Origin of the sequence: Acinetobacter sp. BSP-28, assembly GCF_044130285.1 — a bacterium.
Lineage (GTDB): Bacteria > Pseudomonadota > Gammaproteobacteria > Pseudomonadales > Moraxellaceae > Acinetobacter.
Genome location: NZ_JBIQOB010000007.1, coordinates 1 through 115,343, shown reverse-complemented (window position 1 = coordinate 115,343; position 115,343 = coordinate 1). Strand labels below are relative to the sequence as shown.

Genomic DNA, 115,343 nt, shown 5'->3' with positions numbered 1-115,343 from the left:
CGAGATGCAGGCATCACGAGCAAGCAGCACACCCATCAAGTTGGACTGGGTACCACCAGAAGTGAACACACCTGCCTGACCAGAACCATAACCGACTTTTTGACGTAGCCAGTCAATCAACTGCACTTCCATCAATGAACCGGCTGGGCTTTGATCCCATGAGTCCATAGACTGGTTAGTGGCGTTAATCAACACTTCTGCAATTTGGCTCGCCACCATGGTTGGGCAGTGCAAATGTGCTAACGAGTGCGGATGATGTACTTTCAAGCTTTTGTTTAAGAAAAGCTCAACCATACGCTCAAGCGATTTGTGTAGACCCATGCCTTCTTTTGAAGGATGAAATGCAATCGCGCTGCGCAGCTCTTTAATGCTGCCACCGGTGTACATTTTGTCGTTTTGCAACCATGCAGAAACGGCTTTTACCGCTTCGTCCATTGCTGACTGATAGTCAGCAATGGATTGTGCATCATTGCAGAATAACGCTTTACGGTGTTCTGCAAAATCTACCATGCCTTATGCACCTCGAACTGCAACAAGTGCTTCAGCTACCGCTTTCTTAAAGCGATTAATCGCTTCCACACATTCGTCGTGATTGATGATAAGTGGGCAAAGTAAACGAATCACTGTACCGTTACGACCACCTTTTTCTAACAACAATTTATTGTCAAAACACGCCGCTTGGATTGCTGCAGCCAATTGAGAATCACCAGGTAATGAGCCCATGTGATCTGCTTTTTGACGTTCGTCAACGATTTCAATACCGATCATCAAACCACGGCCACGCACGTTACCGATACATGGGAATTCCACTGCCAATTTTTTCAATTCAGCTTGTAAGAAATCGCCACGCTCTTGCGCATTTTGTGCAAGATTTTGTTCTTTAATGGTTTTGATAGTCGCAAGACCTGTACCCATCGCCAACTGGTTACCACGGAAAGTACCGGTATGACCAGCAGGCTGCCAAGCATCAAACTTACGCTTGATACCGAGTACAGCAAGCGGCAAGCTACCACCCACCGCTTTAGACATCACCACCACGTCAGGTTCAATACCCGCATGTTCAAAGGCAAACATTTTGCCTGAACGTCCAAAGCCTGCTTGAACTTCGTCAAGAATCAACACGATATTGTGTTTTTCAGTCACTTCACGGATTTTTTTCAACCATTTTACAGGTGCAGTCACCACACCGCCTTCACCTTGAATCGCTTCAAGAATCACAGCTGCTGGCTTGGTTACACCACTTTCGACATCTTCAATGAAGTTTTCGAAGTAATAAGTCAAGGCATCAACACCCGCTTCACCACCAATGCCTAATGGGCAACGGTATTCATGCGGATATGGCATAAACTGTACGCCTGGCATTAAGCCATTTACTGCATTCTTCGCAGACAGGTTACCTGTCATGGCCAAAGAACCGTGAGTCATACCGTGATAGCCACCTGAGAAGCTGATCACTGAGCTACGACCGGTATAGGTTTTTGCTAATTTAATTGCTGCTTCTGTACCGTCTGCACCAGACGGACCACAGAACTGTAGGCAATACTCTTCCTTCCCACCAGGGAGCTGTTCAAGTAATGCTTCAGTAAATGCATCTTTTAAAGGTGTCGTTAAATCTAAAGTATGTAATGGAAGACCGCTTGCTAGCGTATCTTGGATACTTTGAATTACCGCAGGATGATTATGGCCTAAAGCCAATGTTCCTGCCCCAGCTAAACAATCGAGGTACTCTGTACCTTCAACATCAGTAACCCAACAACCTAAGGCTTTTGCTATCGCTAACGGCAATTTACGTGGATAGCTACGAACATTGGATTCCATCTGGCTTTGGCGAGTCAAATAGTATTCGTTAGTAGACTTAGTGGCAGGATTTACAGAAGAAACGCTCATATCGAATTACCATCTCTGATATGGGTTGAAAGAAATAAGTCGGGTGACTTGTGGTCCTTTGACTCGGTGCTTTATAGAATCTAGTTTGACGACTTGATTTATACATCATAACTAAACGGCGGATGATACAGAATTTTTCAATAAAATAAACAAGTTTTATGACTTTATCTGCCCAAAACCGATCAAAAAAATATATCAAGCCAATTCTTAGATTGAATTATCATCTTACAGTGTGACAGACTAAAGAAAACCTTATTTTTATACTTTTTTTATGCAAAAGATTGAATTAACGTAACCACCTCCGAAAAACCACCTTAAATATATAATTTTTAAATATTTTATTTGCAAGCCCTTTTTATAAGATAAATAAAATCATTTACAATCTTGACACAAAGTCTGCAAAAAATCCTCATGAAGTAACGATAACATGCATACGAATAGCTAAAGTTTTCTTTACAAAAAAATAGGTAAAAATAATGCGATATTTAACTCTCTCCTCCCTGATGCTTGCCAGCGTACTTTCGACAACTGCCTTTGCCCAGCAGACTGAACAGCTGAATTACAATTTGGTCAATGTGCAGGCCGAAGCAACGCGTCAAATTTCCAATGATGAAATGCATGCGGTTTTATATATTGAAAGAAGTAAGAAGCAGCCAGCCGAACTTTCTGCACTCATCACCCAATCAATGAATCAAGCCATAGCAGCATCGAAAAAATACCCGCAAGTAAAAGTCGAAACAGGCGCTCAGAGCACTTATCCTGTTTATGACAATGACAGCCAGAAATTGAAAGAATGGCGTGGTCGCGCTGAAATTCGTCTAAAAAGTACCGACTTTAAGGCAGTCAGCCAGTTGATTAGCGAATTACAGCAAAACTTCCAGACCCAGTCGATCAACTTTACTGTCTCTGATACACAACGTAAAAAAGTGGAAAATGAGTTGATGGTGGAAGCATCGAAAAACTTCCAGCAACGTGCGCAAATGTTGACTTCGGCCTGGAATAAATCTGGCTATCAATTGGTTAACCTCAACCTGAATACCAATAACTATTATCCACAACCGGTAATGATGCGTGCCAACATGGCAAAATTTGCAGGTGCTGAAGCTGCAGATGCGCAAAATGTTGAGGCAGGTGAATCAAAAATTACTGTCAATGCCAATGGTACAGTACAGTTTAAATAATTAAATGATGATTTAGATAAAAACCGTGTGCACACACGGTTTTTGCTGATAGTATTGCTCGTAATCTTCTTCACCCCCTATCTTTACAGCTAAATCAAGTGTGAGATGGCCTAAAGGCGATGATGGCCGCCGCTAATTTATTCTATTTCTTGACATCAACAAGCTCATCTACTAGCTCATCAATCTTTGTATCTGTACTGCGCCATTTATTCAAAGCCAAACCGCCTTTGCCTTTCAACTTAAACTCAGCCTCAGAAACAACTTGCCCTTCTTTCATTAATGTGAATTTTGCATAACTCATGTAGGTCACAACATCCCATGTACGCAATGCAGTATAATTCATCGTGGTTTCACATAATGCCGGTTTGGAATTTTCAGGATAAATGCGTGCATTGATATTGTATCTTGCGAAACTACGAACTATTGAGTCATCAAATCCGGCAATTGTAACCTTAGGATTATTGATCACACATATTTGCTTAATGGTCTTTGGCTGAAATCCTTCGTTATTTTTAACCTGAATTGATGTGCAGCCAGATACAGCCAAACCCAAAGCACTTAATGCTAATAATTTTTTCATAATACCCTCTTATAGTAAGAAAATAAGATACTAATTTATTGAATAAAAAGAAACTAGACTACATTGGAATAGCATACAGGAACCAGCCTAAGTCAACCCTTTCACCATTATTTTATCAACTGAGTACACTGTTTCCTCAGGAGGATCTTAATTCGACATGAATGATGTTACATCTACCTCTTTCGCACCTTTCGACGATAGATATACTTCAGAGAAATTTCCTAAGGCTTGCTCAATTTGTCTACCGATAAATAACGAACCTCGTTTTTGTCGGTAAACTAATCAAAACATAAATTCCCCATAGCTAAGGGTATTTTTTGCTTCAGCTATTGTTCGATCACCGACGCCATTCAGAACTGACTCTGCCCAGAATTCGTCTCGGTATTCAATTCCTTTCCCAGTTCTTCAGCAAATTATTGCAAACCTTTAAGTCCAAAAACTGCGGAAAACACCTGATCTGCGAACGATTGAGTGAAATTTTCTTCAACCTGTTCAGTTATGAATATTACACCAGCCGCCTCATCAACAAGCGTCAGTGTAATCCAGTCAGCAATCACACTGTTATCACCTTCATTATTAAGACATGTCACATCAATGTCTTCTTCTGTTTCGTTACCGAGTTCCAATTCTTTTGCACATTGAACTGCTTCAACTGCAGTTGCATCGTCTTCGTGATAATACAACTGTGACCGATATTTTGAACGGGTTGAAAGTAAGGAAGAGCTGTCAAAACGAGTCTATCAGAAAGATATTTAAGCTGGCTAACTTGCTAGATAGATATAAAAAATCCCGCTCTAAAGCGGGATTTTTTGAATCTATAAAACTTAGTAAATCGCCATATGATTGCGATGGATCATCTCTAGTGAACGTGCTTCACCTAACACCTGATGCACTTTATCCGATGCCAGACCTTTGACAATTTCCGCAGAACGCGAACTGAAGTTGACACGGCCGACAGCAATACGATGACCCTCTTGGTCTACACACTCCACCACATCACCACGCTCAAAGTGACCTTCAACCGCTTTTACCCCGACAGGCAATAAACTACGGTGATTTTCTTTAATCGCTTTGACTGCACCATCATCAAGAACCAGACGGCCAGCCGTTTGTAGATGTGCTGCCAACCATTGCTGATGAGCGGTAATACGGTCATTATCAGTGATAAACAAGGTGCCTAACAACTCACCGGACATTAAACGTGCCAGGACATTATCACTTTCACCACTGGCAATCAGCGTTGGACAGCCAGATTTCGCCGCCAGACGTGCAGCACGCACTTTGGTCAGCATACCGCCACGACCAAATTTACCGCCACCGCCTGCCATATCAAACAGGCTTTCATCCAATGCACGCACGGTATGGAACAGTTTGGCATTTGGATTAGAACGCGGATCAGAGTCATACATGCCTTGCTGATCGGTCAGGATAATCAGTAAATCGGCATGCACCTGACCTGCCACCATAGCGGCCAAGGTATCGTTATCACCAAAGCGGATTTCATCAGTCGATACCGTGTCATTTTCATTGATCACCGGAATCACATGCCAGTCAATCAGGTGCTGCAAAGCATCACATGAATTGAGATAGCGACGACGGTCTGCCAGGTCATCATGAGTCAGTAAGACCTGAGCCGTTTGAATGGAATGATTTTCCAATACGCTTGACCAGGTCTGAATCAGCCCCATTTGACCAATGGCAGCACAGGCCTGAAGACTGGGTAGATCGGTGGGTCGATTCTCAAGTTTCATTCGAACCATACCTTCAGCCACAGCACCGGAAGACACCAGAATAATCTCGTGTCCTGCATTGTGCAGATCTGCAATCTGTTTCGCCCAATGCGAAATTGCATCCAGATCTAACCCTGTTCCGTTTGCTGTGAGTAAAGATGATCCGATTTTAACAACGATTCGTTTACAAGCCTTGAGCTGACGTTGCCCATCTACCACTTCTATCATCTTGTCCTCAGTTACTCATATTTCAGAGCTTAACGTACGTAGTACACTTCCATTTCGCCATCATCACCGTCTTCATCATCATCGTCATCGCCCAGAATACCGGCAAGACGTTGTTGACGACGCATCTCGCGATACGCTTCTTTCGCTGCGATGGTTTGTTCACGTGTTTCAGCTTCAAGCTGGTCACGGAATGCTTTTACTTGCGCTGCGTATTCTGGATCTTCAGCTTCGAGTTCACGTTGTTTCTCGATTTCATCCATCAGGTAATACACAACTTCTTTAGTCCCTTCAGACATCAAGCCTGAAGTTTTGAATACCGGACCGTCCCATTGCATTTCTTCAAGAAGATGCTTACACCATTCTTCACGCGTGTCTTCGTCCAGCTGGTCAACCTTGTTCAGCACCAGTACTACTGGCAATTTAGAAAGTGTTGGGGAGAATTTTTTCAACTCATTCAAAATTGCTTTGGCATTGTGTGCCGGATCTGAACCGTCAATCGGTTGTACATCGACAATGTGTAACAAAATACGGGTACGTGCCAAATGTTTCAAGAAACGGATACCCAGACCCGCACCTTCAGATGCACCTTCAATCAGTCCAGGAATATCGGCCATCACGAATGAACGATGGCTATCGGCATCAACCACACCCAGGTTAGGCACCATAGTGGTAAATGGATAATCTGCAACTTTTGGTTTTGCGGCAGAAACTGCACGAATAAAGGTAGATTTACCTGCGTTAGGCATCCCTAACAAGCCAACATCCGCCAATACTTTAAGTTCTAAACGTACTTCACGGTATTCACCTTTGGCGCCGTGGGTACATTTACGCGGTGAACGGTTGGTAGAAGATTTGAAGTGAGTATTCCCCAAACCGCCTTCACCACCTGCTGCCACCATTACACGCTGACCATTAGTGACCAAGTCACCGATAATATCGCCAGACTCCGTATCTACAATGGTTGTTCCGACTGGAACCAATAATACGGTGTCTTCACCGCCACGGCCTGCACAGTTTGCACCGCGACCATTTTTTGCACGTTCTGCACGGAATTTACGTGTATAACGATAATCTACTAGGGTGCTGGTATTATCGTCGGCTTGAATATAAATGCTGCCGCCACGACCACCATCACCACCATCTGGGCCACCAAATGGTACGAACTTTTCACGGCGAAAACTGGCTACGCCATTGCCACCGTCGCCAGCCTCTACGGTAATGACTGCTTCATCAACAAAGCGCATGCTGCCAATCCTCTAAAAACTTTAAAACCCCATATTCTGCCATATTTTAAAGAATTTCTCGAATATATTTATTCAGCACTGCATGAAGATGACTGAATTCAGTCTTATTTTATAAAGATCAATCAAAAAGCTGATGTTGTCCGATCTTTTTGCCAAGCAATTATTTTCCAACCCTTGATATAAATTAATGATCACATGATTGATTTTACTTATTTCAGAATCTGAACAACTCTCCTTATAGTGCATGCAGCGTTGTTTGAGTCCTGATCATGTCTTTGCCAAAACCTGAAACTGTCAGTCCTTTGTCATCACAATTTGTATTGCTTATGGCAATCGCCTGCGGTTTATGTGCCGGTTCGGCTTATTTTAATCAGCCCCTGATTTATTCGATTGAAAAGAGTTTGAAAATTAGTACCAGTCAGGCCGGCTTAACCGTCGTGCTTGCCCAAATTGGTTATGTGCTTGGCTTAATGCTGTTGGTGCCTTTAGGCGACTTCCTGAATAAACGTAAACTTGTGGTCAGTTTGATGGTATTTGCTGCCATCTCGCAAATTCTGCTGTCATTTAGCACCACCCTCAGCACCTTATATCTTTTCACCCTGTGTGCCACCTTTGGGGCAATTTCCGCTCAGGTTCTAATTCCTTTTGCCTCAACAATTAGTCCACCAGCATCCAGTGCTGCAACGGTTGGAAAACTCATGAGCGGTTTGGTGATGGGGATTATCCTGTCACGGACCTTCGCCGGTTTTGTCTCAACGTACTGGTCCTGGGAAGGTGTGTATTTATCCAGTGGCGTGATCACCCTGCTGTTTGCTGTTGTGATGTGGAAAAAATTACCGAATACTCAACCTCAAACCGGCTTAACCATCAGCAGTATTTACCGTTCACTGTTTGCACTTGCCCGAAACAATCCACATTTAATCCGTCGTGCCTGTGCCGGTGCTTTGGGTTTTGGCATCTTATCGATGGTCTTTACCTCGATGACCTTTGTCCTAGGTAATGCGCCTTACTACTTTAGTGATTTTGAAATTGGCCTGTTTGGCTTGCTCGGTGTTATCGGGATTTATTCATCTAGCTGGTCGGGCAAAACTGTGGGGCAAGGCAAGGAAAATCTGGTCGCAAAACTGTGTATTTTTCTAATGCTGTTTTCATGTACACCCCTGTTCTTTGCCCAGCAAAATATCTGGGTTTACGCGATTGGGGTTTTGATGAGTTATTTTGGCCTCACCGCCTTTCATGTCCTAAACCAGAACCTGGTTTACCGGATTGACCTGAAAGCACGTTCACGGATTAATGCAGTCTATATGACCATCTATTTTTCGGGTGCAGCTTTGGGTTCACTGGGTGCAGTATATACATGGGAACACTTTGGATGGATTGGCTGTGTGGCACTCGGTCTGGTCTTCTCGATTGGAATTTTACTGATTGACCGGTTTGATTTTAAGCAGATGAAAAAGGTTTAAACCCAGCATAAGGAATACACCACAAGGTTTATTCCTTTAAAACTTATAAGACTTAATCTCTAAAACGGATAAACATTTATCCTGTGAATCACTTCCTGATAAGAATTTGAATCAAAAAAGAAAAAGTTATACAGACTACAACCAAAGTCAGGCCCTTTGCCAGTAAAGTCACCACAAGATTCCCGCTCTTTCCAGCTGATGACTGCCAATAAAAGTAATTTAATTCTTATTTAGCAATACGGTCTTTATTCTCCAAAATCTCAGGCAAACTCCGCTCTACCCAGCCAATCAGATAATTCATTTTTTCCGCTGCTTGCGAGCCTAAAATGGTCAGCTGATATTCAACTTTAGGTGGCACCACCGGATAGACCGTGCGTAGGATAAAACCATCCTGTTCGAGCATTTTTAGCGTTTGTGACAGCATTTTTTCACTCACCCCTTCAATACGCTGTTTCAGCTCACTAAAACGATGCACCCCATCGCTTAAACAACGTAAAACCAGTACTGACCATTTATTCGCCAGATGTTCCAATATTTCACGTGAAGGACACTCAGTGGATAAGACCTGACCCAATACAGGGCTGATCGCATAATTTGTCATAGCTTACTCTCAATATTTTTATTACTTACTAATTTTAATGCACTTACTCTTTGTAAGCTAACAGAATAATATTTCAGCAGCAAGTTTATTGATGACTTTATCTGTATTGATGAAATATCCATTTCAATGATCAACAGCCATAAAAAAAGAGCCTCAAATGAGGCTCTTTTTTCGTACTACTTTACAAATTATGCATTTGTTTCAGCAGGAATTTTTGGATAGCTTACGCCGCCCATTTGTTCTGCAATACGTAATACCTGGCAGCTATAACCCACTTCGTTATCGTACCAAACGTAGCAAGTTAAACGGTTGCCTGAAGTGATTGTTGCTTGCGCATCAAATACACCTGCAGTACGCGAACCGATAAAGTCAGAAGATACCACTTCAGTTGAGTTGGTATAACCAATTTGACCTTGAAGGTTTGAGTTGATTGAAATTTGACGAATGTATTCATTCACTTCTTCACGGTCAACTTCTTTCTCAAGCGTCAAGTTAAGAATAGCCAATGAAACGTTTGGTGTTGGAACACGTACAGAGTTACCAGTCAACTTGCCTTTAAGCGCAGGAAGAGCTTTAGCAACAGCTTTAGCAGCACCAGTTTCAGTAATAACCATATTCAAAGTAGCAGCACGGCCACGACGGTCAGCTTTATGATAGTTATCAATCAAGTTCTGGTCGTTAGTGAACGAGTGAACTGTTTCAACGTGACCATTAAGCACTTTGTATTTGTCTTCTAACACTTTAAGTGTTGGAGTGATGGCGTTAGTCGTACAGCTTGCTGCAGAGATAATGGTATCTTCATCAAGAATGTCAGCTTGGTTCACACCGTATACAACGTTCTTCATGTCACCTTTACCAGGTGCAGTCAAGATTACACGTGCAGCGCCTGGGCATTGAAGGTGTTGAGCAAGACCTTCTGCATCACGCCATTTACCAGTGTTATCAATAACCAATGCATTGTTAATACCATAAGTAGTGTAATCCACTTCAGATGGGCTAGATGCATAGATCACTTTAATGAAGTTACCGTTTGCAATAATAGCTTCGTTTTCTTCGTCTACAGAGATTGTGCCTTGGAATGGACCGTGGATAGAGTCACGGCGCAGCAATGAAGCACGTTTTTCCAAATCACCATCAGATGATTTACGAACCACGATTGCTTTAAGATTTAAACCACGACCCAAACCTGATTGGCCAATGATTAAACGAGCAAGAATACGACCGATACGACCAAAACCGTAAAGAACAACATCTTTGCCTTCTACAGCCTTCGCATTACCTGCTAAAGATTTCACTGCATCAGCAACAAAAGCGTCTACATCGCCGCCTTTTTCTTTGAATTCAACAGCAAGTTTACCTAGATCAATTTCTGCTGAACCAATATTATCAATTTTAGCTAAAGCTTCTAAAATTGGGAAAGTATGAACCACTGAAAGCTCAACATCCATCACACGTGTACGGCGATGAGCTTTTAAAATCTGGATTACTGAACGGTTAACTAAAGAACGACCGTATACAGAAGTCACGATATTTTTTTCACGATACAATTGACCGATAAGCGCAATCATACGTTCCGCGATTTCTTCACGGTTTTTCCAGCGACCTTGGTGCTCTGCATGTAGGGCGATGATAGTGTCTTTGCTCACAGCTACGTCCTCTAATTAATTGTATATCTAGGCATAAATTTCAAAACCCGACAATTGTAAAGGAATTATCAGCAACTTTGAATCAAAAGCTGAATTTCCAATGCGCTTTTTACGATATATTCACTATAAATTTACAAAATAGTTGTAATTATTTTTATGATTTTACTATTAAAAGTTCAAAAACCCTTTTGAAAGGACAAAATATACTTTTTTGTTAAATGTTGCTTTATCACACAAAAGAAAATTTCCACGTAGTGTACCTAATGAAGCTTATTTAATTCTATCCTGATAATTATCTATATTCTGATTCAACGCCAGCTGTTTACGCTTTTGCTTAACAAGATGAATTGTGCCTTCAATCACCAACAATAAAACGGCAATCCAGATTGGAATATAAGTCAGCCATTCCCCCGCTTCAACCCGCTCACCTAGTACAATAGAGGCAAAAGCCAAAAGCACAGGTTCCAGATAACTCAGCAATCCGAAAATCACAAAAGGCAAATAACGACTGGCCAAAATATAACTACCCAGCCCCAATGCACTCAAAAAACCTAAGCCAATCACTGCCCAGATCAAATGCGGGAAATGTGTCATTAAATCCAAACTGTCACTATGGACAAATCCTAAATAGAAGGCTACTGGCAAAATGAGGCATAAATCCCACCAGAAACCACCTAAATGATCGGTTTTAAAGGCACGGCGTAAAAAGAAATATAAGGGATAAGCTAAAGCGACATACACGGTTTCCCAAGCTATACTGCCAATCCGCCAGATTTCATGTCCTACCCCTAAAATGGCTAATAGCACAGCCGCCAACTGCCATTTCGATAGTTTTTCTTTGTAAAGTACACAACCAACCAGCACCATCACCAAAGGCAATAAAAAATAACCCAGTGAAACTTGCAAGCCACGACCATTAATCGGTCCCCACAGAAACAGCCACAACTGTGTAGTACAGAGAATGGAACTAAAAATCAGCCAGATCAGAAAAGTAGGCTGCTTTAAAATCCGTTTAAAAATCTTGGTAATATGCCGCAAATCACCAGACCACCACATAAACAGGGTTAAGAAAGGCAGCGTGGTCAGCATTCTCCAGGCAAAAGTCTGTTCACTGTCCAAGGGTTGCAGGAACTGGCTATAAAAATATAACACCCCAAAAGTAACAGATGCCAATACTGACAAAGCCAAGCCTTTATACATCTTTACCTCAAGGATATCATTCATTTCATGACCATTTGGAATAATCCATAATCATGGATTATTCACTTTTTAATAAGTGTCTATATTAGCAAATAAAAAACCATGCCTAAGCATGGTTTTAAACTCTTGTTCAAATATCGGGCATGTTATTTGATCGTCTGCTTGGTATGAATAACATCGCTCAAGTCATAGCCAACCGACTTCGCATATTCTAAATATTCATGGATGACTGCCTGATCAGGTTGCGGAGTACGGGACAATACCCACATGTATTTACGTCGCGGCTCACCCACCAATACGGTTTGATAATCATCATCCAGCTTAAGTACCCAATAATCACCACGCCCTAGCGGTAACCAGCGGATCGCCTCAGGCAAGAAACTCACTTTTAGTTTGGTATTGAAAGGGGCATTTTTCACAAATGCCTCACCAATAGACTGATTTAACTGTCCATCTTTGGTATAACAGCGGTTATCTACGCCAATATTGCCATTCTCGTTCAGTGTATAAGTCGCGGTAACATCACGATCACACTTGTTTTGAAAATATAAAGGCTTACGAGCAACCTCATACCAGACACCCAGATATTTATCCAGCTCAACCCTTTCCACTGTTTGTAGCGGCTTGGTTTGTGCATATGCCATTGTCGCTATACCCAAACCCAGCAACACTGCTCCACCCACGGCAATTTTAGCCAGTTTATAGCCCGCTTTTGGAAGATTATTGCTTGTCATAAAAATACCTTTCAGTCAAAATTTTAATTCTTAAAGTGCGTATACATTTAAAAATAGCGACTCCAACCAAATCATACTGTAGCGTTATGTAAGGTCTGTTGATATTTCATATATGGATTGCGTTGTAGGCTAAAATTGAATAATGAGATGTATACATCGTAAAAATGAAATACAAAGAATGATGGTTCCATTTTTAAATTTCATGACGCAGTTTGAGATAATTTTAGCCACAACCTGAGCAAGAACAAAACAGGGCTTTGTTTGCAGCGCAAGGCACAGCTGGGGACTAGAGTATTTTTTGATGCTACGCCGTTGTGAACTACGCATTTAGAATGACTAAATTTTGTATTTCACACCTCGTATCCTCTAAAAAATACTCGCAGTCGCAAACATACATGAATTGCCCACAGAACTTAATTATTTTGCAATAAAAATCATCCAACTAACTGAGCATCTGTGCCTTCAGGCGTACAATCTCATCCCGCAATCGTGCTGCCTGCTCAAACTGCAATTCCTTCGAGGCTTTGAGCATCTCTTTTTCCAGTTTGGACAAATGTTTGGCCAGCAATTTCGGGTCAGCCAAAATATGGCGTTCATCGGCACTTAAGGCACGAGCCTGATCCGAGATTTTCTCATCAATCTGATCATCAGTCAGTACTTCACCAGTATCAATATCCTGACTATTTTGACGTTTGGTGCTGCGTGGAGTAATGCCATGCAGTTCATTAAACTCGATCTGTTTGACACGGCGGCGTTCGGTTTCATCAATCGCCTTTTGCATGGAGTCGGTGATCCGGTCAGCATACAAAATTGCTTTACCTTTCACGTTACGTGCAGCACGACCAATGGTTTGAATCAGCGAACGCTCCGAACGCAAGAAACCCTCTTTATCGGCATCCAGAATCGCGACTAGAGACACTTCCGGCATATCAAGACCTTCACGCAGCAGGTTAATGCCGACCAGTACATCATGCACACCACTACGCAGCTCATGGATAATTTTGGTCCGCTCTACGGTATCAATATCTGAATGTAGATAAGCCACCTTGACCCCGTATTCTTTTAAATACGAGGTTAAATCTTCCGCCATCCGTTTGGTCAAAGTGGTAACCAGAACGCGTTCATCCAGCTCCTTACGGATATTGATTTCCGACAACACGTCATCCACCTGGGTCAGCACGGGACGAATTTCGATTTCAGGATCGACCAGTCCGGTTGGACGAACCACCTGCTCGGCTATCTGCTCCGATTTTTCCAGTTCATATTTGGCCGGTGTTGCACTGACATAAATCGTGGATGGGATAATACGTTCCCATTCTTCAAACTGCATCGGACGGTTATCCAGCGCACTTGGCAAACGGAAGCCATAATTGACCAGATTCTCTTTACGCGAGCGGTCGCCTTTATACATGGCACCAATTTGCGGCACCGTCACATGCGATTCATCAATGATCAGCAAGGCATCATCTGGAATATAATCAAACAATGTCGGTGGCGCTTCACCCGCCGGACGACCGGACAAATGACGTGAGTAGTTTTCGATGCCGTTGGTATAACCTAGCTGCTGCATCATTTCCAAATCATAGCGGGTGCGCTGTTCAATGCGCTGTGCTTCTAGCAATTTATCATGCGCACGAAAGAAGCCCAGACGCTCTTTCAATTCTTCGCGAATGGTACCAATAGCACGCTGCAAATTATCCTTCGGAGTAACATAATGACTTTTAGGATAAATAGTCACACGGGGTACTTTACGCACCATTTTTCCGGTTAAAGGGTCAAACCAGCGAATCGAATCAACTTCATCATCAAACAGTTCGATACGAATGGCATCCTGATCTGATTCAGCCGGGAAAATATCAATAATTTCGCCTCGGATACGGTAAGTACCACGCAAGAATTCCAGTTCGTTACGGCTATATTGCATTTCTACCAAACGGCGAATAATGTCATCACGGCTAATCCGGTCGCCCTGCACAATATGCAGCAACATGCTCATATAGGCATTCGGATCACCCAAACCATAAATGGCCGAAACCGAAGCGACAATAATCGCATCACGACGTTCGAGTAATGACCGCGTTGCCGAAAGACGCATCTGGTCAATATGATCATTAATCGCTGAATCTTTTTCAATAAAGGTATCGGAAGATGGCACATAAGCTTCCGGCTGATAATAGTCATAATAGCTGACGAAGTATTCCACCGCATTATTGGGGAAAAATGACTTGAACTCGCCATACAGCTGTGCAGCCAAGGTCTTGTTATGCGCCATGACAATGGTCGGGCGTTGCAACTGGGAAATCACATTGGCCATGGTATAGGTTTTACCCGAACCGGTTACCCCCAATAACAACTGGTCGTGATAGCCTTTTTGAATACCCTTGACTAATTTTTCAATGGCTTGTGGCTGATCACCCGCAGGCTGATAGCTGGTCACTAATTCAAAAGGTTGATGACTATCCGACATATTATTCAGCTTCTATACAATAACGCAGTTTGAATAATATGAGGGTTAAAGCTCAACATTCAATATTAATCTTCCGATATTTAGCCATCTATAAAGATTAAGAAAATTCCAACATTTTTGTCTTGACCGTATTCACATTCAATAGCAACATGAAACAAAGCATCCTGATCACAATAAAGCCTATGACTTACCATTACCATGACGAAAGTATTGTCAAAAATCTACCAGAAGATACCGTTTTTGTTTTTGGCAGCAACATGGCAGGAAACCATGCAGGAGGTGCTGCGCGTACTGCACTCCAGCACTTTGGTGCAGTGCAAGGCGTAGGTCGTGGCTGGGCGGGTCAAAGTTATGCCATCCCCACCATGAATGAGCATTTGCAGCAAATGCCTTTGTCGCAAATTCAGCATTATATTGATGACTTTAAGATTTATACCAAAAATCATCCGAAAATGACCTATTTCATTACCTCAATTGGTTGTGGCATTGCCGGCTATAAAACTGAAGAAATTGCACCGATGTTCAAGGGCATTTCTCATAATGTCATTTTCCCCATTTCTTTCCGCCCTTTTGTAGAGAGAGCCTTACCCAAACTAACCCGACATTTTTTAAGAACCGTATTTACTGATGAAGTCATCTTTTCTGCTCAGGATGAAGATATTGTTGCCTCTTTAGATTTGTCAGAAAATGAAAAAAGTGCCGCCCGAATTATTTTAAATACCCAAATGTACCCAACCGACAGTAATGGTCGGGATCGAAATTTTGAAATTTCAGACATTTTGCATGTGTTAAACGGCAAGATTTTTGACTGGCAAGACCATTCGGAAGGTTCAATGCTGTTTGGCGGAGTGATTTTAGCTTTGCTTGAACTGTACAATATCAATGAAAAAGACTTTATGGATGTCTGGCAAGGTGAACGTGAAATTTCTCCACCCAAGCCAGAAAATAGAGCACGGAGAAAACCTCGTTAATTTTTAATTTCAGCTATTCAAAGCCAATTCCTGAATTGGCTTTTTTATCAGTCTGGCTTTTTTATTTTGCGGCACAGCTCTCATTCAAGATAAATATTATTTTGCTTATCACATTATTTTAAAATCATTTTTTTCATCATATACTCGACACTTAAATTGCCATAAAAAATAATGAGCGTCTTGAATGGACATGCTGGATTCCCCTTTTTTTGAATTGTCTCCCGTTGCCATGTGGCTGGAAGACTATAGTGAAATCAAAAAACAATTTGATCTCTGGCGTAATCAGGGTGTGCAAGATCTGTTCAGTTTCCTGCAAGAAGATGAATCGCGTATTCTTGAATGCGCAAGAAAAATTAAATTATTAAAAGTCAATTCTAAAACCCTTGAACTTTATCAGGCCGATGACTTTGAACATTTATGTCTAAATCTTGATTTAGTCTTTAAAGAAGATATGACCACAAGCCATATCCACGAACTTGTTGCGTTGTGGAATGGTGAAACCCGTTTTTCCAATTCCGCAGTAAACTATACATTGACTGGAAAGCGCCTGGATATCCAGCTAAAAGGCCTTGTACTACCGCAACATGAACATGATTTTTCCTTGGTATTAATTACCACAGAAGACATTACGTCTTACACCGAAGCCTGCCGTATGGAAGAACAAAGCCGCCATCTGGCAGAGGCGCGCTTTACTTATTCTCCAACCTCACTGTGGGTAGAAGATTTCAGTCGTATTAAAATTAAATTAGATCAGTTACGTAAATTAGGCATTGAAGATTTTTCAACTTTTTTGGATGTGCATAGTGAGTTTGTCATTGAATGCATCAAGGAAATTAAAGTCATTGATGTCAATCAAGCCACCCTCGATTTGTTTGGTGCAGCCAGTAAAGAGATTTTATTAAAAAATCTTCATAAAGTTTTTGCTGAGGAAATGGTTCGAACATTCCGGGAACAATTGATTGAACTGTGGAACGGTCATCTGCATCATCAACGTGAAGTAGTCAATTACGCAATTGATGGCAGCATTCGCCATGTACTGCTGCAATTTACCGTATTTCCGGATTATCTGGATGACTGGAGCATCGTACAGGTTGCCCTGACTGATATTACGGCGCGCAAAAAAGCTGAACATTATCTTGAATATTTAGGCAAACACGACGTACTCACCCAACTGTACAACCGTTCTTTTTATGTGGCAGAACTGAACCGGCTTGAACGCAATTTATTACATCCAATCTCGTGTATTTTTATAGATTTAAATGGACTGAAAATACTGAATGATAGCGAGGGACATGATGCAGGTGACGGTGTCTTACGGCGTATAGGCAATATCCTGAACCAGTTGATTCAGCATACGCCCTATTCGGCCTCACGCATTGGCGGAGATGAGTTTGTAGTCCTTTTACCGGGTGCAGATGAGGCAGCCTTACAAAACTGCCTGCAAAGTCTGCAGGAACTTTTGTCGGTAGACAATCAATTTTATGCCAATCAGCCGATCAGTCTGTCTATAGGTCATGCGACAAATTTGCCGCATGAACGGATTGAAGATATGCTGAAGCGTGCTGACCTGGACATGTATCAGCAGAAAAAGAATTACTATCAGAACCACGATAGACGCAGCCAGCTTTCTAGCTCAAATTAAAGATTAAAAACACCTTGTTATACTGCAATAAAAAAGCCATGGTCAGACCATGGCTTTTTTTATATGAAGAATTTAACGCTTACCCATAGAACGGCGTGTACCACGTGGTGGCATCCAGGTACGGTCAGCATAGCGCTGTGGTTTAGGGCGTAAATCTTCCAATACTTCATCGGAAGAATTTTCATCTACCTTTTTAATCGGGAACGGTAAATTAACCAATGGTTTTTTCTTGGGAGTATTTTGGGTGCTCATATGATTCACTCAAGGATTTCTGCAACATATTGTACGGAAAAATGCCTCTCAGTGCGAGATAGGATTTTAGCTCATCGTGCGATCACGTTAATTATGCTGGCAATCCGCTACTTTAACGGCATCGTCATGACTATCAATAAGATTCGTCCCCCTCATCTAAGCTCCATTAATGCGTTAAAAATATATAAATCTCATCTCAAATTTTACTTATTTTTAACTTACAAAAAATTTATCTATCAGTAAAAATAACATGTTACATAAAATTATTTTTCTTCATGTTGTTGAAACAAAATAGCTAATTTTTTACATGAATACTACCCGATTAATATTCTTGAGTAACAAAATGATTTTTCCTTAAATATAAAATAAGAAAAGTGAACGAAAAAAACGAATAATCACAAAATGGACATGGAGTCCCTAAATGAAAAAATCATTACTGTGTATGATGTCGTCTCTTGCTGCCCTACCTGCCATGAGCTATGCCGATTCACCCTATTTCAGCTTAAAAGATGGAGATGGTTTTAAACGCTTTTCTGTTTCTGTCGGTGCACTACATGTCATGCCTCAGGGTAAGGCCCAACCCTTTCAGGTGAATACAGCTGTTAAAAATGGTGAAGTTGCCAAGAATGGCGATATTCAGGTCGATACCGTATTAAACAATCTAAATCCGGAAGTGAATCAGACCGCGCTTGCCACCGTTTTAAAAGGTTTGGGCTTTTTTACGAGTGGTGAATTAAGTAGTGGACTCAGTGGCTCTTCTAAAATTGGTGGTTTAGAAAGTTGGGAAGCACAAGGTACGGGACTTGAAGCAGATGATGTCACTACGCTGGGGATCATGACCAATTACTTCTTTACCGATCATGTTTCCTTTGAAATGAAGGCCGGCATCCCCCCAAAAGTTGACTTACAGGGTAAAGGAAAAATTTATGCACCCTTCTCTGCGGTGGCAACACCACAAATTGGCAACTTGCCTTTAGAATTCCTCAACATTGATCTGCAAGATGATATTTTTATTACCGATTTAGAAGCTCATGGACCTGCGGCTTCGGCACGTGCCTGGACACCTGCCTTTGAGTTCCAATATCATTTTGGTAAAACCGGCGTCAATAAATTCCGCCCTTATGTCGGTTTAGGGGTAATGTATGCTTATTTTAATGAGCTGAAAATCAACCCGCGTACTGAACAGGACTTGATTGCAGCCGGTCATATGATTGCCAATATCAAAGAAGGCAATGCTGGAGCATCACTGGAAGGCAAACCAAGTAAAGCCAATCCTAAAGTCGAGCTCGAAGCGACCGATGCTATTGCCCCGATTGCAACTGTCGGTTTCACCTATGATTTTAATGACCGCTGGTTCGCAGTGGGTTCCGTGTCTTATGCTCACATGAAAAATGAAACCATCATTACAGTGACGGATGCCACTCATGGCGAGTTAATCCGTTCGAAAGCAGATATTGAAATCAACCCTTTATTGGCCTATGCAGGGGTAGGTATACGTTTCTAAATTTTCAGCAATCAAAAGATGGTTTAATGTCGTCTTTTTTGTATTTATAAAACTTTCTATAACTTAATTTTATCTTTTGTTTAAGTTTTATTTAATCGCATCGACTTGCAGAATCGAATAACATAGCCGCAACACAACCCAGCATGGATGAAATATGTCAGACACCCGTTTTTCCAAACCTCTGATTTATATGTTAATTGGAAGTGCCATTATTCTGGCTTTGTCATTGGGTGTCCGTCATGCATTTGGTCTATATCTGGTCCCAATGAGCCATGAATTTGGCTGGGGACATAATGTCTTTAGTCTTGCCATCGCCATGCAAAACCTGATTTGGGGTGCTGTACAACCCATTACCGGAGCTTTTGCCGACAAATACGGTAGTAAAATCGTAGTCGCTGTTGGGGGAGTCCTCTATGCCCTTGGGCTGTTGCTCATGGCGGTCAGCTCAAGCGGCTTGCTGCTGAATTTAAGTGTCGGTTTAATTCTGGGTCTTGCTCTTTCTGCGACCTCTTTTCCTGTGCTGCTTTCTGCTGTGGGACGCGCTGCACATCCTGAAAAACGTAGTCTGGCGATGGGCATTGCCAGTGCCGCAGGGTCTTTTGGACAATTTATCATGCTGCCCTCTACCCTGCTACTTTTACAAAGTATCGGCTGGTCAGCAGCATTGATGGTCAGCGCTATATTAATTGCTTTAATTATTCCATTGGCCTGGACATTAAAAGCACCTGCTTATACACCTGCGAATGCATTAGCTGCTATCAATAAACCTACGTTGAGCGTCAAAGAAATTCTGGTGATTGCTAAAAATCACAAACCCTTCTGGTTCCTGTCTTTAGGCTTTTTTGTCTGTGGCTTCCAGGTGGTCTTTATTGGCATTCATTTACCCGGCTATCTGATTGATCATGGTTTTGATGCAACCACAGGCACAGTTTTCCTGGCCTTGGTCGGATTATTTAATATTGTCGGTACCTATACCGCAGGCTGGCTAGGGGGAAAATACTCCAAGCCTTACTTACTGATGGGTTTATATGGTCTGCGTGGTATTGCCATTATTGGCTTTTTACTGCTGCCTTTGAGTACCTGGACAATTTACAGCTTTGGCGTCATTATGGGTTTATTGTGGTTATCTACGGTTCCCCTCACTAACGGCATTGTGGCGAATATGTTTGGGATAAAATATCTGTCCATGCTCAGTGGAATTGTGTTCTTTACCCATCAGGTTGGTTCGTTCTTTGGTGGATGGCTAGGTGGTGTTAATCATGACATGACTGGCGACTACAATATGATCTGGATGTTTTCCATCCTGTTAAGCGTGTTTGGTGTCCTGGTTCATTTCTTTGTCAATGAGGAGCATGTGGTTCATGACTGATTCTATGCTTGGACTTAAAATCCTGATTGCTTCAGCGATTGGCCTGTTATTGGCCATCGCTATTCTGCTTTGGATCAAAACACCGCAACTGTTTGAATATTTCAATCAGGCCTTTTGTCCGCATTAATGCTGAAAAATCAGCAGTTAAAATAGCAAAAAACCTGCTTTGTTTTGCTGTTTATATTAAAAGTTTAACAATCATTGATTTAAGTATTTTTCACTGTTATTTCATAAGCTTAGTAAATATTTTGATTTTATTTTTTGTTTTGTATTGCTTAGATTTTATTTCAACCTAAAACATCAGAGCAAAACAGTGACAGTACTTACACAACTTTCTCAAGCGATCCATGATGCACCGCGCTGGCATCAGCCAGAACAATTTCAAAACCCGGCAGACATTACTATTGCGCCCTTAGAAGGTGAAGCTCTAGGCGCTGTGGTTTTTGGCCTTGATGCGACTAAAGCCCAAGCGGGTGAAACCATTTACCGTCTAAAACAGGCACTGGCTCAGCATCTAATTTTAATTTTCAAAAACCAGCATCTGGATGATTTACAATATTTGGCCTTTGCCAGCTATTTCGGTTCCATTTTTCGCCCAAGTGCAGATAATCCTGTACTTGCCACCCAAACTGAGTCTGGCACGCCCCCGGATGTGGTACCTGTTTCCAATGCTGTGGGACAGGGTGATTACACCGGGCATGGTGAACTGAATCCACATGCCGATCACCAGTGGACGCCGCTTCCTTCTTTTGGTTCATTGCTGTATGCCATTGAATTACCACAGGATGGTGGACAAACCTCATGGTTTAATACCATCAAAGTCTATGACGCTTTAGAAGAAATAACCAAACAGCATATCGATCAATTACAACTGATTACCTATAACCCATTTGTCCGTCGACAACACCTTAAAGATAATGATCACAATGGTTATGGCAGCAGCCCCTTATATCGCTTTAAAGATCAACCGATTATTGGTCATGCCTATGCTCATCCACTGGTACGCACCCATCCTGAGAGTGGCCGTAAAGCACTGTGGTTAAATACCCATTCTGAAGTGGAACTGGTCAATTATGATGATCAGGCTGGCAGTGAACTCATTGCTTCATTGCGCGAACATCTATTAAAACCTGAATTCCGTTATGAACATCAATGGCAACAAGGCGACATTGTATTTTGGGATAATCAGGTTACCCTGCATTCTCGCAAACCGTTCCCCAGTGAGCAGCGCCGTTTATTAAAACGCATCAGTCTGGCAGGAGGTCGACCTTATTAATGCGGGTTAGAGATCTGAAATAATAACAATAAAAAAGTGTCATAAAATTACTCCACAGCATCATGACCCAACCCACATTTACGAATATTTAACCTCGTAAATAAAATAAAAAATGCGTCATGATGCTGCATTTTTTTACTTACTGTGCCTCTCATATTGACTAAAAAAAGCAGTTCATTCCAACTGCTAGCTCAATGAATGAAGCAATGCTTGGGCATATTCAATTCATCTTTAAATAAAGCCAATGAAACTCATCAGATCATGCATTATTTTCAGGATGGTCATCTTTTTTAAATATTTGCAGGTTAAATTAAAAAATAAAAGCCCATCAAAAGTAATCACTTGGGATGGGCTTTTTCATGTTAGAAATGTGCATTGCAGGAAAATCTCATAACAAAGTAAATCTGACCTGTTAATCTTGCTCAGACTAAAACTCAAATATTTTTGGATCATTATGCTGCCCTCTGTTCCCCCTCTGTCAAATTTCAGCTTGTTTAAAATATTCCTTAAATTAGGCTGTACGGCATTTGGCGGTCCGGCAGCTCATCTGGTGTTTTTTTATCGGCGTTTTGTGCAACAGCTTGGATATCTGGATGAGCAACAATATGCCCACCTGTTGGCCTTGGCGCAAATTCTACCTGGCCCTACCAGTAGCCAGATGGGTCTTGCGATTGGCTATCAACTGAAAGGTTATCGGGGGGCAATGCTGGCATGGCTGGGCTTTACTCTACCTTCTGCCTTACTGATGACCCTTGCTGCAATGCTAGGCATTCAATTTTCTGATTATTTTTCTGTCGAATTTTTCCATGTGATTCAACTTATTGTATTTAGCGTGGTGGCATGGGCATTCTGGCAAATGTTACGCAGCTTTTGTAAAGAGCAATGGCAGTATGTACTAATGCTGCTGTCGGGCTTATTTGTCTATCTAGTTCCCATCAGTATCAATCAGGTTTTGGTGATTCTTTTTGGTGCTTTGGCAGGACTGATTTATCTGCATTATTTTCCGCAAAAAAATACCCCTAAACCCATTACGGGCATCTCAATCACAGCTAAAAAACCTTTCGCTTATCGCTGGCTGATTTTATTTGCCTTGCCTTTTGTACTGGTTCCAGCGCTACAATATTTCTTTCCCAGTATTTGGCTAGACAGTTTTACCAGTTTATACCGCACGGCTTCTCTAGTCTTTGGTGGGGGGCATATTATTTTGCCATTTTTACAGCAGGACTTTGTGACATCCGGCTTGGTCTCTCAGCAACATTTTGACCTGGGCTATGCCATTGCCCAACTGATGCCAGGCCCATTATTCAGTTTTGCCAGCTATCTGGGTGCTTTATTGCCTTTAAGTTCATCGGCAGTACTGAATGCCGCATTTGCAACTGCAGTGATTTTCTTGCCTTCTTTTTTCCTCATTTTTGGCGCTTTACCTTACTGGTCGCGTTTAATGCAGTTTTCAGGTTTATTTCAGGCTTTGGCAGGAATTAATGCCGCTGTGGTGGGCTTGTTATTATGTCTGGTGGTGCAGATGGGACAAAAATATGTACTGTCTGGCTTAGATGTAGTTTTTATTATTGCTGTCATTGCATTGCTTAAGAGCAAAATTCCAGTCTGGCTGAGCTTAATCAGCAGTTTCTTCAGTTATTACGGATTATTATGGTTATTGGATCATTATGCCTTTTTCTGATCCAGCCTATAAAATCAAGTAATCTAATATCTACATATTAGGGGCTTTTTATAAAGCATTTGCTTACTTAAAATGGACACTTGTTACTTTTAATCACCCAATCTTTCTATTTTCTTTTTCTATTTCTGATTAGCTTATTTAGATATCAATTTTAAGCCTATCGATCAGGAAAACAGCATGAATATAGTCAGCTTTTCAGATTGCGCCCAAATGTGTATGACCTGTTCTTTGACCTGTACCAGTTGTGCAGCCGCTTGTCTGGATGAAAATGACATAGAGATAATGCGTGAATGCATCAAACGCTGTCTGGATTGCGCAGATATGTGCAACTTATGTGCCCGATCTGAACAAAGGACCTCTGCCTTTATGCAGGAAATCTGTCAGCTCTGTGCTCAAATGTGTGATTACTGTGCCAAAGAATGCGGTAAGCATGAAGCTGAACATTGCCTGCAATGCGCAGAAACTTGCCAACAATGTGCGGCAGAATGTCGTAAAATGGCGGCCTAGCTTCAAGCCCCCTAATATCAATATACTAAAATGTTGTTTTGTATTCCCGTATAAAAAAACCCGTAAGCATTCACTTACGGGTTTTGCATCTAAAATTTAAAAAATCTTAGAATAAACGGTTCATACCATTCAACGTTGCTACACGATAGGCTTCTGCCATGGTCGGATAGTTAAACGTAGTTTCAACAAAATACTTAATGGTATTATTTGGACTGTTCATCACGGCTTGACCAATGTGAATAATCTCGGCAGCGTTATTACCAAAGCAATGTACACCCAGAATTTCCAGCGTGTCACGGTGGAATAGAATCTTCAATTCACCTACCGTATCACCGGTAATTTGCGCACGCGCCAAATGACGGAAAGAGGCCTGCCCCACTTCATACGGGATTTTTTCTTCAGTCAGTTGCTGTTCAGTTTTACCAATCGAAGAAATCTCCGGAATGGTATAAATTCCTGTCGGGATATCAGTCACTGGTGCAACGTCTTTCTCGCCGCTCATATTCGCGCCCGCACAACGACCTTGGTCATAAGCAGCAGAAGCCAGTGATGGCCAACCAATCACGTCACCCGCAGCATAGATATTGTCTACTTCAGTCTGGTACTTGTCATTGACATTCAATTGACCACGGCTGTTTGGTGTAATACCTACATTTTCAAGACCTAAACCATCCGTATTCCCTGAACGGCCGTTACACCACAAAATAGCATCAGCTTTAATTTTCTTACCACTTTGTAAATGCATTACTACGTGATCATCAAAAGTTTCCAGGTGATCAATTTGTTCATTGTGGCGAATCAAGACACCCTGTTCACGCAAGTGATAAGACAGCGCATCCGAAATTTCATCATCCAGATAACTGAGCAATTTAGGCTGAGTATTGATCAAATCAACTTTATGGTCCAAACCAATAAAGATGGATGCATATTCACAACCAATCACACCTGCACCATAAATGATGATTTTCTTGATTGAGAAATCCAGATCCAGAATTTTGTCTGAATCAAATACGCGTGGATGATTAAAATCAAGCACTGAAGGACGATACGGGCGTGAACCTGTCGCAATCACCAACTGCTGAAAACTTAAAGTTTCAGTAATACCTTCCGGACTGAAAATCAGGATGGTATTTTTATCTTGAATGTAAGCGCGACCATGATAGATATCAATTTTGTTGCGGTCATAAAAGCGCGAGTGGGTATCGACTTGCAGCTGAATGACTTTGTGTGCATTACGCAGCACTTGTTTCATGGTGAACTGTTTCCACTCACCCACTTTTTGGAACATTGGGTCACGTTGGTAACGCAAGATACTCGATACAGTTTGACGTAATGCTTTACTTGGAATGGTACCTACGTGTGTACAGTTACCACCTAACTGTTCACGCATATCAACTATTGCAACACGCTTGCCTGATTTGGCAAGTTTCATTGCCGCGCCTTCACCCGCAGGGCCTGAACCGAGAACTACCGCATCGTATTTAACGAAAGTTCCACTAATGACCTCTTTTTTACGTGGCATTCAACGCTCCTATCTTCAATATTGGTCTATCTTGGCTATATTATGACGTAAATACTCGCAATTTTCTGTATTTACCTCACATATATTAAGTGATGACTACATTTATTAAATGAATATCCTTTTTACCCCATTTAGACTCAAGTCCGTTATAATGAAAGACCTAATATATCTAGTATCTCCCCCGTCAAAAAACAGTGGAAAAGTTGAATATGTCTGAAAACCGTAAACCTGAACAGGGTGTCAAACTTCGTGGCGCAGAGAAAGTCGCTCGTATTCCTGTAAAAGTTGTACCTACGGTTGAAACGCCACGCAAGCCGGACTGGATTCGGGTAAAAATGGCGGCTCCTGAAGAAGTTCAACGTATTAAAACCACGCTGCGTGAGCAAAAATTACATACAGTGTGTGAAGAAGCGGCTTGCCCGAACCTGCCTGAATGTTTTGGTGGAGGTACCGCAACCTTTATGATCATGGGTGATATCTGTACCCGTCGCTGTCCTTTCTGCGACGTGGCACATGGTCGTCCAAATGCCCTTGATCCTGATGAACCGCGTCACATGGCAGAAACCATTGCTAACCTGGGTCTGAAATATGCGGTGATCACTTCGGTTGACCGTGATGACCTTCGAGATGGTGGTGCACAGCATTTCGTGGACTGCATTAAAGAAGCCCGCAGTTTAAGCCCGAATACCTTATTAGAAATTCTGGTACCGGATTTCCGTGGTCGTATGGACGTCGCGCTTCGCATCATGACTGAGTGTCCACCTGACGTGTTTAACCACAATATTGAAACTGTACCACGTTTATATAAAGCGATGCGTCCAGGTTCTGACTATCAGCATTCTTTAGATTTATTGAAAATGTTTAAAGAATACTGTCCTGATGTTCCAACCAAATGTGGTTTGATGGTTGGTATTGGTGAAACTGAAGAAGAAGTCATTGCATTGCTTGATGACTTAAAAGCACATGATGTTGATTACGTGACTATTGGTCAGTATCTACAACCGTCTAAAGAACATGCACCTATTGACCGTTTCGTAACACCTGAAGAATTTGAACGTTATACTGCACATGGTCAAAAACTCGGGTTCAAAAATATTTGGGCAGCGCCTATGGTTCGTTCAAGTTACTTTGCTGACCGTCAATATTATGGTGAACCGGTTCCAGCAGTACGTCGCAAAACCGATCCTGCCAAAAAAATTGCAGTTCAAACCATTGAAGCTTAATTAAAACCAAGCTTAAAACCCGTCTGATGAATGCCAATCTAAGCGCTTTAGATTGGCATTTTTATTTCCAGTTCAAAAATAATTAGCCATAAAAAATCCCCTATTAAGCTAGAGGATTTTAAAACCGAAACAGCTTATACAGCTTGATGTGGCACACCACTATGGAAACGGAAAGTATCATCTTCAGAGAGAATTAAATTCTTTTCCACTTCACGGATATGCTCAATACGCCCCTGAATATCTTCTTCCGGATCTTTCATTTTAGACGTTTTCGCCACATCCAAAGCCAGTGCCAGATAGTCTTCATAATGGCGTGATTCCGACTTGAGCAGGTAACGGTAATAACGGCCTAGCTCTTCATCCACCAAAGGTGCAAGTGCATAAAAACGCTCACATGAACGTGCTTCCACAAAAGCACCAATAATCAGCACATCGATTAAAGCTTCAGGTTCATAAGTACGGATTTCCTTACGCAAAATGCCTGCATAACGACCTGCACTCACCGCTTTCCACTCCTGTCCGCGTTTGGACATGAATTCCAGCACCTGCTCATAATGCAGCATTTCTTCACGAACCAGCTGGGCTAATTTGACCTGTAAATCGTTAAAAAAGCTATAACGAAACATCAGGTTCATGGCCGTTCCGGCTGCTTTCTTCTCACAATTGGCATGATCCTGCATGAGTAACTCAAGGTTATTGAGTGCTTCATCTAACCAGGCTTTTGGAGTTTCACATCCCAGGAAGCCAATGACTGGCTTCATGAGATCATCATAATTTGTTAATGACATAATCTAAAAACTTATCTTGCTGCTTTAATGGCAGCTTTCATTTGTTGAACTGCTTGAGCCAAACCGATAAATACCGCATCGGCAATAATGGAATGACCTATATTGAGCTCATGAATGTGTGGAATTGCAGCAATTGGGGTGACATTTTCCAGGTTCAGACCATGCCCGGCGTTCACAATTAAACCTTTAGATGCAGCATATTCCGCACCTTTAACAATACGCTCAAGTTCATGCTGCTGTGCTTCCGCTGTTTCAGCATCGGCATAAGCGCCGGTGTGTAACTCAATGGTTGGTGCACCGCAAGCCACGGCTGCATCAATCTGCTCAAAGTCGGCATCAATAAATAAAGATACTTCACAACCAATGGCAGCCAAGGCCTGAGTTGCGGCTTTGACATCTTCAAAATGTCCAACCACATCCAGGCCACCTTCAGTGGTGACTTCCTGACGCTTTTCAGGAACGAAGCATACATGATGCGGTTTGATTTCCTTGGCAAATTCCACCATTTCAGACGTGACTGCCATTTCCAGATTCATGTGCGTTTTCAAAACCGGACGCATGCGACGTACATCATCATCCTGAATGTGACGACGGTCTTCACGTAAATGCAGGGTAATCCCTTCCGCACCAGCCTGTTCGCAAATTAAAGCAGCATTCACTGGATCTGGATAAGTGGTTCCGCGCGCCTGTCGCAAAGTCGCCACATGGTCAATATTTACACCAAGCAATGCAGCCATAACAATTTCCTAACTATGTTTTAAATTAAGATTGAGATTGAGTATTTTGAATCCACAATTGACGGCTTTTCAGCGGTCGGTCGCCCAAAAGAGCGGTGATGATCTGTCGATACAGCTTAGCCAACAATTGTAACTGCCCATGATTGAAATCCCTACCCTTTTCATAATCACACATCGAAAGAATCTGCCGTCCAGATAAAGTCGAACGTGACTGTTGCACAGTAGGAATAAAACCATCATTGAGCTGAAACAGATAAGATTGTGATTCCTGAATTTTCTGTTGCTGTGCATCAACCGTAAAATCAAGTGCATAGCCAAGTTCTTCTAACAGTGCATGTTCGAACTGACGTAAAATTTGTCTTAAGAAAAGATCAGGATGTTCCTGCTGTGCCAACTGCTGCAATTGCTGCAATTGCTGCAATTGCTGCAAAGTTTGATGATATTGCACAAAAGTTTGTGGCATTTCCACTTCAACCGGGCACAAGCGCAGGATAATTTCATTCAAATAAAAACCGGAAAAAAAAGCATCGCCAAAAAAGAAAACCGGCTGATTGACAATTTCCAGCTTGGTAAAATTTTTAAGCTCGGATTTACCGGAAGCTTGCATGCAAATCGGTTGGTATTGTGGCGGTGGCGTTTGCCTTAATATTCCATCAACGCGACCATGCTTCTGAGTAAACAGATGCACAATATGACTACGCTCACGGTATTTACGATGATGGATTAAATAACCATGTAAGGTTTCATTGCGCATAAAAACTTAAGTCTAATCCTTTTTCTTTTCAGAATCAGAATCTTCATCATCTCCATCCGGAATAACAGCACCCACGACCGCTGTCGTTCCTTTAACCACAACCTTGGTGGTTTTATAGGCCACTTTTACCGGAACTGTAACAATCTTGTGAATACAGCCTTGCAGGAACAATATACATGCCACAACAGTCAGTACTTTAATCATTACAGTTCCTTTCAAAGTGAAAGCTTAGATCTTAGATATCACTATAACCCAAGCTTTTTAATGCACGTTCATCATCAGACCAGCCACCTTTGACTTTCACCCAAAGGGTCAGCATGATTTTCTGTTCAAACATTTTTTCCATATCGGTACGTGCATCCATACCAATTTTTTTCAGCTTGGCACCTTTTTCACCAATCACAATGGCCTTCTGTCCTGGACGATCAACAAAAATAGTCGCATCAATATAGGTACACGCCGCTTTTGGACGACCTGTTTTCGGGTTGATGGTGGCTTCTTCAGTCTTGAAAGATTCAATTTGTACGGTCAAATCATAAGGCAATTCTTCACCCAATTGACGCATGATTTTTTCACGAATCACTTCAGAGGCAAGGAAACGTTCTGAGCGGTCAGTGATTTGATCCAGTGAATATAGTGGTGGCTGGAATGGTAAATATTTTTCAATGGTATTACGCAGATGCTCAAGATTGGCACCACGTAACGCCGATACAGGTACAATCTCGGCAAAATTCATCAGCTTGGCACGTTCTTGAATCAACGGTAAAGCCTGATTCTTGTTTTCAAAAGTATCCAGTTTATTGATGACCAGGATCACCGGCATTTCTGCATTTTTCAGTTTTTCCAGCACAAGCTCATCATTTTGGGTCCACTTTTGCGCATCAACCACGAACAACACCAGATTGACATCGCGTAGTGCAGAATGAGCAGCTCGGTTCATCATTTTGTTGATGGCACGAACTTCTTTTTTGTGCATCCCCGGGGTATCGACAAAGACTGCCTGAGATTTTTCACGGCTATCAATCCCCACAATCTTATGACGTGTGGTTTGTGGTTTACGTGAAGTGATCGAAAGCTTTTGCCCCAGCAAATGGTTCATTAATGTAGATTTACCCACATTCGGGCGTCCCACAATTGCAACAAAACCACTTTTGAAATCAGAAGGAATCGTCGTTCCTTGTGAACTGAAGAATTGATTAATTAAGTCGTTACCGCCATCTTGCGGTTCGTGATCAGCATCGATGTGATCGGAATGAGTAGTCATTAAGACTTTTGCTCCAATTGTTTTAAGATATCTGCCGCAACTGCCTGTTCAGCAAAGCGACGACTTGAACCTTCACCATACAATACAGGCAAGCCCTCAATCGTACATTCCACCTTGAAATGCTGATTCGGAGCATCACCTTGAATATCTACAACTTCATAAACAGGGAGAGGTTTTTTACGTGCCTGTAAATATTCCTGTAAGCGTGATTTGGGATCTTTGAGTTGGTCTGTAGGTTCGATATGGTCTAAATATGGCGCGTACCATTTCAGCACAATGTCTTGCAAGACTTTTAAATCATGACAATCAACATAAATGGCACCAATAATCGCTTCTACAGTATCAGCAAGAATAGATTCCCGATGATGACCACCCGACTTCAACTCGCCCGTGCTCAGAATTAAACACGGACCAAGTTTTAAATCGTTTGCAATTTTGCCTAACGCTTCCTGACGCACCAAGGTGGCACGCATACGCGTTAAACGCCCTTCATTTTCATGAGGGTAGGCTTGATATAAATAATGGGCAATGATCATCCCTAACAAGGAATCACCCAGAAACTCCAGGCGTTCATAGTTAGTTTTATGACTAACCGATCGGTGAGTCAGTGCAAGCTGCAATAATTCAGGTTGTTTGAACTGATAACCGATACGGTTAACTAAGCGCATCTCACTTAGTTTTGGTTGACCTTTGATCAAAACTTTTCTCGAACTTTAACACTAAATCTATATTGAGTAAGAATGGCTTTCTTATCTCATACTCTTTTTTCACCTGCAGACCATCAACGTTAACTACTTGCGCGATTTCATCAAATTTAAGATCGCGGACATTGTTCATGTCCAAACGCTGACTCATCTGGCTTGAGAATTTTGAAGGAGCAATATTGGCCGGACTACTTTGCAGCAATTCCTCAATCTGGCTATCTACTATTCGATCATCCCAGTATGATCCCCACACAGCAATAGCAATTTTTGCTAAAAAAGCAAAACCAATAACTGCAATTAAAATTGCAATATACGATGCTCCTTGTTGATTTTTACGCATTTGTTATTTTTTCCAATCTGCTTAATCAATTACACCGTTGCGGTTAAACGACGGCAATTTAAATCCAGGTTCTTTATGCATCCATTTATAAAATGCACGACCTGTTAGGTTTTCTTCTGGTACAAAGCCCCAAAAACGACTGTCAGCACTTTGATCGCGGTTATCCCCCATCGCGAAGTAATGACCTTTAGGAACTTTCACCTCCCAATATAAACCATTTTCAGATGAATATTTACCATTTTCAACATAGTTGATAAAGGGTGCCTGACGGGCCACATTTACATCCTCAAGTTCACGCATCTTAAATGTATGCTTACCCAATGTTTCCTGATGATAAATGGACGTTGGCGTATCTAGAATATCTTTTTCGCGGCTAAATTCTACTGGAACTTTCGCCACTTTTTGGCCATTAATACTGAGTTGTCCATGATCATAAACAATGTGATCACCAGGCAAACCTACCACACGTTTAATATAACTGATGGTCGGTTGTGGCGGATAACGAAACACAATCACATCACCGCGTTCTGGTTCACCGACATCAATCACTTTGGTATTTACAATCGGTAAGCGAACCCCGTAGTTGAACTTGTTGACCAAAATAAAATCACCTGTTTCTAAAGTCGGAACCATAGAATCCGAAGGAATATTAAATGGCTCATACAGGAATGAACGCAGCACCAGAACGACTGCCAGAACTGGCCAGAAGTCATATGCCCATGTGATGATGAAATTTTCATTATCCTTGCCTAGTGTTTGTCTTTGCTTAAATACAAACTTATCCAGTAGCCATACCAAAAAGAAAATCAGTGTGACGGGTACAAGGATTAAATTAAAATCAAAATCCATGAGCGATATAACCTCTATTATTTATTATCTTTCTACTTTCAACACAGCAAGGAACGCTTCTTGCGGGATTTCAACACTACCCACCTGCTTCATACGTTTCTTACCTTCTTTCTGCTTGGCAAGAAGTTTTTTCTTACGTGATACGTCACCACCATAACATTTTGCCAATACGTTTTTACGCATTGCTTTTACAGTAGAACGGGCAATAATTTGCGCACCAATAGCTGCCTGAATGGCCACATCAAACATTTGACGCGGAATCAGGTCCTTCATTTTTTCAACCAGTGCAATACCACGGTGACGTGCGTCCTGACGGTGACAAATCATTGCTAAAGCATCAACTTTCTCACCATTAATTAACACATCTACTTTAACCAGAGATGAACTTTCAAAACGGACAAAGTTGTAGTCTAAAGATGCAAAACCGCGTGAACATGATTTCAATTTATCAAAGAAATCCATCACCACTTCAGCCATTGGAATTTCAAAAGTAATCGAAACCTGGTTAGCCATAAACTTCATGTCTTTTTGCACACCACGGCGCTCTACACATAAAGTCATCACATTGCCCAAATACTCTTGTGGTACAAGAATATGACATTCGGCAATCGGTTCACGCAAATCTTCTACAGTCGAACCATCCGGCATTTTTGATGGACTGTCGATATAGATCGTTTCACCATTCTTCATCACGGCTTCGTAAATTACGGTTGGCGCAGAAGAAATCAGATCCAGATCGTACTCACGCTCTAAACGTTCCTGTACGATTTCCATGTGCAGCATACCAAGGAAACCGCAGCGGAAACCAAAACCTAGAGCATCTGAACTTTCCGGTTCGAAGAACAATGCCGAGTCATTGATTTGCAGTTTATGCAGTGCTTCACGGAACGGTTCAAAATCGCTTGAGTCAATTGGGAAAAGACCCGCATATACCTGTGGTTTGACCTTTTTGAAACCAGGCAAAGTCGGTACTTCCGGAGTAGCCGCGAGCGTGATGGTATCACCGACTGGTGCACCAAAAATATCTTTAATACCGGCAATGATAAAACCGACTTCTCCGGCTTCAAGCATGCCTGTTTCAGTATGTTTAGGATTGAAGATACCGACCGAGGTAATAATATGCGTTTGACCAGTTGATTTAATCAACATCTTGTCGCCCTTACGCACACGCCCATGTTTGATACGCACCAAAGACACCACGCCTAGGTAGTTATCAAACCATGAGTCAATAATCAAAGCCTGTAGCGGTGCATCACGGTCACCTGTAGGCGCAGGAATAACATTGACTAGCGTTTCAAGCACCCCTTCAATGCCCAAGCCGGTTTTCGCTGAACAAGTTGGTGCTTCTGTCGCTTCAATCCCGATAATGTCTTCAATTTCCTGAATCACACGCTCAGGTTCAGCTTGCGGCAAGTCAATCTTGTTGAGGACTGGTAAAACTTCCAGACCCTGTTCAATCGCGGTATAGCAGTTCGCTACAGACTGCGCTTCAACGCCCTGCGCAGCATCGACAACTAATAGCGCACCTTCGCATGCCGCAAGCGAACGTGATACTTCATATGAAAAGTCCACGTGTCCTGGGGTGTCAATAAAGTTTAATTGGTATTCTTGACCATTCGGATGGGTATAGTACAACGTCACAGAAGCTGCTTTGATGGTAATACCACGCTCACGTTCCAATTCCATAGAATCCAGAACCTGAGCCTGCATTTCGCGATCTTGCAAACCTCCACAGGTTTGAATAAAGCGATCTGCCAGTGTCGATTTACCATGATCGATATGCGCAATAATCGAGAAGTTACGAATGTTTTTAATATCAACAGATTTTTTAGCTTGCGCCATGGGCTACCTTGAGAAAAAAACACGCCATGCAACCAATAGTTAATGCATGGCAAAAGCTGAATAGAAATTGCGTAGGATTATAGCAGATGGATTTTTCAATGTATCCTAAATAATGAGTTCCTTTTTCGCTTTGACTGTTATTTTCAAAATAAAACCGGCTTGTATTCATGTATTCAATTTGAAGCCATCACATCATATTGGCTAAAATCTAGCGGATTCACTTGCTCTGATATCGGCTGGTAGGCCTGGCTAAAAGTGGGTGACATGCGTTTTGGCCGGCCCGTCGCAATTTCCACACAGGCCCACTTGGTATTCCCCATAAATAAAACACTTTGGTCTTGGGGACGATAAAACACATATTGCCGGAAAGAATACAAGGCATTGATATCATCCAGCCAGGTACGCAAGATAATTTTTTCACCTTCAAATGCCGCTTTACGGTATTGCACATGGTGCTCTACCGCAACCATGGCATGCTTCAGTTCCATGTATTCATTCAGCCCCAAACCCAAGGCATCAATATGTGCAGTAGCGACATCCTGCATCCAGTGCATATACACTACGTTATTTACGTGTCCCAGACTGTCAATATCTTTTGCTTGAACGGTGATTTCCAAATCAAAAACTGTGCTCATCTATTTTACTGATCCTTACACTATGCAAAAAATGACCTTCAAGGCTACACAGTCTACGTAATTTTGTATTGCAGTAAAATTGCAAAATATAAAAAAACCACTCAGCTGTAGAGTGGTTTTCTGTTCGATGGATTCATGCTATTCAATACGCATGCCTAAAATTGCGCGCTGATCTTGACGAATAATAGAAACACGTGCAATTGAACCTTTTTTCAATTCGGATACGGCCTTAATAAAATCATTACTATTCAAAATGGTTTTATTATTGATTTGAGTAATGATATCACCTGCTGCGATACGGGATTGTGATGCGATCCCTCCCCGTTTGACTTCTTGAATCAGAATACCGCCTTTAAGATTCAGTTGGGATTGTTCACTGGCAGTCAAATTACGAATCGTTACCCCCAAAACAGGACCTTTGTTTTGTGCAGCCTGTTCAACTGGTGCCGGTGTATCGTCCGGTGCAGTGGTCAAGGTTGCCGAGATATTACGGGTTTTATCATCCCGCAAAACTTGCAGTTGGATGTTTTGATTCGGTGAAGTCCGGTTTAAGTAATTGAGCAAATCTGAAGTGCGTGAAATGGCTGATCCATTATATTTCAGGATTACATCACCCGGCTTAAAGCCAGCTTTGGCTGCCGGAGAGTTAGGTGCGACCTGTGTCACCAATGAACCTTCAGGTTTGGACAAATTATAAGATTCTGCCAAGTTGCGGTCGATGTCTTGTAACATCACGCCCAGATAGGAACGGGTCACCTTGCCATTCTTTTTCAGCTGTTCTGCCACATCCATCGCTACATCAATAGGAATGGAGAATGACAAGCCCATATATCCGCCAGTACCACTAAAGATACGCGAGTTTACCCCAACCACTTCACCGTTCTGGTTAAACAAGGGACCGCCCGAGTTACCCGGATTCAATGCCACATCGGTTTGAATAAAGGGTACCGAGGTTTCTCCCATCATGTTACGCATTTTCGCACTAACAATACCGGCAGATGCAGAATAGTCAAAACCGAAAGGTGAACCAATCGCCAGTACCGGCTCACCGACTTTGAGCCGGTCTACATTTCCGGTTCGCAATTCAGGAAAATTGGACCCATTGACTTTGAGTAATGCCACGTCAGTACGTGCATCGCTTCCCACCACCGTCGCATCAATTTCACGACGGTCATTAAACATAATGGTCACTTTAGATGCGTCTTCAATCACATGGTGATTGGTTAACAGATAACCATCTTTACTGATAAAGAATGCACTGCCATAAGCAGTTTTCTCTTGCTGAGCCTGTTGCTGTGGAACAATCACCTGATTGCCAAAAAAGCGTTTTAAAATTTCAGGGATTTGCTGCTGGATCAGTTCTTCCTGAGTCATTTTTTTGACAACATTGACACTCACTACAGCAGGACTGACCTGTTCAACCAGATTAGAAAAGTCTACCGCTGAAGCTCCTTGTGTTTGCATGGCCGCCATAGTGAATACAGCAGCATACATTCCTTTTTTTATATAGCGATTGTTCATGTAAAGCATTCACTCCATTCATTATAAGTATGCGTAAACAGTATTTAGCATAAAACATGTCTGTCTTGGGTAATAATATGTTTGATTATATTTGTATAAACAACAGCTTAAATCTTTCTTAAAAGTTTGTTGCTTTATTACTTTTTCTCATCATACATTAGCATATTAGCTCTTGTTTTTTGACTAAAAAAGGGGTGTTATTAGCAAACTTTTTTCAAATTAGCTGATGGACATGTCTAATTTAAATACAACGCATCATTTTGATGTGATCATTGTGGGCAGTGGAGGTGCTGGTTTAAGTCTGGCCTTATCATTACCTGATCATTTCAATATTGCTGTTTTGGCCAAATCGACGCTAACCGATGCCAGTACTTTTTATGCACAAGGCGGTGTCGCGGCGGTTTTAGATGAAACTGACTCAATTGAACAGCATATTGATGACACCATGATTGCAGGTGCACATTTATGTGAACGTGAAGCGGTCAAGCAGACTGTAGAAGGCGGCAAACCTTCGGTCGACTTTCTGCTAAAACACGGCGTGCAATTTACCTTGGATGAACAGGAACAACTGCATTTAACCCGTGAAGGCGGTCACTCCCAACGCCGTATCATCCATGCTGCAGATGCGACAGGTCGCGCCATTTCAACCACTTTGGTGCAACGTGCCCGTGAAAAACAAAACATCACTATTTTTGAAAATTATATTGCCATTGATTTAATTACTTCAAAAAAACTCGGCCTGAAAGATCAAGAAAATCGTGCCCTTGGTTTATACGCGCTCGATGAAAAGACTGAAAAGGTTCACACGTTCTTAGCACCTTCTACAGCCTTGGCGTGTGGCGGAGCCATGAAAGCCTATCTTTATACCTCTAATCCGGATATTGCGACTGGTGATGGTATTGCCATGGCTTACCGTGCCGGTTGCCGGGTTGCCAATATGGAATTTAACCAGTTCCATCCGACCTGCCTGTATCATCCGCAAGCACGCTCCTTTTTAATTACCGAAGCCATGCGTGGTGAAGGGGCTTATTTACGCTTGCCTGATGGTGAACGTTTTATGCTGCGTTTTGACGAACGTGCTGAACTCGCGCCACGAGATATTGTGGCACGTGCCATTGACTATGAAATTAAACGTTTGGGTATTCGCCATGTCTGGCTAGATATCACCCATAAACCGGCAGAGTTTGTGAAAGAACATTTCCCTACCCTATATGCACGTTTGCTAGAACTTGGCATCGATATTACCAAGGACATGATTCCTGTGGTTCCTGCGGCGCACTATACCTGTGGCGGTGTGGTGGTCGATGAAAATAGCCAGACCGACATTCAAGGTTTATATGCTATTGGTGAAACCTCTTATACTGGTTTACATGGTGCTAACCGAATGGCGAGTAACTCACTTTTAGAATGTTTTGTCTATGGAATGAGTGCCGCCAAACATATAGAAAGCCTGTTCAATCCAGATTATGTTTCTCCTGATGCACCAAGCTGGGATGATTCCCAAGTCATGAATCCGGACGAAGATGTCGTTATTCTGCAAAACTGGGATGAACTGCGTCAGACCATGTGGAACTATGTCGGTATTGTACGGACCACCAAACGTCTGCAACGTGCTTTACATCGTATTGAAATGTTGAAGCGTGAAATCACTGAATATTATCAGGATTATCAAGTCAGCAAAAACCTGATTGAATTGCGTAATCTGGTACTAGTTTCCGAGATGATTGTGCGCTGTGCAATGGAACGCAAGGAATCACGCGGTTTGCATTACACTCTGGATTATCCGGAACTTGGACCTGAATTGCGTAAAACGGTACTGACTCCACCCAACTTTCAGGTGGAAACCCCGTTGGTCAATACTGAAGCCTAGTTTTTAAAAGTGGTAAAAACAATAAAAAGCCGAACATGTCTGTTCGGCTTTTTTAATGCTGCATAACATTTATTTATCGCCGAGGGGGTATGGAATAGGTGCTTACAGCATGCGCAATAGGTTCTTCCGAATCAATAGAATATAACCATACATCCCCAACTATCAGTGCCTTGCCGACTTTCATTAATCGACAAACCGCACGAATATCCTGTTCTGCTGTAGGCTTTCTTAAAAAATTGATGGACAAGTTGGTGGTGACTGCCAACGCGACAATGCCGATCTCACCGAGTATCGCAATATAAAGCGCATAGTCGGCAGCAGTCATCATGGTCGGCCCTGATACCGTTCCACCCGGCCTTAAATCAGCAGCATTCACATGATAGAGGATGGAGGCTCCTTTTTCAGTGACTGTTTCTATTTCGCATTTTTCCAGGCTTTGCGGAAATTCACGTTGCAAAAATTCAATAATTTCGGCTTTATTACTTTTCATTGTTTATAAAAAAATCTTCCATAATGTTAGCCACTATAGAAGATTTTTCATTTAAACCCAATCGCTGAGAATGACTACACTGATTGCAAACACGCAAGTGCCTGGCTAAATACCTGTTCTGGCGTTTGCGTTGCATCCAGACGCTTAATCCGCTCACCCTGCCGTTCCCAAAGCTCCTGATAGCCTGAACGTACTTTCTCAAAGAAAGCAGCTTTCTCCTGCTCAAAGCGGTCCAGTTCCCCACGCTCACGAGCACGTGACATCCCCAGTTCAGTCGGTGCATCCAGCCAAAAAGTGATATCAGGCATATGCGAAACAAAATTTGCATTTAATAAAGCCAGTTTTTCTTTGCTTAAGCCACGTCCTGCACACTGATAAGCAAAACTGGCATCGGTAAAACGGTCACACAGTACTGTTTTACCTGCCTTCAATGCCGGAACAATCACCTGCTGTAAATGCTGTGCACGTGCGGCATACATGAGTAGCAATTCGGTATCGTTCGACATGCTTTCTTCATGATTAACTGACAATAGTAATGAACGGATCTGTTCTGCCATTGGTGTGCCACCCGGCTCACGCGTCAGTACCACTTCATGACCTTGCTGCACTAAATAATCATAAATTTTACGAATGAGTGTGGTTTTCCCGACACCTTCTGTGCCTTCAAAACTAATAAACATCCCCACTCCTTAATTTTTTGAACGAATGACAGTTAAATATTCTTGCACGGCACGATTATGCTCATCCAGACTTGCGCTAAATTTATGCCCACCATTGCCCGTGGCGACAAAATAAATGTTGCTGGAATTGTCCGGATGCATGGCAGCTTCAATGGCTTTTTGACTTGGTAAGGCAATCGGCGTTGGAGGTAAACCATTGTTCGTATAGGTATTATAAGGAGTCGGTGTACGCAAATCATTACGCGTGATATTGCCGTTATAACGGTCACCCATACCATAAATCACGGTCGGGTCAGTTTGCAGACGCATCCCCTGTTGCAAGCGACGGACAAACACTCCCGATACCTGATTTAATTCACTGTCCAGACTGGTTTCTTTTTCCACAATTGAAGCCATAATCAGCGCTTCATATTTATCCTTATAAGGTAAACCGCTTGCACGATTATCCCATGCCGTATCCAAAGCTTTCATTTGACGTTTATATAAATCGGTCAGAATCTTTTTATCGCTTTCACCTTTGGCAAAGAAATAGGTATCTGGCGCAAACAGGCCTTCAGGATGATTAAAGGGAATACCTAAGGCTTTTAACATTTGATCCTGAGGCAGATTGATGACTTCTTTAGTGACCAAATCATCTTTTTTCAATTGTGCAATCAGCTGCTTAAAAGTCGTTCCCTCAATCACCAGAATACGGTTCATCTGTGCATTTTCAGCATTCGAGACCAACTCCATCACTTCACGTACTGACATGCCTTGACGGATTTCATAAACACCCGCTTTCATGCTGTCATGAATCATGATTTTCTGATAAAGCTTCAAGATAATAGGGAAACTGACTTTATCTTGCTGGGCTAAACGATCAATAAAGCCTGAATAACTATCGCCCTCTCCAATCGCAAGCATCTGCTTTTCGCCTTCCACAGGATAGGACTTGAACAAACTTGACCATAGGATCACCATAATCAAGACCACAAGACCTGCAAATACAACGACGAAGCCTTTCAATGGAAATACGTTTGTAGCTTTCTTTTTTGATTTTTTCTTTGGGCTGGACATATTAATGAATCTGATCTAATTGAAGGATATGAAAGAGTTCAATACACGGTTGAACATTCAACGGTTGCTGGTTAAGTTCAGTCACAAGTTTCATCGGACTTAAGGCATTACAGAAAAACAGGCTTTCAAATTTTGCAATGTCATCCAGATCAATAAAACGCTGTTCGCAATGAATGCCGTGCTGCTGCATCCGGGACAAAATTTCAGCCCGCATCACACCATGGACGCCATTATAGCGAAGTTCTGGCGTAATCCATGTATTGTTTAAACGAATGAAACAATTACTGCTTACTCCTTCAACAACAGTGCCTTGTACATCAGTGACTAAAGCCTCTGCCCATCCGCGTTGATCGGCTTCATGTTTTAACAATACCTGTTCCAGACGGTTCAGACTTTTTAAACCGACCAAATTTGGCATGCTCAACCCCAATGCCTGTTGTAGCACCCCGGATTTAATTTTCTCTATTTGAAAGTCATCGACTGCTTTAGGATAAAAAAACACCCACACATCCGCTGGATGATCCGGCAGGCTATAACCACGCTGCCCTTCACCGCGACTAATCACAATTTTTAAAGTACCATTCAGTTCAAGAAATTGCTGCTGTAACACAACCAAAGTTTTTTCAATGCAGCTTAAATCTGCCTGCAGCATCAGCCGTTCACAACTTAACTGTAGCCGCGACTTATGCAAATTTTCGAGTTCCATTTTGCCATGCCGAACACGTGCCGTGGTGAAACAGCCATCTCCGTAATGAAAAGCACGGTCCTGTAATGACACTTCATTTATTTCCCGTGCATTCTTAAAACATGGCATAACAAGCATCCTGTAAATGATGTCCTAGTTTAAAAATAGTGGCGCTTAATTGATAGCTTTTTTATTCATATCAAATTCATTTCTTATTATTTTTTCCATATAAAAGATCACGTTATTCTTCGCCCTGTTACAAAACATAAAAATTTAAATGTAAAGGATAGTAAAATGCGTACATTAAAAATCGGGGTTTTAGCAGCTCTTATTTCAGCAACATCTTTTAGTGCACTGGCAAAAGACTTTTTAAACGTTTCATATGATCCAACGCGTGAATTGTATGAAAACTATAATAAAGAATTTGGCGCTTACTGGAAAAAGACCACAGGTCAAGACATTAATTTTAAACAGTCACACGGCGGCTCTGGCAAACAGGCACGTTCAGTGATTGATGGTCTGGGAGCCGATGTCGTGACTTTGGCACTTGCCGCCGACATTGATGCTATTGCAACAAACTCAAATTTACTTCCAAAAGACTGGCAAAAGAAATTCCCGAATAACTCTACCCCTTATACATCAACTATCGTATTCCTGGTCCATAAAGGCAACCCGAAAGGAATTAAGGACTGGGGAGATTTGGTAAAAAATAATGTCGGCATTATTACCCCAAATCCTAAAACATCTGGTGGTGCACGCTGGAACTACCTGGCGGCATGGGCTTGGGCAAAACATCAGCCAGGTGGTAACGATAGCAAAGCACAAGAATTCGTACGTCAAATCTATAAAAACACCAAAGTGCTGGACTCAGGTGCACGTGGTTCAACGACGACATTTGCTGAACGCGGTATTGGTGACGTATTACTGGCTTGGGAAAACGAAGCTCTCTTAGCTATTCGTGAACAGCCAGGCAAGTTTGAAATTGTGACGCCATCTTTGTCTATTTTGGCGGAGCCACCTGTAGCGATTGTAGAAAAGAATGCACAGAAAGACGGCAACCTGAATTTAGCCAAAGCTTATCTCAACTATCTGTATTCCCCTGCGGGTCAAACGATTGCTGCCAATAACTTCTACCGCCCACGCAATGCAGCGGTATTGGCAAAATACAAATCAGTATTTAAACCTTTAAAACTGGTCACCATCGATAAAGAATTTGGCGGCTGGACCAAAGTTCAAAAAGCACATTTTGAAAATGGCGGCGTATTCGACCAAATCGTCAAAGCCAATAGTACCAAATAAGCTCAATAATCAATCGATGACAGCTACTTTATTCATAAAGTAGCTGTATCAAGTCTAGAATGAGCAACTTTATCTCTTTTATTCATATTAAATTCGTTTTTTATTATTTTTTATGCATAAAGGATGGCGCTATTCTAGCCTCAAGTTATAAACATCAAGAAGTTTAGAGGTCACCATGCGTTCATTAAAAATCGGGGTCTTAGCAGCACTTATTTCAGCAACTTCTTTTAGTGCACTGGCAAAAGACTTCTTAAACGTTTCTTACGATCCCACTCGTGAATTGTATGAAGATGTGAACAAAGCGTTTGGTCAATATTGGAAAAGCCGTACCGGCCAAGATATTAACTTTAAACAATCGCATGGTGGCTCAGGCAAACAGGCCCGTTCAGTGATTGATGGCCTGGATGCAGACGTTGTGACTCTGGCTTTAGCTGCAGATATTGATGTCATTGCAGAAAAAACCAAGTCACTTCCGGCCGACTGGCAGAAAAAACTTCCGCAAAATTCTACCCCTTATACCTCTACCATCGTATTTCTGGTACGCAAAGGCAACCCGAAACACATCAAAGACTGGGGCGATTTGGTTAAACCGGGTGTAGGTATTATTACCCCCAACCCTAAAACTTCTGGCGGCGCACGCTGGAACTATTTAGCTGCATGGGCCTGGGCAAAACACCAGGCGGGTGGCAATGACAAAACTGCACAGGAATTTGTGCGTAAAATTTATAAAAACACCAAGGTTCTCGATTCTGGCGCACGCGGTTCAACCACAACATTTGCAGAACGCGGCATTGGTGATGTGCTGTTGGCTTGGGAAAACGAAGCTCACTTAGCAATTCGTGAACAACCGGGTAAATTTGAAATTGTGACCCCATCACTTTCAATTCTTGCAGAACCACCGGTTGCGATTGCTGAAAAAAATGCCGAGAAAAAAGGCAATAGATACCTGGCTCAAGGCTACTTGAACTTCCTTTACTCGCCACGCGGTCAACAGATTGCTGCTGAAAACTTCTACCGTCCACGCAACGAAAAAACCCTGGTGCAATACAGCAAAGTATTTAAGCCATTAAAACTGGTTACCATCGACAAAGAATTCGGTGGCTGGACTAAAGTTCAAAAAGCGCACTTTGAAAATGGCGGCGTATTTGACCAGATTGTTAAAGCCAATAGTGCAAAATAATAGCGTTTGATAGACAGGAGCTTCGACATGATTCATACCGTAATTGTTCCAGGCGTAGGTGGCAGTGAATCTGCGCACTGGCAGTCTTGGTTACAACGACAACTCATGTCATGCTCGCGTGTGCAGCAACAGGACTGGAACACGCCTGTGTTACAAAACTGGATTGCCGAGTTTGTAAAGACCGTGGCGCCTATTCAAGGCAGTGTCCAGATTGTTGCACATAGTTTTGGTTGTTTAACCACTGTGGCAGCTTTAGCCCAGCATCCGGAACTCAATCAAAAAATTAAAAATTTGATTCTGGTTGCACCGGCCAATCCTGCCCGTTTTGGTGAAGCCGGTTTTTCACGTGATAGCCAGCAAGATTATCAACGCTATTTTCATCAGCTTAAAATTGCAGTGCCGACCACTTTACTGATTAGTGAAAACGATCCCTGGTTAAATTTTGAAGATGCCCAGCAACTTGCAAAAGCCTGGAAATTGAATCCGATTAACCTCGGACAAGTTGAACATATCAATGTGGCTTCCGGTTTTGGTCCCTTCCCTGAAATTTATAATTATTTAATTTCAGAAAATGTGCTACAACATATCAATTTTACTGATGAAGAGAAGTGCTTTTTTAAATTTGCAATTTAACCTCTGCAAATTATGCTTGTGCCGCTTTAAACTTTTATTTTCGCTGACTTAATTGGTCAGCATCGCTCTTTTTGAGGAGTCATCATGTCGCAGCGATCCCGAGTGCTGCCAGGATTTGGTCTTTCTCTAGGCTTTACCCTAGCGTATTTGTCATTAATTGTTCTTATTCCACTGTCTGCGGTATTTATCAAATCGCTAGGTATTGGCTGGGACGGTTTATGGGAAATTTTAAGTTCAGAACGTATCTTAAAATCTTTGCAGTTAAGTTTTAGCGCTGCCTTAATTGCAGCCTTAGTCAATGTCATGTTTGGCTTGTTATTGGCATGGTGCCTGGTTCGTTACAGCTTTCCCGGTAAACGCATTATTGATGCTCTGGTCGATTTACCCTTTGCCCTGCCAACAGCCGTTGCCGGTATTGCACTGACTTCTTTATATGCACCGACCGGCTGGATTGGTCAGTATCTGGAACCTATTGGCATTAAAGTGGCGTATACCCCAATTGGGATTACACTTGCGCTGATTTTTATTGGCATACCTTTCGTTGTACGTACGGTACAGCCTGTACTGAGTGATCTTGAAACCGAACTGGAAGAAGCAGCATCTGCACTGGGTGCCAACCGTTTTCAGATTGTGACTAAAATTATTTTACCGATTTTATTTCCTGCACTTTTGACTGGTTTTGCCTTGGCATTTGCACGCGGTGTCGGCGAATACGGTTCGGTAATCTTTATTGCCGGTAACCAGCCTTTCGAAACTGAAATCGCACCTTTGATGATTATTTCCCGTCTGGAAGAATATGACTACGCAGGTGCCACCACCATTGCTGTGGTGATGCTGGTACTGTCATTTGCGATTTTATTCCTGATTAACTTGCTACAGGCATGGGCAAGCCGCCGTACAGGGAGAACAGCACGATGAATACCAACAGCAATGCTTTAGCCGAGAAATTACAGTCGCGTGATGCAACGCGTGAACCGACCTGGGTTCGCTATTTACTCATCACCATTGCGCTAATTTTCTTTTTAAGCTGTCTGATTCTGCCTTTAATTCTGGTTTTCGTTGAAGCATTTAAACAAGGTGTCGGGGTTTATTTCCAGGCACTGGTTCATCCAGATACATTATCTGCGGTGAAACTGACTTTACTGACTGCTGTAATTGCCGTGCCATTAAATGTGGTGTTTGGCGTAGCAGCCGCTTGGTCGGTGGCGAAGTTTAATTTCCGTGGAAAATCTATTTTAACCACCATTATTGATATACCTTTCTCGGTTTCTCCAGTTATCGCAGGCATGATGCTGGTGCTGATTTTCGGTACTCAAGGCTGGCTTGGCGGCTGGCTGATGGACAATGACATTAAAATTTTGTATGCCGTTCCTGCCATTGTACTGGCAACCGTATTTATTACTGTGCCTTTTGTGGCGCGCGAACTGATTCCCCTGATGGAAGCCCAAGGTACCGAGGAAGAAGAAGCTGCGATTGTACTGGGTGCTTCAGGCTGGCAAACTTTCTGGAAAGTGACCTTACCCAACATTAAATGGGGTCTGATTTACGGCGTAATTCTGTGTAATGCCCGTGCCATGGGTGAATTCGGTGCAGTATCGGTAGTGTCGGGTCATATTCGCGGTGAAACCAATACCCTGCCGCTACATGTAGAAATCCTTTATAACGAATATACCTTTAGTGCGGCATTTGCGGTGTCATCGCTTCTGGCTTTGCTGGCAATTGTGACCCTGATCTTGAAAACATGGGTAGAAGTGCGCCAGGAAAAACAAAACAAACGTAATGAAGATTCAACAGTTTCTTAAGGAATGACATCATGAGTATTCAAGTTAAAAATATTGAAAAACACTTTGGTGCATTCCATGCACTTAAAAATATCTCACTGGATTTTCCAGATGGCCAACTCGTGGCATTACTGGGTCCATCAGGCTGTGGTAAAACTACCCTGCTGCGTATTATCGCGGGCCTGGAATCAGCCGATGGCGGTCAAGTGATTCTTGAAGGTGAAGATGCAACCAATGTGCATGTACGTGAACGTGAAGTCGGCTTTGTATTTCAGCATTATGCCTTGTTCCGTCATATGACCGTATTTGACAACATCGCCTTTGGTTTACGTGTGCGCCCTCGTTCTACCCGACCATCAGAAGCTGAAATTAAAAAACGTGTGACCCGTTTGCTTGATCTGGTTCAGCTGGGCTTTTTGGCCGACCGTTATCCTGCACAACTCTCGGGCGGTCAACGTCAGCGTATTGCTTTGGCACGTGCTTTGGCGGTTGAACCTCGTGTATTATTGCTGGATGAACCTTTTGGCGCACTCGATGCCAAAGTGCGTAAAGAGCTGCGTCGCTGGTTACGTACTTTGCATGATGAATTGCATATCACTTCTATTTTTGTTACCCATGACCAAGAGGAAGCTCTGGAAGTAGCCGATCAAATTGTGGTGATGAACAAAGGCAATGTTGAGCAAATTGGTTCACCACGTGAAGTTTATGAAACACCGGCAACACCGTTTGTATTCGACTTCCTGGGTCAGGCCAACCGTTTCGAAGGTCAAAACCAGCAAGGCATTATCCAGATTGGTGATGACCGTCTGCAATTGCCACAGGTTAAAGATGCGCCACAAGGCAACGTGATTGCCTTTGCCCGTCCTAATGAATTGCGTATTCATGCAACTCCGCAAGAAAATGCCATTCAGGCCACTTTCCTGCGTGAAATCTGGATTGCCGGCAAGGTTATTGCTGAACTTCAAGATCGCCAAGGTAATTTAATTGAAATTTCGCTTAATTCTGATGAAGCAAAGCTACATCAATTCAAGCCAAATCAAACAGTATGGTTAAGTCCAACGACATTACATTTGTTCGCGAATGACGTCGCTTAATAACAAATAGATGGGGCAAAAACAGCCCCATCCTCTTTAGGGTAAACAGAATTATGAATTTCCAACAACTAAGAATTATTCGCGAAACTGTTAGACAAAACTTTAATTTAACCGAAGCTTCGGCAGCACTTTATACGTCACAATCTGGCGTAAGTAAGCACATTAAAGATTTAGAAGATGAACTGGGTGTACAGCTGTTTATTCGTAAAGGTAAACGTTTACTGGGTCTGACCGAACCGGGGCAATCTTTACTTGGTATCGTGGAACGCATGCTGGTCGATGCAGACAATATTAAACGTCTGGCAGATGATTTTAACCGCGTAGATGAAGGTACGCTTACCATTGCCACCACACATACCCAAGCGCGTTATGTATTGCCGCCGATTGTGAACCAGTTCAAAAAAGAATTTCCAAAAGTTCATCTCATTCTGCAACAGGCTAGTCCGGTTGAAATTACCGAAATGTTGCTGCAAGGTGAAGCCGATATTGGTATTGCTACCGAGTCTTTGACCACTGAAGAGAACCTGGCCAGCGTACCTTATTATAATTGGCAACACAGTATTATTACCCCGAAAGACCATGCGCTTGCCAACAAAGCAGATATTACGCTAGAAGACTTGGCGCAATATCCGATTATTACCTACCATGGCGGTTTCACAGGCCGTTCTAAAATTGACAAAGCCTTTGAAGATGCAGGTATTGATGTTGATATTGTGATGTCAGCACTGGATGCCGACGTGATCAAAACCTATGTCGAATTGAATATGGGCGTCGGTATTGTCAATAATGTCGCTTATGATGCTGAACGTGACTATCGCCTTAAACAGATTCAAACCGATATCTTTGGCGTGAATACCACCTGGATTGCGGTGCGCAAAGGTCATTTGCTGCGCGGTTATGGCTATGAATTTATTTCACTCTGCTCGCCAGAAGCCGACATTAAGGCACTGAAAAAAGTGGCTTATCCAGAAGACTGAACTTTTTATGCTTTTTTTTAAATTAGGGATATAAAAAATATCCCTTTTTTATTTATTTTTCATTGCAAAGACAGCTTTAGAGAAATAGCTTTAATTTTTCAATCATTTAAATATTAAAAACTTCACACAATACTTGCCCATTGTGCACAAAATCAAATAAAGTAAAGCTCTCAATAAAAACTTTCAATTTCATGTGTGTATTCATACTTTTACATCTATTGAATAACTAAAAAAACTAATGAGGGTATTCATGAAAGCTACGCCATTTGGCATCAGTATGTGCATGTTCATGCCTAGCTACCTCTATGCTTCGGCACTGGAAACATCTAATCAATCCATTGCATCTTTTTTACAGCCGCATCATTACGCCGAGTTTTCAACTGCCATTGTCGATGCCAATATTTCAGGCAAAACGCTTCGACCGGACACGAATAATCCCTCAACATTTACCGAAATATCTACCCCCAATTTCACCCATTCCTTTTATCTATCAAATGTCGCATTAAAATTACAAGTAGCCCCTCAGTGGTCTTTTGGGCTCATCTACGATCAACCTTTTGGTACAGATATTGGCTACACTTTAGAGCCTGTTGTCACCAGTCCTGCTGATTTAGTCAATGCCGTACACTTTAAATTGGATACCCACAATTTAACTGCCCTTGTCGGTTATCAGCCTAGTCCCTTCTGGAATTTTTATACCGGTTTAAGTTATCAAACCCTGGAGACTCAGCTGAAAATTTCTGGGCAATCGATGGGGATACTGGCCGATTATGTTGCAGATACAAATCAAGACCCAGCTATGGGCTGGTTAACAGGGATAAGCTATCAAATACCCGAATATGCCCTGAAGACCTCGCTCACCTACCGTTCTAAAATTCGACATAAACCGCAATTTCATGAGCAGACGTCATCCATTCCTGAAATTCCGGCCTTGAATTTAAGCTCTACACAGCACATCAGCATTGCAACACCGCAGTCCCTCAACCTGGAGTTTCAATCCGGAATCAGCCCTCGCAATCTGGTCTATACCTCATTGCGTTGGGTGAATTGGAAAAATTTTAAAATGATATCTCCCTTGATGAGTTCAACTGAGTCTGGGCCAGTCAATCTGGTGGATTATCAAAAAAATCAGCTTTCCACTACTCTGGGATTTGCCCATATCCTCAATGAGCAATGGACCACAGCCGTGGATATAGGATTGGATTCAGGTATTGGCAATCCCGCTTCTACCTTAAGCCCTTCGGATGATTACTACAGTTTGGGCATTGGTGGTGTTTATCATATGCACTCTAATTTATTTATTGCCGCGGGCATTAAATATTTTAAACTCAATAAAGCCAAAGTTGAGCAAAATCAACAAGGTTCAGGTAATCTATTTGGCGTGCTATCTTCAGTGAATCATAATAAGGCGATTGCTTATGGCCTTAAGCTAGGTTACCGCTTTTAGCAAAATAGCTGCATTTTCTAAAAATAAAAAAACGAGCCGAAGCCCGTTTTTTTAAAGACTAATCTTTTATTACCAATGATAACTTACACCGATTTTACCTACAGGAAGCCATTTGTGTTTATCATCAGTCGCGATTTTAGCTTCGTCAGCTGCGATATTGTCAACCAGTGAACCGCGTGTTGGATTATCCGCTGCACCACCACTGACTAATTGTAAGTTAACATCTGGGTTATCTGCATAGTAAGCACCGACTTCACCAAACACTCCCCAGTTTTTATTAATCTTAGGAGCCCATCCGAAGCCTAAATATGGAGCAATGTCATTTTTGTAATCCATGGTTCCTCTAATATGAGCGCCATCTGCACCCGCTACAAAGTCTGTATGGTTAATGGTAAAACCTTCTCCCGCACCTACACGGCGATCAAGTTCATACTCATTGTCTAAATATGCTACACCAGCGGCCATATACAGACCTTGTACCCATCTATTTTCACTCGCGCCCCAAGGACGAATTTCAGCATTCAAATAGGTATTTTTATTCTCCATATCAATATCATAGTCTGAGCCATTTACCGATATATCATCAGACCAAGAAATATCACCGCCATTATAACCTAGAGCCAAACCTACATATGGGTTTGCAGTCCACAATAAGGCACCACCATAACCGGTTGTACCGACTTCAGCACGAACACCTGTTGGAATCAGCTGGTTACGTTCAAATACATAGCCATCTTGAACGACTGCATCGTCAGCGGCCATCGCTGTTCCTGCAATAGCGGTCAATACAGATACTGCTAAGATCGTAGATAAAGTTTTCATAGTAGATCTCCTCAAAAAGTTTTCTAGTTCATCATTAGTGCTTTTCTATCTAATAGTTAGAACTATAAAATATTAATTGCTTAACTTTTATTCGAAATTTGCTTAGTTTTTGTTATTTTTTGATACATTTTCTATTTGTTTTTGATTATTAACTCATTTTTTGTTTACTCAGTTTTGATCGCTGATTTTTATCTCATTTTGCTCATCTTCCATAATTAATTCTGTTATAAAGCCACTTTTTCATCTATTTCTGTCTCAATATAGTGTAAAATCTTGAAAATTTTTTTTGGAAATGGAAGATCATGTCTCAGCTTTCAACAATCATTGAACAGGCTTTTGAAGATCGTGCAAATTTCACTGCGGCAGACTGCCCGGCTGAAATTCGTAGCGCTGTAGAAGAAGCTATTGCTGGCCTTGATAACGGCTCACTTCGTGTAGCTGAAAAAATCGATGGTGAATGGGTTGTGCACCAATGGCTTAAAAAAGCTGTTTTGTTATCTTTTAAACTAAATGACAACAAGCCTATTGAGTCTTGGGACCTTCGTTTCTATGACAAAGTAGATACTAAATTCAAAGGTTGGACTGAAGAACAGTTTAAAGCTGCTGGCGTACGTGTAGTACCACCTGCTGTTGCACGTAAAGGTTCTTTCCAAGCGAAAAACGTGGTATTGATGCCATCATACGTGAACATCGGTGCCTATGTAGATGAAGGCACTATGGTTGATACATGGGCAACTGTAGGTTCATGTGCGCAAATTGGTAAAAACGTTCACTTGTCTGGTGGTGTGGGTATTGGTGGTGTTCTTGAACCACTTCAAGCAAACCCGACTATTATTGAAGACAACTGCTTCATTGGCGCACGTTCTGAAATCGTTGAAGGCGTGATCGTTGAAGAAGGTTCTGTCATTTCAATGGGCGTATTCATTGGTCAATCTACCAAGATTTATGACCGTGCAACTGGCGAAATCCATTACGGCCGTGTACCTGCAGGTTCTGTGGTTGTTTCTGGTAGCCTTCCATCTAAATGCGGTACATACAGCTTATATGCTGCGATCATCGTGAAAAAAGTTGATGCGAAAACTCGTGCGAAAACCAGCTTGAACGATTTGTTACGCGAAGACTAAGTCTTAATTTATACGGAGCATTTATGTTCCTCGGAGCTTTAGTCGCTCCTCGTCTCTACGGTCAGCAATGATCGTAGGGATTTTTGTTTTTTTGCTTTGTCATTTTTTGGTGTGGTAAATTTTTGTTATGAATACTCTTCGATCTTCCGCTATTCCTGTTTCTGATCCGTCTGCGGGTTTACGCATTACGGAGATTTTTTATTCATTGCAAGGTGAAGCCAATGCTGCCGGTTTACCAACGGTTTTTATCCGTTTAACAGGTTGCCCTTTACGCTGTACTTATTGTGATACCACTTATTCTTTTGAAGGTGGTGAGCGACAATCATTAGAAGACATTATTCAAACTACACTGAATTTTAAAACGCCTTATATTTGTGTGACCGGTGGTGAACCATTGGCACAGCCTAACGCCCTGCCTTTGATGCAGCGTTTAGCTGACTTAGGCTGTGAAGTGTCACTCGAAACCAGTGGTGCTTTAGATGTGTCTAAAGTGGATCCACGCGTTTCCAAAGTGCTCGATTTAAAAACACCAACTTCTGGTGAAGTTGCACGAAATTTGCTTAGCAATCTTGATCATTTGACTACACATGATCAAATCAAGTTTGTGATTTGTAACCGTGAAGACTATGAGTGGTCAAAACAGCAGGTTGAACAGTACCAGCTTGCCGACAAGGTCAGTACCGTGTGGTTCTCGCCTGCTTTTGCAGTAGAAAAAGGTGCTGTGCGTTTGCCTCAACTTGCACGTGATTTAGCACAATGGATTTTAGATGACCATCTCCCTGTTCGTTTCCAGTTGCAATTACATAAATTGCTCTGGAATGATGAAACTGGTCGTTAATCCGTTTTTGTTCCTGGTTATTTTTTTGGAGATTTTCATATGCGCCCTCGTGCCATAGTTTTATTATCTGGCGGCTTAGACTCAACGACTTGTTTAGCTTGGGCGCAAGCGCGTTATGAATGTATTGCTTTAAGTTTCATGTATGGTCAACGTTCTACGACTGAACTGGATGCTGCTCGAGCACTAACACAACGTGCTGGTGTCGAACACCGTGTGATTAATATCGATTTGGGTAATCTAGGCGGCTCTGCGTTAACAGACCATAACATTGATGTCCCAGAACAGGAACAAGATGGTATTCCTGTAACTTATGTTCCAGCACGTAACACAATATTTCTGTCTTATGCACTCGCAGCTGCAGAAGTTTTTGGTGCAGAAGCCATTGTGATTGGCATCAATGCTGTTGATTATTCAGGTTATCCGGACTGTCGCCCTGAATTTATTGAGGCTTTTGCCAACATGGCTCGCCTGGCAACCAAGGTCGGTGTAGAAGGAAAACCTCTTAAATTTGAAACACCTTTGTTACATTTATCCAAAGCAAATATCATTCGCTTAGGTATAGAACATGGCGTAGACTATAGTCAAACGGTGTCTTGCTACCAAGCAGACGACCAAGGACGTGCTTGTGGTAAATGCGATAGTTGCCGCTTACGTAAACAGGGTTTTGCTGATGCGGGTATCGCCGATCCGACACGTTATATACCGTCATAACAGGGTACAGTACATGAAAAATTTGAAATCAAACATTATTCTTTCTACATTAGTTTCTGCTGTAGCATTGATGGCAACTGCTTCAAATGCTGCAGAAACAAACAAGCTCCAAGAAGCGTATAAAAGCACTAATGTAAAATCTGCTTTAATTAATGTTTGTAAGGAAGAAACCGGTAAAGGTAAAAAACTTACTTCTGCTGAAGTAAGCAAATACTGTACTTGTGCAGTGGAAGCTGATGGCCGTTTAACCAATGCACAAAAATGGGAAATCCAAAGTACCATTAACCAAAAGAAAAGCCCTGCTACTCTAGCTTTTGTACAAAAGCAAAATAAAGACTTGCAAGCTTGTTTTGGTCCTCAATTGACAGGCAAACTTAAAAGCTTGACTGAAGAAGCAATGAAATCTGCTCAACAAAAGAAATAATTGCTTGATGTTGAAAAAAGCCTGCATTTTTGCAGGCTTTTTATTATGAAAATTACATACCCTACTTCAGCCTAAACCTCGCTAAATTCGCTATCATGGCAGCATAAATTCAAACTCAATATGACATATGCAATTGAATAAGGATGAACACATGTCTGCTATTACCCTGCCCAATCAAAGCTTCCCGACCACAACCGGTGAAATTAACCTGACCGAAGTTCCAACAGAATGGCTGATTGTGTATTTTTATCCCAAGGATTCAACTCCAGGCTGTACCACACAAGCGATAGGTTTTTCCTGCCTGAAAGATCAGTTTGATGCATTGAATACGACCATTTTTGGAATTTCACGTGATTCGGTGAAAGCCCATCAGAACTTCACAGAAAAACAGAATTTGAGCATTAATCTGATCAGCGACAAAGAAGAAGTGCTGTGCAATCTCTTTGACGTAATTAAAGAAAAGAACATGTATGGCAAACAAGTGATGGGTATTGAACGCTCAACCTTTATTTTCCATAAGGGCAAACTGGTCAAAGAATACCGTAAAGTAAAAGCTGCAGGACATGCAGAACAGGTACTTGAAGACTTAAAAGCATTACAGGCCGCTTAATTTTTTTCGATATTTTGTTCCGATAAAATTTATGAAAAAGGCATGAGATTATTACTCATGCCTTTTTCTTTTTTTCTTTTATTTTTACTCAGAAATCCAATTATTTCAGCAAGGAAATGGCAATCAACCACATCACACAGCCAATCAGCACATCCAATATTTTCCAGGCCTTTGGCTGTTGAAATATAGGCTGTAATAACCGTGCAGCATAGCCCAGGCTAAAAAAGAACAGGAACGAGGCAATGACCGCACCCAAGGCAAAATATAGTTGTGTATTGGGATATTGTGTTGAGATCGAACCCAGCAAGACGACCGTATCCAGGTACACATGCGGATTCAGCCAGGTTAAGCCTAAACAGATGAACAAGACCTTACACAAAGAAGGGACTTCATTTGAACTGATTTCTAAACGCAGTTCAGCTTTCCAGGCCTGATAAAAATGTTGGACACCATAGACCAATAAAAACGTTGCACCAAAATACTTGGTAATATTCAGCCAATGTGGATGCAATACTATCAGTTCTGAAAAACCCAGCACTCCCGCTGAAATCAATATGGCATCAGACAAGGCACAACACAGGCAAATGGCAAAAACATGTTGCTGCTTTAACCCCTGTTTCAGCACAAAGGCATTTTGTGCGCCAATCGGTACGATCAGACTTAAACCCATAACAAAACCATGTAAGGCACTATTTAACATACGCAATAAAACTTAAAAATAATTCAAAATTTCTGCTTTGAATTATCCCAGCTTAAAGCACCAATTAAATATAATTAAGAAAATATCAATTTACCTAAATTTTTCTTAAGTAAAAATCTATACTCTCTAGTAAATCCTGTGAAGCTTTTCTTGCAGTTGCAGAATCTGGCAGTTTTGACGAAGCGGCTCAACGGCTGTGTATTACTGCATCAGCGGTAACCTTAAGGGTGCAGGCTTTGGAAAAAGATTTGGGACAGATTTTACTGCTGCGTGAACGCCCATGTCGGGTCACTCAAGCCGGTCAAAAGCTGTTAGAGCATTTACAGCATCAACGCTTACGCGAACAGAATCTTCTGCAACAATTCATGGGGCAATCCAGCCGGCATGAATTTCATCAATTCAGTATTGCCACCAATGCCGACTCTTTATCGACCTGGTTACTGAAAGTCCTGCAAAGTACATTGATTGAGCATAAAATCACCCTAAAGCTGTCTCTGGATGATCAAACCCAAACCCATCAGCTGCTTGAAACCGGTTTGGTCAATGCCTGTATCTCAACTGAATCGACTGCGATGAAAGGCTGTGAAGTGCATTACTTGGGACAGATGACCTATCGCATGGTAGCAACGCCTTCTTTTATAGAAAGGTGGTTTAAAGACGGCCTTCATCGCGACGCTTTAAGACAAGCTCCAGCCATTATTTTTAATAATAAAGATTTGATGCATCATCAGGTGATCGTGAACCTGTTTGGTCTCACCCAGCAAAGTTATCCGCATTATTTTATTCCTTCCTCTACAGCTTTTTTAGAAGCGGTGCATCTGGATTTAGGTTTTGGCTTGTTGCCTGAATTCCAAATTGGCGATGATCTTCAAACCAGAAAATTGATTGAAATTATTCCTGAAGCCCAAACCGAGATGAAGCTTTATTGGCATCATTGGAAGCAGCAATCTACGCTACTGCGACAATTAACAGTAGATCTGCTGGAAAAGGCACAGCATTCCATGAATTAAAAATAACCTGACCTGTACCAAACAGGCTCATTTCAGTTCAAGAGAGTAGCTATTATTTCAATTGCCATTGTCCAGATACTTCAATATTCACCTTTTCACCAATACCTGCAAATGCTTTTTTCATGCCAAAATCGCTACGGTTCAGCACGGTTTTGGATTGAACATCTATGAGTTGTGGGTCAGATGGATTAGGTTTTAACGAAGTATCTAGAATCACCGGCCGGGTAATCCCGCGCAAAGTCAGATCCCCTTTAATCCTGTATTGATTATTCCCTAAAGATACAAACTCATGACTGTTAAAAGTCGCAGTGGGATATTTTTCGACATAAAATAAATCTTCACCGAAAATCATATCTTCCAGTGAAGGCTTGCTCAAGCTTAGGCTATTTACATCCATCAAAAACTGGGCCGAGGCATTTTGAGGCGCTGCCGGATCAAAGCGCATACTGGACTGAACCTGCTCAAATTTTCCTTTCACGATAGAAAAACCCATCGACTTCACATCAAATCCCACATAGGTTTGTGGCGTCAGTATCCACTCCTGTGCATGGACCTGCACAGCGATACTTAGATTAATTGCAGCGGCAATCAACACACTTTGCAATGTGGTTTGGATATTCATCTTATCCACTCCTGCGTCGTGGCAATGTTCTGCCTCGACCTATGAGCTTACTTAAGATTGTTCCAGATTGGTTTTATCTTGTGTCAGGTATTTGTGCTGCAATTGTTGATAAGTGGAGGTATTCTGAAATTTGTGTAAAAACTCACTGGTGCCCAAAGGAAAAGCAGATTCGATAATTTCACCACGATAATACGCTTCACGCAGTGGTGTTGCTGAAATTGCGCCAACCAGGCTATCCAGCTCCACCATCTCCCACTCAGGGAACAGCTTGAGATAATAAGAAGATTCATCCTTAAAATGACCAATCAAGCCAACTTTGGCATCAGGCTCTACTACGCCCGCTACCAGAGATTGCACCAGTTGTTGCCATTTTTGATCATCATAGACATCAATCACATGCACAAACTTGACCCGACTCTGATCCGCTTCTGAAAAATTGGACAAAATCATCTGTTCACGTTCAGCTGCACTAAATGGATTTTTAATATTCCGTTCATTTTGCGCTGAGCCCAAAGCCAAAATCACCTTTTGGCTTTGTTGCAAGGCAATTTTAATTGTTTGCATATGTGCCAGATGAAAAGGCTGAAAGCGACCAATGAAAACCAGATAATCGAATGTATAGTTCATAACAGATCAAGTTTTTTATGACTCGTGAGTTGTGCCGCCCCAATAAATATGCGACATAATAAACGCCATAAAATCAAATTAAGTTTTAAAGCAAGGATAGTACGATGACACTGAGCTGTATTCAACAACCACATCAACATTTAAATGCGAATTTAGAGCATGGCGTACTGACCTTAGCCATTCATCGTCCTGAAGCTAAAAATGCGTTATACGGTGAACTCTATTTAAAAATTGCCCAGGCACTGGATGAAGCCGATCAGGATAAAGACGTTCGCGTGGTGATTTTACGTGGTGCGGATGCTGATTTCAGTGCCGGTAACGACATGCAGGATTTCATGAAGTTTATCCAGACGCCTCTTGCAGGCAAAGCTGGTGATGCACCTCCATTTGTGGTTTTAAAATCTGCCGCAAAATTTTCCAAGCCGTTAATTGCTGCTGTTCGTGGTGTTGCGATCGGTATCGGGGTAACAATTTTACTGCATGCTGACCTGGTGTATAGCGATAACACTGCCCTGTTCCAGATTCCATTTGTCAGCCTTGGACTTTCTCCTGAAGGTGCTTCAAGCAAATTACTGATCCAGCAAGCGGGATATCATAAAGCGGCTGAACTGCTGTTTACTGCACAGAAATTTAATAGCGACAAAGCCTTAAGTGCTGGCATTGTGAATAGCATTGAAGATGATGTATATGCAACTGCCCTGAAACAGGCACAAACTTTGGCTGCACTGCCATTGGCTTCAATCAAGCAAACCAAGGCCTTGATGAAGCATAATCTGCAAGAGATTATTGATTGTATTGATGATGAAGCCGAAATCTTTATGAAACGGGTTTCTTCACCAGAAATGGCAGAAGCCATTGCAGCATTTATGCAAAAGCGTAAACCGGATTTTGCTCAGTTTAATTAATTGAAAAATTCATAAAAACCACTCAGCATTTATATACTGAGTGGTTTTTTTCATTTCTACCCCAATAATTCAATAAAACTGCTATGGAACATACAATGACGAGTCAAAGCAAAACTGAAAAGAAACGCTACTTTGAACCTGCTCCACAAGATATTGATGTCGAAAACTTTAAAAAAGTCGTGAAAAGCCGTCGTTCGGTACGTAAATTTACGAAAAAGCCTATTCCTGCGGAAGTACTAGATGATTGTTTAGACCTTGCCTTGCTTGCACCAAACTCATCCAATTTACAGCCTTGGACTTTTTATGTGGTGCAGACCCCTTCCAAAAAGAAACAACTGGTCAAAGCCTGTTTAAGCCAGCTTGCAGCAAAAACAGCTTCAGAATTAATTGTCTGTATCGCACGTACCGATCGTATTGATGAAATGGCGAAGATGAATATTTCCGAGTTTCCATTTCCTGAAGCGCCTGCTGCGGTACAGAAGTATTACAAATTTATTCCATATAATTATAAAACCGGTTACTTCAATGTAATAGGTAACTTTAAGAAAGTGGCTTTCAAAGTTGCACGTACCTTAGACAAGCAATTGCCTGTGACTGCTTTTAATCCTGCTGATGCAAAGCTTTGGGCTACTAAAACCACGGCTCTCGCTTGTGAAAATCTGGTTTTAGCTTTACGTGCCTATGGTTTTGACAGTTGCATGATGGAAGGTTTTGATGAGCCGTTGGTCAATAAAATTTTAAATCTGAATGACCAGCAATATCCGGTCATGGTGATTGCTGCCGGTGAACGTGCAGCGGATGGTGTGTTCTTCCCACAATACCGTTTTGAGCGTGAGTTGTTTGTTCAGAAGGTTTGATTTTAATTGCAAATCGGCACAGCCCCGTAAGCTGTCATAACTCACTTTTAATTTGTGTAGGCGTTTACGTTACTTTGAAGGGTCAAAGTAACCAAAACCCTTTGCTAGCCAGAAGGTTCATCCCTGAACCTCTGGCTAGCGGGTGACATCCATATCACCCTTTCCCAAATCAAATATCGTCAATAATTTATATCTACTATCTGAACAAACTCAAACGCAGGCTCTTCATACGGATGGCTAGCCTTGAGAGCTTTTGCCACATCCGATGCATGATCTTCCGGCACAATGGTTTCTACCCGCCATTCTTCTACCTGTTCCAGCTCTCCGACTTCACCAATAAACGGATTCGCCCCTTTCAGAGGCTTAAATTGCCCTGTACCCAGAACCTGCCAGGCACAATGCTCATAGTTACCTACCCCACCTGCCCCTACTTGAAATACAGCGTTTTTGGTTGATTCAAGGTGTGACTCTGGAACGTAATAGATCAGTTTTAACATGTTCTTCATAAATAAAGTTCAGATACGATTATCTTAGTACCACACCATGCTTTATCTCTACAGCTTTTCATTGAATCATCCAAAATGCATAAAAATAATCATTTTAAATACAAGCCAATATTACTTTTCTTGACATTTCTCTGACAGTTCAAGCTTTTACATCGATTAAAAAACACTCTATTTTAAAAAATACTCCACTTTCTCTCCTCTAACTCAAAGCATTTTTGAATTTCATCTCAGTCTTTACAACAATATTTTTATTACACCCATAGTCATTCCAATAAAACAGTTCAACATGAAGTCTAGGTATTTCAGGTACCGTTTACTGTTTCTCTGACTTTCAGCTGGTGTAAGCAACTGGAGAAAAATCAATGTTATTCATCATCAGTCTGCTTATTCAATTTTTTACAGTATGGGCGATTTTCTTTTTTGGTTTGAGCCGTAATGCAGGTGCAATCACAACCATTATTGTAGCTGTCATCACTGCATTTATTAGCCCTTGGTCACTCATTATCGGGATTCCGCTTATTCTGCTGAGTCTGGTCATCATGATTGATTCATTACGAATGGCATTGATGACCAAACCTGCGTATAAGGCTCTGGCGAATGCCATGCCGACAATGAGCACCACTGAGCGTGAGGCTTTAGATGCAGGCACCAGTTGGTGGGAAAAAGACCTGTTTATGGGCGCACCCGACTGGTCTAAATTTGAAAGCTATCCCTATCCAGTACTCTCAGCAGAGGAACAGTCTTTTTTAGATCATGAAGTAGAACACTTATGCACCATGCTGAATGACTGGGATATTCATCATCATTACAAACACTTACCCCCTGAAGTATGGAGCTACATTCGTGAAAATGGTTTCTTGGGACTGATTATTCCCAAAGAATATGATGGCCGTGACTTTAGTTCATTTGCGCAAAGCCGGATTATGAGCAAAATTGCCTCTCGCTCATTGACCGCTGCCGTGAGTTGTATGGTGCCTAACTCTTTAGGGCCGGGTGAACTATTACTGCATTACGGAACGGAAGAACAAAAAAATCGTTATTTACCGGGTTTGGCCAAGGGTGAAGAGATTCCCTGTTTTGGCCTAACCAGTCCTGAAGCCGGTTCCGATGCCGGTGCAATTCCAGATACTGGCGTGGTCTGTTATGGTGAATTTGAAGGTCAGCAAGTGCTTGGTTTACGCATGAATTTTTCCAAACGCTGGATTACCCTTGCCCCAATTGCCACCGTGATTGGCTTGGCTTTCAAACTGTATGATCCAGATGGACTATTAGGTGATAAAAACAAGATGGAATATGGCATTACCTGTGCCCTGATTCCTGCCAGCCATGAAGGAGTCAAAGTGGGGGCTCGGCACAATCCGGGATCTCCATTTATGAACGGAACGGTAGATGGCAAGGATGTATTTATACCACTGGACTGGATTATCGGCGGTGCTGAAAATATTGGTAAAGGCTGGCGCATGCTGATGGAATGTCTGGCAGTCGGTCGCGGTATTTCCCTGCCTGCCTTATCGACTGCGGCCAGTGAAATGACCTATCTAAACGTAGGCGCTTTTGCCAAAATCCGTCAGCAATTCAAAATTTCCGTAGGTAAATTTGAAGGTGTACAGGAAGCCACCAGTGATATTGCCAGTGATACTTATATGCTAGAAGCTTTTCGTTACCTGGTGACTTGCGGACTCAATCAGGGTGGCAAACCTGCGGTGATGACAGCCATGGCCAAATACTATGCCACCGAAACCATGCGCCGTGTAGTCAATCATGGTATGGATGTGGTTGGTGGTCGTGCCGTTCAACTTGGCCCACGTAATTTTCTTGCCCTGTACTATCTGGCTATTCCAGTATCGATTACCGTTGAAGGTGCCAATATCCTCAGTCGTTCCTTAATGATTTTTGGTCAGGGTTCTATGCGATGTCATCCCTATCTGTTTGAGGAATTGCAACTGCTGCAAGCCAAGGATAAAGATGCCGCCCTGACTACCTTTAACGATATGCTGTTCAAGCACTTAGGCTATACTTTTAACCGGACCGCACGTGCATTTGCCTATGGCTATATCGGTGGCTCATCTGATGCACCAAAAAGTGCCGATGAATTTAGCCGTCCCTATTACAAAATCATTAACCGTTTAAGTGCTGATTTTTCAGTGACTGCCGATATGTGTTTGGGTCTGCTTGCCGGTGATATTAAACGCAAAGAAATGCTTTCGGGTCGTCTGGCCGATATACATGCGAACCTGTTCATTAGTACCGCAATTCTGAAATATTATGAACATGGCAAAAAGACTAAAGCTGAACAGGTACATGCCAAACTGGCACTGGAAAAATCGCTGTTTAATGCGCAGGAAGCCTTTTATGGCCTGTTTGAAAATTTCCCCGTCGGCATTGCGGCTGGCTTAGTCAAATTCATCTGTTTCCCGCTCGGTCGTCCTGTTAATAAACCAAGCGATGCGTTGAAACAACAGGCTGGCGAGATCATTATGCAGGACAATGCGTTCCGCGATGAACTGAAAAAACACGTGTTTTATAATACAGTCGAAGATGATGTTACGGGTCGTATGGAATCAACCTTTAACATGTTGCTTGAGTTAGAACCGCTTTGGGACAAGTTCAAGAAAGCGGAATCGAAAGGACAGTTTAAAGGTTTAACTTTTGATAAACGTATTAGGGATGCGGTAGAAACGGGTTTTATCACTCAACAGGAAGCCTCTAGTCTACTGACCTATAATGCAAAACGTTACGACAGTATGCTGACCGACGTTTTTGATTCTGAGCTTGATCAAGCTTTGGAACTAGAAAATCCTTATAATAATGAGGAAGAATCCGCGCCTATGCCTGATCCAAAGCAGCAAGAACCGTTAGCACCATAAAAATTTTGGTAATAAAAAACGGCTTGTTGAAGCCGTTTTTTTTATAGTTACCATTCTAGTAAGTTACTTAATCTGATTATTTAAACTTTACCGAAGTTTAGTTATGATCTTTTCAGTCATAATTACCTATAAGAAAGATGAGCTGTGTCTAATAAACAAAATATTAATGAAATAGCCTTATCAACTGCAGAAAATATTGCTGATGAGTTAATTTTTAAATCAGCAACAACATTTGTTGAAGATTTAGCTAAATCAGTTCCTGTTGCTTCAGTAGTACTAGGATTAACAAAAGCGATATCAAACTATAAGACTGCAAAAGATCAACGTCAATTATTAGCCTTTATTCAAGAAACAGAAAATATAAATAATGGATTTATCGAAAAATTTTTTAAAGACAAAGATAATACAGAATTAGGTTATGAAATTTTAGGAATTCTTGACCAAACATATTTACAAAAACAGGCACGAATGATAGGTCGAACCACGGTACTGTTTAAAAACCTAGAAATTTCAAAGCAAGATTTTGATAAATTTACTTATATTATTACTAAACTTAACCAGCATCTGTTCTCACAAATAATTCAGTTAAATGATTTATATAACGAGAATATAGATTTTGAAGGAGGTGCATCAGTACCCTTTTTAAATATGGATTTTATAAGTTTTGGTTTTGTTGAACGAAGATTTGAACCAAGTTTTGGTGATTCTGATTTACTTTTAAATTTTAAGAACCATGAATATTTAATTCAAAATGAATTTATTGAATTCTACGAAAAAATTTTCAAAGATTAAATCACATGACTAGCGACATGGATGTCGCAATGTCTTCCTTTATGCCAAGGATGGCATATCAGGAAGACAAAGCATTTTTGTTACTTTTGATGCTTCAAAAGTAAGACATCGCCTACGCGTTATTTATTAAAATTTCGCACAATCAGCGAAGCTGTGACTTTATTAAGATATCCAACACAAAAAAAGCCACCTCACAGTGGCTTTTTTCAATCTAAAAATTAAGAACTTTGCAGCAAATAATTACCGATCAAGAACAACATTTGTAGTCCTACGACTGCCATAAAAAACATCCAGCCTTTCTTACGTAAAGTCGCTTTATCAACATTTGTATATATTGCAGTTTTTGGCATTGTGTCACCTCGCTTAGAGATTCAATCCTGAACTTATATTTAGTGAACCATCTTTCTTCCATATTGCATCATGATTGTGCATAAAACACACAAATCATCTTTTACACCAATATAAAAGCAAAATCCAAACCAAGTCCAGCGGGAGAAATAAAAATAAAATAAAAAATATGTACAAAATAAAAAAGCCACCCGAAGGTGGCTTTTTCAGCATCTTAGGGAAGATTAACCAATGAACTTACGTGCATTGCGGAACATGCGTAACCATGCACCATCTTCAGTCCACTCTTCAGGCTTCCAGGAATGCTGAACAGCACGGAAGTTACGTTCAGGGTGTGGCATCATAATCGTTGCACGACCATCTTTCGAAGTCACACCAGTAATCGCTTCTGGTGAACCGTTCGGGTTCAATGGATATTGCTGTGTAGGATTACCTAAGCTATCTACATAACGTAAGCTAACTTGATTGCCGGCATTTAACGCAGCAATCTTGTCTTCAGTAGCAACCACACGACCTTCACCATGCGCAACCGCGATTGGTAAAATCGAACCTTCCATACAATCTAACAGAATCGAGTGAGATTTTTCCACACGTACGTTAACAGCACGCGCCTCAAACACTTCTGAAGTGTTGCGGTGGAAACGTGGCCAAGCATCAGCACCAGGAATCAGTGGAGCCAATTGCGACAACATTTGACAACCGTTACAGATACCCAATGAGAAGGTTTCTTGACGATGGAAGAATTTCTCGAACTGATCACGTAGTTTAGGGTTGAATAGAACTGATTTAGCCCAACCACCGCCTGCGCCCATTACGTCACCGTAAGAGAAACCGCCACAAGCCACAATACCTTCAAAGTCATCCAGACTGATACGGCCAGCAAGCAAGTCGCTCATGTGCACGTCAACAGTGTTGAAGCCAACTTTGTCGAATGCCGCAGCCATTTCCACATGACCGTTTACGCCCTGTTCACGCAAAATCACCATGTTTGGACGACGTGAATTAATAAACGGCGCTTCAACCGGTTCATTCAGGTCAAATGTCGGCTGAGCAATAATACCTTTGTGATTCTTGTCTGTGATTAAAGCAAATTCTGAATCTGCTGTTTCAGAATTGTCACGCAAACGTTGGATTTGATGCGAAACTTCAGTCCAAGCCACTTGCAAGTCAGCACGTTCAAGTACCAGACCATTGATAGTCAATTGGTCAGTATTGTTCACTTTACCTACTACAGAGATAGCATCTTTAAGTGAAGATTCAGCGATTTCTGCCTGTAATTCTTCCCAATCGCTAGTTGCGATTTGCAGTACAGCACCAATTTCTTCAGCAAATAAAGCTTCTGTTGATTGATCTTCAAGTGCTACACCCAGACGTGAAGCAAACATCATTTCTGCAACAGTCGCCAGTAAACCACCATCACCGATGTCATGGTAAGCCTTGATCAAGCCACGGTTGTTCCAGTCTTGAACTAAAGCAAAGAATGCTTTGAAGTCATCGAAGCTATCAACGTCAGGTGTTACTGAACCAATCGCTTTATAAACCTGAGCCAAGATCGAACCGCCTAGACGGAACTGACCTTTAGACAAATCGATACGTACCAGTACAGACTCTTCATTTTTCAGTTCAGGGGTCAATGTTTGACGAACATCAGTCACTGGTGCAAATGCAGTGATCACGCCAGACATTGGAGATGTTACGGCTTTATTTTCGCCTTCATCATTCCAGGTGGTACGCATCGACAATGAATCTTTACCTACAGGAATAGCGATACCCAGTGCAGGACACATTTCCATACCGATGGCTTTAACACCTTCGAACAATGCCTGATCTTCACCTGGTTGACCTGCTGCTGCCATCCAGTTAGCAGACAATTTAATGTCGCTAATCTGCTCGATTTTTGCAGACATGATGTTGCTAATCGACTCAGCTACAGCCAAACGTGCAGATGCCGCAGGATTTAACAATGCAACCGGTGGACGCTCACCCATCGCCATCGCTTCACCCGTGTAACCGACAAGGCTGGTTGTAGTGACTGCAGCATCTGCTACAGGAACTTGCCAAGGACCCACCATCTGGTCACGTGCAACCATACCGGTAATCGAACGGTCACCGATGGTGATCAGGAATGATTTAGAAGCAACGGTCGGGTTTTTAAGAACGCGGAAAATCGCATCTTTCAAATCAGTGACTTTAGATGCATCGAAGTCGTCGCCTTTGCGTTCAATGGTTTCATATGAACGGCTCATGCGTGGTGTACCGCCAAGCATCACCTGCATTGGCATATCCACGGCTTTATTTTCAAACAATGGATCTTCAACAGTCAAATGACGTGCTTCAGTCGCTTCACCCAACACCGCAAACGGACAACGCTCACGTGCACAAAGAGATTCAAACAGGCTTAAAGAACTTGGACGAATCGCCAATACATAACGTTCTTGCGCTTCGTTCGACCAGATTTCCATTGGAGACATGCCTGGCTCTAATGAAGGAATCTTGCGAAGGTCAAGCACTGCACCTAACTCGTGATCATTCACAAGCTCAGGCATGGCATTTGAGATACCGCCCGCACCGACGTCATGTACAGACACGATCGGGTTGAAATCTTCCATGCGCCAGCAAGCATCAATCACTTCCTGACAACGACGTTCCATTTCCGGGTTTTCACGCTGTACAGAAGCGAAATCCAGGTTTTCACCCAATTTACCGCTATCTACAGAAGATGCTGCACCGCCACCTAGGCCGATCAACATTGCAGGACCACCAAGAACGATTAACAAGTCGCCCGGTTGGATGGCATCTTTTTCAACATGATCAGGACGGATGTTACCGTAACCACCGGCAATCATGATTGGTTTATGGAAACCTTTCACTTCACCATTGACGTTTTGTTCGAAAGTACGGAAATAACCATTTAAGGCTGGACGACCAAATTCGTTGTTAAATGCAGCACCCCCCAATGGTCCTTCAATCATGATTTGAAGTGGAGATGCCATACGCGATGGTTTACCGTAGTTTTCTTCCCAAGGTTGTTCAAAGCCTGGAATATTCAGGTTAGACACCGTGAAACCGGTTAAGCCAGCTTTTGGTTTACCACCACGACCCGTTGCGCCTTCATCACGGATTTCACCGCCTGAACCTGTCGCAGCACCGGCAAATGGTGCAATCGCTGTTGGATGGTTGTGGGTTTCCACTTTCATCAGGATGTGAGCAGCTTGGCTCTTGTATTTATAAACGTGGTGACCTGTTTCGTTATCTTTTTTAGGATAGAAACGCTGTGTGTCAAAGCCCACGATGACAGATGCGTTGTCTTTATATGCTGACAACACGTCTGTTGGAGATTCTTTATAAGTGTTCTTGATCATTTGGAACAATGATAATGGCTGTTTTTCACCATCAATTGTCCATTCTGAACCGAAGATTTTATGACGGCAATGCTCAGAGTTGGCTTGAGCAAACATCATCAATTCGATGTCATGTGGATTGCGACCCAGCTTGTTAAATGCTGCGGTTAAATAATCAATTTCTTCATCTGACAAGGCAAAACCAAATTCAGAGTTGGCTTTAACAAGTGCTGCTTTACCCTGACCTAAAATATCAATGCTATTTAAAGGTTTTGGTTCAGTTTCAACAAATAAAGCTGCAGCATCATCAATATGATTGAACACGCTTTCAGTCATACGGTCATGTAAAACCTGTTTAACTTCATTAGATACTTCAGAAATACCTTTTAAAGTAAACAAAACACCGCGTTCAAGGCGGTGTATCGGAGTATTACAGTTGGCAAAAATGTCAGTCGCTTTAGAAGACCACGGCGAAATCGTGCCTAAACGTGGCGTAACAAGAATCTGAATTTCATCATTTTCCGCTTGGCGGACTTCAAAAGAAGCACCATCGTTTAATAGTTGTAATGCAGATTGATGCTGCTGCTCGTTGAGCGCTTGATCAAACAGATAAATCCATTGACTTTCAATTGATTGAACAGAACTCATTGACGCGAGACGGTTTAAGAGTTGAGTTTTCTTAAAAGAAGAGTGTGCTGGTGCACCGGCCACGATAAACATGCTGATTTTGGCTCCACGGGCAGGTCTTTTGGACCATACCGCCAATGTGACTTAGAGAGAGCGCATATTCTACTGCGTATTGGCAAAATCAGCTAGATAGAAATTCATGAATGTGTCATGTATTCACTCCAGAACATTGCAGAAAACTTTAATTTTCATATAAAAATTTTTAATCACATGAAAATTTTAGGCGATCAGTATCTTGTTTCTAAATATGATTGGAAAATCTGGGTTTAAGTTCAATTCATTATCTTTGAACAAGCATTGCGTAATTCAGCATTTTTTCATCGTTTTATTATGCTTAAAATCTTAGAATTTTTTTTCCTAAATCATTTTTCAATGACTACAAGTTGTTAACAATACCAATAATTAAAAATAGATTTTAGTCGGCATTGGATTCATGAGTGTGGCATGAATGCCACACGTTTCCCATCCCTTGCGCTGCATTTTAAAGCAGTGCTTAAAACTGGCTCAGGATGTTGTGTATGGGAAACAAAAGGTTTTTCTTGCGGACTCAAAATATATTTTGAGATCCTCATTTTGACCTCTCAAAAGTAGAGATATTGCCTATGCAAAGGTATCAAAATCGTAACAATCAAATAAGGCAGTGCTGATTTAAAAAAATCTAATATTGAACATTTTTTGATTCATGAAAGAGATCTCTTGAATAAATGATTGAGCTCAAGCACTAGCACACAGTTCAGTGCATTATCAGAAAGACAAATCATGTCGCCCTGCTCTAGTCGCTTGGACTTTTTTTTGGCATGATGCATTCAGGTCATCACTGAATAATGATAAATGGAACAAATGCGTTGGTTAGAACTGCTTTCGACGGTTCGTATTGGTAGCAAAAAACAAAGTTCAGAACAGGCACGTAGCCCATTCCATAAAGATTACGACCGCATTATTTTTTCACAAAGTTTTCGCCAGCTGAACCGTAAAACTCAGGTTCATCCGCTGACACAGCACGATGGTATTCATACCCGTTTAACCCATTCTCTGGAAGTCTCCTGTATTGGTCGTTCACTGGGCATGCTGGCCGCGGAAAAAATTAAAAATCAACTCCCTGCGTGGATTTCCCCTGCCGATGTTGGGGCTATTATTCAGGCTGCCTGTCTGGCGCATGATATTGGCAACCCACCTTTTGGTCATGCCGGAGAATATGCGATACGTGAATGGTTTGACGATGCCTCACATGGCAATTTTTTAAAAAAACTCACCCCGGAAGAACAGGCCGATGTACGCCAGTTCGAAGGCAATGCCCAAGGTTTACGCTTACTGACAAAGATCGATTATCATCCGAATGACGGTGGCATGCGTCTAACTTATGCCACCTTAGGGGCTTACTTAAAATACCCATGGTTATCTAAAACCATTGCCTCACAAGGTGATCGTCCAGCCAGTCAACGGGCAAAATTTGGCTGTTACCAGTCTGAAAAAGAGACTCTCAAGCAAATTGCTGAACAGCTCGGACTCATCCAGCTGGGTGAATATCACTATTGCCGTCATCCGCTGACTTATTTACTCGAAGCAGCCGATGATATCTGTTATGCACTGATTGATCTGGAAGATGGCATTATCTTAAATATGCTCTCTTATGAAGAAGTGGAACCCGTTTTCCTCGACCTGATTGCAGATTATGGCAGACCAGAAGAACTGTCTATGCCAACCACGACCTGGCAGCAAAAAATTGCTGCTTTACGAGGGCGGGTAATGAAACGGCTGGTAGATGAAGTGACCAGTGCTTTTGCCAAACACCACTTTGAAATTTTATCAGGACAACTCAAAGGCAGTTTATTGCAATATTGTTCCGAAGATATTGAACGCGGTATTGAACGCGCAAAAAATCTGGCGCGTGACAAGATTTTTGAACATCCGCAAAAGGCGGGTCTGGAAATTATTGCCCATCAAAGTCTCCAAAACATTTTAGATGCCTTTATTCCGCTGACCACGCCCCATAAGACCTTGAGCTTTAAAGAACAGCGCTTGATGTCGATGTTACAACGTGCCGGAGTCAATTTTCAAAGTAATCACTATGAAAATATTATGCAGGTGTTGGACATTATTTCAAAATTCTCGGACCATCAGGCCTACAACCTGTCACAAGAGTTACAGGGAAATAAGGCAGGCTTGATCTAATTTTTTCAACAGTTACAGGTTAATATTCCTTCGAATTTAAACAAATTATGCGAGAGCATTTTGCCTTTATGACAAATGCTCTCTACTATGCAACGAACGATAGATAAGTGAATAAATCAACATGATTGGATGTCTTATTGGCGAGGTGTTGGCTTTAGAAGCACCAACAGTATTATTAAATGTAAATGGTGTAGGCTACGAGATCGACACCCCGCTTTCCACATTTTGCCAATTACAAAAAGGCCAGAAAGTTACCCTATGGACGCATTTAGCCGTTCGTGAGGATGCTCAATTGCTCTATGGCTTTTTAAATGCGCAAGAGAAAACCATTTTCCGTACCCTGCTGAAAGTCAACGGTGTTGGTCCTAAAATGGCACTCGGTATTTTGTCGACTTTAAGTGTAGAAATGCTGATTCATACCGTTGAACATGAAGATGTAAATACACTGGTTAAAGTGCCAGGCGTTGGGAAGAAAACCGCAGAACGCTTGATGATTGAACTTCGTGACCGCTTCAAAGCCATGTCTGCTGGCAATGTTCCGACCAATTCAACAGCACCACAAATTCAGTTTACGGGTAATTCTGCCGTCGCAGAAGCCGAAGCAGCTTTACAGTCTTTAGGTTACAAACCTGCTGAAGCACAAAAACTGATTAATGCAGTTAAAGCGGACTTTACTGAAGCCAGCGACATTATTCGCGCTGCATTAAAATCGATGAATAAATAAAAATGTCCAACAATCTTGGATACACGCAGGCGACATGGATGTCGCCGTTAAACTGTGCTACAAGGATGTAGCATCAGTTTAACAAATGGGTTTTGTCACTTTTGCCCAGTCAAAAGTGAAAATTGCCTACACAAAGGCATATAAAACCTAAAAGTTTTTTGAGGCTGTGAATTAATCCACCTCAAATGACCGTAAAGAGATAGATTAAACACATATGCAAGACCGTCTCATCAGTGGTTCTGAAAAACCTGAAGATCATTTTGATCGTGCCATTCGCCCCACTTCCCTCGATGACTACATCGGTCAGCCCGTGGTCCGCGAGCAAATGGAAATCTTTATTGGCGCAGCCCGTGGTCGTGGCGAAGCACTCGACCATACCCTTATTTTTGGTCCCCCGGGTTTGGGTAAAACCACGCTTGCGAATATTATCGCACGGGAAATGGGCGGTAATTTAAAATCCACTTCTGGTCCGGTCCTTGAACGTGCGGGTGATTTAGCCGCGATGCTGACCAATCTGGAAGAAGGCGATGTACTCTTTATTGATGAAATTCACCGTCTTTCTCCTGTAATTGAAGAAATCCTGTATCCAGCGATGGAAGATTATCAGCTGGATATCATGATTGGTGAAGGCCCTGGCGCACGTTCAATCAAACTGGATTTACCACCATTTACCTTGGTTGCGGCCACCACACGTGCGGGCTTACTCACCTCTCCACTACGTGACCGTTTTGGTATTGTGCAGCGTTTGGAATTTTATTCAGTTGCCGACCTGACTCATATTGTGTCGCGTTCAGCATCGTTGATGGATGTTCCGATGACGGCTGATGGTGCACAAGAAATTGCCCGTCGTGCACGTGGCACACCGCGTATTGCCAACCGTTTATTACGACGCGTGCGTGACTACGCCCAAGTCAAAGGTACGGGCGAAGTGACTCAGGAAATGGCACAACGTGCACTGGATATGCTGAATGTCGATAAAGATGGTTTAGACACTTTAGACCGTCGTTACTTAAGTATGCTGCTTGAGCGTTTCGATGGCGGTCCAGCCGGTGTAGAAGCTTTGGCTGCAGCAATGGCGGAAGATTCAGGTACATTGGAAGATGTCATTGAGCCATATCTGATTCAGCAAGGCTATACCATGCGTACTGCACGAGGTCGTATTGCCACCAATATGGCATATTTGCAGTTTGGCATGACGCCGCCTGAACCGAAGTGATAAATGATTTAAAAACAACTTAGGTTCACTAGTATTTCATAGCTTAATTTAAGCAAGCTTTGGATACACGAGTGTGGCAGGGATGCCACACGTTAGCCATCACAACAAGGATGTTGTGTATGGGTAACAAAGGCTTTTGCTTACTTTTGGCCTCTCAAAAGTAAGACTTTGCCTACACAAATGCATTTCAATTTTATTGAAAAATTGTGGCAGTGAAATCTTATAATTTATCTAAGAGGATTCTAAAATTTCTTATAAGCACAAAATCAAAGCATATAGCTGCTGTTTGATTAACAAACTAGCACCACTATAAATAAAGGCCCTAAGACTTAGAAATCACCCTCACCTCTTCCACCAGCATCAACTCACACGCTCCATTCCCCGTATCTTCACGACTTAAAGAACTCCGCCATGTCCATCCATCTTGTGCTTTGACTTCCACTAACTGACCTTTCAAATAAATCAAATCATCTTGATCAATAGCTTTCAGCTGCTTTGCAATCTGTTTTGATGCAGGAATCAAGTGCGTATTGGCACTGTGCGTGGAAATTTCATTGACTGGAATGGGTGGTGCATTTTCATAACGCCAGTAATACCAGCGGTTACTCTGACTGATCGACAACTGTTTATAAACAGCAGGATTGGTCATGTTTCCCCATCCCAAAGCAAAATCAACAGGGCTGAGTTCCGCCTCTCGCCCAAAACTATAATCTTCTCGTGATAAAACCCGAAACTCGCCAGCATATGCTTCAAGATTTTTCATACTATAACCATCAAACTGATGGACTCCTTGAGCTGATTGATAATCAGAAGCCTCTGAAATCCCCTTATCCGGTTTCAGCCAATATGACCACAGGGCAAAACCCAGGGCGAAAATGATGAGATATTTCAAAAAACGGTTCATTTTAAACTCGAATATTTAACCGTAATGCAATGCACCATCCATAGCTTGAATCAAATGAAATCGCTAAGCATAGATTCAAAAAGTTAGTGTTATATACAAATTTTATAAACCCACTTTCACATGAAATACATAATTTTACAATGTAAAAAATCGAATAAAGCCCTTTGAGAACAAACATTAATACTTAATATACCTTAAAAGTATCACCACATACTTAGAGGGTTTTGGTTGAATTTACATCAGTATGCAATCCTAGAGAATCACTTTAACTATTTCAAACTCTTCAGGATTTTCCCTAGATATGAACATGTACAAGCAGATCTCCCTTTGTCTTCCACTTATCTTTTGTAGCCAACTCAGCCTTGCTGACTGGATTGATGATTCCGTTAAAAATGTAGAAGCTCACACCATTAAGCTACGGGAACATATCCATCAGCATCCTGAACTTGGCAACATGGAATTCAAAACTTCTGAGCTGGTACAAAAAGAATTAAAATCTTATGGTATTGAAGTGCGTAAAGGTTATGCCAAAACAGGTGTAATTGGTGTACTGAAAGGTGCAAAACCCGGCCCAGTGATGGCTTTACGTGCCGATATGGATGCCCTTCCAATTGAAGAAAAAACTGGACTGCCTTTTGCCAGTAAAACCAAAGCTATTTATCAAGGCAAAGAAACCCATGTCATGCATGGTTGTGGTCACGATGCCCATACCGCAATGCTGTTAGGTGCAGCCAAAGCCCTAGCAGCGAATAAAGATAAAATTGCAGGGACTGTGGTATTCGTATTCCAACCGGCTGAAGAAGGCGGTGCCGATATTGATAACTTTAGCCAAGGTCATTTAATCGGTTCACGTAAAATGATTGCCGATGGCGCCTTAAATAATCCAAAACCAGAAGTGATTTTTGGCATGCATGTGATGGCGGGTATGCCAAGTGGCAATATTTTATATAAAGATGGCGCAATTCTGAACAGTGCAGATCATTTACGCATTCAGGTTAACGGCAAGCAGGTACATGGTTCCATGCCTTGGCTGGGTCGCGATCCAATCTATGCTTCTTCGCAAATGATCAACAACATGCAAAGTTTAGTCAGTCGTAAGGCAGACTTGACCAAAGGCATGGGCGTGGTGAGTATTGGTAGTATTCAAGGTGGCACAACGGGCAACGTCATCCCAGATCAAGTGAATATGGTGGGCACGATCCGTTCCAATAATGAAGATGTGCGTCAAGGAATATTAAAAGACTTACCGAAAATGATTGAGCACAATGCCGCAGCCAATGATGTTTCTGCAAAAGTGGAAATTGCACCATATGCACCTGTGACAACCAATGACAAAACCTTAACCAAGCTGATGCAACCCACGCTTGCTCAAGTGAATGGCGAAGATAAACTGCATGTGCTGGACAACAATGCCAGTGCCAGTGAAGATTTTTCCTATTATGGTCAGCTTATGCCGTCTTTGTTTGTCTTTGTAGGTGCCACGCCTGCCGATCAGGACATGGCGAAAGCTGCACCTAACCATAACCCTTTATTTATCGTTGATAACGCGACTTTAAAAACCGGGGTAGAAAGCCATGTGCGCTTTATTCTGGATTATCCAAAAGTTGCCGAACAGGTACAGGCCGACTGGAAAAAAGTACAAGCTGCAAAAAAATAAATGACCTTTGTTATAAAAGTGAGCATCCTTTGCTCACTTTTTTATGTCTAAATGTTTTGTTAATGACATAGAGAATAGATTTCATTTGAAACCTTGTGCCATTGGACTCAAATCTCATGATGCTAAACTTCAACGCATTACACAGCTTGACTCCTAGCAATAATAGCGTCACATTCACAGACGCCATATTTAGCTAAAACCCAAGCTTAAAATGCAAAATTGAATCATAAAGCGGGATACAATCATGGCGAATAAATTCGAATTCAACATTCGTGTATATATTGAAGACACTGATGCAGGCGGCATTGTCTATCATGCAAACCATATTCGTTTTATGGAACGTACGCGTACCGAATGGTTACGTGCAGCAGGGGTTGAACATTATTGGCACCAAAAAGATTATCACTTTGTGGTCCATAAGATTAATGTGAAATATTCACGTCCAATCCTCATGGATGACCTGATTACTGTTACAGCGAGTGTAGTTTCGTGTAAAGCGACATCATTTGTATTGCAACAAAATATTTATCGTGGTGAAATCATGCTTGCATCTGGTGAGGTCGAATTGGCATGTATCAGCGTAGACGGCATGCGTCCAACACGACTTCCTGAAGAAATCCGCAAACTAATTCTGAAAGAGTTAGGACAAGACTAAAAAATTTATTGGCACATTGTAACTATGGCAACACAACTAGAATCTTCGCTACACGTATCAGATCTTATTTTACAAGCAAGTCCTGTGGTTCAACTGGTAATGCTGCTGCTCCTTCTGGCATCATTATATAGTTGGTATCTGATTGCCAAGTTACATATGAGTTATAAAAAAGCCCAGGCCGATGATGAACATTTCCAGAAAATCTTCTGGTCTGGCGCCGAATTAAATACCCTCTACAACAACGCCCAGCTCAATTCCAAACGTGTCGGTCTGGAAGATATTTTCTATCAGGGGCTCGGTGAATTTTTAAAACTAAAAAAACGCAATGCGCCTGCTACACAAAGTATTGAAGGAACAGAACGCATTTTGCGAGTTGGCCTCAGCCGCGACCAAGGCAGCTTAGAGAAAGGTTTGGGTGCTTTGGCGAGTATTGGTTCGGTTGCACCTTATGTCGGCCTGTTCGGTACGGTTTGGGGCATTATGAATGCTTTTATTGGCCTGGCAGATGTCGATCAGGTCACATTGGCAACCGTTGCCCCAGGTATTGCAGAAGCATTGATTGCAACTGCGATTGGTCTGTTTGCAGCCATTCCAGCCGTTTTGGCCTTTAACCATTACACTGCAAAAGGTGAAGCTGTCTATTCAGACCGTGCTTTATTTGCTGAAGAAATGGTGGCGCTATTACAACGTCAAACTGTGGGTTCTACACAGGAAAATGACTGATGGCGATTCAACATTCCGGACGCTTTGAGCGTATCAAAAAACCGTTAAAAAGTGATATGAATGTCGTCCCTTATATTGACGTCATGCTGGTGCTTTTGGTGATTTTTATGGTGACTGCACCGATGATCACCAGCGGCATTAAAGTGGATTTACCGCAAGCCAATGGTAATCCGATTGAATCCAAAGATGCCCCGACTATCGTCACTTTAAATAAAGATGGTCTTTATTTTTTAGAATATAAAAATCAGAAAACCGGTCCTGTTGATCTTCCCCAATTGACCAGCACCTTGATTGAGGCACAGGCACAAGCCAAAAAGGATAACAAAGAACTGAATGTCGTCATTAATGGTCATAACACACGTCCTTATGGAGATGTCATGGCATTAATGTCCAGCCTTCAGGATGCCGGTTTAACCCAAGTCAGCTTACTGACTAAACCTCTAGAATAAAGTATGAAAGATTTCATAAAGCCACAATCTAAAGAAAAAACGATTGCGCTTGGATTTACCATTGGTGTCCATGTGGTGGCATTGACTGGCTTACTTTTTCTAGGCATGAGTAAACCGGTCGAACCACCCAAACAAATCAAAATGGTTTTAATTAAACCGGAAGATTTAAAACCTGTGACGCATGAAGTAACAGAGTTTGATGAAACAGCAGACAAAAATATCGCTGAACAGATTATTCAAACGGCTGAACCAAGTGTTGAACCAGCTCCTGTCATTCCAGTTGCCCCACCTATTCCAGCACCAGCAACACCTGATAGCAATAAAGCTGCACAGCAAGCAAAGGCTGCTGCTGAAGCGATGCAAAAAACTGAACAGCAAGCTGCTGAAAATGCTAAAGTTGCCGAAGCAAATAAGTTAAAAGCCCAAGCTGAGGCAGCTAACAAAGCTAAGGCGGATGCTGCCGAGAAAGCCAAGGCAGATGCCGCAGCAAGAGCCAAAGCCGACGCTACTGCAAAAGCCGAAGCAGATGCCAAACGTAAAGTAGATCAGGCTGAACGCGCTAAAGCAGAAAAAGTAAAAGCGGATGCATTAAGAAAAGCGGAAGCTGATAAACAGCGCGCTGAAGCAGCCGCAAAAGCCAAAGTAGATGCAGCTAACAAAGCCAAAGCTGACGCTGCTGCAAAAGCTAAAGCAGATGCTGTCGTAAAAGCTAAGGCAGATGCTGCTAACAAAGCCAAAGCTGACGCTGCTGCAAAAGCTAAAGCAGATGCTGTCGTAAAAGCTAAGGCAGATGCTGCTAACAAAGCCAAAGCCGATGCAGCCAATAAAGCCAAAGCCGATGCAGCCAATAAAGCCAAAGCGGACGCTGCTGCGAAGGTGAAAGCAGATGCAGAAGCCCGTGAACGTGCAGCCGAAGAAGCCAAGGCATCAGCTGCGAAACAAGCCGCAGAAGAAGCTGCAACCAAAAGGGCTGAAGTAAAGAAAATTGCATCAACAGCAAAACGTGATTTTGAAAATAAAATCAAACGTGCATGGGACATCCCTAGTGGTTCATCAGGTCAAAAAGCCACTGCCCGTGTCACTTTAAGTGATAGTGGATCGGTTCAGTCGGTCATTGTCAACTCGAGTGATCCTGACATGAAAGCCAGTGTAGAAGCTGCGGTTCGGGCAGCTGCACCTTATCCGATGCCTTCTGATCCAGATGCACGACGTGAAGCAAGAACATTTACTTCAAGCTTTACGGCAAGATAACCAAAAGCCGCATCAAATTCTGATTGATGTGGCTTTTTTTGCCATTTAAACTAGCCATTCGATAAAAACAGATAAAATTTTATTCACTTTTCACAGTCTTATAACATTTTAGTCATCATGGTGTGCTTCCAATCATTCAAAATCATGCCATTATGTGACACAAGCAAATTCACAATAATTTATATCTTTTAGAGTACGTAGCAGATGATGGAAATGACGCGTAAACATCTACTTTGCCTGACCATTTTGACCGCTTTAAGCCCAGTATTAGCCACGCAATCCTATGCACAATTGCATCTGGAAATTGCCAAGGCACCTGAAGAAGCGCCCAAAATTGCCATTATTCCGTTTAATAATGATCAAAGTCTTTATCCAATCGTCGAAAATGACCTGAACCGTTCTGGTAAATTTTCCAGCGCCTCAAAAAATCTCCCTGCAACAGCCAGCATGAATAATCCAAATGCAGAGGCATGGAAATCTGCGGGTGTACCCTATGTGGTCACAGGCACGGTAAAAGCGACCGACAATGGCAGTTTCGAAGTTCATTATCAGCTCTATGATATCGAAAAACAGCAATATCTATTAAATGAATTATTGACTGTACCTGCTTCACGTATTCGTCAGGCGGGTCACATGATTAGTGATGCCATTTATCAGGCATTGACCGGTATTCCAGGCGATTTCAGCGGTCGTATTGCCTATGTACTGCGTAATCCTGCAACACCGGAACAGCGCTATACCCTGCAAATTGCCGATACCGATGGTGAACAGCCAAAAACTATTCTGACTTCCCGTGATCCAATCCTGTCACCGGCCTGGACACCGGACGCGAAAAAAATTGCCTACGTTTCGTTTGAAACCAAACGTCCAGCCATTTATGTGCAGGATTTAGCTACAGGAAAACGTGAAAAACTGGCCAGCTTCCGTGGTTTAAATGGTGCACCTAGCTTCTCACCGGATGGCAAGAGCATGCTATTCACAGCCTCTATGCATGGCAATCCTGAAATCTATCAAATGAATCTAGATACGCGTGAACTACAGCGTATGACCAATGACAGTGCGATTGACACAGAAGCACGTTATGCTCCAGATGGTAAATCATTTATTTTCACCTCTGACCGCGGCGGTTCACCACAGATTTATAGCTATAATTTTGCCAATACTTCAGCCAAACGTCTGACCTTCCGTGGCGCATTTAATGCCCGTGGTACATTAAGTGCAGATGGCAAAAAAATTGCACTGGTACATCGTCCAAGTGGTAGCAACTATAAAGTGGCGATTCAGGATATCAATACCGGCATTACCAACATTCTAACCTCCACCAGTCTGGATGAGTCACCAAGTTTCTCTCCGAATGGTCAAATGGTGGTCTACGCAACCCGTGAAGGCGCTCGTGGTTTATTGTCCATCATGTCACTGGATGGCCGTTTCCGCATGAATTTGCCAAGTGAACAGGGCGAGGTCCGTGAACCGGCCTGGGCACCTAAATAACAATTTAATCTTATTAATCTAAAGTAATGATAATCATGGAGATAAAGATGAAAGCAGTTCAATTATTGGTTCTTCCAGTTCTGGCAACAGCATTGGTCATGACTGGTTGTGCCAGCCGTAAGCCTGTTGCTGAAATTCAGGCAGGACAAAATCCGAGTGAAGCCACTACCGTAAGTACTGAAGGTTTAAGTGAAGATGCAGCCTTGAATGCACAAAACCTGGCAGGTGCATCATCGAAAGGTGTCACTGCTGCCAATAAAGCATTTTTAGCCAAGCGTGTGGTTCACTTTGACTATGACAGCAGTGAACTTTCAAATGAAGACTATCAAACTCTTCAAGCACATGCACAATTCCTGGTGGCCAATGCCAACTCTAAAGTTGCTTTAACAGGTCATACCGATGAACGCGGTACCCGTGAATACAACATGGCTTTAGGTGAACGTCGTGCTAAAGCTGTAGAAAGCTTCCTGATTACCAACGGTGTTGCTACAACCCAATTGGAAGCCGTAAGCTACGGTAAGGAAATGCCGATTAATGCAGGTCATGATGAAAATGCATGGAAAGAAAACCGCCGCGTAGAAATTAACTATGAAGCCGTTCCCCCTCTATTAAAATAAGGGTTCCAATAAAAAAAGCGCTCAATTTGAGCGCTTTTTTTAAGTTTTTTCAGATTCTTTAGACTCTTCTTTCGGATGTTGCATAGATTCGATCAGATCGTGCTTGTTGAATTTTTTGTATTCAGGTTTAGCTTCGTAATCTTTCCACGCTGCTTTCACTTTCTCGTCAGAAATATCATCTAAATTCATAGCTTCATTTGGCGTTGGAGTCGCATCAAACTTTTGCGTTGTCATAACTGTGCTCCTATTACGTTTTCCATAACCTATAGACCTCAACATAGCATTTTCCACAAAACTTACAAGAGTAAAATCACGACAAATAGTCGAGTTTAATTGTTCTTTTGCTGCGTTCTCATCTAAAATAGTTGCCCATATTCTTTTGATAATTTTTTATCATTTTCTAATTGGAGCTTTCCTGTCATGTCATACCTCACCCTTTCCCAATATTTACAACAACAAAACGGGAATCTTACACCTGAATTGGCTCAAGTTATTGAAACAATTGGCAATACATGTAAAGACATCGATCAATTATTGCAAAAAGGTGCTTTGGCTGGCGTTTTAGGTAGTGCACAACACGAAAACGTTCAAGGTGAAGAGCAAAAGAAACTTGATGTTATTTCCAATGACTATTTAATTGATGCTCTAAAAGTTCATCCTCATGTCGGCGGTTTGGCATCAGAAGAACTGGATGATTTCACGCCTGCCCAAGAAAATGGTGAATTCCTTGTTCTGTTTGACCCTCTTGATGGTTCAAGCAACATTGACATTAACATGTGTGTCGGCACAATTTTCTCTATTTTGCCTGCTAAAAATGCAGTAACTCAAGCTGAGGACTTCATGCAAGCTGGCACAAACCAGGCTGCTGCAGGTTATGTGTTGTACGGTCCATCCACCATGATGGCGCTTACTGTAGGTGCTGGTGTTGTATTCTTTACTTTCGACCCTGAAAGCAAAGAGTTCTTGCTTACTAAAGATGCGATTACTATCGCTGCCGATACTAAAGAATATGCCATCAATGCATCTAACCAACGTCATTGGGAAGAACCCGTAAAACGTTATATTGATGAATTACTTGCAGGTAAAACAGGCCCACGTGAAAAAGACTTTAACATGCGTTGGGTGGCTTGTATGGTGGGTGATATTCACCGTATCCTTTGCCGTAGTGGTATCTTTATGTACCCATATGACACTAAAGATCCGAAAAAAGCCGGTCGTCTACGTTTAATGTATGAAGCAAACCCAATGAGTATGCTTATGGAACAGGCGGGTGGTGCATCTACAACAGGTCGTGTACGTATTCTAGAGATTCAGCCAACGGAGCTTCATCAACGTGTACCTGTGGTGATTGGTTCTAAAAATGAAGTTGATCTCGTAACTCGCTACCATAATTAATTTTTTATAACGGAAGTAAGTCCTGATGACTTGCTTCCGTGGATTTCATCTCCCATGCCTACTATTTTTTTAGAATCAAAAGATAATCCTAAAATTAAGCACTTACGCGGCTTAATTGAGCAAAACTCATACCGGAAAAAACAAGGACAAACCGTACTTGAAGGCACTCATTTGTGTTTGGCCTGGTTAGCTGAAGATAGAAAAATAAAATCTATTTTTACCACCGAACAGGCTTTAAGCCATCCTGATTTTGACCGTATTGCTGAGCAATACCAAGGTGCAGTGTTTGTCATTAGTGAATCTCTCTACAAGGACTTAAGCACGCTGGGTACAACTCTGGCTTGTCTTGCGATTGTCGATTTACCTAGTTCCCGCAATGCCCTGGATTTCACAGCAGACACCTTAATTCTGGAAAATATTCAAGATCCAGGCAATGTCGGTACACTACTCCGCTCCGCTGCTGCTGCCGGTATTCGACAAATTGTATGTACTAAAGGTTCAGCATCACTTTGGTCTCCGCGGGTACTTCGCGCAGGAATGGGTGCACATTTTGCCTTGCAGACATATGAAAATGTTGCACTGGAAGATATTCTGGATCAATTTAAGATTCCGGTATATGTGACCAGTTCACATGAATCAGAAAGCTTATATACCAAGGATCTCACCCAATCTTGTGTCTGGATTTTAGGTAACGAAGGTCAAGGTGTTTCTGAATATGCCTTAGCCCATGCACAAGCCGTTTCAATTCCTCAACCCGGCGGACAAGAGTCGTTGAATGTTGCCATTGCAGGATCAGTCTGTTTCTTCGAGATGGTTCGTCAGCGTTTATAAACTGATCTTTCGTTACTTTATTTTAAACATCACTCGTTGATGTTTAAAAATAGATTACACTAGAAAAATAATATTATTTTTGTCAACCAAACCATTATTTCCAACGTTATGTAAGTATGAAAATGGAAATAATGGTGGGTATCCAATGACAGGATTTTCCATCTCTATGGATTCAGCACCGAAACAGTCTCAGTCGGAAAATTTGAGTACTCTGAAGAGTACGGCTGAACAACGCCTGAAGATTTTTATGCAGGATGTGACTGGACGTGCCTTGGTCATGATGGAAAGTGCGACTCAAGGTCAACAAGGCATCGCCATGGATTTAGTGCAAGAAGCATTTATTTCCTTGCACAAAGCCTATGCCGATAAGTCGACTGATGAGTGGTATCCCCTGTTTTACACCATTTTAAATCATAAACTACAAGACTGGCGTAGAAAAGAAGTCCGTCGGGCGCAACCTTTTTCTTTTTTCAAGAAGGTCAGCCTGGATGATGACGATATTGAACTAAATGATATTGTCGATGAAAGTACACCTAGTCCATTCGATTTTCTTGATCAAGCGGTAACTGCCGAAGAAATACAAGAAGCAATTGCTCAGCTTCCCGTTCGGCAGCAACAAGCTTTTATGTTACGCGCTTGGGAAGGTTTTGATACACACACGACTGCACAAATTATGGAATGCAGTGAAGGTAGCGTAAAAACCCATTATCACCGTGCTATTCAAGGTCTCCGAGCTTCTTTAGCGCATTTGAATCCATATCGTGGAGGGTCATCCGAATGAAACAAGATGATTTCTTAAAACAAGTTACTTCCAAACTCGATGGACTCGCACAACATCACAAAGCTAAACCTGTTGTGATGAATCATGTCATTGAAGAAATTCAAGCACGAGAAACATCCCGTTATGGGCTTTGGAAAATGTCAGGCTTTGCTCTTGCCGCAGCAATTGCTGGATTCGTGGTGTTGCCAAACTCCATTGAAATGTCAACAAAACCTCAAAATCAGGTTGTGGTTACTCCAAAACTATCGCCGCAAATGGTGGAAGATTTGGAAATGTTAATGGTTTTAGGTGAGGATAAGGTTCCACATGGCAGCTAAAAAATTAGCATTTGCTTTTTGTGCACTCGGATTTTTACAAACCAGTTTTGCTGGTTTCGAACGTTTTTGGATTTTTTCCAAAGATGCTGACACACAAGTTGCAGAAACCTGGGAAACATTATCCGATAGTGAACAACGCGCACTCATCCAACGCTACCAATCGCTTAAAGAAATACCTGAGGCCCAAGGCACAACTTTACAGCAACGTATGGATTGGTTTACCCAGCTTCCAGAGCAAGAAAAACAAAAAATGCGTGAAACCTGGCAAAAAATGAGTAGTCAAGAACGTAAAGAACTGGGTATTCGTATGCAAAAGGCGACACCTGAAGAGCGTCCCCTCATTCGTGAAGAATATATCAGTAAATATTTACAACCCCAAACGATAACCAGTCATTAATAATTTGATTTTATCGCAAAAGATTAAAATCAAAAAAAGCCGCTGAAGTCAGCGGCTTTTTTTATTTCATTCGATAACGTCGATATAAAGTTAAACCTAGAATAGCAAATACACCATACACACCGAATGACCCACCACCACTCGATGATGAATTGGTATTTTTAGCAGTGTTGTTCAAATAAATAGTCGCAGTATTTGATCCCGATCCATCAGCATCATATATTTTATAAGTCACCGGATAATCAAATTGACTGAAATTATTCTTAACTGCAAAATGCAATTTTCCACCATAACATATACTGCTGGCATCATTACCAGGACAAGGACCCTGGCGTTCTGCTGTCATAGTCAACCCAGCTGGTAATTTTTCAATTTGGATTGGAATCTCTTGACCTTGTTTATTTTGATAAAATGCTGGTTTTGCTACAGGTAAAGTAGAGGTTAGACCATCACCATCATCATGGTCATTTTCTAGAGGATTAACCGTTACTTCTAAATTAGAGCTTGAACTAATAGAATAGATATCATCCTTTGCAACAGGTGTAATATTAATAAAGCTTGCCTGTAAAATCCCTGAAGACTGTTTACCTTCACCACCCTTTTCTTTAAGCGTGTATTTACAATATGCATAATCAGAGGTATTAAGCAATTCACCACGTGTGCGATAGATCATGATCTGTTTAAAATCTGCATTCCATTCGCATTTTAAGTCATCCAGCCCACCTTTTAGCACGGCATTACCATCGGTTACGGTAAGTGTACCAATGCCGTAAGGCTCAACCTCAACGGTATAGTTATCGGTATTTAAACTCTTGATGCGATAATCTTCACCCGATGTATCGCTTACCCGCTCTTCTTTGGGAATCGCTAGTACAAATGGGTCAAAATAAATTGCACGGTATTTTGGGTGCTGCTTGGTATATGCCAACAGGTTTTCGTATTGAGCTAACTCCTCTTTGAAGTCATTGATACTGGTTGAGTTTTTAACTCCTGCTTCAATTAATCCCTTAAGCTCGTCAATATTGGACTGATAAAATTCCAATAAACTAATAATCGAGCTATTTTTTAAATCTGTAATATCTATAGCGGATAGATTCCTACGTTCAACCGAACCAATATCGCAACTATTCTTTTTGCTTGGTTCAAGTTGTAGAACCGTATCTAAAAGACGTGCTAAACCACGCTGATCATAATCACTACAACCTGAACGATTGACATCAATTAAATCTGCCGCACTTTGATTATCTCTTGGATAATATAAAGGCAAGAACATATTATAGGCTGATGATTCTGTCATCTTGGACAGTAAGCTAGAAAAACTGGTGCTAGAAACATCTAAATTTTTTGCACTTTCAACCGTAGGGTCTAAAGCAATTTTAGGTAACACACATTGATCTACACCTGTCGCCAGGTTCAGGGCATTATTGCTTGCAACAAAGATCATTTTTTCACTCGGAACACCATTATCCAAGTTATAACGACAAGATTTATCCGAATTATTAAAAGCTAGAATATTGAATGCGAAAACTTTGGCTCCCGATTGATCATATAAAAAGGTACTGTAGGCCGAATTTTCTACGATCGTATTGCTAATAGCTGTTAAAGTTGAATAAGGACTCAAACGATCTAAACCGTCGCTTACTGCCCGTAAAATGCTACCATTGCTTGAATTTGCTATATTTTGTGCAATCGTATTCGCAGATAAGTTTATATTTGCAACACCACAAAAATCTAATGTACTGCTACTTGCGATCGAACCATTTTGAATAATACTGCTTTGAGAAATGGTTACCGCAGGTTTTGTATCTCCTAGATTGCCATAACAATCCATTGCAATAACACTGCCTTTATTGGCCTGGTTACCCTGAATTAAGCTGTTACTTATCTTGACTTCTTTTTCAATATTTTGCGCAATATTATAAATTGCACCACCAGCAATATCTGCCTTCGAATTTAGAATTGCACCTTTATTGAAGCTTAAACTGCCACCGAGCAGTAATGCCCCACCCCGACCATTTTCCGCATAACCTTTTTCAAGTTGAATATCATTGAGCGTTAGACTACTTTCACTTTTACTGGTATTAAAAAGTCTTGAACGATTTTCACCACTAATAATCGTTTTGATCTGCTCAAATGCAGGATATTTTTGCGTCAGTTTATCTTTTTCATCATAGTTAAAACGTGAAACGCCACTAATCACCAAAGCAGATTCCGGCACGAGCTCTGAACTTAATTTATATGTGCCGGTTTCTAGTTGAATCTTATCGGCTACACCATTAAGTGTATTTCCAGCTGTACAACCACCATATCCTATATTTTTTTTCGCAGTAATGATTGCTTCACGCAATGAACATGCATTGCTGTTCTCACCATTTTCATCTGCAAATGTTGTGACTTTAATGGTTTTATCCTCCGCTGCCATTAATGACATAGCGGATAAAACCATAACGCAGAGCAATCCTTTTTTATAATTGTGCATTACTTTTCCCTATTTTTTATTTTTTATAATGACGTAGACCAAGCAGACTTAATAAAGCCAATAAATTCAACAGCCCGAATGCCCCACCTGATGTTTTGACGCTCTTGCTATCCATAGCATTGTTTTGTTCTTGCACCATATTTGCACTAAGCACCAGATATTTTTTATTTTCATTAAAACGTGTAGAAGATGTAACGACACGCAGTTCAAAAATATCCGCACCGCGCCAACTACCATTTGGCGTGTAAATCAAATTACCATCAATATCTAAAGTCAGTGTACCTTTGCTCTTCGTTAAGGTTTGATCAACATATACACAACCATCTTGCCATTGTTCACCCTCAGGATGTTTGCCCAATAGTGCTTCACATTTTTCTTTCGGATATAAGTCACTGTCACCCAAATATTGCAGGATATTGATTTTCGCTGTTTCACCAACTTTTAAATCTTGACCAATACGTGCAATAGTAGTGGGTACAATAATTTCAATAGCACCGCGGTCACACCAACTATTATCATTGGTTCGGCTCTTTTCACGCTGATCCAATCCTTCACAGATCACTTGTTTATGCCCAGTGTTTAAATCGACACGCCCTTTATTTAAAATGAGCGTATCAAACATGTTACTTGCACTAAGTAAAATACGTGGCCGTATATATCCTAAAAAGGCATCCTTCGGTGTTGCATAAGGACAAAGTAAGGCTTCTTGGTCTGCAATGAGTGATTTGCAACTGCCCTCACTACTGTCTCCTGCAAAGACTTTATTTCCAGTCCAAAATTCATTCGGATAATTAACATCCCCACTTGTACATTCAGAGCTAACCAAGTTGTTTTGCAAAATACTTTTATCATCGCTACTAAATTGGCAATTACCATTTGTTCCGGCTGGATTACCAATTACAATACTGTTAGCCATATAGCCTTGAGCATTTGGTGCTTCAAATTGCACCCCTGCGGTATTTCCAACAATGGTGAGGTTATTTAAGCCTATCCCATCCCGAATATTCACAGCATAGCCCGTGTTATTCACAAAGGTACTGTTGGTAATCATATTTATAGTAGAAGGAAAGGTCAGTTTAGAGGGATCTACAATATTCTTTTCGCTAAAAACATTGGCAGTGCCCGAAGTGGTTTTATTATTTTTAAAAACAACATTCGTGATGGTGAAATTTGGACGTTGGCTGTATAAAACACCACCACTCATCGCCTGGTTATTTTCAATCAAACTATTACTAATCGATACACGACTACTATATATGTCGTCATCGGGATACTCACCTACGTTATAAATAGCTCCCCCTAAATGCGCTATTCCTCCCGTGAATTTTACATATTTTAAGACCAGGTTTTCATTATTATATAAAATACCGCCGCGATCGGCACAGACACTCTTTTGACAGCCTTCAAGACTGACTTCTTGTATGTTTACCGTAACTCGCTCTTTGGCATTGTCATCAATATTAAAAATTTGATCTTGGCCTATCATACGAATAATGGCGTTATTTAAACCGGCAACAGCAGTTTCACTGACGTTGGTTTCATAATAAGTTTTTAAATTCAGTGCTGATGTAATATTAATTTTACTTGTCAGAGTATAGACTTTTAATTTATCTAAAAGAATAGTGGAGGTAGAGTTTGCTCCGCCACAGCCCAAATGACCTGCTTCAGGTAACCCCTGATTAACGTATTCTATTGCTTCACGTAATGAACATTCCTTGTCATTTTTTCTAGTATCTTCAGTCGTATTTACGATAATGTCGGCACTATAAGCATGTCCTGCAAAGCATAACATCCCTATACCTATGCTCCGTTTGAGCATATTACTCTCCTTATATTCTTTAATTTTTTTTATTCTTTAGTTGCAATATCCCTGCAACATCGAACTATTTTGCTGTACTTTGTCACAGCTTGAACAATTTCTCAAGATTTTTTATTGTTTACCGATATTCATCAATTAAGGCATAAATTTGTCTTAAATTGGCATGACTGATTCTGGTTTTCTCCCCTTTTAACAGTTGAATAAGCTGTTCTAAAGTTTGCAGTAAAACCGAAGTTTGATGAGGTCCATGGGCCAATAAATAATCGATAATCTGCTGGTCAATATGAATTCCCCGACGCGACAACACCGAGTTTACCAATGCATAACGGTCAGCATATAAACTCCCCGAGGGTACCTTCACACTGACTGCCTGGGTCAAGCGTGACTGTAAATCTGGAAGCTCAAGTTTCAATTCAATAGGAGCCATACGGGACGAAAAAACCAGCTGCCCGCCCCCTTCATTATTGTAATTAATTAAGTGAAAAACTGCTTTTTGCCAATGGGGAACACCGCTAATCGCTTCAATATCATCGAGTGCTACCAGATCATATTGATCTAATGAGGTAATTGCTTCAGTAGGCGCATCCAGCAATTCAAGCAGTGAAACCTGAATTGCAGACTTGCCAATTTCCAGATAGGAATCACAAATAGCAGAAAGCAAATGACTCTTGCCAGATCCCGCCCCACCATAGACATAGAAGCGGTTCATTAAACCGGCATGTAGTTGTCGAACTGCATCGATCACATGCCCCCATCCCGGCCCAGAAAAATCGCTAATTCTGGCATCCAGTTGAGGTTCAATATCGAGTTGCAGTTGACGCATATATAAGCTTTAACCTTAAGGTTCTTTATTGTCTATCAGTTCAATCTTACTCGATTTTTCAGCATCTTGCAGATTTTTTGCTGGATGATTTTTTAGCTCAACTTCCACATCCATTTGCTCGCTTTCAATTGAAACCGATCCTATATCTGTACTCTGTATTACCACTTGAGGTTGTCTATAAATACGGCTCTTTTCATAACACTCTCGTGCGTGACGCAACAGGACAACGATGATGGCAGCTACAGGCAAAGCAATCAGCATTCCCAAGAAGCCGGCCAGCTGAGCACCCGCCAATACTGCAAATACTACAGCAACTGGTGATAGGCCAATTTTATCACCTAACAGGAAAGGTTGAAGAATATAACCTTCTACCATCTGCCCCACCATGAACACCACAACCACCAAGGCAAGATGGGTCCAGTCCAGACCAAATTGAAATAGTGTTGCGATCACAGCGGCAATAATCCCCACTGCAAAACCCAGATAAGGAATAATACTGGCCAGACCTGCAATCATGCCAATAATCAGACCGACTTCAAGTCCAATCATTTGCAAACCCACTGCATAGACCACGCCCAGCAAGAACATCACCAAAAATTGACCTTTAACAAAAGCACCTAAAACACTGTGACATTCACTGACAATATTCAAAGTTGCCTTTTCATAAGGACGTGGAATCAATCTACGGAAACTGTCCAGCATGCGGTCCCAATCCAGCAGGAAATAGAAGGCAATAATTGGAATTAATATTATTGTTCCACCAATTTGAATAAAATTCAGACCAGACTGCGCAACCTTCAGCACAACCGCCTGAATACTGTCTGCACTATAATTGGTTTGAATGTAGTCCATAATGGCTGAGGACATCTGCTCGGTATCAATTTCCATTGGCACCAAATTAAATGTATGCGACAACCAAGGCAGGAAAGTATAGTTCACCCAGTGAATGCCTGCAGGAATACTGGTTTTTGCATACATCAGCTGTTTCCAGACCAGTGGAGCCAGATACCACATTGCCCAAGTCAATACCACTCCAATCCCTATAAACACCACACTAATCGACAACCAACGCGGCAAACCGATACGATGTAACTTATCTACTAAAGGACTAAACAAATAGGCAATTAAAAATGCCCCTATGAAGGGTAATACCACCGGTTTAAGCAGATACAGAACCCAAAGGATAAATGCGATTGCTGCAAGTATAAAAATGCGTCGTGAAGTGCGATCGACCATAGAAACTCGCCTTTTTTCGGTTTATTTGTTCTAGACAGTAAAATATTTTAATAAAGATAGCATTTTAGCGCATAAATAACATAAGAGTTTCGTATATTCGGGTATAATCGCGGCGCGAATGCGGAGACTTCATTATGAGCAACTCAACTTCCCCTAACACTGGTTTAAGCTATAAAGATGCGGGTGTCGACATTGAAGCGGGCGACGCACTAGTCGATCGTATCAAATCTGTCGCAAAACGTACTTCTCGTCCTGAAGTAATGGGCGGACTAGGCGGCTTCGGCGCACTTTGTAAAATCCCTAAAGGTTATGAAGAACCTGTTCTCGTATCTGGCACAGATGGTGTTGGTACAAAATTACGTTTGGCATTGAATTTGAACCGTCATGACACAATTGGTCAGGACTTGGTAGCAATGTGTGTCAACGATCTTCTTGTATGTGGTGCAGAACCATTATTCTTCCTCGATTACTATGCGACAGGTCACTTGAATGTTGACGTAGCAGCAAACGTAGTAACTGGTATCGGTAAAGGTTGTGAGCTTGCTGGCTGTGCATTGGTTGGCGGTGAAACTGCTGAAATGCCAGGCATGTATGAAGGTGAAGATTACGATCTTGCAGGTTTCTGCGTAGGTGTAGTTGAACAAAGCAAAATTATTGATGGCTCAAAAGTTAAAGCTGGTGACGTTTTAATTGGTGTTGCATCATCTGGTGCCCACTCAAATGGTTACTCTTTACTTCGTAAAGTTTTAGACGTTAAAAACGTTGATCTTACTCAAATTGTAGATGGTCGCCCACTTGCTGATACAGCAATGGAACCAACCCGTATTTACGTTAAACCGATTCTGGAATTGCTTAAACAGGTTGATGTGCATGCTATGGCACACATCACGGGTGGTGGTTTACCAGGTAACTTGCCTCGCGTACTTCCAAACGGTGCTCAAGCTATTGTTAATGAAGCTTCTTGGCAATGGCCAGAATTGTTCAAACTACTTCAAAAAGAAGGTGGTGTTGAGCAATTCGAAATGTACCGTACATTTAACTGTGGCGTAGGTATGGTACTTGTTGTTGATGCAAGCGAAGCTGACAAAACTGTTGAATTGTTAACAAGCCTTGGTGAAAAAGCATGGACGATGGGTCATATCCAGGACAATGCTGAATCAGTTGAAGGCGCTGATGAAAAGATTCGCGTAATCTTTGCTTAAGAACTGCACATGATCAAAATTGCTGTCCTTGTTTCAGGTAGTGGAAGTAATCTGCAAGCTCTGATTGATGCCAATCTTTCAGGTCAAATTGTCGGGGTGATTTCCAATAAACCTGAAGCATATGCTTTAGAACGTGCTGAAAAAGCGGGGATTAAAACCGCCGTTATTGAACACAAGCAATATCCTAACCGTGAAGCCTTTGATGATGTGATGCATCAACAATTACTTGATTGGGATGTTGATCTGGTCGTACTTGCAGGCTTTATGCGCATCTTGAGTGCCAAGTTTGTCAAAGCCTGGGAAGGGAAAATGCTCAACATTCACCCGTCCCTGCTGCCGTACTACAAAGGCATGCATACCCATCAACGTGTACTTAACACTGGTGATGTACTACATGGCTGTACGGTTCACTATGTCACTGCTGAACTGGATGCAGGTCAGGCACTTGCACAAGGTGTGCTGAAAGTAAATCTGCATGATAATGCTATTTCTTTAGCAAATCGTGTTCATGTACTTGAACATTTAATCTACCCGCAAGTTGTGGAATGGATTTGTACAGGCGCAGTTCAGCATAGCGAACACGGTGTGCTTTATCGTGGTCAGACAATGAAAGAACCTGTGCAATTCTGTAAGTTTTAAAGATTGTTACATTATAAAAAAACGCATCTTCGGATGCGTTTTTTTATTGCTTATTTTTTACTCAAAAACCGACACAGAAATTACGCTGACTGCTGTTGAATCAATTGCTTAATTAATTCTACGGTCTCTAGCGGCTTTTCAAGTGGAAACATATGACTTCCCGGAACAACCGTATACGGAATACCAAACTTCTTTTTCGCTATTTGCGGAAAGCCACGCCCAATAAATGGCCCTTTTTCTGCAATCAGCTGTTGAACTGGCACCTGAAGTTTCGTCTGCGGTAGCCACCATAACGATGGATTGGTTCTAAAGATATTCACCTCATCCATTTTGGAAATGGTCAACTCCACACCGCCTCGCACCTTGTCTTCCGTTAAAGCATGGTCGATATAGGCTTGGAAACAGGTTTCATCAAAGTATTGATAAAAGCCTTTAGAACGCAGCAGTTCAGCTGCCTGTTCACGACTTTCCCAATGATCTCTGCGACGTAAGGATAAAGATGCCGGCGACATCTTATCTACGGCTTTCAGCTTGAAGGTTTTAGCCACATGCAGAGCAAATGCTTCTTTCCCCATAATTAACGGTGGATCAATCATAATGACCTGTTCAAACAGATCAGGACGCTTTAAGGCTGCCTGAAAAGTCAGCACTGATCCCAAAGAATGACCAAGACCAATCACTTTGCGTCCATTGGCTTGACGCACAATACTGTCTATCACCTGATTGGTCAGACTGTGCCAGTGATTGTCTATGGGATAACGCTTGTCCGGACCAAGCAAGGGCACATAAATAATGTCATATTCATCTTTCAGTCCATCAAATAATTTTTGATAAACCTTCGATGGCACGCCATTGGCGTGCGCAAAGTGGATTACTGGTTTCATTGCAGTTTTGTCGTTTGTTCAGATTGGACTTGCTGTGAAATAGAGCTGGCAAAACCCTGTCCAATTGAACTTCCCATACGTCCTAGTACTGAATCGAAAGGATTATATTCAATGGTATAATTCACCGCTTTTTCCAGTTTCAGTTCTCGTTTCAAACTATTTAAACTGCCGGTACGGTCTGCAATACCCAGTTTCACAGCCTGTTCACCAGTCCAGAACAAACCTGAGAAAATTGCAGGATCATTCGACTTCAATTTTTTACCACGGCCCTGTTTCACGGCATTGATAAAGTGTTCATGCACATTATCCAAAACCCCTTGTACATGGGCTTTTTGAGCAGGATCTACTGGCTGTGTCATTGATAAAAGTGCTTTGTTTTCGCCAGATGTCATAGTACGGTCTTCAACACCTAATTTCTGCATCAAGCCATTTACCCCATAGTTTGGCATGATCACACCAATAGAACCCACCAGACTGGATGGATTGACAATGATCTCATCTGCTGCTGAAGCAATATAGTAAGCACCTGAGGCACCGGTATCACCAATGATTGCATACAGTTTTTTGTCTGCATGAGCTTTTTTCAAATATTGAATTTCCTGCCAGATTTCATCAGATTGAACAGGTGACCCACCTGGTGAATTAATATTTAAAACCACAGCTTTACTTTGTTTATTTTCAAAGGCTTTCTTGAGTGCCTTAACTGTATCCGTGCTATTTACACTTTGCTTGTCTGCAGCAATAGTACCAATAATATCGACTACGGCAATATGCGAACTGGTCGTTGCCGTTGGATCTGTCGTAGATGTACTGCAGCTTTTAGCCATGAGTACCAAAATAAAAAGAATATAAGCAAAAGTTAGAAATTTAAAAAAGATGCCCCAACGACGCGCACGGCGCTGCTCTTCTACAGAAGCTAAAACGGCTTTTTCTAAAATATGCCATTCTTTGCCAGTTATATTTTGCGAATTATGTTGTGTATTTTGAATTTCATTTTCTGGTTTTGGTGGCCAATCGGACATGGAAAACAATCCACTGTTGAGTTAAATTGGACTCATTATATACACTGATCGGGTTAAATCTGTCTAAATTATCTGTTTTCCCTTATAATAAATTTATCTTTTCCATTCATGATGCAATTGACAATAAAACAATGACCGATCGAAGCTCCCAGAATACAACATATCGTCTTTTGCAGTTTATTAGCCGACAACCTATTCAAATTTCTCGATTTATAGCTCGTAGTTTAGCTGGTCTTGTCAATGCTCTTAAAATTTCCAAAACTTCAGAAACCATTCGGTTGAATTTAAATATTGCGCTGCCTGAACTGAGCGATGCAGAACGGGAAAAAATTACGGCTCAAGCCATCCGTAATGAACTGATCTCTTATTTTGAGTTCTTCAGTATCTGGGGTTCCAGCAATGAAGCCAATCTTGCACGCATTCACAAAGTACATGGTAAGCAGCTGCTTCTGGATGCACTTGCAGAGAACAAAGGTGTGGTTTTAATTGTTCCACATTTTGGTACCTGGGAAATCATGAATGCCTATCTTGCCCAATTTACCAAAATGACCATCATGTACAAACCGGTAAAAAATGAAGCAGCCGACCTGTTTGTCCGTAACGCGCGCAGTCGCGAACAGGCAACTTTAGTGCCTACCGATGATTCCGGAGTTCGTCAGATTTTTAAGGCCTTAAAACAGGGTGGTACGACGGTTATTTTGCCAGACCATACTCCAAACGTTGGCGGAGAAATGATTCCTTATTTTGGACTACCCTTGGCCACTAGTAATTTAAGTGCCAAACTGATTCAAAAAACCAAAGCCAAAACATTGTTTTTATATGCACTGCGTAATGATGACCAGGGTTTTGATTTACATATTGAAGCGATTGACGAACGCATTTATACGGTCGATCCCAATCAGGGTACAGGCATTATTTTTCACGCCATTGAAAACCTGATCCGCCGTTATCCTGAACATTACCATTGGAGCTATAAACGCTTTAAAGCCAATCCTGAATTGGATGGACTGTATTATCTCAATAAAACAGAGGCCTTAGAACTGGTTGCTAAAGTCCGTGCAGAGACTGCAGCTCAAAATACAGCAATTCCAGTAGAAAATGATCAGGTCGTCTTATAATTAAGCATCATGATTTAAGCCTTGCTGCTGCACGTTTTAACCATTGCCTTTGTTCACGCACATAATGTAAGTGCATCTGTCCATTGGCCTGTCTGTTAAATTGAATACTGCCTTGCTCTACTGTGCTCAATACAGGAATATCCAGCTGCTGTAGACGCTGCAGTGTCATTTGACTTGGATGTCCATAACGATTATGAAAGCCTGCCGATGCGATCACGACTTTCGGTTTTAATTGCTCTAAAAAAGCATAAGCTGAACTATGCCGACTGCCATGATGTCCCAAAACCAGCACGTCGACTTTTAAATCCGGATAATCCTGCAGAATTTGATATTCGGTTTGCCAGCCGGCATCTCCCATCAGTAAAAAATTTTGATAGGGTTGGGCATTTTTTACCTGTAAATAAATCACACAGGACATTTCATTTTTCTCAGCTTTGGCATAGGTCAAATTTTCGGCTTTAGGTGACAACACGGTCATTTTAACGCGATCACTCCACTGCCAGTTTTGCCCTTGATGACAATAATCAAACTGGCTGGAATCAGCGACTTCAAGCTGTTCATTTGAATAGACTTGCTTGATGGGTAACTGATGTTTGATCGACTCATAGCCCCCTTTATGATCCTGATCTAAATGGGTCAAAATCAGCTGATCCAATTGATCCACGCCCTTCACCAATAAAAAGGGCAAAATGATTTGCTTACCGATGCTAAATTTACTTTCATCATAATTTCCACCCATATCAATCATCAATGTTTGGTCTTGATCGCGGACAAAAATCGCCTGTCCTTGCCCAACATCCAATACATTTAACTCAAATTCGTTTTTACTGGCATCCAGGGTGATTAAAGGCATAAAACACAATACTGACCAGGCTTTCGGCAAAACAGGGTGCGGTAAAAACAGAATCATCAAGCCCAAACACATACTGAGCCATACAGCAAAGGTCATGGCAATCGGTTGTAATGTCGGGGCAAACAACCAATCTAAAAGTTGCAGCAACAGCAGCAACGCTACAAGACACAGATCATTAATTTGAAAAACCAGACTCCCCAAAGGTTCAGCAATGAAATAGCATAGCGCTGCAAGCAGATCCAAAGGGACAATTACCAGACCAATCCATGGGATGGCGAATAAATTGCTCAATGGCGTAATCCATGCCATCTGTTTAAAAAACAGCATCATCAGTGGAAATAAAGCCAAAAATATTTTCCACTGCGATTCAATTAAAAGTTTCAGCTGCATTTTGAGATATTGTGTTCTGGTCTTTAGCTCATCCGTGCCACTTTTCTGCTGCACCGTCTGGTAAATGCGTAGCAACACAAAACATGCACCATATGACAGCCAGAACGCGGCTGACAAGATACTAAAAGGATCAAAAATTAACAGGATAGATGCACTAAAAAGCAGAATATTAAGCGGCCTTACCTTTTGTTTGAACAAGACAAATACACTTATTAATAAACAGCTAAACAGTGTTCTTAATGCCGGAATTTCAAAGCCGACAAATGCACAGTACAGTACTACACTCGCGCAAAAAGGCCATATCAGCAGATATTGCTTTGGCCATTTTAAATAGAGCTGTGGTCGATAACGACGAATGAGCTGATGTAAACTCCAACACAGCAGTACGGCAAAAATCAGCACATGCGGTCCAGAGATCGCCAGTAAATGACTCATGCCAAAGCGCTGAAACAGTTGCTCGGTTTCAAAATCAAGTAAACTTTTATCCCCGGTTAATAAAGCCAGCATCAAACCTTTATGCTGCACGGGCTGCTGCTTGATAAAAGACCGTAATGCTAAACGCTGCTGTTCAACCCAAAGCTGAATCTGATTAGAAACAGAATCTTGTTGTCTTAGGTATTGTCCATGTCCCAAAGCAGCTACCTGCTGTGCTGACAACTTTTCTATTGCAGATACTTTAAATCCAGACATGATATTTTGCTGGATATACCATTTCTCCTGATCAAAGACACCCTCAGTGGCATAACTATGGGCAGGTAGAATTTGACCATGCAGACGGTAATATTGACCTAACTCAAGTACTGAAGATGAACTTGTATCTGCTGCATTTTTTAAAAATGCCTGCCATTGCACCACTTCTGTATGGCGGTTCAGTACCTGTATTTTTTGCTGGATGGTCTGATCGCCTTCTTCATTCAGGTTTTTAATATAGACAATCACTTCACCCTGTTCAATCTGCTGCTCTCGAAGCTGTAAACGCTCATTCAGTTGATGATCCGCATAGCTATAGCCCAGTGTGATCCCCAGACTTAGTCCCACACAAAACTGTAAAAGTTTGAAAGATAGAGAATGAATCTGTTTTAAAACAGTCAACTTTAAACAGCATGACAGGATAAAAAGACCAACACAGGGCATCCAGAAGGACTGCAAGATCGGGAAGGTTTGTCCCATTGTGGCAATACCCAGCACCCAGCCGATACATATTATTTGAATCATTGTGATTATAATTTTTTTATTTTTGGCAATATTAAAGCCCACCGGAGTGAGCTTCAATTAATTTTTTAATTTATCGATCAGTGTCTAGCCATTTATGAAATATCAACAAACCCTTAATCATCAATCCAGACACCGTCTTGCATATGCAAAATCGAATCGGCAGTTTGCGCCAACTGTTCATCATGGGTCACAATCAGCATCGCCATATTGAACTCATCACGTAATTCACTGAGCAGTTCAAAAATTTTCACTGCGGTTTTACGGTCCAGGTTACCTGTCGGTTCATCTGCCAGCATCAGTTCCGGCTTTGCCACCAGTGCACGTGCCAAGGCAACACGCTGACGTTCACCGCCAGACAGCTCACCCGGTTTATGCGTCATGCGATGCGACAGCCCTACCCGATTGAGCAAGTATTCAGCCTGCTCTTTAGACTGTTTATAGGTCGTTCCTGCACGCAGCATCAGCGGCATGGCGACATTTTCCAGCGCAGTAAACTCCGGCAACAGATGATGGAACTGATATACAAAACCCAAATGCTGGTTACGTAAATAGCCACGCTCAGCTTCACCTAAATTATCAAAGCGCTTGCCATTTAAAAAAACCTGTCCCTCGGTTGGACAATCTAGACCACCCAACACATGTAACAAGGTACTTTTACCGGAACCACTGGAACCGACAATAGAAACGAACTCGCCTATTTTGACCTGTAAGGATAAATTTTTAATAACCTCGACCGTGGTTTTGCCATCAGTAAAACTTTTCGAGATATTTTTCGCTTCGAGGACAAGATTACTCATAACGTAAAGCCTCTGCTGGTTGAGTTTTCGCAGCACGCAGTGCCGGGTAAATCGTCGCAAGGAAACTTAAACCCAATGACAGGCTCACAATCACCACAACATCTTGCCAGCGTAAATAAGATGGTAAGTAATTAATGAAATAAGCATCAAACAGGTTCAAACCCAATGTGGTATTTAACCAGCCAATAAAGCCACTAATACTTGAAGCAAAGATAATCCCCAGAATGGCCCCGGAAACGGTACCGATCACGCCAATGATAGTGCCCTGTACCATAAAAATTTGGGTAATGGTTGCCGGTGAAGCTCCCAGAGTACGTAGAATGGCAATATCGGATTTCTTGTCGGTCACGACCATCACCAATGATGACACGATATTAAATGCAGCCACCAGTACAATCAGGAACAGTAGCAAGCTGACCATGGCTTTTTCCATCTGAATCGCACTAAACAAATTACCGTGAGTAAAGGTCCAGTTCGATGCATAGAAATTGCTTGGCAGATCTTTGACAATATCATCAGCCACTTCAGGAGCAAGGAAAATATCATCCAGTTTTAAACGGACACCTTGAGCACCATCCGGCAAGCGCAATAAAGTTGAAGCATCATTCAGGGCGATATAACCCATCATCGAATCCACTTCAGCACCAATACTGAAAATACCGACAATTTTAAAACGCTTGAAACGTGGCACTACCCCTGCAGGAGACGGCGTTGCCTCAGGAAGCACCAAAGTAATATTGTCGTTTAAACCCAGACCTAGTGAATCGGTCATTTGTTTGCCTAAAACAATGCCAAATTCACCTTTTTTCAGGCTATCAATACTCCCGGCAATCATGTGATTTTGGATAATTGACACTTTCTTTTCGTATTCAGGTTCGATGCCCGTGACCATAATTCCGGCCACTTGCCCCTGTGCAGTCAGCATGCCCTGTAACTGGGTAAATGGCGCTACGCCTTTGACATGCTCATGTTGTTCAACTTTTTTTGCAAGTTCTGGCCAATTTTTTAATATTTGTGTTGAAGAAACAGTAGCTTGAGGTATCATTCCCAATACACGGTTTTTCAGTTCTCGGTCGAAGCCATTCATCACAGATAATACTGTAATCAGTACAGCCACACCCAGGGTGAGACCGATCATAGAAACCAGAGCAATAAAAGAAATAAAGTGGTTACTACGCCGTGCGCGAGTATATCTCAACCCTATGTACAGCGAGATTGGTTTAAACATACCATTTAGTCCGAGGAATAATTATGGAAAATTTACAGCATCAAAGCGGCAATATGGAACGCCGCGTTATGTCGCGTATCGATGCTGCCTTGCGAATTAATTATCAGATTATCTCTGATGATGTCGCGCTTAATGACCCTTATGATCCTAACTTTGTGCTGCCCCGCTATTTTCTACTACTCGCAGAATTAGATCAATTTGATCACGCAGTAAACTACGAATTAGAACAATTAACTGAAAAAGATCAACAAATTGCTAGAATATTATCCTTATTCAACCAAAAATTAAACCTTATTACCGGCTCTTTGTACGATGCAATTGTACAATCCATGTTACCAATCCCGGAACATGTCAATTTTTCCGAAACAGGTTTCAGCTTCTTTAGCGAGCGTCCTATTCAGGAAGGAACCTATATCCACGTCACGCTCAGCCACCCTGAAAATTTCTTCCATATTGCCGCAACTGCACAGGTGGTCTATAGCCGTGAGGAAGATAACGGTAAGTTCCGTACTGGAGCTTATTTTATTACCTTACACCCACAAGACCGGGTAAAACTTGCCGAATGCGTCATACTCAACAAAAAAGATTAGCGATTTAACTGTTAGACTTGATCTTAGTGGCGAGATTTTGGCTCGCCTTAAGATCACGATAGAAATAAACAAACAGGCCAAATAATAAAATAAAGGCGCCGACAAAAACCATCACTGATAATTTTTCATCATTCAGCAGTGCTCCAAACAGCATGGCCAACATGGGCGTCAACACAGTGGTCAACGATAAGGTCGTCGCCTTAATATTCTGTACCAGTTTGAAATAACAGAACATTGCCAACAGTGATGCCATAATCACCGCATAAAATAAACCGATTAATGCCTTGGTATTAGGGATATGATCTGGTGCATGCTGCCAGATAAATGGCAACATGCTCAGTGCAAACAGGCTGGAGACCAGAATGGATCCCGTCGCCTGAGCCATGGGTTGCAGCGGTGCATTGACCTTTTTGACCCAGAAAATGGATGCGCAATAGATAAATACACTGATCAGCATCAGTCCTATGCCCATCGGCTGGACCTGGTGGTCACTGCCACCCAGACAGATAATGCCTAGCCCCAATACTGCAATGCACATCCCCATCCATTGCAGGCGATGGAGTTGAATATTAAAAGCAAAACGGCCGATCAATCCAGTCATAATCGGTGCCAAACCAAACATCAAGGCAATAATGCCTGAGCTTAAATAAGCCGTGGCTAAATAGGTAAAGATTTGCGAACCAATAAAACTACAGGCACCGGCAACATAACTATGCAGGGAAATGGCATCGAGCGGCAAGTTGGTTTTTAATACCACCAGCACGCCCAGGGCTAAAGGTAAGGCAATGAAAAAGCGTAGTGTCAAAGCCCACAAACTATGGATGTCCGAAACACTCCAGACAATTGCCAGTGGCGTGGTTGCCCAAATAAATACCAATAAGGCATAAGTGGACATGATATTGGTTTTTGACGGCATGATGAGCTCAGATTATGGTGCAGTTTTACGTTTCTGTTTCTGAATGGTTTGATCCAGTGAACTGGAGAATTCACGTTTATCCCGTTCAGAAATCGGTGGTGGACCACCCGTATTAACACCAGCTCCGCGTAATGAATCCATGAAGTCACGTAAATGCAGACGTGCTTTGACATTGGCCGTGGTATAGATTTCACCGCGAGGATGAATGGCAATCCCACCCTTTTCAATCACTTGTGCAGCCAAGGGAATATCTTGAGTCATGACAATATCATGCTCTTTCATGCGCTCTATGATTTCTTTATCTGCAGCATCTGCCCCACTCATGACCTGAATGGAGTTAATCCGTACCGATGGGGTAATCCCCACATTTTGATTGGCGACAAAAGTTACTTCCAGCTGATAACGATCAGAAGCGCGAATGATCACATCACGCAGGATTTTAGGTAATGCATCGGCATCCACCCAAAGTTTAAATGGCAGCACACCACATCCATAGTCAAAAAAGAATAGCCCGTAGTTTAGCAAATTCCATGTGACAGGAGGATGGCTAAATCCATCCAGCTGAAGTGCTGTTTTTAGCTTTCAGCAAGATGTTCAGGGTTGCCATAGTAAAATTTCAGATTTCATCGCATCCAGATTCAGGATTTTTAGAACATTTCACCGACTTTAATGGTTAAATTTAGCCCTTTGACTTGAAATTTAACAATAACCCTCGATTTAATAGATAAATACAACCCAACATCAATTGTGAATATGAAAAATCAAAATAGACCGGAAATGATCACCATTGAAGATCAGAACTTTGGCAGTCATGTCGAACATTGGAATCTGCTCACAGAAAATCCGGCTACAGATGTACCTAAGTGGCTGGGTCTGGCCCTTGATGCACCGGTTATGCCGATGGGTTTGTGTAAACAAGAATGCGATATGGATGAATCAGCCTGGCTGATTCAGGGACCTAAAAAAGCCAATGTACAAATGACTCAAGTCATTGCAGTTGAAAATAACAAACCCCAAGCGGTCAAGACAGCCTTTCCAAGTTTTGAAAGCCCTTACAAAGTCAATGCCACCATTGAACGGATTATCACCTGTAAATCCAACACTCAGGCGGTACTGCGCTTGAACTTGGGAGCCAATACTATTGTCTATGCCTTTGACACGTTATATAGCGTCAATCATGGCCAATACGAAAAAGATCAGCCTTATCTTGCGCAGCTCAATGCCTGGGCCTATGAGCTGGAAGCTGTTTCGGATCATGAACAACTGGTGGTGGATGATCCTGCATCGATTAAGCATCACCGTGCCTTAAATGACATTCTTGCTGCCAATAACGGTGTGGCACCTGCCAATTTACAAGAACAGATTGATGCCTGGGAACCCAAATCGGAAGATGATAAAGAACCGGTTACCGTCGATTTTTCCAGAATGGTCGCCTATCTTTATGGTGAAAATATGGGACAGGAAGATGAAGCCTGGTTCCAGGGCAATATTGTCGGTAAAACATCGATGTCATTTATGGATCAGGAATATACGCTTTATGACGTTGCCTTGATTCATGATGAAAATCAGGAAGCTACCCTGATTCGTATTGCCACCAAGAATCAAGCCTATAAAGACTTTGAAATTGGTCAATTTATTCGTGGCAATTTATGGATTCAAGTGAATATTTATACTAAAAAATAATCCTTTATAAACAGCGGTACCATAGCATAATTATCCCTCCATGCTATGGTGCTGCTTTTTTATTGCTTGGATTTTTATTATCTCTACTCACAAGTTGATTAAATTTTATCCACATACACACATTATATTTAACAATTTTGAATTCAAATTAAAATAACTTATCCACAATTTTAAATTTAAAATTTTATTTTAACCAACTACTACAGCTATTATATTTTTATGCCTTATTTTTAATTCTGTTATCCACCACAACCCTGTAGGGACAAGAATCTAGCAAGCTATCTGACGTTTTACCAAATAAAATAAATATTTTAATTACATATTTTTATTTAGTACTTTATTTAATCAATTTTTTATGTTAAAAATTAAAATTAGCAATATAAATTAACGATAAATAAATCGGAATAGAGTTTCCATGAAAATCGTGCAAGAAGAAAATATACAAACAGTTGAACATCAACTGGTTAAACGCTTCCAGTTAGACACTATCTCATGCCTGTTTTTTGTACTGGGCATGTTTATGTCTGCCTATATTTTACACCACTTTATTCTTTAAGCTTATCGTAACGATCTCATCTTCAACACTCAGATTCTATTCAATAAAAAGCCCATCATGTGATGGGCTTTTTTTAGCTTTAGCGATTAAGCATTGCGTTTGGCAAAGTCATCCATAAAGTTAACCAGAGCTTGTACACCTTCTAATGGTACAGCATTGTAAATACTGGCACGCATACCACCGACTGAACGGTGACCTGCCAGGTTAAGCAGATGATTCGCTTCAGCTTCTTTCAAAAATTGCTTCTCAAGCTCAGCTTTTGCCAAAGTAAACGGTACATTCATGATTGAACGGTTTGCTTCTGCAATCGGGTTGGCATAGAAATCACTGGCGTCGATATAACCATACAGTAATTTGGCTTTTTCAAGGTTCACCTGATGCATGGCATCTACACCGCCATTTTCAAGCAGCCATTCAAATACCAAGCCAGACAAGTACCAGGCATAGGTTGATGGTGTATTAACCATAGAACCATTTTTCGCCTGATCTGAATATTTCAAAATGCTTGGAATTTCAGGTTTGGCTTGATCGAGTAAATCTTCACGAATAATCACTAAAGTTAAGCCGGCAGGACCAATATTCTTTTGCGCACCTGCGTAGATTAAACCGAACTTAGATACATCTAATGGCGCAGATAAAATGCTAGATGAAAAGTCACATACCAGTGGTTTATCTGTTTCAGGAATACCAGCAAACTGAAGGCCACCAATGGTTTCGTTATCGGCATAATGCACATAAGCCGCATCATCAGACAAGTTCCAGGTACTTTGATCTGTAATTGCCAATTTACCGTTAATGCTTGTGCCTGCTTCAACAACATTGATGTCGCCATAGCGTTTTGCTTCTTTCAACGCTTTTTCTGACCAGATTCCGGTATGAATATAATCAGCCTTGTTGTTTTTACCCAACAGGTTTAACGGAATAGCAGAGAATTGCAGCGAAGCACCACCTTGCAAGAACAATACTTTATAGTTCTCAGGAATGTTCATCAGTTTGCGCAAATCTGCTTCTGCTTTTTCTGCCACAGCCACATAGTCAGGACTACGGTGACTCATTTCCATGATCGAAAGGCCTTTGCCATGCCAATCAAGCAATTCAGCCTGAGCTTTTTCTAAAACGGCAGTAGGTAATGCAGCAGGACCAGCACAGAAGTTGTACGCGCGCATGATTTTTCCTTTCAAAGTGAAACACAATAAAATGATGGCATTTAACCACAGATGGGCGTGGCTTGCAGTAAATTATCCTGAAAATATTTCAATGCTGTCGGACATTTAAAGTCAAAATCTCAATAAAGACTGGGTTTTGATCTCCCCTTTTGTAATCTCTGGCACTTGGCTTAAAGAGGCAACTGCATCTTATTACTGATCTTTTCAAATTCTGCTGCAATATCTTTGCATTAACTATCTAATCACGTGATTGCTATACAAATGCATATTAAACAATACAACAACTTATTGATTAGACATACAATTCAATCTATGCAATATAATTGTTACAAAGAAATTGAGAGTTTGAGTGATGTTATTGCGTTTACATGCACAACCAAAAAAAATTGCACTCCTCATACAACAAAATTTTCGTGTTGGCCTTTGTACGGCTAGTCTGTTTTTTGCTGGCCCAGCCTTTGCCGAAAGCGTCAGTTATGCACAGGCTGAACAATCGATTTTAAAGGATTCCTACAGTACGCAGGCCAATCAGGCTTTACAACAATCTGCACAACTTGAAGCCGAAGCGATCAAGGGTTTAGGTCTGCCCCGTGTCGATTTAAATGTCCGTGCTTATGCCTTTCATAATGAAGTGGACCTTCCCCTTGGGGCGTTAAAAAATAATCTAGAACAGTCCTTGAGCAATGGCGTAAATAATAAAATTGATGAATTGAACTTGGGTGGCTTTGCCGACCCACTAAAAGAGAGTTTAAAACAGCCTATACATGATGGTGTGGAATTAATTCCAGATGAGTCAACTGTTGCATTAGACGATCAGGTCATCCGCCCGACTGTGTCCATGATTATGCCTTTATATACCGGTGGCCTGACCTCAAGTGCCAAGGAAATAGCTCAGCTCAAGGCACAACGCAGCGAGTTAAATAGCAAACAACAACAAGATGTGCAACGCTTTGAACTGATTCAGGCTTACTTTAATACACAACTGCAAAAACAACTTTTAGCCTCCAGTCAGTCCAACTTCAATGCCATGCAAACGCACTACAATAATGCCTTAAAGCTGCAACATCAGGGCTTTATCAATAAAGGCCAGCGCATGCAATTTGAAGTGGCAAAAAACAATGCCGAGCGTGCTGTGCAAAATGCCACAGCCAATTTAAGATCCAGCCTGTTTCAGCTCAATAACCTGTTACAGCAAAGTCAGATTACCGAACTGAGCACACCGCTATTTGTCAATTCCAGCCAGAGTCAAAACCTCAATGCCTTGTTAAAAAGCTATCCGGAGCAATCTTCCCTGATTCGAAAAATGCAGATGGACACCCAGCTGGCCAATGCCAATGTTAAGGCGCAAAGTGCCGCGAAAAAACCCAATTTATTTGCCTTTGGCGAATACACACTGGATGAAAAGCAAAACTGGATAGTCGGTGTAGCAGCACGTTATAACCTGTTTTCCGGAATCGACAACAACAAAAATGTTCAGGCCGCAGAATTGCAACGTTATGCTTCTGAACTGATGACCGAACGCACCAAACAGGAAATTGAAAATATTATTTATAAGTCCTATAGCGAAGTGACCACAGCCCAGCAAAGTCATCAGCTGTTACAGCAAAATCTGAAAGCTGCCGAGGAAAACCTGCGCATTCAGACTTTATCTTTTAAGGAAGATATGGGAACGGCCACCCAGGTGATTGATGCACAAAATACCTTAAGCACTTTAAAAAGCGAGATGGCGCTGAATGCCTATAAATATGTGATGTCCCTGGCCACTTTGCTGCAAAGCCATGGCTCGATTGAGCAGTTTCAAAGCTATGTCAATCAAAGCAATACCAGTTATATTCGTTAATTTTTGATGGGGAAAACCATGACTCAAGATCAAAACAGGCCTGATCAAGATGTAGAAAACACCTCATCAGAAGGAACTTCTACCACGATCTCTGCTCAAAACAGCCAACAAGAAACACAAGCGGCATCTGAACAGCAAAACAATACAGATAATGGATTTTTCAGTTATTCAGAACAATCTCCATCCACTGAACCTGCAGCGCAAAATGAAAAAAAATCTGCACTGTTAAAGACTGTGGTCGGCATGCTGGTTATTTTACTTTTAGCTTTAATTGGTTTTGGTTTATGGAAAAGTTATCAACCCAAAGAAGTTGAACTGCAAGGACGTGTTGAAGCTGAAACCATTCATATCAGTACCAAGGTGCCGAGCCGTATTGAAGAAATTTATATTCGTGATGGACAGAAAGTGGTTAAAGGTCAGCCACTGGTCCGCTTGTTTAGTCCGGAAGTGGAAGCTAAAAAACAGCAGGCTTTAGCCTCGTTACAATCTGCTTTAGCCTTGCAATCCACAGCGGATCGCGGTTCACAACAGGAAAATATCGACAGTCTATATGCCAACTGGCAAGCCATGAAAGCCCAGCAAGAATTGGCCCAAACCACTTATCAGCGTGGTGCCAACCTGTTTAAGGAAGGCGTCATTTCACGCCAGCGCCGCGATGAAATGCAGGCTGCCGCACAATCTGCCGCACAAATGACCGAAGCATCTTATCAGCAATATGCACGTGCCAAACGTGGCAGCACGCCAGAACAGAAATCCTCTGCAGATGCACAGGTGGAAATTGCTAAAGCAGCCGTCGCGGAGGCCAATGCACTGCTAGCTGAAACCCAACTGGTTTCTCCGATCAATGGCACCATCTCCAAAACTTATGGCAAGGTATCGGAACTGGTGGCTATGGGCGTGCCCGTGGTGAGTATTATTCAGGATGATGAGCTCTGGGTCAGCCTGAATATTCGTGAAGATCAATATGCACAGGTCTATCAGGCCAAATCGATTGAAGGCTTTATTCCTGCCTTGAACAAAAAAGCCCTGTTCAATATCAAAAAGATTGATGCCGAAGGCGAATTTGCCACCATTAAAACCACGCGCCAAACCGGTGGTTATGATATTCGCAGTTTCAAGATTCAACTCACCCCTGCCCAGCCCATTCAAGATTTAAAAGTCGGCATGAGCGTGCTGTTTAAAGTGCAAGAGTCCTAATTATGCTGCATGGCATACTGCGTGAACTTCGCTATTTGCTCAGGCATAAATGGGACTTGTGCCTAGTCACCCTTGCGCCTGTATTTGTGATTGTGCTGTTCGCCAGTATGTTTGCTCAAAGCAAACCCAGCCATCTCCCGATTGCAATTATTGACCAGGACCAGAGTCAACTGAGCCGTAATATTGAACACTCTGTCCGTCAGAACAACACCCTGAGCATTAGCACCATTTCCAACAGTCAGGACCAGGTTGAACAGCTACTCAACCAAAATAAAATTTGGGGTTATATCACCATTCCAGAAGGTGCAGAACAACGCTTGGTACAAGCCCAGGATACCCAGATCAGTATTGCCTATAACCAAAGTTATTTTAGTGTCGGTAATAGCATTTCATCCGCGATGCTGATCAGTACCTTACGGGCGGTGGGTGATTTTAGCGGGCATAATTATCTGGAAAATCAGATCCCTTATCTGGATGTACCAACACCCAATATCAAAATTTCACCGCTGTTTAATCCGGAATTAAGCTACGAGTTCTATCTGGAACCGTACATGATTCCTGCGATTTTGCATTTATTGCTTTGCTGCTGTGTGGCATTTTCAGTCGGACAGGAACTGAAATTTAATACCACAAAGCAGTGGTTAGCACAGCAAAATGTCTTGCTTGCCCTGTTTGCCAAAAATATGACTTATGTACTGATTTTCAGCTTTTGGACCTGGTTATGGATGTTCTGGCTGATTGAAATTCGTGGCTGGTTTATACAGGGACAGCTCTGGCCTATTCTATTGGGACAATTTCTTCTCTATAGCGCGTATGCCTTTATCAGCAGCAGCGTGGTTCTAGCCACCCGTGACCTGGCGAAAAGTTTTGGCTTTATTGCAGTCTATGGCGGATCTTCTTTGAGTTTTGCTGGCGTGACTTTACCGCTAAACAATGCTCCCCTATTCACCCAGTTCTGGTCCAATATTATTCCTTATACCCCTTATGCCAAGTTACAGACAGAACAATGGGTGATTGGTAGTCCCGTATCTACTTCATTGTTACCACTTACGATATTAGCTATTTATTGTCTATTCTATTTTGCTACTGCCTATTTCTTCCTTAAAAAATATCTCAAGGGAGTTCAGGCATGAAAACCTTTAAAAATTTTCTGCACTTTTATTTTAAAACCTTTAAAGATATTGCTTCGAATAGCTCAATCTTGACCACGTTGGTGCTGTCGGTATTTGTATATAGTTTCTTTTATCCGGCTGCTTATAAAGCCGAACATGCCGAATCATTACCCATCATTATTGTCGATGAAGAACAAAGCATGGTGACTTCCAATATTATTGACGAAGTTGCTAAAAGCCCCAATATTGAAATCCGTGCAGTGACTGGAAATTTTGCCGAAGCGCAGCAGATGATCAGGTTACAACAAGCTGATGGTATTTTGCTGTTGCCTGACAACTTATCTAATAGTATCCGTCGAGGTGAAGTAGGCGGCATCGGTTTATATTTAAGTGCTGCCAATTTTTTAAAAACCCAAAAGATTGGTTTGGGACTGGCTGCATCGGTTGAACATGCGCTGGCCGAACAGGCTGAAAAATTTCAGAATATTTCTGAATTTGCTCCAGCGCTCTCCATTCATCAAATTCCTTTGTTCAATACCCTGTCTGGCTATGGCAGTTATATTTTCCCGGCAGTTGCGCCACTGATTATCCATCAAACCATTGTGCTTGGTTTGTGCATGTTGATTGCGACTTATCGTGAAAAGCACTGGACACCGAGTCGTGCCGAATTTTGGGCTTTATTTAGTGCCATTTTAACCATTGGCTTTCTCGGCTGTTTATATCTGTTTGGATTTACCTTTTGGCTGAATGACTATCCGCGTGGTGGCAACTTCTGGGGCATGCTCATTGCAGTCCCCATCTTTGTGAGTTGCGTTATTGGCCTCAGCATGCTGATCGCGTCTTTTCTGGATATGCCGGAACGTGCAGGTCACGTGATTGTGTTTAGCTCTATTCCGCTATTCTTACTTTCAGGTACGGCATGGCCGCATGCCGCAATGCCTGTGTGGATGCAATGGCTAGGCCAGGCGCTTCCTTCCACCCAAGGCATACAGATGTTTATTCAATTGAACCAGATGGGAGTACCTACCAAGCTGGTCATTCCGAAAATGATCTATCTGGCAAGCTTTGCCGGCATTTGTCTGATTTGGGCATATTTCCGGCTGACCCGATCTGCTAAAAAGTAAGCTTTTAACTATGATGTTATAAGATTATTAAATAAAACTTTACAAATTGATTATTTCTCACACTAAAACCGATCTTTTTTTGAACATTTAAACCAATTGTGAAGAAAAAAGTTAGATTGAATATACTAATCGATGCAAAATAGCCCCCTGTTCATATTTCATGAATATTTTTTATATTATTCATTCCCACGCTCCCCGTAACATGCCGATGTGATATCGACAGTGTTATAGCAGCTTTTTTATTAAAAATTTGATTTTAAGGGCTTAGCATGAAAAAGATTAAGATTAGTCTTGCTTGGCAAATCGTCATTGCGCTCATTTTAGGTGTGCTTGTAGGCTCCTTTCTACATTATTCTCCCGAATATCGTGAAACTCTGATTAATAATCTGCTGAGTCCTTTGGGCGCAATCTTTATTAATTTGATTAAGATGATTGTCGTTCCACTTGTACTTTCAATGCTGATTTTAGGTATTGCCAATGCAAGTCATGGTCAAAATTTGGGTAAACTGGGTTTCAAAACCATTGTTTATTTTGAAATTATTACCACAGTTGCGATTATTGTCGGCCTAGTTGCTGCAAACATATTCCAGCCGGGTGCCGGTATTGACATGTCGAGTCTGACACAAACTGACATTTCTCAATATCAACAAACCACCCAAGAAGTGAGTAGTCACTCGCATGGTCTGGTCAACACCATTTTATCTTTAATTCCTTCCAATATTTTTGGATCACTGACCGATGGGCATATGTTGCCAATCATCTTCTTCTCCGTGATCTTCGGTATTGGTTTAGGATCTTTGGCTAAAGAAACCAGAAAACCGCTGATTGATGTGTTGCATGCGATTTCTGAAACCATGTTCAAAGTCACCCATATGATCATGCTTTTTGCACCTTTTGGTGTATTTGGCCTGATTGCAGCGACCGTTGCGAACTTTGGCTTTGCTTCACTACTTCCATTAGTGAAATTGGCACTATTGGTTTATGGTGCTATTTTCTTCTTCATCTTTGTGATTTTAGGACTTGTTGCCAAATTCTGTGGTTTCAGTATTTGGGAAATTATTAAAATTCTAAAAGATGAGCTGATTCTGTCTTATTCAACTGCAAGTTCCGAGACAGTATTACCGCGCCTTATGGAAAAAATGGAAGCCTATGGTGCGCCAAAGTCCATTACCAGTTTCGTGATTCCAATCGGTTATTCATTTAACCTGGATGGTTCGACCTTATATCAAAGTATTGCAGCGATCTTTATTGCGCAGCTTTACGGTATTGATTTAACCATGACCCAGCAAATCATTCTGGTTTTAACCTTGATGATTACTTCTAAAGGTATTGCTGGTGTTCCGGGTGTGTCTTTCGTTGTATTGCTAGCAACCTTGGGCAGTGTGGGTATTCCACTGGAAGGCCTGGCATTTATTGCCGGTATTGACCGTATTTTGGATATGGCTCGTACTGTGTTGAATGTAATTGGTAACTCGTTGGCTGTTCTTGTGATCAGTAAATGGGAAGGTCAATTCGACGCTGAAAAACAAAAAAATTATGCCGTTGAATTAAAAGAAGCTGCATAATTTATAAATAAAAAAAGGAAGCTTCGGCTTCCTTTTTTTATTTCTTAAAGATTTATTAAATCTAATTCTTTAGATAACCTGCATAAGTCAAAAAATATTCAATATTTATTAAAATCAGCACAGCCTCATTTGATTGATTCAATTTTTGTGCCTTTGCGTAGGCAATATCTCTACTTTTGAAAGGTCAAAATGAGGATTTCAAAATATATTTTGAGTCCGCAAGAAAAAACTTTTATTTCCCATATACGGCATCCTGAGCCAATTTTAAGCCCTGCTTTAAAATGCAGTGCAAGGGATGGCAAACATGTAGCATCCATGCCACACTCATGACTCCAATACCGGCTAAAACCTATTTTATTCTTTCCTATTTACTGGCAATTAATCATTAATTTTTCAAAAATCCAAACATTCTTATCCTAAGTGATAAGAGAGGTAAGAAAAATATCCTGCTAGTAAATCATAAGCATAAAAAAGAGCGCCTAAGCGCCCTTCTTTTTGATCTCAAAACTTAGTCTTCAGAATCTCTTAAATCCGATTCAGTGTCAGCTTCATCAGCAATAGTTTCATCATCTACCAAAGTTTCAGAATCAATTAAAGCTTCAGAGGCAACGACTTCTTCGCCTTCCACTGCTTCAATAAACTCATCTTCCTCAACTGCTTCAACTGAAACCACGCCTACAAGTAACTCGTCGTTACCTAAACGGATCAATCGAACACCTTGTGCGTTACGACCAGTTTGAGCAACTTCAGAAGCACGTGTACGCACCAAAGTACCACCATCAGAAATCAGCATCAGTTCTTTAGAGGCATCAATCGCAACTGCACCCACCAACTGACCGTTACGCTCAGAGGTCTTGATTGCAATCACCCCCTTACCGCCACGCTTCTTGGTTGGGAAGTCATCTACCGGAGTACGTTTACCGTAACCGTTTTCAGAAGCACACAGCACTTCACCTGTTTCAGGTACAACCACCAATGAAACGATACGGCTGATTAAGGCTGAATCTGAACTATCTTCATCATCTGACTCAATATCAGCATCTTCGGCATCTTCAACTTGCGCTGCACCAATGGTCACACGCATACCGCGTACACCTTTGGCTGAACGTCCCATTGAACGAACATCAGTTTCTGCGAAACGGATCGCTTTACCTTCATTCGAGAACAACATGATTTGCTGTTCGCCATCGGTAATCGCAACACCAATCAAGGTGTCATCGCCATTGAGTTCAATTGCACGTAGACCGTTTGAACGAACATTACTGAACTGTTCAAGTTCTACACGTTTGATCGTACCGTACTCGGTCGCCATAAACACATAGAAGTTTTTACGTACCGCTTCGGCTTGCTGCGCAAAGTCAGCAATGATTTCATCATCCAGATCGGTTGCTGAAAGCTCGATACCCAATTGCTTCAATTGAACGCGTAATGCATCAGACAAGTCATCTGCACCATCTTCAAGTTCAGCAAGTGCCGCTTCCAGTTCAGCATAATGTGAATTGATGATTTCATTTTCTTGCAGTTTTGCAGCATTGGCTTTTACAAATGCCTTGAAGTCTGCCAAACGTTCTTTGAATTTCTTCGGTGCATCAATCACCGGAAGAATCGCAGTAATGGTTTCATTGGCATCTAGCGGTAACAGGTTCACCATTGGGCGACCTTTAGCACCACGCGAAGCTTGCGGCACTTCAAATACTTTCAGACGATAGACCTTACCTACATCGGTGAAGCAAAGTACTGTTGCATGGTTCGATGTCACAATCAGATGCTGGATGTAATCGTCTTCTTTCATTGAAGTTGCAGACTTGCCACGGCCACCACGACGCTGTGCAGCATAGTCAGAAAGTGGCTGAGTTTTCGCATAACCGGTTTTAGAAACGGTCAATACCACTTGTTCTTCAGGAATCAAATCTTCACGTGAGAAATCAATGCGTGATTCAACAATCGCAGTGCGACGTGCATCGCCATATTGTTGCAGAATCAACGCCAATTCTTCTTTAATCACACCCATCAACAGGTTGAAGTCGTTCAGGATTGCAGTTAATTCAGCAATTTGACCCAGAATTTCAGAATATTCAGCATGTAACTTGTCTTGTTCCAGACCAGTTAAGCGGTGTAAACGTAGTTCAAGAATTGCCCCAACCTGTGCTGGAGATAAACGGTAAACATTACCATCTAAACCGAATCGACGGTTTGGATCTTCACCTTCAATCTCGTCAGGACGTACAGAAACCGAACCTGCTTTTTCCAGCAAGGCAACTACGCCACCCGCAGCCCATTCAACCGCCTGTAAACGCTCGCGCGCTTCGCCCGGGTTAGCAGAGGTCTTGATGGTTTCAATAATCGCATCGATGTTTGCGAGTGCAACGGTCAAGCCTTCCAAGATATGGCCACGTTCACGCGCTTTACGCAATTCGAACATGGTACGGCGAGTGACCACTTCTTGACGGTGGCGAATAAACGCCGCAATGATGTCTTTCAGGTTCATCAACTTCGGCTGGCCATTGTCCAGGCAGACCATGTTGATGCTGAATGAATTCTCTAACTGCGTATTCAGGAACAGGTTGTTTACAATCACTTCAGCGTTTTCACCACGCTTCAGGTCAATTGCAATACGCATCCCTTCTTTGTCCGACTCGTCACGAAGTTCAGAAATACCTTCCAGTTTTTTCTCTTTCACCAATTCAGCAATACGTTCAATCGTTTTTGCTTTATTGACCTGATAAGGAATTTCAGTAAATACGATGGTGCTACGGCCAGATTTTTGATCTTCTTCAATATGGTATTTACCACGGATGTGAAGACGACCTTTACCGGTACGGTAAGCATCAACAATACCTGATTTACCGTAAATGATACCGCCTGTAGGGAAATCTGGACCAGAGATGTGTTCCATCAAGCCTTCAATGGAAATATGCGGGTTTTCCGCATAGGCCAAACATGCATTGATCACTTCTGTCATGTTGTGTGGCGCCATATTGGTCGCCATACCTACCGCAATACCGGTTACACCGTTAATCAGCAAGTTAGGAACACGTGTCGGCATGACTTGTGGAATACGTTCAGAACCGTCGTAGTTGTCTTCCCACTCGACTGTATCTTTTTCCAGATCAGCCAAAAGCTCATGGGTGAGCTTACGCATACGGACTTCGGTATAACGCATTGCTGCTGCGCTATCGCCATCGACTGAACCGAAGTTACCCTGACCATCTACCAATTGATAACGCAGGCTAAAATCTTGTGCCATACGAACAATGGTTTCATAAACAGCAGAGTCACCATGCGGGTGATATTTACCGATCACGTCACCGACTACACGGGCTGACTTTTTGTATGCTTTATTGTAGTCGTTGCCCAATTCGTGCATAGCGAAAAGCACACGACGATGAACAGGCTTTAAGCCATCTCTCACGTCAGGTAATGCACGAGAAACAATAACGCTCATGGCATAATCGAGATATGAGCTTTTGAGTTCATCCTCAATGGCAATCGGTCGGATTTCCGATACGCTCATGCATACTCCTTATTACAAACAGCCGTTAAAGCTGTTCGTTTTATATAATCAATCTAGCAAAAAATTAACCCAAAATAAGCTGAGTTAAAGTCTAAATACAGTCATAAATTATAGCATAAATTCTGTTGTTTTTGTGCCATATCTCTTATCTTAATCTTGTTAATTTTCTATAATTTATCGTTTATTTTTTCAGCACTTTCATTTGTCGGAATTTTATATGAATTAGTTCATTTTATTCAGTGTCTAGCTGAAAATTTTAGCGCTAAATGTTCAGGTCGCTTATTCGGTTAAAATGGTCATTTCGCCTTAAAATAAGATATAAATCGATTAAATATACCCTACACCCTAGCTATGCAAATACATGAAAGCTAAATCACCATTTCAGGCCATACAAGCAGTCATTCAGCTCCATGCTTCTTATATGCTATAGCTTGATGAATTAATAAAATCCAGCCATAAAAAAACGCTCCTGAGCGGAGCAGGAAAGCATGGCTTTCACTGCTTGCACAAGAGCGTCTTTTTGAACAGTGTTACGGAATTAGATTTTAGAAACCAATTCTGGAACAACTGTGTTCAAGTCACCGACTAACCAGTAGTCAGCTACTGCGTTAATTGGCGCTTCTTCATCTTTGTTGATCGCAACGATCACTTTAGATTCTTTCATACCCGCCAAATGCTGGATTGCACCAGAAATACCGACAGCGATATACAGTTCAGGCGCAACGATTTTACCCGTTTGACCTACTTGCATGTCGTTAGGAACGAAGCCAGCGTCAACTGCAGCACGTGAAGCACCTTGAGCAGCGCCCAATTTATCCGCTAGTGGATCAAGGATTTTGTGATAGTTTTCACCAGAACCTACACCACGACCACCAGAAACCACAATACGAGCAGCTGTTAATTCTGGACGTTCAGATTTCACAATTTCTTCTGAAACGAATTTAGAGATACCCGCGTCGCCAGCAGATGCAGCAGCTTCAACCGCAGCAGAACCGCCCTCAGCAGCAACAGGATCAAATGCTGTACCACGAACAGTTGCAACAACGATAGATTCAGCAGACTCTACAGTTGCAATCGCATTACCTGCATAGATTGGACGTTTGAAAGTTTTAGGGCTTTCAACTGCAATGATGTCAGTGATCATGCTAACGTCTAAAAGTGCAGCCGCACGTGGCAGAATGTTTTTGCCAGTCGTAGTAGACGCAGCAAGAATGTGTGAATAGTTCGTACCGATAGAAGCAACTAATTTTGCTACGTTTTCAGCCAACTGGTTTGCATAAGCAGCGTCTTCAGCAAGCAATACTTTGCTTACACCCGCAACTTTAGCTGCCTGGTCAGCAACTGCCTGAGCGCCAGAACCAGCAACCAATACAGTGATATCACCACCGATTTTTTGCGCCGCAGCAACAACGTTTAAAGTAGCAGCGTTTAATGCTTTGTTGTCGTGCTCAGCGATAACTAAAATACTCA

Annotated in this window: 107 protein-coding genes (1 of these 107 running past the window's edge); 56 read left to right on the top strand and 51 right to left on the bottom strand. The window is 41.8% G+C overall.

Annotated elements, in window-relative coordinates:
* On the bottom strand, positions 1 to 510 hold the start of the coding sequence (locus ACE01R_RS07075) for a pyridoxal phosphate-dependent decarboxylase family protein (protein WP_395549950.1). It extends 1,023 nt beyond the left edge of the window; the window shows 510 of its 1,533 coding nt (coding positions 1–510); it begins with the start codon at positions 508 to 510; the stop codon falls past the left edge of the window.
* Between the two features lie 3 nt (positions 511 to 513).
* Entirely contained in the window at positions 514 to 1,887 is a 1,374-nt protein-coding gene (locus ACE01R_RS07070) for a diaminobutyrate--2-oxoglutarate transaminase (protein ID WP_395549949.1), read from the bottom strand.
* Between the two features lie 476 nt (positions 1,888 to 2,363).
* Between ACE01R_RS07070 and ACE01R_RS07065 the strand changes: the two genes are divergently transcribed.
* Complete coding sequence (locus ACE01R_RS07065; protein ID WP_395549948.1) at positions 2,364 to 3,068, top strand: SIMPL domain-containing protein; 705 nt, start codon at positions 2,364 to 2,366, stop codon at positions 3,066 to 3,068.
* A gap of 142 nt (positions 3,069 to 3,210) precedes the next feature.
* On the opposite strand, the gene ACE01R_RS07060 is transcribed toward ACE01R_RS07065, so the two are convergent.
* The 4 genes from ACE01R_RS07060 to cgtA all read right to left on the bottom strand — a co-directional run bounded on the left by ACE01R_RS07060 (position 3,211) and on the right by cgtA (position 6,850).
* Positions 3,211 to 3,648, bottom strand: coding sequence for an Sbal_3080 family lipoprotein (locus tag ACE01R_RS07060; protein WP_395549947.1), 438 nt, complete (start codon positions 3,646 to 3,648; stop codon positions 3,211 to 3,213).
* 413 nt (positions 3,649 to 4,061) lie between these two features.
* Positions 4,062 to 4,331: a hypothetical protein gene (locus ACE01R_RS07055; RefSeq protein ID WP_395549946.1), complete on the bottom strand. Its 270-nt coding sequence runs from the start codon at positions 4,329 to 4,331 to the stop codon at positions 4,062 to 4,064.
* A 141-nt stretch (positions 4,332 to 4,472) separates the two neighbouring features.
* Entirely contained in the window at positions 4,473 to 5,606 is a 1,134-nt protein-coding gene (proB, locus tag ACE01R_RS07050) for a glutamate 5-kinase (protein ID WP_395549944.1), read from the bottom strand.
* A 29-nt stretch (positions 5,607 to 5,635) separates the two neighbouring features.
* Positions 5,636 to 6,850, bottom strand: a complete 1,215-nt coding sequence (gene cgtA, locus ACE01R_RS07045) for an Obg family GTPase CgtA (RefSeq protein ID WP_395549943.1) — start codon at positions 6,848 to 6,850, stop codon at positions 5,636 to 5,638.
* Between the two features lie 269 nt (positions 6,851 to 7,119).
* On the opposite strand from cgtA, the gene ACE01R_RS07040 reads away from it, so the two are divergent.
* On the top strand, positions 7,120 to 8,313 hold the full coding sequence (locus tag ACE01R_RS07040; protein ID WP_395549942.1) for an MFS transporter: 1,194 nt from the start codon (positions 7,120 to 7,122) through the stop codon (positions 8,311 to 8,313).
* A gap of 226 nt (positions 8,314 to 8,539) precedes the next feature.
* Here ACE01R_RS07040 and ACE01R_RS07035 read toward each other — a convergent pair whose 3' ends face one another.
* From ACE01R_RS07035 to uvrB, 5 genes are all read right to left on the bottom strand, one after another.
* The gene (locus tag ACE01R_RS07035; protein ID WP_395549941.1) at positions 8,540 to 8,914 is read right to left on the bottom strand and encodes a winged helix-turn-helix transcriptional regulator; all 375 of its coding nucleotides are present in this window, start codon (positions 8,912 to 8,914) and stop codon (positions 8,540 to 8,542) included.
* Positions 8,915 to 9,102: 188 nt separating this feature from the next.
* Complete coding sequence (locus ACE01R_RS07030) at positions 9,103 to 10,560, bottom strand: glyceraldehyde-3-phosphate dehydrogenase (protein ID WP_395549940.1); 1,458 nt, start codon at positions 10,558 to 10,560, stop codon at positions 9,103 to 9,105.
* Positions 10,561 to 10,830: 270 nt separating this feature from the next.
* A complete protein-coding gene (gene rarD / locus ACE01R_RS07025) occupies positions 10,831 to 11,760 on the bottom strand; it encodes an EamA family transporter RarD (protein WP_395550031.1) in 930 nt (309 codons plus the stop codon).
* A gap of 146 nt (positions 11,761 to 11,906) precedes the next feature.
* Positions 11,907 to 12,494 (bottom strand): lipocalin family protein, encoded by a 588-nt coding sequence (locus tag ACE01R_RS07020; RefSeq protein ID WP_395549939.1) that lies wholly within the window; start codon positions 12,492 to 12,494, stop codon positions 11,907 to 11,909.
* Positions 12,495 to 12,936: 442 nt separating this feature from the next.
* Positions 12,937 to 14,961 carry an excinuclease ABC subunit UvrB gene (uvrB, locus tag ACE01R_RS07015; protein WP_395549938.1) on the bottom strand — a complete coding sequence of 675 codons (2,025 nt, stop codon included), beginning with the start codon at positions 14,959 to 14,961 and terminating at the stop codon, positions 12,937 to 12,939.
* Positions 14,962 to 15,143: 182 nt separating this feature from the next.
* On the opposite strand from uvrB, the gene ACE01R_RS07010 reads away from it, so the two are divergent.
* Positions 15,144 to 15,932, top strand: coding sequence for a hypothetical protein (locus ACE01R_RS07010; protein ID WP_395550030.1), 789 nt, complete (start codon positions 15,144 to 15,146; stop codon positions 15,930 to 15,932).
* A gap of 184 nt (positions 15,933 to 16,116) precedes the next feature.
* Positions 16,117 to 17,574, top strand: coding sequence for a diguanylate cyclase domain-containing protein (locus tag ACE01R_RS07005; RefSeq protein ID WP_395549936.1), 1,458 nt, complete (start codon positions 16,117 to 16,119; stop codon positions 17,572 to 17,574).
* A gap of 72 nt (positions 17,575 to 17,646) precedes the next feature.
* On the opposite strand, the gene ACE01R_RS07000 is transcribed toward ACE01R_RS07005, so the two are convergent.
* Positions 17,647 to 17,826, bottom strand: coding sequence for a hypothetical protein (locus tag ACE01R_RS07000; protein WP_395549935.1), 180 nt, complete (start codon positions 17,824 to 17,826; stop codon positions 17,647 to 17,649).
* Positions 17,827 to 18,247: 421 nt separating this feature from the next.
* Between ACE01R_RS07000 and ACE01R_RS06995 the strand changes: the two genes are divergently transcribed.
* The 6 genes from ACE01R_RS06995 (at position 18,248) to ACE01R_RS06970 (ending at position 24,163) form a co-directional block, all read left to right on the top strand.
* On the top strand, positions 18,248 to 19,330 hold the full coding sequence (locus ACE01R_RS06995; RefSeq protein WP_395549934.1) for an OmpW family protein: 1,083 nt from the start codon (positions 18,248 to 18,250) through the stop codon (positions 19,328 to 19,330).
* Between the two features lie 154 nt (positions 19,331 to 19,484).
* Positions 19,485 to 20,699, top strand: a complete 1,215-nt coding sequence (locus ACE01R_RS06990) for an MFS transporter (RefSeq protein WP_395549933.1) — start codon at positions 19,485 to 19,487, stop codon at positions 20,697 to 20,699.
* On the top strand, positions 20,692 to 20,826 hold the full coding sequence (locus tag ACE01R_RS06985) for a hypothetical protein (protein ID WP_395549932.1): 135 nt from the start codon (positions 20,692 to 20,694) through the stop codon (positions 20,824 to 20,826). Before ACE01R_RS06990 ends, ACE01R_RS06985 begins: the two co-directional genes overlap by 8 nt.
* Positions 20,827 to 21,012: 186 nt before the next feature.
* A complete protein-coding gene (locus ACE01R_RS06980) occupies positions 21,013 to 21,975 on the top strand; it encodes a TauD/TfdA dioxygenase family protein (protein WP_395549931.1) in 963 nt (320 codons plus the stop codon).
* 454 nt (positions 21,976 to 22,429) lie between these two features.
* Positions 22,430 to 23,656 (top strand): chromate efflux transporter, encoded by a 1,227-nt coding sequence (gene chrA / locus ACE01R_RS06975; protein ID WP_395549930.1) that lies wholly within the window; start codon positions 22,430 to 22,432, stop codon positions 23,654 to 23,656.
* A gap of 177 nt (positions 23,657 to 23,833) precedes the next feature.
* Complete coding sequence (locus tag ACE01R_RS06970) at positions 23,834 to 24,163, top strand: four-helix bundle copper-binding protein (protein ID WP_395549928.1); 330 nt, start codon at positions 23,834 to 23,836, stop codon at positions 24,161 to 24,163.
* Positions 24,164 to 24,269: 106 nt separating this feature from the next.
* Here the strand turns inward: ACE01R_RS06970 and sthA are convergent, their stop codons facing one another.
* Entirely contained in the window at positions 24,270 to 25,685 is a 1,416-nt protein-coding gene (sthA, locus tag ACE01R_RS06965; protein ID WP_092818586.1) for a Si-specific NAD(P)(+) transhydrogenase, read from the bottom strand.
* A gap of 209 nt (positions 25,686 to 25,894) precedes the next feature.
* Between sthA and lipA the strand changes: the two genes are divergently transcribed.
* Complete coding sequence (lipA, locus tag ACE01R_RS06960) at positions 25,895 to 26,908, top strand: lipoyl synthase (protein WP_395549917.1); 1,014 nt, start codon at positions 25,895 to 25,897, stop codon at positions 26,906 to 26,908.
* A 134-nt stretch (positions 26,909 to 27,042) separates the two neighbouring features.
* Here lipA and ACE01R_RS06955 read toward each other — a convergent pair whose 3' ends face one another.
* The 11 genes from ACE01R_RS06955 to ACE01R_RS06905 all read right to left on the bottom strand — a co-directional run bounded on the left by ACE01R_RS06955 (position 27,043) and on the right by ACE01R_RS06905 (position 36,342).
* Positions 27,043 to 27,696: a tRNA-(ms[2]io[6]A)-hydroxylase gene (locus tag ACE01R_RS06955; protein WP_395549916.1), complete on the bottom strand. Its 654-nt coding sequence runs from the start codon at positions 27,694 to 27,696 to the stop codon at positions 27,043 to 27,045.
* 11 nt (positions 27,697 to 27,707) lie between these two features.
* Complete coding sequence (gene pdxJ, locus ACE01R_RS06950) at positions 27,708 to 28,433, bottom strand: pyridoxine 5'-phosphate synthase (protein ID WP_395549915.1); 726 nt, start codon at positions 28,431 to 28,433, stop codon at positions 27,708 to 27,710.
* A 25-nt stretch (positions 28,434 to 28,458) separates the two neighbouring features.
* Complete coding sequence (locus tag ACE01R_RS06945; RefSeq protein WP_395549914.1) at positions 28,459 to 29,187, bottom strand: DNA repair protein RecO; 729 nt, start codon at positions 29,185 to 29,187, stop codon at positions 28,459 to 28,461.
* Positions 29,188 to 29,199: 12 nt separating this feature from the next.
* Entirely contained in the window at positions 29,200 to 29,391 is a 192-nt protein-coding gene (locus ACE01R_RS06940; RefSeq protein WP_395549913.1) for an NF038104 family lipoprotein, read from the bottom strand.
* Between the two features lie 31 nt (positions 29,392 to 29,422).
* Positions 29,423 to 30,451: a GTPase Era gene (gene era / locus ACE01R_RS06935; RefSeq protein ID WP_395549909.1), complete on the bottom strand. Its 1,029-nt coding sequence runs from the start codon at positions 30,449 to 30,451 to the stop codon at positions 29,423 to 29,425.
* Positions 30,451 to 31,149 carry a ribonuclease III gene (gene rnc, locus ACE01R_RS06930; RefSeq protein ID WP_395549907.1) on the bottom strand — a complete coding sequence of 233 codons (699 nt, stop codon included), beginning with the start codon at positions 31,147 to 31,149 and terminating at the stop codon, positions 30,451 to 30,453. Before rnc ends, era begins: the two co-directional genes overlap by 1 nt.
* Complete coding sequence (locus ACE01R_RS06925) at positions 31,121 to 31,495, bottom strand: DUF4845 domain-containing protein (protein ID WP_395549906.1); 375 nt, start codon at positions 31,493 to 31,495, stop codon at positions 31,121 to 31,123. The genes rnc and ACE01R_RS06925 overlap by 29 nt, the downstream gene beginning before the upstream one ends.
* 21 nt (positions 31,496 to 31,516) lie before the next feature.
* Complete coding sequence (gene lepB / locus ACE01R_RS06920) at positions 31,517 to 32,344, bottom strand: signal peptidase I (RefSeq protein WP_395549905.1); 828 nt, start codon at positions 32,342 to 32,344, stop codon at positions 31,517 to 31,519.
* 24 nt (positions 32,345 to 32,368) lie between these two features.
* Positions 32,369 to 34,186, bottom strand: coding sequence for a translation elongation factor 4 (gene lepA, locus ACE01R_RS06915; RefSeq protein WP_395549904.1), 1,818 nt, complete (start codon positions 34,184 to 34,186; stop codon positions 32,369 to 32,371).
* Between the two features lie 173 nt (positions 34,187 to 34,359).
* On the bottom strand, positions 34,360 to 34,821 hold the full coding sequence (locus ACE01R_RS06910) for an acyl-CoA thioesterase (RefSeq protein WP_395549903.1): 462 nt from the start codon (positions 34,819 to 34,821) through the stop codon (positions 34,360 to 34,362).
* Between the two features lie 138 nt (positions 34,822 to 34,959).
* Positions 34,960 to 36,342: a Do family serine endopeptidase gene (locus ACE01R_RS06905; RefSeq protein ID WP_395549902.1), complete on the bottom strand. Its 1,383-nt coding sequence runs from the start codon at positions 36,340 to 36,342 to the stop codon at positions 34,960 to 34,962.
* A 226-nt stretch (positions 36,343 to 36,568) separates the two neighbouring features.
* Between ACE01R_RS06905 and nadB the strand changes: the two genes are divergently transcribed.
* A complete protein-coding gene (gene nadB, locus ACE01R_RS06900) occupies positions 36,569 to 38,212 on the top strand; it encodes an L-aspartate oxidase (RefSeq protein WP_395549901.1) in 1,644 nt (547 codons plus the stop codon).
* Between the two features lie 73 nt (positions 38,213 to 38,285).
* Here the strand turns inward: nadB and ACE01R_RS06895 are convergent, their stop codons facing one another.
* The 4 genes from ACE01R_RS06895 to pabC form a co-directional block, all read right to left on the bottom strand.
* A complete protein-coding gene (locus ACE01R_RS06895; RefSeq protein WP_395549900.1) occupies positions 38,286 to 38,702 on the bottom strand; it encodes a PaaI family thioesterase in 417 nt (138 codons plus the stop codon).
* Positions 38,703 to 38,776: 74 nt separating this feature from the next.
* Entirely contained in the window at positions 38,777 to 39,382 is a 606-nt protein-coding gene (tmk, locus tag ACE01R_RS06890) for a dTMP kinase (RefSeq protein WP_395549899.1), read from the bottom strand.
* 9 nt (positions 39,383 to 39,391) lie between these two features.
* Positions 39,392 to 40,438: an endolytic transglycosylase MltG gene (mltG, locus tag ACE01R_RS06885; protein WP_395549898.1), complete on the bottom strand. Its 1,047-nt coding sequence runs from the start codon at positions 40,436 to 40,438 to the stop codon at positions 39,392 to 39,394.
* Between the two features lies 1 nt (position 40,439).
* Positions 40,440 to 41,252: an aminodeoxychorismate lyase gene (pabC, locus tag ACE01R_RS06880; protein ID WP_395549897.1), complete on the bottom strand. Its 813-nt coding sequence runs from the start codon at positions 41,250 to 41,252 to the stop codon at positions 40,440 to 40,442.
* Between the two features lie 165 nt (positions 41,253 to 41,417).
* Here pabC and ACE01R_RS06875 point away from each other — a divergent pair, with 165 nt between their 5' ends.
* The 8 genes from ACE01R_RS06875 (at position 41,418) to ACE01R_RS06840 (ending at position 49,534) form a co-directional block, all read left to right on the top strand.
* Positions 41,418 to 42,422 carry a sulfate ABC transporter substrate-binding protein gene (locus ACE01R_RS06875; RefSeq protein ID WP_395549896.1) on the top strand — a complete coding sequence of 335 codons (1,005 nt, stop codon included), beginning with the start codon at positions 41,418 to 41,420 and terminating at the stop codon, positions 42,420 to 42,422.
* Positions 42,423 to 42,597: 175 nt separating this feature from the next.
* A complete protein-coding gene (locus ACE01R_RS06870; RefSeq protein ID WP_395549892.1) occupies positions 42,598 to 43,602 on the top strand; it encodes a sulfate ABC transporter substrate-binding protein in 1,005 nt (334 codons plus the stop codon).
* 27 nt (positions 43,603 to 43,629) lie between these two features.
* On the top strand, positions 43,630 to 44,235 hold the full coding sequence (locus ACE01R_RS06865) for an RBBP9/YdeN family alpha/beta hydrolase (protein WP_395549891.1): 606 nt from the start codon (positions 43,630 to 43,632) through the stop codon (positions 44,233 to 44,235).
* Positions 44,236 to 44,319: 84 nt separating this feature from the next.
* A complete protein-coding gene (cysT, locus tag ACE01R_RS06860) occupies positions 44,320 to 45,153 on the top strand; it encodes a sulfate ABC transporter permease subunit CysT (RefSeq protein WP_395549890.1) in 834 nt (277 codons plus the stop codon).
* Positions 45,150 to 46,037, top strand: a complete 888-nt coding sequence (gene cysW / locus ACE01R_RS06855) for a sulfate ABC transporter permease subunit CysW (protein ID WP_395549889.1) — start codon at positions 45,150 to 45,152, stop codon at positions 46,035 to 46,037. Before cysT ends, cysW begins: the two co-directional genes overlap by 4 nt.
* An 11-nt stretch (positions 46,038 to 46,048) precedes the next feature.
* Positions 46,049 to 47,110, top strand: a complete 1,062-nt coding sequence (locus tag ACE01R_RS06850) for a sulfate/molybdate ABC transporter ATP-binding protein (protein WP_395549887.1) — start codon at positions 46,049 to 46,051, stop codon at positions 47,108 to 47,110.
* A 53-nt stretch (positions 47,111 to 47,163) separates the two neighbouring features.
* Positions 47,164 to 48,087, top strand: coding sequence for a CysB family HTH-type transcriptional regulator (locus ACE01R_RS06845; RefSeq protein WP_395549886.1), 924 nt, complete (start codon positions 47,164 to 47,166; stop codon positions 48,085 to 48,087).
* Between the two features lie 250 nt (positions 48,088 to 48,337).
* Complete coding sequence (locus ACE01R_RS06840) at positions 48,338 to 49,534, top strand: outer membrane protein transport protein (protein ID WP_395549883.1); 1,197 nt, start codon at positions 48,338 to 48,340, stop codon at positions 49,532 to 49,534.
* Positions 49,535 to 49,603: 69 nt separating this feature from the next.
* Here the strand turns inward: ACE01R_RS06840 and carO are convergent, their stop codons facing one another.
* Positions 49,604 to 50,356 (bottom strand): ornithine uptake porin CarO, encoded by a 753-nt coding sequence (gene carO, locus ACE01R_RS06835; RefSeq protein ID WP_395549882.1) that lies wholly within the window; start codon positions 50,354 to 50,356, stop codon positions 49,604 to 49,606.
* A 302-nt stretch (positions 50,357 to 50,658) separates the two neighbouring features.
* Here carO and dapD point away from each other — a divergent pair, with 302 nt between their 5' ends.
* The 5 genes from dapD to ACE01R_RS06810 all read left to right on the top strand — a co-directional run bounded on the left by dapD (position 50,659) and on the right by ACE01R_RS06810 (position 54,063).
* A complete protein-coding gene (gene dapD / locus ACE01R_RS06830) occupies positions 50,659 to 51,480 on the top strand; it encodes a 2,3,4,5-tetrahydropyridine-2,6-dicarboxylate N-succinyltransferase (protein WP_395549881.1) in 822 nt (273 codons plus the stop codon).
* 127 nt (positions 51,481 to 51,607) lie between these two features.
* On the top strand, positions 51,608 to 52,318 hold the full coding sequence (queE, locus tag ACE01R_RS06825; protein ID WP_395549880.1) for a 7-carboxy-7-deazaguanine synthase QueE: 711 nt from the start codon (positions 51,608 to 51,610) through the stop codon (positions 52,316 to 52,318).
* Positions 52,319 to 52,357: 39 nt separating this feature from the next.
* The gene (gene queC / locus ACE01R_RS06820; protein ID WP_395549879.1) at positions 52,358 to 53,029 is read left to right on the top strand and encodes a 7-cyano-7-deazaguanine synthase QueC; all 672 of its coding nucleotides are present in this window, start codon (positions 52,358 to 52,360) and stop codon (positions 53,027 to 53,029) included.
* A 13-nt stretch (positions 53,030 to 53,042) separates the two neighbouring features.
* Positions 53,043 to 53,453, top strand: coding sequence for a hypothetical protein (locus ACE01R_RS06815; RefSeq protein WP_395549878.1), 411 nt, complete (start codon positions 53,043 to 53,045; stop codon positions 53,451 to 53,453).
* A 151-nt stretch (positions 53,454 to 53,604) separates the two neighbouring features.
* Positions 53,605 to 54,063, top strand: a complete 459-nt coding sequence (locus ACE01R_RS06810; RefSeq protein WP_395549877.1) for a peroxiredoxin — start codon at positions 53,605 to 53,607, stop codon at positions 54,061 to 54,063.
* 100 nt (positions 54,064 to 54,163) lie between these two features.
* On the opposite strand, the gene ACE01R_RS06805 is transcribed toward ACE01R_RS06810, so the two are convergent.
* On the bottom strand, positions 54,164 to 54,763 hold the full coding sequence (locus tag ACE01R_RS06805; RefSeq protein ID WP_395549876.1) for a LysE/ArgO family amino acid transporter: 600 nt from the start codon (positions 54,761 to 54,763) through the stop codon (positions 54,164 to 54,166).
* A gap of 119 nt (positions 54,764 to 54,882) precedes the next feature.
* Here ACE01R_RS06805 and ACE01R_RS06800 point away from each other — a divergent pair, with 119 nt between their 5' ends.
* Positions 54,883 to 55,773, top strand: a complete 891-nt coding sequence (locus ACE01R_RS06800; protein WP_395550029.1) for a LysR family transcriptional regulator ArgP — start codon at positions 54,883 to 54,885, stop codon at positions 55,771 to 55,773.
* Between the two features lie 52 nt (positions 55,774 to 55,825).
* On the opposite strand, the gene ACE01R_RS06795 is transcribed toward ACE01R_RS06800, so the two are convergent.
* Together ACE01R_RS06795 and ACE01R_RS06790 are read right to left on the bottom strand one after the other, a co-directional pair.
* Positions 55,826 to 56,395: a YceI family protein gene (locus tag ACE01R_RS06795; protein WP_395549875.1), complete on the bottom strand. Its 570-nt coding sequence runs from the start codon at positions 56,393 to 56,395 to the stop codon at positions 55,826 to 55,828.
* 51 nt (positions 56,396 to 56,446) lie between these two features.
* Positions 56,447 to 57,022: a nicotinate-nicotinamide nucleotide adenylyltransferase gene (locus ACE01R_RS06790; protein WP_395549874.1), complete on the bottom strand. Its 576-nt coding sequence runs from the start codon at positions 57,020 to 57,022 to the stop codon at positions 56,447 to 56,449.
* Positions 57,023 to 57,126: 104 nt separating this feature from the next.
* Between ACE01R_RS06790 and ACE01R_RS06785 the strand changes: the two genes are divergently transcribed.
* Both ACE01R_RS06785 and ACE01R_RS06780 read left to right on the top strand, forming a co-directional pair.
* Positions 57,127 to 57,927, top strand: coding sequence for an enoyl-CoA hydratase-related protein (locus ACE01R_RS06785; protein WP_395549873.1), 801 nt, complete (start codon positions 57,127 to 57,129; stop codon positions 57,925 to 57,927).
* A 95-nt stretch (positions 57,928 to 58,022) separates the two neighbouring features.
* A complete protein-coding gene (locus tag ACE01R_RS06780; RefSeq protein ID WP_395549872.1) occupies positions 58,023 to 58,784 on the top strand; it encodes a nitroreductase family protein in 762 nt (253 codons plus the stop codon).
* 179 nt (positions 58,785 to 58,963) lie between these two features.
* On the opposite strand, the gene ACE01R_RS06775 is transcribed toward ACE01R_RS06780, so the two are convergent.
* Entirely contained in the window at positions 58,964 to 59,281 is a 318-nt protein-coding gene (locus ACE01R_RS06775; RefSeq protein WP_395549871.1) for an NGG1p interacting factor NIF3, read from the bottom strand.
* A gap of 371 nt (positions 59,282 to 59,652) precedes the next feature.
* On the opposite strand from ACE01R_RS06775, the gene ACE01R_RS06770 reads away from it, so the two are divergent.
* Both ACE01R_RS06770 and ACE01R_RS06765 read left to right on the top strand, forming a co-directional pair.
* Positions 59,653 to 62,157 (top strand): acyl-CoA dehydrogenase, encoded by a 2,505-nt coding sequence (locus tag ACE01R_RS06770; protein ID WP_395549870.1) that lies wholly within the window; start codon positions 59,653 to 59,655, stop codon positions 62,155 to 62,157.
* Positions 62,158 to 62,301: 144 nt separating this feature from the next.
* Positions 62,302 to 62,949, top strand: coding sequence for a hypothetical protein (locus ACE01R_RS06765; protein WP_395549869.1), 648 nt, complete (start codon positions 62,302 to 62,304; stop codon positions 62,947 to 62,949).
* A 218-nt stretch (positions 62,950 to 63,167) separates the two neighbouring features.
* Here ACE01R_RS06765 and ACE01R_RS06760 read toward each other — a convergent pair whose 3' ends face one another.
* Together ACE01R_RS06760 and purL are read right to left on the bottom strand one after the other, a co-directional pair.
* On the bottom strand, positions 63,168 to 63,299 hold the full coding sequence (locus ACE01R_RS06760; RefSeq protein WP_395549868.1) for a KGW motif small protein: 132 nt from the start codon (positions 63,297 to 63,299) through the stop codon (positions 63,168 to 63,170).
* Between the two features lie 222 nt (positions 63,300 to 63,521).
* Entirely contained in the window at positions 63,522 to 67,358 is a 3,837-nt protein-coding gene (gene purL, locus ACE01R_RS06755) for a phosphoribosylformylglycinamidine synthase (RefSeq protein ID WP_395549867.1), read from the bottom strand.
* A gap of 798 nt (positions 67,359 to 68,156) precedes the next feature.
* On the opposite strand from purL, the gene ACE01R_RS06750 reads away from it, so the two are divergent.
* From ACE01R_RS06750 to ruvB, 3 genes are all read left to right on the top strand, one after another.
* On the top strand, positions 68,157 to 69,497 hold the full coding sequence (locus ACE01R_RS06750; protein WP_395549866.1) for a deoxyguanosinetriphosphate triphosphohydrolase: 1,341 nt from the start codon (positions 68,157 to 68,159) through the stop codon (positions 69,495 to 69,497).
* A 121-nt stretch (positions 69,498 to 69,618) separates the two neighbouring features.
* Positions 69,619 to 70,221, top strand: coding sequence for a Holliday junction branch migration protein RuvA (gene ruvA, locus ACE01R_RS06745; RefSeq protein ID WP_395549865.1), 603 nt, complete (start codon positions 69,619 to 69,621; stop codon positions 70,219 to 70,221).
* A 214-nt stretch (positions 70,222 to 70,435) separates the two neighbouring features.
* Entirely contained in the window at positions 70,436 to 71,437 is a 1,002-nt protein-coding gene (gene ruvB / locus ACE01R_RS06740) for a Holliday junction branch migration DNA helicase RuvB (protein ID WP_395549864.1), read from the top strand.
* A gap of 322 nt (positions 71,438 to 71,759) precedes the next feature.
* Here the strand turns inward: ruvB and ACE01R_RS06735 are convergent, their stop codons facing one another.
* A complete protein-coding gene (locus ACE01R_RS06735; RefSeq protein ID WP_395549863.1) occupies positions 71,760 to 72,341 on the bottom strand; it encodes a hypothetical protein in 582 nt (193 codons plus the stop codon).
* A gap of 307 nt (positions 72,342 to 72,648) precedes the next feature.
* On the opposite strand from ACE01R_RS06735, the gene ACE01R_RS06730 reads away from it, so the two are divergent.
* From ACE01R_RS06730 to pal, 7 genes are all read left to right on the top strand, one after another.
* On the top strand, positions 72,649 to 73,998 hold the full coding sequence (locus ACE01R_RS06730; protein ID WP_395550028.1) for an amidohydrolase: 1,350 nt from the start codon (positions 72,649 to 72,651) through the stop codon (positions 73,996 to 73,998).
* 244 nt (positions 73,999 to 74,242) lie between these two features.
* A complete protein-coding gene (gene ybgC / locus ACE01R_RS06725; RefSeq protein WP_395549862.1) occupies positions 74,243 to 74,653 on the top strand; it encodes a tol-pal system-associated acyl-CoA thioesterase in 411 nt (136 codons plus the stop codon).
* 24 nt (positions 74,654 to 74,677) lie between these two features.
* Positions 74,678 to 75,376, top strand: a complete 699-nt coding sequence (tolQ, locus tag ACE01R_RS06720; RefSeq protein WP_395549861.1) for a protein TolQ — start codon at positions 74,678 to 74,680, stop codon at positions 75,374 to 75,376.
* The gene (tolR, locus tag ACE01R_RS06715) at positions 75,376 to 75,825 is read left to right on the top strand and encodes a protein TolR (RefSeq protein ID WP_395549860.1); all 450 of its coding nucleotides are present in this window, start codon (positions 75,376 to 75,378) and stop codon (positions 75,823 to 75,825) included. The genes tolQ and tolR overlap by 1 nt, the downstream gene beginning before the upstream one ends.
* Before the next feature lie 3 nt (positions 75,826 to 75,828).
* Entirely contained in the window at positions 75,829 to 77,076 is a 1,248-nt protein-coding gene (tolA, locus tag ACE01R_RS06710) for a cell envelope integrity protein TolA (RefSeq protein WP_395549859.1), read from the top strand.
* Positions 77,077 to 77,283: 207 nt separating this feature from the next.
* Positions 77,284 to 78,567 carry a Tol-Pal system beta propeller repeat protein TolB gene (gene tolB, locus ACE01R_RS06705; RefSeq protein ID WP_395550027.1) on the top strand — a complete coding sequence of 428 codons (1,284 nt, stop codon included), beginning with the start codon at positions 77,284 to 77,286 and terminating at the stop codon, positions 78,565 to 78,567.
* A gap of 47 nt (positions 78,568 to 78,614) precedes the next feature.
* Positions 78,615 to 79,184 (top strand): peptidoglycan-associated lipoprotein Pal, encoded by a 570-nt coding sequence (gene pal / locus ACE01R_RS06700; protein WP_395549858.1) that lies wholly within the window; start codon positions 78,615 to 78,617, stop codon positions 79,182 to 79,184.
* Between the two features lie 39 nt (positions 79,185 to 79,223).
* Here pal and ACE01R_RS06695 read toward each other — a convergent pair whose 3' ends face one another.
* Positions 79,224 to 79,418: an NF038105 family protein gene (locus ACE01R_RS06695; RefSeq protein ID WP_395549857.1), complete on the bottom strand. Its 195-nt coding sequence runs from the start codon at positions 79,416 to 79,418 to the stop codon at positions 79,224 to 79,226.
* Positions 79,419 to 79,604: 186 nt separating this feature from the next.
* Between ACE01R_RS06695 and ACE01R_RS06690 the strand changes: the two genes are divergently transcribed.
* The 5 genes from ACE01R_RS06690 to ACE01R_RS06670 all read left to right on the top strand — a co-directional run bounded on the left by ACE01R_RS06690 (position 79,605) and on the right by ACE01R_RS06670 (position 82,905).
* A complete protein-coding gene (locus ACE01R_RS06690) occupies positions 79,605 to 80,579 on the top strand; it encodes a class 1 fructose-bisphosphatase (protein ID WP_395549856.1) in 975 nt (324 codons plus the stop codon).
* 54 nt (positions 80,580 to 80,633) lie between these two features.
* On the top strand, positions 80,634 to 81,410 hold the full coding sequence (locus tag ACE01R_RS06685; protein ID WP_395549855.1) for a TrmH family RNA methyltransferase: 777 nt from the start codon (positions 80,634 to 80,636) through the stop codon (positions 81,408 to 81,410).
* Between the two features lie 166 nt (positions 81,411 to 81,576).
* The gene (locus ACE01R_RS06680) at positions 81,577 to 82,191 is read left to right on the top strand and encodes an RNA polymerase sigma factor (protein ID WP_395550026.1); all 615 of its coding nucleotides are present in this window, start codon (positions 81,577 to 81,579) and stop codon (positions 82,189 to 82,191) included.
* Positions 82,188 to 82,508 (top strand): hypothetical protein, encoded by a 321-nt coding sequence (locus ACE01R_RS06675; protein WP_395549854.1) that lies wholly within the window; start codon positions 82,188 to 82,190, stop codon positions 82,506 to 82,508. The genes ACE01R_RS06680 and ACE01R_RS06675 overlap by 4 nt, the downstream gene beginning before the upstream one ends.
* A complete protein-coding gene (locus ACE01R_RS06670; RefSeq protein ID WP_395549853.1) occupies positions 82,498 to 82,905 on the top strand; it encodes a DUF3106 domain-containing protein in 408 nt (135 codons plus the stop codon). The genes ACE01R_RS06675 and ACE01R_RS06670 overlap by 11 nt, the downstream gene beginning before the upstream one ends.
* Before the next feature lie 61 nt (positions 82,906 to 82,966).
* Here the strand turns inward: ACE01R_RS06670 and ACE01R_RS06665 are convergent, their stop codons facing one another.
* The 4 genes from ACE01R_RS06665 to cxpE all read right to left on the bottom strand — a co-directional run bounded on the left by ACE01R_RS06665 (position 82,967) and on the right by cxpE (position 89,262).
* Positions 82,967 to 85,336, bottom strand: a complete 2,370-nt coding sequence (locus ACE01R_RS06665) for a CSLREA domain-containing protein (protein ID WP_395549852.1) — start codon at positions 85,334 to 85,336, stop codon at positions 82,967 to 82,969.
* Between the two features lie 64 nt (positions 85,337 to 85,400).
* On the bottom strand, positions 85,401 to 87,203 hold the full coding sequence (rbtA, locus tag ACE01R_RS06660; RefSeq protein ID WP_395549851.1) for a rhombotarget A: 1,803 nt from the start codon (positions 87,201 to 87,203) through the stop codon (positions 85,401 to 85,403).
* A 118-nt stretch (positions 87,204 to 87,321) separates the two neighbouring features.
* Positions 87,322 to 88,026: a DnaA regulatory inactivator Hda gene (gene hda, locus ACE01R_RS06655; protein WP_395549850.1), complete on the bottom strand. Its 705-nt coding sequence runs from the start codon at positions 88,024 to 88,026 to the stop codon at positions 87,322 to 87,324.
* A 15-nt stretch (positions 88,027 to 88,041) separates the two neighbouring features.
* Positions 88,042 to 89,262, bottom strand: a complete 1,221-nt coding sequence (gene cxpE / locus ACE01R_RS06650) for a chloramphenicol efflux transporter CxpE (protein WP_395549849.1) — start codon at positions 89,260 to 89,262, stop codon at positions 88,042 to 88,044.
* 134 nt (positions 89,263 to 89,396) lie between these two features.
* Between cxpE and purM the strand changes: the two genes are divergently transcribed.
* Together purM and purN are read left to right on the top strand one after the other, a co-directional pair.
* On the top strand, positions 89,397 to 90,464 hold the full coding sequence (gene purM / locus ACE01R_RS06645; RefSeq protein WP_395549848.1) for a phosphoribosylformylglycinamidine cyclo-ligase: 1,068 nt from the start codon (positions 89,397 to 89,399) through the stop codon (positions 90,462 to 90,464).
* 9 nt (positions 90,465 to 90,473) lie between these two features.
* Positions 90,474 to 91,103 carry a phosphoribosylglycinamide formyltransferase gene (purN, locus tag ACE01R_RS06640; protein WP_395549847.1) on the top strand — a complete coding sequence of 210 codons (630 nt, stop codon included), beginning with the start codon at positions 90,474 to 90,476 and terminating at the stop codon, positions 91,101 to 91,103.
* 80 nt (positions 91,104 to 91,183) lie between these two features.
* Here the strand turns inward: purN and ACE01R_RS06635 are convergent, their stop codons facing one another.
* Positions 91,184 to 91,987, bottom strand: a complete 804-nt coding sequence (locus ACE01R_RS06635) for an alpha/beta fold hydrolase (protein ID WP_395549846.1) — start codon at positions 91,985 to 91,987, stop codon at positions 91,184 to 91,186.
* Positions 91,984 to 93,009 carry a signal peptide peptidase SppA gene (gene sppA / locus ACE01R_RS06630; protein ID WP_395549845.1) on the bottom strand — a complete coding sequence of 342 codons (1,026 nt, stop codon included), beginning with the start codon at positions 93,007 to 93,009 and terminating at the stop codon, positions 91,984 to 91,986. The genes ACE01R_RS06635 and sppA overlap by 4 nt, the downstream gene beginning before the upstream one ends.
* Before the next feature lie 131 nt (positions 93,010 to 93,140).
* Between sppA and ACE01R_RS06625 the strand changes: the two genes are divergently transcribed.
* Positions 93,141 to 94,127 (top strand): lysophospholipid acyltransferase family protein, encoded by a 987-nt coding sequence (locus ACE01R_RS06625; RefSeq protein WP_395549844.1) that lies wholly within the window; start codon positions 93,141 to 93,143, stop codon positions 94,125 to 94,127.
* A gap of 7 nt (positions 94,128 to 94,134) precedes the next feature.
* Here the strand turns inward: ACE01R_RS06625 and ACE01R_RS06620 are convergent, their stop codons facing one another.
* The 3 genes from ACE01R_RS06620 to ACE01R_RS06610 all read right to left on the bottom strand — a co-directional run bounded on the left by ACE01R_RS06620 (position 94,135) and on the right by ACE01R_RS06610 (position 98,610).
* A complete protein-coding gene (locus tag ACE01R_RS06620) occupies positions 94,135 to 96,585 on the bottom strand; it encodes a DNA internalization-related competence protein ComEC/Rec2 (protein ID WP_395549843.1) in 2,451 nt (816 codons plus the stop codon).
* 113 nt (positions 96,586 to 96,698) lie between these two features.
* Entirely contained in the window at positions 96,699 to 97,382 is a 684-nt protein-coding gene (lolD, locus tag ACE01R_RS06615) for a lipoprotein-releasing ABC transporter ATP-binding protein LolD (RefSeq protein WP_395549842.1), read from the bottom strand.
* On the bottom strand, positions 97,375 to 98,610 hold the full coding sequence (locus ACE01R_RS06610; protein ID WP_395549841.1) for a lipoprotein-releasing ABC transporter permease subunit: 1,236 nt from the start codon (positions 98,608 to 98,610) through the stop codon (positions 97,375 to 97,377). The genes lolD and ACE01R_RS06610 overlap by 8 nt, the downstream gene beginning before the upstream one ends.
* Positions 98,611 to 98,633: 23 nt before the next feature.
* Here ACE01R_RS06610 and ACE01R_RS06605 point away from each other — a divergent pair, with 23 nt between their 5' ends.
* Positions 98,634 to 99,200, top strand: coding sequence for a PilZ domain-containing protein (locus ACE01R_RS06605; RefSeq protein ID WP_395549840.1), 567 nt, complete (start codon positions 98,634 to 98,636; stop codon positions 99,198 to 99,200).
* A gap of 4 nt (positions 99,201 to 99,204) precedes the next feature.
* Here the strand turns inward: ACE01R_RS06605 and ACE01R_RS06600 are convergent, their stop codons facing one another.
* A complete protein-coding gene (locus ACE01R_RS06600) occupies positions 99,205 to 100,116 on the bottom strand; it encodes a DMT family transporter (RefSeq protein WP_395549839.1) in 912 nt (303 codons plus the stop codon).
* Positions 100,117 to 100,128: 12 nt separating this feature from the next.
* On the bottom strand, positions 100,129 to 100,599 hold the full coding sequence (locus ACE01R_RS06595; RefSeq protein WP_395549838.1) for a YaiI/YqxD family protein: 471 nt from the start codon (positions 100,597 to 100,599) through the stop codon (positions 100,129 to 100,131).
* 270 nt (positions 100,600 to 100,869) lie between these two features.
* On the opposite strand from ACE01R_RS06595, the gene ACE01R_RS06590 reads away from it, so the two are divergent.
* Positions 100,870 to 101,799: a hypothetical protein gene (locus tag ACE01R_RS06590; protein WP_395549837.1), complete on the top strand. Its 930-nt coding sequence runs from the start codon at positions 100,870 to 100,872 to the stop codon at positions 101,797 to 101,799.
* A 415-nt stretch (positions 101,800 to 102,214) separates the two neighbouring features.
* Positions 102,215 to 102,355: a hypothetical protein gene (locus tag ACE01R_RS06585; RefSeq protein WP_395549836.1), complete on the top strand. Its 141-nt coding sequence runs from the start codon at positions 102,215 to 102,217 to the stop codon at positions 102,353 to 102,355.
* An 86-nt stretch (positions 102,356 to 102,441) separates the two neighbouring features.
* Here the strand turns inward: ACE01R_RS06585 and serC are convergent, their stop codons facing one another.
* A complete protein-coding gene (gene serC, locus ACE01R_RS06580; RefSeq protein WP_395549835.1) occupies positions 102,442 to 103,521 on the bottom strand; it encodes a 3-phosphoserine/phosphohydroxythreonine transaminase in 1,080 nt (359 codons plus the stop codon).
* 352 nt (positions 103,522 to 103,873) lie between these two features.
* Here serC and ACE01R_RS06575 point away from each other — a divergent pair, with 352 nt between their 5' ends.
* The 5 genes from ACE01R_RS06575 to gltP all read left to right on the top strand — a co-directional run bounded on the left by ACE01R_RS06575 (position 103,874) and on the right by gltP (position 110,359).
* Entirely contained in the window at positions 103,874 to 105,361 is a 1,488-nt protein-coding gene (locus tag ACE01R_RS06575) for a TolC family protein (protein ID WP_395549834.1), read from the top strand.
* Between the two features lie 18 nt (positions 105,362 to 105,379).
* On the top strand, positions 105,380 to 106,558 hold the full coding sequence (locus ACE01R_RS06570; RefSeq protein ID WP_395549833.1) for an efflux RND transporter periplasmic adaptor subunit: 1,179 nt from the start codon (positions 105,380 to 105,382) through the stop codon (positions 106,556 to 106,558).
* 2 nt (positions 106,559 to 106,560) lie between these two features.
* The gene (locus ACE01R_RS06565) at positions 106,561 to 107,691 is read left to right on the top strand and encodes an ABC transporter permease (RefSeq protein ID WP_395549832.1); all 1,131 of its coding nucleotides are present in this window, start codon (positions 106,561 to 106,563) and stop codon (positions 107,689 to 107,691) included.
* Positions 107,688 to 108,794 (top strand): ABC transporter permease, encoded by a 1,107-nt coding sequence (locus tag ACE01R_RS06560; protein ID WP_395549831.1) that lies wholly within the window; start codon positions 107,688 to 107,690, stop codon positions 108,792 to 108,794. The genes ACE01R_RS06565 and ACE01R_RS06560 overlap by 4 nt, the downstream gene beginning before the upstream one ends.
* 269 nt (positions 108,795 to 109,063) lie before the next feature.
* Complete coding sequence (gltP, locus tag ACE01R_RS06555; protein WP_395549830.1) at positions 109,064 to 110,359, top strand: glutamate/aspartate:proton symporter GltP; 1,296 nt, start codon at positions 109,064 to 109,066, stop codon at positions 110,357 to 110,359.
* Between the two features lie 508 nt (positions 110,360 to 110,867).
* On the opposite strand, the gene gyrA is transcribed toward gltP, so the two are convergent.
* Both gyrA and ACE01R_RS06545 read right to left on the bottom strand, forming a co-directional pair.
* Positions 110,868 to 113,873, bottom strand: coding sequence for a DNA gyrase subunit A (gene gyrA, locus ACE01R_RS06550; protein WP_395549829.1), 3,006 nt, complete (start codon positions 113,871 to 113,873; stop codon positions 110,868 to 110,870).
* Between the two features lie 538 nt (positions 113,874 to 114,411).
* On the bottom strand, positions 114,412 to 115,343 hold a 932-nt coding region (locus tag ACE01R_RS06545; RefSeq protein ID WP_395549828.1), incomplete at its 5' end, for an electron transfer flavoprotein subunit alpha/FixB family protein.

Excerpts from the sequence above, each read along its gene's own strand:
- ACE01R_RS06940 (WP_395549913.1), bottom strand. The coding sequence starts at position 29,391 with ATGATTAAAGTACTGACTGTTGTGGCATGTATATTGTTCCTGCAAGGC.
- ACE01R_RS07000 (WP_395549935.1), bottom strand. The coding sequence starts at position 17,826 with ATGAGCACCCAAAATACTCCCAAGAAAAAACCATTGGTTAATTTACCG.
- ACE01R_RS07010 (WP_395550030.1), top strand. The coding sequence starts at position 15,144 with ATGACTTACCATTACCATGACGAAAGTATTGTCAAAAATCTACCAGAA.
- ACE01R_RS06590 (WP_395549837.1), top strand. The coding sequence starts at position 100,870 with ATGAAAAATCAAAATAGACCGGAAATGATCACCATTGAAGATCAGAAC.
- ACE01R_RS06995 (WP_395549934.1), top strand. The coding sequence starts at position 18,248 with ATGAAAAAATCATTACTGTGTATGATGTCGTCTCTTGCTGCCCTACCT.
- nadB (WP_395549901.1), top strand. The coding sequence starts at position 36,569 with ATGGACATGTCTAATTTAAATACAACGCATCATTTTGATGTGATCATT.
- ACE01R_RS06810 (WP_395549877.1), top strand. The coding sequence starts at position 53,605 with ATGTCTGCTATTACCCTGCCCAATCAAAGCTTCCCGACCACAACCGGT.
- lipA (WP_395549917.1), top strand. The coding sequence starts at position 25,895 with ATGTCTGAAAACCGTAAACCTGAACAGGGTGTCAAACTTCGTGGCGCA.
- ACE01R_RS06790 (WP_395549874.1), bottom strand. The coding sequence starts at position 57,022 with ATGAACTATACATTCGATTATCTGGTTTTCATTGGTCGCTTTCAGCCT.
- cgtA (WP_395549943.1), bottom strand. The coding sequence starts at position 6,850 with ATGCGCTTTGTTGATGAAGCAGTCATTACCGTAGAGGCTGGCGACGGT.
- ACE01R_RS06805 (WP_395549876.1), bottom strand. The coding sequence starts at position 54,763 with ATGTTAAATAGTGCCTTACATGGTTTTGTTATGGGTTTAAGTCTGATC.
- ACE01R_RS07040 (WP_395549942.1), top strand. The coding sequence starts at position 7,120 with ATGTCTTTGCCAAAACCTGAAACTGTCAGTCCTTTGTCATCACAATTT.
- ACE01R_RS06850 (WP_395549887.1), top strand. The coding sequence starts at position 46,049 with ATGAGTATTCAAGTTAAAAATATTGAAAAACACTTTGGTGCATTCCAT.
- ACE01R_RS06680 (WP_395550026.1), top strand. The coding sequence starts at position 81,577 with ATGGATTCAGCACCGAAACAGTCTCAGTCGGAAAATTTGAGTACTCTG.
- ACE01R_RS06910 (WP_395549903.1), bottom strand. The coding sequence starts at position 34,821 with ATGAGCACAGTTTTTGATTTGGAAATCACCGTTCAAGCAAAAGATATT.
- ACE01R_RS06560 (WP_395549831.1), top strand. The coding sequence starts at position 107,688 with ATGAAAACCTTTAAAAATTTTCTGCACTTTTATTTTAAAACCTTTAAA.
- proB (WP_395549944.1), bottom strand. The coding sequence starts at position 5,606 with ATGATAGAAGTGGTAGATGGGCAACGTCAGCTCAAGGCTTGTAAACGA.
- ACE01R_RS06690 (WP_395549856.1), top strand. The coding sequence starts at position 79,605 with ATGTCATACCTCACCCTTTCCCAATATTTACAACAACAAAACGGGAAT.
- tmk (WP_395549899.1), bottom strand. The coding sequence starts at position 39,382 with ATGTTTATTAGTTTTGAAGGCACAGAAGGTGTCGGGAAAACCACACTC.
- ACE01R_RS06925 (WP_395549906.1), bottom strand. The coding sequence starts at position 31,495 with ATGCGTAAAAATCAACAAGGAGCATCGTATATTGCAATTTTAATTGCA.
- lepB (WP_395549905.1), bottom strand. The coding sequence starts at position 32,344 with ATGGATTTTGATTTTAATTTAATCCTTGTACCCGTCACACTGATTTTC.
- ACE01R_RS06795 (WP_395549875.1), bottom strand. The coding sequence starts at position 56,395 with ATGAATATCCAAACCACATTGCAAAGTGTGTTGATTGCCGCTGCAATT.
- ACE01R_RS06785 (WP_395549873.1), top strand. The coding sequence starts at position 57,127 with ATGACACTGAGCTGTATTCAACAACCACATCAACATTTAAATGCGAAT.
- ACE01R_RS06610 (WP_395549841.1), bottom strand. The coding sequence starts at position 98,610 with ATGTTTAAACCAATCTCGCTGTACATAGGGTTGAGATATACTCGCGCA.
- ACE01R_RS06780 (WP_395549872.1), top strand. The coding sequence starts at position 58,023 with ATGACGAGTCAAAGCAAAACTGAAAAGAAACGCTACTTTGAACCTGCT.
- ACE01R_RS06970 (WP_395549928.1), top strand. The coding sequence starts at position 23,834 with ATGAATATAGTCAGCTTTTCAGATTGCGCCCAAATGTGTATGACCTGT.
- cysW (WP_395549889.1), top strand. The coding sequence starts at position 45,150 with ATGAATACCAACAGCAATGCTTTAGCCGAGAAATTACAGTCGCGTGAT.
- queC (WP_395549879.1), top strand. The coding sequence starts at position 52,358 with ATGCGCCCTCGTGCCATAGTTTTATTATCTGGCGGCTTAGACTCAACG.
- lolD (WP_395549842.1), bottom strand. The coding sequence starts at position 97,382 with ATGAGTAATCTTGTCCTCGAAGCGAAAAATATCTCGAAAAGTTTTACT.
- ACE01R_RS06620 (WP_395549843.1), bottom strand. The coding sequence starts at position 96,585 with ATGATTCAAATAATATGTATCGGCTGGGTGCTGGGTATTGCCACAATG.
- ACE01R_RS07035 (WP_395549941.1), bottom strand. The coding sequence starts at position 8,914 with ATGACAAATTATGCGATCAGCCCTGTATTGGGTCAGGTCTTATCCACT.
- ACE01R_RS06760 (WP_395549868.1), bottom strand. The coding sequence starts at position 63,299 with ATGCCAAAAACTGCAATATATACAAATGTTGATAAAGCGACTTTACGT.
- ACE01R_RS06625 (WP_395549844.1), top strand. The coding sequence starts at position 93,141 with ATGACCGATCGAAGCTCCCAGAATACAACATATCGTCTTTTGCAGTTT.
- gltP (WP_395549830.1), top strand. The coding sequence starts at position 109,064 with ATGAAAAAGATTAAGATTAGTCTTGCTTGGCAAATCGTCATTGCGCTC.
- ACE01R_RS06905 (WP_395549902.1), bottom strand. The coding sequence starts at position 36,342 with ATGAACAATCGCTATATAAAAAAAGGAATGTATGCTGCTGTATTCACT.
- ruvA (WP_395549865.1), top strand. The coding sequence starts at position 69,619 with ATGATTGGATGTCTTATTGGCGAGGTGTTGGCTTTAGAAGCACCAACA.
- pal (WP_395549858.1), top strand. The coding sequence starts at position 78,615 with ATGAAAGCAGTTCAATTATTGGTTCTTCCAGTTCTGGCAACAGCATTG.
- pabC (WP_395549897.1), bottom strand. The coding sequence starts at position 41,252 with ATGCCATGTTTTAAGAATGCACGGGAAATAAATGAAGTGTCATTACAG.
- ACE01R_RS07020 (WP_395549939.1), bottom strand. The coding sequence starts at position 12,494 with ATGACAAGCAATAATCTTCCAAAAGCGGGCTATAAACTGGCTAAAATT.
- hda (WP_395549850.1), bottom strand. The coding sequence starts at position 88,026 with ATGCGTCAACTGCAACTCGATATTGAACCTCAACTGGATGCCAGAATT.
- ACE01R_RS06955 (WP_395549916.1), bottom strand. The coding sequence starts at position 27,696 with ATGTCATTAACAAATTATGATGATCTCATGAAGCCAGTCATTGGCTTC.
- ACE01R_RS06565 (WP_395549832.1), top strand. The coding sequence starts at position 106,561 with ATGCTGCATGGCATACTGCGTGAACTTCGCTATTTGCTCAGGCATAAA.
- ACE01R_RS06730 (WP_395550028.1), top strand. The coding sequence starts at position 72,649 with ATGTACAAGCAGATCTCCCTTTGTCTTCCACTTATCTTTTGTAGCCAA.
- cysT (WP_395549890.1), top strand. The coding sequence starts at position 44,320 with ATGTCGCAGCGATCCCGAGTGCTGCCAGGATTTGGTCTTTCTCTAGGC.
- serC (WP_395549835.1), bottom strand. The coding sequence starts at position 103,521 with ATGCGCGCGTACAACTTCTGTGCTGGTCCTGCTGCATTACCTACTGCC.
- ACE01R_RS06735 (WP_395549863.1), bottom strand. The coding sequence starts at position 72,341 with ATGAACCGTTTTTTGAAATATCTCATCATTTTCGCCCTGGGTTTTGCC.
- carO (WP_395549882.1), bottom strand. The coding sequence starts at position 50,356 with ATGAAAACTTTATCTACGATCTTAGCAGTATCTGTATTGACCGCTATT.
- ACE01R_RS06575 (WP_395549834.1), top strand. The coding sequence starts at position 103,874 with ATGTTATTGCGTTTACATGCACAACCAAAAAAAATTGCACTCCTCATA.
- tolA (WP_395549859.1), top strand. The coding sequence starts at position 75,829 with ATGAAAGATTTCATAAAGCCACAATCTAAAGAAAAAACGATTGCGCTT.
- ACE01R_RS06665 (WP_395549852.1), bottom strand. The coding sequence starts at position 85,336 with ATGTCATTAATGGCAGCGGAGGATAAAACCATTAAAGTCACAACATTT.
- ruvB (WP_395549864.1), top strand. The coding sequence starts at position 70,436 with ATGCAAGACCGTCTCATCAGTGGTTCTGAAAAACCTGAAGATCATTTT.
- pdxJ (WP_395549915.1), bottom strand. The coding sequence starts at position 28,433 with ATGGCTGCATTGCTTGGTGTAAATATTGACCATGTGGCGACTTTGCGA.
- ACE01R_RS06815 (WP_395549878.1), top strand. The coding sequence starts at position 53,043 with ATGAAAAATTTGAAATCAAACATTATTCTTTCTACATTAGTTTCTGCT.
- sppA (WP_395549845.1), bottom strand. The coding sequence starts at position 93,009 with ATGTCCGATTGGCCACCAAAACCAGAAAATGAAATTCAAAATACACAA.
- lepA (WP_395549904.1), bottom strand. The coding sequence starts at position 34,186 with ATGGCGCAAGCTAAAAAATCTGTTGATATTAAAAACATTCGTAACTTC.
- ACE01R_RS06675 (WP_395549854.1), top strand. The coding sequence starts at position 82,188 with ATGAAACAAGATGATTTCTTAAAACAAGTTACTTCCAAACTCGATGGA.
- ACE01R_RS06845 (WP_395549886.1), top strand. The coding sequence starts at position 47,164 with ATGAATTTCCAACAACTAAGAATTATTCGCGAAACTGTTAGACAAAAC.
- gyrA (WP_395549829.1), bottom strand. The coding sequence starts at position 113,873 with ATGAGCGTATCGGAAATCCGACCGATTGCCATTGAGGATGAACTCAAA.
- ACE01R_RS07060 (WP_395549947.1), bottom strand. The coding sequence starts at position 3,648 with ATGAAAAAATTATTAGCATTAAGTGCTTTGGGTTTGGCTGTATCTGGC.
- ACE01R_RS06985 (WP_395549932.1), top strand. The coding sequence starts at position 20,692 with ATGACTGATTCTATGCTTGGACTTAAAATCCTGATTGCTTCAGCGATT.
- ACE01R_RS06990 (WP_395549933.1), top strand. The coding sequence starts at position 19,485 with ATGTCAGACACCCGTTTTTCCAAACCTCTGATTTATATGTTAATTGGA.
- chrA (WP_395549930.1), top strand. The coding sequence starts at position 22,430 with ATGCTGCCCTCTGTTCCCCCTCTGTCAAATTTCAGCTTGTTTAAAATA.
- ACE01R_RS06840 (WP_395549883.1), top strand. The coding sequence starts at position 48,338 with ATGAAAGCTACGCCATTTGGCATCAGTATGTGCATGTTCATGCCTAGC.
- rbtA (WP_395549851.1), bottom strand. The coding sequence starts at position 87,203 with ATGCTCAAACGGAGCATAGGTATAGGGATGTTATGCTTTGCAGGACAT.
- ACE01R_RS06895 (WP_395549900.1), bottom strand. The coding sequence starts at position 38,702 with ATGAAAAGTAATAAAGCCGAAATTATTGAATTTTTGCAACGTGAATTT.
- ACE01R_RS06685 (WP_395549855.1), top strand. The coding sequence starts at position 80,634 with ATGCCTACTATTTTTTTAGAATCAAAAGATAATCCTAAAATTAAGCAC.
- ACE01R_RS07005 (WP_395549936.1), top strand. The coding sequence starts at position 16,117 with ATGGACATGCTGGATTCCCCTTTTTTTGAATTGTCTCCCGTTGCCATG.
- ACE01R_RS06600 (WP_395549839.1), bottom strand. The coding sequence starts at position 100,116 with ATGCCGTCAAAAACCAATATCATGTCCACTTATGCCTTATTGGTATTT.
- ACE01R_RS06945 (WP_395549914.1), bottom strand. The coding sequence starts at position 29,187 with ATGCGCAATGAAACCTTACATGGTTATTTAATCCATCATCGTAAATAC.
- ACE01R_RS06865 (WP_395549891.1), top strand. The coding sequence starts at position 43,630 with ATGATTCATACCGTAATTGTTCCAGGCGTAGGTGGCAGTGAATCTGCG.
- dapD (WP_395549881.1), top strand. The coding sequence starts at position 50,659 with ATGTCTCAGCTTTCAACAATCATTGAACAGGCTTTTGAAGATCGTGCA.
- rarD (WP_395550031.1), bottom strand. The coding sequence starts at position 11,760 with ATGTATAAAGGCTTGGCTTTGTCAGTATTGGCATCTGTTACTTTTGGG.
- ACE01R_RS06750 (WP_395549866.1), top strand. The coding sequence starts at position 68,157 with ATGGAACAAATGCGTTGGTTAGAACTGCTTTCGACGGTTCGTATTGGT.
- purN (WP_395549847.1), top strand. The coding sequence starts at position 90,474 with ATGATCAAAATTGCTGTCCTTGTTTCAGGTAGTGGAAGTAATCTGCAA.
- era (WP_395549909.1), bottom strand. The coding sequence starts at position 30,451 with ATGACTACTCATTCCGATCACATCGATGCTGATCACGAACCGCAAGAT.
- uvrB (WP_395549938.1), bottom strand. The coding sequence starts at position 14,961 with ATGTCGGATAGTCATCAACCTTTTGAATTAGTGACCAGCTATCAGCCT.
- ybgC (WP_395549862.1), top strand. The coding sequence starts at position 74,243 with ATGGCGAATAAATTCGAATTCAACATTCGTGTATATATTGAAGACACT.
- purM (WP_395549848.1), top strand. The coding sequence starts at position 89,397 with ATGAGCAACTCAACTTCCCCTAACACTGGTTTAAGCTATAAAGATGCG.
- queE (WP_395549880.1), top strand. The coding sequence starts at position 51,608 with ATGAATACTCTTCGATCTTCCGCTATTCCTGTTTCTGATCCGTCTGCG.
- ACE01R_RS06870 (WP_395549892.1), top strand. The coding sequence starts at position 42,598 with ATGCGTTCATTAAAAATCGGGGTCTTAGCAGCACTTATTTCAGCAACT.
- ACE01R_RS06570 (WP_395549833.1), top strand. The coding sequence starts at position 105,380 with ATGACTCAAGATCAAAACAGGCCTGATCAAGATGTAGAAAACACCTCA.
- tolQ (WP_395549861.1), top strand. The coding sequence starts at position 74,678 with ATGGCAACACAACTAGAATCTTCGCTACACGTATCAGATCTTATTTTA.
- sthA (WP_092818586.1), bottom strand. The coding sequence starts at position 25,685 with ATGCCACGTAAAAAAGAGGTCATTAGTGGAACTTTCGTTAAATACGAT.
- ACE01R_RS06770 (WP_395549870.1), top strand. The coding sequence starts at position 59,653 with ATGTTATTCATCATCAGTCTGCTTATTCAATTTTTTACAGTATGGGCG.
- ACE01R_RS06695 (WP_395549857.1), bottom strand. The coding sequence starts at position 79,418 with ATGACAACGCAAAAGTTTGATGCGACTCCAACGCCAAATGAAGCTATG.
- cxpE (WP_395549849.1), bottom strand. The coding sequence starts at position 89,262 with ATGGTCGATCGCACTTCACGACGCATTTTTATACTTGCAGCAATCGCA.
- purL (WP_395549867.1), bottom strand. The coding sequence starts at position 67,358 with ATGTTTATCGTGGCCGGTGCACCAGCACACTCTTCTTTTAAGAAAACT.
- ACE01R_RS06875 (WP_395549896.1), top strand. The coding sequence starts at position 41,418 with ATGCGTACATTAAAAATCGGGGTTTTAGCAGCTCTTATTTCAGCAACA.
- ACE01R_RS06585 (WP_395549836.1), top strand. The coding sequence starts at position 102,215 with ATGAAAATCGTGCAAGAAGAAAATATACAAACAGTTGAACATCAACTG.
- ACE01R_RS07065 (WP_395549948.1), top strand. The coding sequence starts at position 2,364 with ATGCGATATTTAACTCTCTCCTCCCTGATGCTTGCCAGCGTACTTTCG.
- ACE01R_RS06605 (WP_395549840.1), top strand. The coding sequence starts at position 98,634 with ATGGAAAATTTACAGCATCAAAGCGGCAATATGGAACGCCGCGTTATG.
- ACE01R_RS07070 (WP_395549949.1), bottom strand. The coding sequence starts at position 1,887 with ATGAGCGTTTCTTCTGTAAATCCTGCCACTAAGTCTACTAACGAATAC.
- ACE01R_RS06670 (WP_395549853.1), top strand. The coding sequence starts at position 82,498 with ATGGCAGCTAAAAAATTAGCATTTGCTTTTTGTGCACTCGGATTTTTA.
- tolB (WP_395550027.1), top strand. The coding sequence starts at position 77,284 with ATGGAAATGACGCGTAAACATCTACTTTGCCTGACCATTTTGACCGCT.
- tolR (WP_395549860.1), top strand. The coding sequence starts at position 75,376 with ATGGCGATTCAACATTCCGGACGCTTTGAGCGTATCAAAAAACCGTTA.
- ACE01R_RS06635 (WP_395549846.1), bottom strand. The coding sequence starts at position 91,987 with ATGAAACCAGTAATCCACTTTGCGCACGCCAATGGCGTGCCATCGAAG.
- ACE01R_RS06775 (WP_395549871.1), bottom strand. The coding sequence starts at position 59,281 with ATGTTAAAACTGATCTATTACGTTCCAGAGTCACACCTTGAATCAACC.
- mltG (WP_395549898.1), bottom strand. The coding sequence starts at position 40,438 with ATGTCCAGCCCAAAGAAAAAATCAAAAAAGAAAGCTACAAACGTATTT.